We start from the raw sequence: 114305 nt of genomic DNA on the forward strand, positions 1-114305 counted from the left end.
CGCTGCGCGCGCTGAGCAAACTCGACCGCGTCCTGCCCGAACGGCTCCGGCACGAAGTCCGCGCCCTGTCCGGCGCGGTGGAATCCTTCCACGGCGGTCGCACCCCCGTGGACCCCGAAGCCCTCATGCGCCTGGCCCGCGCCTGCCGCGACGAGGTCCGCGTCGAGTTCGACTACCCCTCCGGCGGCGCGATCGGCGCCCGGCGCGTGGAGCCCTACCGACTCGTGGCCTCCGACCGCCGCTGGTATCTGCTGGCCTACGACCTGGACCGCGAGGACTGGCGCAGCTTCCGCGTCGACAAGATGACCGCGATCACCGCCCGCACCTGGCGCTTTCACCCCCGCCCGGCCCCCGACGCGGCACCCTACGTCCAGGAGGGCATCGCCAGCCGCGTCTACGCCCACCAGGCCCGCTTCCTCGTACACGCCCCCGAACCCACGGTCCGCGCCCAGATTCCCGCCGCCGCCGCACTCGTGCTGCCCCGCGACGAGCACACCTGCGAAGTACGCAGCGGCGCGGACGATCTCGACGCGGTCCTCATGCACATGGTCCTGCTCGGGCACGCCTTCGATGTCCTGGAACCACCCGAACTCGCCGAGCGCTGCCGCGCCCTGGCCCAGCGGCTGCAGTCCGCCGGAACCCACTCCTCGCCCGGTGCACACGACTAGCCGAAACATGCTCGCGCGCGCGGCAATCCGACGCACGCGGTCACCACACGACGGCATCTCCTCGAACGCGCGGGCCCGGCAAGAGCCGACTCTTGCCGGACCCAACCGGTCTCCGCGTCCTCAGCGCCACACGAGTTTGAGCACCGCCGGGGTCAACAGCATCCGGATCACCGTGGCATCCAGGACCAGCGCCGCGATCATCCCGTACGCGATGTACTTCATCAACACCAGATCCGAGAACCCGAACGCCCCCGTCACCACGATGAGAATCGCTGCGGCAGAAGTGATCACGCCACCGGTGTGCGCGATGCCGTAACGGATCGCCTCCTGCGGCGGCGCACCGGCCGCACGCGCCTCGGACATGCGCGACTGCAGGAACACCTCGTAATCGGTGGAGAGCCCGAACAGCACCGTCACGATCAGCACCAGCACCGCGAACATCAGCGGCCCCGGCGTGAAATCGAACAGCCCCGCCCCGTGACCCTCCACGAAGATCCACGTCAAGATGCCCAGCGTCGCACCCAGACTCAGCGCGCTCATCGCCACCGCCTTGATCGCCAGCACGATCGACCGAAATGCCGCGTACATCAACGCGATCGCCGCCAGCACCAGAATCAGTCCCAGCAGCGGCAGACCGTCGAGCAAGCCCTGGATGCTGTCGCGCTCGAGCGCGGGCACCCCGGCCACCATCACCCGCACCCCGGGCGGTTCGGGAATCTCACGCAGCGCCGCGATCACCGAATCCGCGTCCCGTTTGTCGCTCAGGCCACTGGCCAGCACCGTGACCCCGTCCTTGCTCGGCGCCGCCGGATCGAACGGCCCCGTCATCTGCGGTCCGGTCACCTGATTGGCCTCGTAGCGAATATCGCCCAGCTGCTGCGCGTTCGCGCCCACCACCACCAATTTCAGCGGCTCGGTCCGAAAATGCGGGAACAGCCGATCGAAATCCGTCTGCGCCACCCGGGCCGCATTGTCCTGCGCCAGATAACGTTCGCTCAGACCACCGAATTCGATATGGCGGAACGGCAGGATCAACGCCAGCAGCATCAGCACGATCGGCACGATCACCAGCCACGGCTTGCGCATCGCGAACACCGCCAGCCGCGAGAAGAATCCGGCATCGATCTGCTCGGCGGTGCTGATACTGGCGAACCGATGCCAGCCCAGCAAATCGATGCGCCGCCCCACGATGCTCAGCACCGCCGGCAGCGCGGTCACCGACAGCACCGCCGCCAGCAGCACCGAACTGATGCCGCCCAGCGGCACCGAGCGCAGCACCCCGTTCGGATAGATGAACAGCGCACCCAGACTCACCGCGATGATCGCCGCGGAGAACAACACCGTGCGCCCCGCGGTCGCGACCGTGCGCGCGGTCGCCTCCTCCACGGTGCGCCCGGCCGCGAGCTCCTCCCGAAAACGCGTCACCGCGAACAACCCGTAATCGATCGCCAACCCCAGACTCACCAAAGTGACCACCGCACTGGCGAACACGTTGACCTGGATGTGATCGGTCAGCATCCGCATGATGCCCTGCGTGCCCAGAATCGTCATCCCGCCGATGAGCACCGGCAGCAGCGCCCCGATCACCCCGCCGAACACGAAATACAGCAGGATCGCCACGATCGGCAGCGCGATCAGCTCCGCGCGCTCGATATCGTGCTGCATCCCGGTATTGATGCCCTCCACCACCGGCTGCATACCCGCCAGCTGCACCGTGGTGCCACCGGGCCCGGAACCTGGTGCCCCGGCACCGAATTCGTCCTTGACGGCCATGTAATTGTCGACCGTGTCGGTACCCCCGTCCCCGCGCAACCCGATGCTGGCGAACGCGTGCGTGCGATCGGGGGTCGAGAACTGGCCCATCAGCGAGCCGTCCCAATAGGAGTCGATCTTGAGGATCTTGTCCGGATACTGCCCGCGTAGTCGATTCAGATCCGCGGACACCGCCGTGCGCACCGGTTCGTCATCGACCGTCTTTCCCTGCGGGGCGGTGTAGACGACGATCAGGTCGCTGTCGGTATCGCGCCCGAACGTGGAATCGGCGAGCTGGGAGGCGGCCACCGATTCGCTGCTCTCGTCGAACCAGCCCTCCTGCGAGAGATGATCGTTCAGATCACGGCCGTAGAACCCCGAACCCAGCACCAGCAGCGCGAAAAGCCCGAACACCAGATACCGGTTGCGGTGGATCAGGCGCCCCCACCGCAGGGAGCCGGCTTCGAGCATCAGCCGCAGGCCGCGGTGCGATAGTCGGCCGAACGCAGAATCCCGCACAGATCGGTGCGCGAGATCTTCCAGTGACCGTCCTTGTCCACGAAATGCACCACCGTGGTGCGCACGTTCGAGCCGCTGCCGTCCTTGTCCAGGCTCAGCGTCGCGGTCAGGGTGCCGTCGTGATTGTCGAACACCGGATCCTTGACCCCGTACACCGCGCGCGGATTGTCCTGCAGCGCCTTGTACATGTCCGGAATCGCGTCCTTGAACGCCTCACCGTCCTCGATCAGCGCGGTGCGCTGCGAATCGGGCAGATTCGGATCCAGCGCCGACTTGATCTGCGCGTCCAACTCCGCGGCGGTCGGCAACGGCGGCCGATTGGCGCTACTGGTCGCCGCCGCGGCCGACGAGGAGCTCAAGGCCGCGTACGCCGAGGAGCGGGCCACATCCACCGACGACTCGTCGTTCGAGCCACCGCAGCCCGCCACGGCGGCGCCGAGAACGGCGAGTATCAGTGCGTAGGCGGCCGGTCGTCGCAATGCCATCAACATCCTCGGGTGCTCGAACTGCTGTTGCTTGCCCACAGTCTGTCATGTGAGTCACACGCACCCTCCTCCCGAGTCGCCGAGCACAGCGATTCAGCGCCGTCGCACCCGCACCGTGGTCCCGCCCGACCGGCACCGGCCCGATCCCCGGCATCGCACCGCGACGCCGCACCCGCGTTCGCACCCGGCCCCGCGCTCTGGCGACGCACCGATACTCGGGGTCGTTACCCGGCAGGCTCGGGGAGTCTCATCCTTTGGTCGCGATCTGTATCCGTCTCAGGTCGCGACGGCCCGAAATCACGAGAACGCCTGTATACAGTCGGATTCATGAACGCGGACACGGCAACCGCCGCGCGCCTGAGCGGCTGGCAGCAATGCCTGCGGGTGGTCGCCGCGGTCCTGATCGGGGCCATCGTCTGGCTCATCACCTGGGTGGGCACGCACGGGGTCGCCGGCCCCGCCGCGACGACCTGGATGATCACCGGCGACCCGATCGTCGCGATCGCGTGTGTGCCGCTCGTGCTGTGGCGCCGCCGCTACCCGGTCGCGATCGCCACCGCCGTGGTGATGCTGAGCACGATCTCCGCGTTCGCGTCCGGACTGAGCCTGCTCGCGCTGTGCTCACTCGCGACCCGGCGACGGCTGCGCGAGACGATTCCGGTCTCGATCCTCGCGGTGCTCACCGGGGCGATCACCGGAAAGCTGTATCCGACCGAGGCCGGGGACATCTCGATCTGGTACACCCTCGGGCTGATGCTGGCCACCGTCGGAGCGCTCGTCGCGATCGGCTTCGCCATCGGCGCGCGACGCGAGGTCGTGCGCACCCTGCGCGAGCGCGCCGAAACCGCCGAACGCGCCCAGCATGCCCGCGCCGCGGAAGCGCGAATCATGGAGCGCCATCGCATCGCCCGCGAAATGCACGACGTGCTCGCGCACCGCATGTCGGTGGTCGCCATGTACGCGGGCGTGCTGGGCTTCCGCACCGATCTGAGCAGCGCGGAGATCGCCGCGACCGCCAAGGCCATCGCCGAGAACTCGCACGAGGCGCTCGAGGAACTGCGCGACATCCTCGGCGTGCTGCGCGCGCAGGAAATCCTCACCGGCACAACCACTCCCGAACCACCGCAACCGACCCTGGCCGCCCTCCCGACCCTGATCGCCGACGCCTGCGACACCGGCCTCGAGGTCACCCTCACCGATACCGCGGGCGACGGGGTGCCCCCCGCGAGCGCGCGCACCGCGTACCGCATCGTGCAGGAGGGACTCACCAACGCGCGCAAACACGCCCCCGGCGCATGCGTGCGGGTTCTCGTATCAGGCAGCGCGGGAGCGGATCTCGCGATCACCGTGCACAACGACGGCATCACCACGGTAGGGGCCGGCGGGCTCGCCACGGTGCGCACCGGGAACACCGGCGCACCGGGCTTCCCCGATTCGGGATACGGACTGCTCGGGTTGGCCGAACGCACCGAACTGATCGGCGGCACACTGCGTTACGGCCCCACCCCGGACGGCGGCTTCGACCTGCACGCGGTACTGCCGTGGGCGCTCTCGCGGGAACAGATCCGCCATGGCCGATGAGCGCGCCCCGATCCGGATCGTGATCGTCGATGACGACCACCTGGTGCGCACCGCGCTGAGCCTGATCCTGGGCGGAGACGCGTCGCTGCAGATCGTGGGCCAGGCCGGTGACGGCGCCGCCGCGCTGAGCGTGATCCGCGCGCACTCACCCGATGTGGTCCTGATGGACGTGCGCATGCCCGGCCGCGACGGTCTCAGCGCCACCACCGAGATCCTCACCTGGTCCGCCCCGCCCCGCATCCTCATCCTGACGACCTTCGATTCGGACGAGATGGTGTTGCACGCTCTGCGGATCGGCGCGCACGGCTTCCTGCTCAAGGACACCCCGCCGAGCGAACTGGTCGCCGCGGTCAAAGCGGTCGCGGCCGGACGGCCCACGCTCTCACCCAGCGTCACCACCCAGGTGATCGCCGCCGCCACGGCCACCACCCGGCGCACCCGCATACGCGAGGCCCGCCGCGCCGACGCACGCCGGGAACTGTCGGTCCTGACCGACCGCGAACTCGAGATCGCTCGCGCCATCGCGCGCGGGCACGCCAACGCCGAGATCGCCGCCCGCCTGTACCTGAGCGTGGCCACGGTCAAAACCCACACCAGCAATCTGCTCACCAAGCTCGGACTCGACAACCGCGTCCAGATCGCCCTGCTGGTACACGACTCGGACTACTGACTCCGCAAAATCGGACTACTGACTCCGCGAAACACGCAGAGCGCCACCAACTGTCGAGGCCACGCTCGTCCGCGACGCACCGACCCCCGGTCTCACATGCCGTCGATGACCGCGCCGAGTCGTCCCAGCAGCGCACGCACGGTGGTCGCCTCGCGCGGCTGCGCCGCGGGCACCGGCACCGCGTGTGGCAGCAGATCGCGCACCAGGGCCACGACACTGCGCTCGTCGTCCAGATCGACGTCGGTGACCGGGGTTTCGGCCAATGCCACCACGTCCTCCGCGGCCGGGACGTCGGCATCGAGGTCGGGACGGTAGATCTCCAGAGTCAGGGTCGACCGGTTGGTGCGAAATGCGAACGTGCGGCCGTCGCCGGTGACCCCGAAGCCGTGCGCGTACCGGCCGACGGTCACGTCTTCGATGGTGAAGCCCGAGGCGTCGAAGCCCGATGTGTGATCGGTTACCAACAGAACTCCCTGTCACTGCGTGCCGTCATTCCACGGTAACCGCAGGTGCCGACATTCGGCATCCATCACCATGTCACGTCATGCAATCGCGTGGCCGAATCCGCTGCTCACCGGCGCGGCCCGCCCCGACTCCCGAGGCATGAACGCCCACCCCGGCGGGTACTCGACCCGGCACGCACCCGATCACGGCACGCCGGACCGAAGACCCGCCCACCGGGCGCGTTCGGGGATCATGGTCAGATAAGAGAGCACGCATGATTATTCATCGGTCAGGTAAGGAGTTCGCTGCATGCGCCGTCGCGGCTGGATTCGATCGGCCCTCGCGGGTGCGATCGCGGTGACCCTGCTCGCCGGTTGCTCCTCGAACGACGACCCGGGGAGCAAGCCGACGATCGACCCGGCCACCCCCCTCGCCGCGCCCGTCCCCGGCGCCACCCCGGCCGGTCAGGTGAGCCCGAGCCGCGCCATTTCGCACCTGCTGGCCGAACCCGCCACCGGCGTGCTGGCCGCGCTCGGTGATCAGGACGGCGCCGCGCGCGACACGGTCCTGCACCTGCGAAACATCGGGACGGGCGCGGTCACGACGGTGCCGCTGCCCGGCCCGGCCGCGTCCCTGGCACTGGGCAGGCCCGGGGAGATCCTGCTCACCGTGCCCGGTGAGATCCTGCGCGTGGACGCGGCCTCGGGCGCCCTGACCGCGATCACCCTCGACGGTGACGTGCGCGCGGTCGCCCTGCGCCCCGACGGCGAACTCGTCGCCGGCCTGGGCAACGGCAAGGTCCTGCTGCTGAGCGCGGACGGTGCTGTGCGCCACACCATTTCGGGCCTGGTCTCGGCCGATGCGATCGACGCGAGCGAGAACAAGATCGTCGTTCTCGACCGCCGCCAGACCACCGTCACCGAGGTCGACCTGGGCGACAACGAGCTCGGGCTCACCCTGCGCGCGGGCGACGGGGCCACGGAAATGATCGGCGATCACTACGGCCGGCGCATCGTCACCGACACCACGGGCCGTGAGCTGCTGGTCTACACCGCCGATCCGTTGGTCCTGCACCAGCGTTTCCCGGTAGGCTCTTCGCCCTACGCACTCGCCTACGACGAGCGGTCCGAGACCGTGTGGGTGACGCTGACCGGCAGTAACGAAGTCGTCGGCTACGACCTGTCGACGGGTATACCGGTAGAGGTAGGGCGTTACCCGACGGTTCGCCAGCCCGACACCGTGACCATCGACAGCCGCACCGGTGACATGTTCGTGGGGTCCGCGACCGGCGACGGTCTGCAGCGGATCAGCGCGGACCAGCGGAAGAGAGGGCAGTGATGGCTCGGGCCTCGCATTCGGCGCGCCAGACGCGCACAGTACCGACCAGTTGGGAGGAGGAATCCAGCGACGATGAATATGAATACGTCCCGCTGAGATTTCCCCGCGAGATGACACGCGTCACCGCCACCATGCGACTGGCCATCCAAGCCGAATACGGCGGCTGGGAGCTGTCCCGAGTGCGCGCCTACACCGACGGCAGTCGTCGTGTGCTGCTGCGCCGCCGCAAGAGTTCTCTGCTATCCCCGACACCCGAGGCGGTGATGTAACCCGCATGGCGATGCGTTTGTATGCCCTGCTGTTGAAGGTGATGTTCCTGCTCCCCCCGGAGCGCATCCACCATCTGGCATTCGGTGCCATGAAACTGGCCACCCGGTTCGCGCCGGGTCGCGCGCTGACCACCAGAGCGCTGGTCACCGATGATCCGATCCTGCGCACCCGCGTCTTCGGCGTGGACTTCCCCGCACCGCTGGGCCTGGCCGCCGGCTTCGACAAGGACGCCGAGGGCGTGCATGCCTGGGGCCCACTGGGTTTCGGCTACGCCGAGATCGGCACGGTCACTGCGCAGGCACAGCCCGGTAATCCCGCGCCGCGCCTGTTCCGGCTGCCCGCGGACCGGGCGCTGATCAACCGGATGGGCTTCAACAACCACGGGGCCGCGGCTGCGGCCGATCATCTCGCGCACCGGTTGCCCGGCGGAATCCCGATCGGCGCGAACATCGGCAAGACCAAGGTCGTCGAGGCCGCCGACGCCGCGGGCGATTACGCGATCAGCGCGAAACTGCTGGGCCCGCTGGCCGACTTCATGATCGTGAACGTCAGCTCGCCCAACACCCCGGGCCTGCGCGATCTGCAGGCGGTGGCCTCCCTGCGGCCGCTGCTGCAGGCGGTGCTGGACAGCGTGAGCGTGCCGGTGCTGGTGAAGATCGCCCCCGACCTGTCCGACGAGGACATCGACGCGGTCGCGGATCTGGCCGTGGAACTCGGACTGGCCGGAATCGTGGCCACCAACACCACGATCCGCCGCGACGGACTCGCGACCGAGGCCGATCAGGTCGCGGCGCTGGGCGCGGGCGGACTGTCCGGCCCACCGGTCGCGGACCGCTCGCTCGAGGTGCTGCGGCGGCTCTACGCCCGCGTCGGGGACCAGGTAGTGCTGATCTCGGTCGGCGGCATCGAAACCGCCGAGCAGGCATGGGAGCGGATCCTGGCCGGAGCCTCACTGCTGCAGGGCTATACCGGTTTCATCTACGGCGGGCCGTTCTGGGCCAAGCGGATTCATCGCGGACTCGCGGCCAAACTGCGTGAGCACGGATACACCGAGCTGTCCCACGCGGTCGGCGCGGAGCACAACGCGCGCGCCTGAGAGTCCCCGCCCGCGCTGGAATGCCGGCCCTGCGAACACCCTGTGTCCCCGACGGTCTCACGATCGTCGGGGACACCCGCGTTTCAGGGCCGCGGACCCCTCGCTTCAGGGCTGCGCCGCACCGGGATTCGACGCCGACGCCGCGAACCCGCGTCCGGTGCAGCTTGATTCGTCACGACCACAAATGCCGCGAGCGCGCCCCGCTCGTCATCGACACCGGCGCCGCGGACGCACTGGACCACCGGGCGGTGATCGGCTCCGGCGCCTCGACCGCCACGCTCCCGCGCCCGCTCCCGCGATCCATCCGCGAGGCGAGCCGCTGCGCCAGCAGCACCACCGCGTGCTCGACCCCCACACCCAATCGTGCCGCCCGCTCCGCCGCGCGACCGTGCGCGTCGTCGTCGAACACGACCTCGGGATCGGAGAGAATTTCGTCCAATTCCATTCCGGCACGCGCCTGGTCGCGCGTGAGCCGGTGCTCGGGCAGCCAGCTCAGCCGCCATACCGTCTCCCCGTGTCCGTGCACGCGGAAGGCGTTCTCGGGGGTGATGTCACTGGTCATCGCCCGAATGGTGATATCGATCGTCACAGCAGGGTCCTCCCTGGGCCGTTCGCGCGAATGTCAGGATCTCTGTGCCACTCGCCTGGTTGATCTGGTGTCGCGGTGGGATATCCGCGTCGGGGCTTTCGTCCTTCATCGAATGCCGATCGGTCGGTATTTCATGAATTGTCGAAGTGATCTCCGAAGTGCCCGTTTTGTCGCAACATTCACCACCGGAGTCACCATTGCCTCCGGCCGAGCAACTCCCGCATCGCATGTTCCACGGTCATGCCCAGTTCACCGGCGTCCACTTCTCGCGCGCACCGCGAGAATCACATCGCGCTGATAGCGAGTGCCCGCGAAGATCTCCGCCGGTTCCATTCCCGCGAGCGCCTGTGCTCGCGAGAGCAGCCGAGCCGGAAGCCGGCTCAACCGCCACTCCAACTCCCACCCGTCCGCCACCCGGTGTGCGGCCTCGCCGGTGAGATCGCTCGTCATCTGCAATTCGGAGTCACAGACCGTCACGGTCTGCCCCTGTCCATCATGCGCTGATGAAGCACCGCCATGACATGCTTCACCGTCGTGTCGAGCCGATCGGCGATCGCCTCGGCGCGTTCCCCCGGTTCCTCGTACCCGAGGCACATCTCACTGAGTTCGATGGCGGCCACGGCCAACTCGCGAGTGAGCAGCGGCTCGGGCCGCCAACTCACCTTCCACGCCGGCTCCGCGCGGCCGTGCATCCGCCGCGCCCATTCGGAACTGATACTGCTGGTGATCGAACTGCTGCTCTCGTAGATCACGACGGTCTCCTGAAATCCGATGCGCCGCCGCCGAACCCGGGAACCGTTTTCCGCAATGCCTCGAACCGGCCGATCGCACCGCGATGATCGGCCGGTGATCTCGCTACCGCGAACAGCGAACGCGGCCCGGAGCGAGCGACGACGAGAAGTGAGTGATTTATCCGAAATCCAGGTGGGCGACCCCGCCCACCCGAACAGCAGCCACCTCACCGTCCTGCTCGGACTCCGGCTCACCACCCGCCGCCCGCGTACCCCGCCGCACACGCTGAATCACGAGAACCGCTCCCAACACCAGGACCTCCCGAACCGTCTGGTGGAGGCGATGTTTCGCCAATCCGAGTATGGCATTAGCCGGAGCTATCCGGCATTTGCCGTTACTACAAGGGAATTGACGGTTTCGCTGTAGCCTAAACGTGGCGATCGGTATTGTTGTTCGATTGCCGGCGGTCTCAGTCCCGCGCCGAAGCGGCCGAGAGGTCCAGGGTGTTCCGAGGTCCTGCGCACGACGACCTACCTCGTACGGTGCGCCGCCCGTCGACTCTCTCCTGCCGGAGTTCGCTGATCCCTTGCGGCAAATGCCGCCGCCACATGGCAATTGACGTTTTCGATGTCGGCCGAACGTGCCCGACGGTATCGTTGGAGGCGCATGGCAACCAACCGCAACTCTCACGGTGATACCTCGGGGACTACAGTGTCGAGTCAGGGCGTCCAGGCCGTCTTCAGCGTCCTGATGGGCCTGCGCAAGCGAAAAGGCCTGAGTCCTGATCGATTGCGCTCCACCGAGATCGAGGTCTCGCAACTGCTCGACCTACCGGTCGTGCGGCGCTATGCACACCTGCGAGGAATATCCGCGCTGGACGCGCTACCCGACAGCATCGGGCATGTCGCACAACAGTTGCCGCCCACCCAGCGACTGATCGTCGACAGTGAACTCTGTCTGCACCTGTTCGACGTCGAACCGCCCGAGGGCATCGATCTGAGGCGACTGTACGGACCCGAACTGGGCAGCAGGCGTGACTATCTCAGCGAACACTGGCGACCCCTGCACGAGGCACTGAAGGTCGTGGACGTTCCCGCCGACAAGAGCGGACGCGCGTTGCGCGATGCGCCCGAGCGGGAAGCTTTCACCGCGCTCGCTACGGCACTCGCGCTGGGACCGGTGCCCGATGTCGAGCCACGCGACACCGTGACCGTGATCGGGGACGCAGTACGAGATATCAACACCCTGTCCGACGACCTGCCCAAGGACGCGACAGTCATATCGGGCAAGGTGTTGCAATATCCAGGCGGCAAAGGACTCAACCGCGCGGTCGCGTTCGCCCAGTTCGGATTGGACACCAGGCTTCTCACAGTGCTCGGTGACGATCAGAACGGCACGATCATCCGTGAATACCTGGTCGGCCAAGGCATCGATACCAGCCTCGTCGAGACCAAGGCGGGCCCGACACCGATCACCATCGTGCACCGGACCCTCGGCGGTGAACAGGCGACCATGGTGTTCAAGGAACCTCGGGTGAAACTCATCGAGGCCGACCTCGACAAGGCATGGAATCGTCAGGCCGTCACCGATTCCAAGGCCGTTCTCGTCACCTTCGAGACGCCGATGGAGGTCGTGGAGCAGGTACTGCGCACGGTGGATTCACTACCCCCGTCGAGGCGGCCGGCATTGACGCTGAACATCTCGCCACCGAACCGCATGCCACGCGCCGCACGGCGTTTTCTGGATGCGGTCGCATTCGTGGTCGGCGCACCGAACGATCTGGCGGAGATGTGGCCCGCGGGCCGGGGATACCTCGACACCGTGGACGAATTGCTCGAGAGCGTGACGGGCGCGGTGTGCGTGATCGCCGGACCCAGATTCACCGTTCATCGCCCAGGAGTCGAGCCGTTCGAAACCTGCCTTGCCGATATAGACCAGGTCAGGTCGCCGCACTCCTCTGCCGCGTTCTCCGCCGCGCTGACCTATCGTCTCCTGAGGCACGGCGCACCGCTCGACGTCGACGACTTCAGGTGGGCCACCGCGGCCGTCGCCGCCACCGAGGCCATCGCCGCGACACCCTCGAACGAGGACAGTGCGGCGATGAACGTCCCCGACTCCATGCCGACGCTGGATCAGATCGATGCCGAGGTCGAGCGTGTCACCGTGCACCTCGGCGGCGCGTCCTAGCGTGCCTCGTATCGACACGCCGAGCACGCTGCAGGGTTGACGGGTTCGGAGCGATAGGGTCCGCAGATGATGCGGCACGTACAAGATATAGCCGCTGGCTATAATCGACGTGAGCCGTTTCCGGAGGACGGGTTGACTGACACCATTGCGGATGTGGCTTCGTGCGCACTCGATGCCCCGCCGCTGGAATCGGAGTCCGATTCGCTTCATATGCCCTGCGCGGCATCGGATCCCGAAGCCGGATACGAGGACCTCCTCCTCCGAAACACCACGCTCCCGCCCGTCGGCGCCGACCTGGAACTCGCATCGGGCGATGCGGAGCGCGATCCCGGCAACTGCGACACCGGCACACTCGCGAGCGTCTCCGACACCAAGCATTGGTTTGCGCGCGCCGGCCGCCGGCGCATCGAGCTACGCGTGGTGGACGTGGACGGAGATCGTGCGGGCCACGCCCTGATCTTCGGCGACGGGAACATCGAGGACGATTGTCTGGTGCGCATTCACTCGCGCTGCCTCTTCGGTGATGCCCTGGAGGCAGACGATTGTGATTGTGGCCCCGAACTCGCGTTGTCGATGGACATGATCCACGCCCAGGGCAAAGGGATCCTGCTCTACCTGGAGCAGGAAGGTCGCGGCGCCGGTCTCGCGGGCAAGGCTCGCGGTTATCAGATCAGCCAAATCGAAGGACTCGATACCTTCGCCAGTTTCGAGCGACTCGGATACGACCCGGACAGCCGCCACTACATGGATGCGGCACATACGCTGAAGCGACTGGGATTGAACAGGATTCGGCTGCTCACCAACAATCCCGCCAAGATCGCGCATCTACGCGACGCGGGCCTTGTCGTCGAACATGTTCCATTGCTGACCGTTCCCCGAAGTCGCCGCGCACGCGGCTATCTCAAGGCCAAGCGCGTATATCGAAGCCATGCACTGCCTCGCACATGGCGAATCTTCCAGATAACCGACGGTCTACTCGCGGTCGGATTCGTGAGCGCTGTGAGTCTTGCCGGCACCATGGTGGCCGACATTGCCGTCGATGTGATCGGCATCGCCCATCACGGCTTCTTCTCGGCGGTAGCGGCACTGTTCCTCGGGCGCTGGGCATGGGCGCGAACGCGGTTGCTGCAGGCCAGGTTTCGATTATTTTGTTTTCGCTTTTCCACCCTTCGGCTCGACGAAGCGGCTGTCGCACCGACAATAGGGAGTGGCGCCAGCAGCTCTCGATAGCCGAGGACTCTGCGCACGATCTGGAGTCGCCGTGGAAGACATCGAGTCGCAAGATCGAAAATCGACTGCCCATGTGATCTCGCGCAGGGGCCGGGATCTCGCGATCAGGCAGGTGCTGGAACTCCGAGAGAAGTCCGGCTCCGGCGCCGAAGTCTGTATCGGGCACGTTCTGGTTTTCGGCGACCTGCGGGACGGATGCCTGGTGCGCATTCATTCGCGATGTCTGTACGGCGATGTATTGCGCAGCGACGACTGCGATTGCGGGCCCGAGATCGATCTCGCGATGGATCGGATCCAGACCGAGGGGCACGGGGTGCTGATCTATCTCGAGCAGGAGGGGCGGGGTGCGGGTCTGGTGGTGAAGGCGAAGGGGCTGCGGCTCGCGGACCGGACGGGAGTCGATTCGTTCGCCAGTTATCTCGCGTTGGGGCATCCGATCGATTCGCGGTCCTACGAGCAGGCGGCGGAGGCGCTCACCCAACTCGGGCTGACCAGGATCCGGCTGATGACCAACAATCCGGAGAAACTGGTGGCGGTGCGGGGCGTCGGAATCACCGTGTATCCCGAGCCGCTGGTGACCGCGCCGCGGTCCGAGCGGGCTCGCCGCTACATGGAATCCAAAAGGCGAGTGACGGGCCATCATCTGCCGACGATCGATCCGGTGGTGGAGTCGTGGGACCGCCGGGTGCAACAGGTGATGCTGTGGCTGATTCGCCCCTTCCTGCCCTCCGGCCACTCGGTCGGGAGCGACACCCGCCTTCGGTAGATCTTGGGGTGCGTTTTACGTGCACTTTGGGATTGACCCCCTGTAGCCCGAGACACAACTGTCAGTCAGTGGCTACGATGAGTGAGCCGTGCCACATCGAGTGTGCGGTCCGGGTGTGAGCTGGGTGGTCGTTCCCTCGGGACGTCGGAGTTCGCGCTGGTCGGACGGTGCGCGGTGGCGGGCGAAGCGAGAGGCAATCGGGAAAAAGGGTTATGACGACAGACATCGGCTATACGCACAAATCAGGCAAAACGGTCTTCACGATTCCGGAGGCGTTCCAGGAGACGCTGACTCTGCGGCCTGATCAGGTGGCGTTGCGGACGGTGGGGGGCACTCGGGAGATCACCTGGCGCGAATACGGGGAGCAGGTGCGGACCATCGCCGCCGGACTCGCCGGGCTCGGCATCACGCGCGGGGACACCGTCGGCATCATGCTGACCAACCGGCCCGAGTTCAATCTGGTCGACACGGCGGCACTGCATCTGGGGGCCACGCCGTTCTCGATCTACAACACCAGTTCGGCCGATCAGATCGCGCATCTGTTCACCAATGCCGAGAACAAGGTCGTCATCACCGAGCCGGCGTTCCTGGACGCGGTGCGCGGCGCGGGCGTGGAGCTCGAGCACATCGTGCTGGTCGAGGGCACCGCCGCCGGAACCGTCACCCTGGCCGAGGTGGAAGCGGCCCCCGCGGCCGACTTCGACTTCGACGCCGCGTGGCGGGCCGTGCAGCCCGAGGACATCGCCACCCTCATCTACACCTCCGGCACCACCGGCCCGTCCAAGGGCGTCGAGCTCACCCACAGCAATGTGGTCGCGCAGATCGTCGGACTCGTGGAGGGCCCGCTGACGGTCGGTCTCGACGACCGCTCGGTGTCGTATCTGCCCGCCGCCCATGTGGCCGACCGTATTTCGGGTCACTGCGCCAACCTGTTCACCGGCGTGCAGATGACCACCGTCCCGGACCCGCGCGAGATCGCCGCCGCCCTGCCCGATGCCCGCCCGACCGCCTTCTTCGGCGTGCCGCGCGTGTGGCAGAAGATCAAGGCCGGAATCGACGCCAAGCTCGCCACCGAGTCCAGCCTGGTCAAGAAGTCCCTGGCCAACTGGGCGATCGGCGTGGGCGTGAACGCCGCCCGCGCGGACCTGTCCGGCAACGGCCGCGGCCTGCTGCTCGATGTGCAGCACAAGCTCGCCGATGCCCTGGTGCTCTCGAAGTTGCGCCAGGCCTTGGGATTCGACGAGCTGAAGGTCGCCGCCTCCGGCGCCGCGGCCATCCCGCCCGAGACCCTCGAGTACATGCTCGGACTCGGCTTCACCGTCACCGAGGTGTGGGGCATGTCCGAAACCTCGGGCGTGGGCACCTACACCCCGCTGGCCAAGCCCAAGCCCGGCACCGTCGGAATCCCCATGCGCGGGGTGGAGATCCGCCTCGCCGACGACGGCGAACTGCTGGTGCGCGGCGCCATCGTCACCGGCGGCTACCGCAAGATGCCCGACAAGACCGCCGAAGCCATCGACGCGGAGGGCTGGCTGCACACCGGCGACGTGGCCACCATCGACGGCGACGGCTACGTCAGCATCGTGGACCGCAAGAAGGAACTCATCATCTCGGAGGCGGGAAAGAACCTGTCCCCCACCAACATCGAGAACACGGTCCGCGCGGCCTCCTCGCTGGTCGGTCAGATCGTCGCGATCGGCGACGCCAAGCCGTACATCACCGCGCTGGTGGTCCTGGACCCCGACACCGCCGTGGTGCGCGCCAAGGCCCTGGGCACCCCCGACGCCGACCTGAAGACCCTCGCCGCGCGCCCGGAGATCGTCGAGGAGATCAAGGCCGCGATCGGCGTCGCCAACGCGAAACTCTCTCGCGTGGAACAGATCAAGCGCTTCGTGCTGCTGGACACCGGCTGGGAGCCCGGCGGCGACGAGCTGACCCCCACCCTCAAGCTCAAGCGCAACCCGATCACCACCAAGTACGCGACCGAGATCGCCTCGCTCTACACGACCCCGGCCCCGGACGGCGTCGTCAACCTGTAAGCCCGTACAGCGTTGTGGCCCTGGACCATCGGTCCGGGGCCACAGTCGTCGGTGTGGAACGGCAATCCGTCGTCAGGGTGATACCGCGTACGCCGCCGCCATCGCACGCGCACGCTCGCACATCGAATCGCGTAACCATTGCGGGGCAAGGGCTTCGGCGTGTGTGCCGAGCTGCCAGACCGCCCATTCGGCATGTCTGGCGTCCTGGAAGGTGACCTCCATCCGCAGCCGGCCGTCCGGATCGGTCTCCTCCGAATACACCGCCAACGCGGTGCCCACCAGTTCCTCCCGCCGTGCCGGGTCCAGCCGGATCCGCACCGCCAGTTGATCTCCCCCCGCACGGAATCTGGCGCTGCGCTCCTGCCAGGCTCGGTCCAGATCGACCTGATCCGGACGCTCGGCGGGTTCGGGCAGCTCCTGCGCCGCCAGGACCCGCGAGAGTCGATAGGTGCGATCCTCGCCCGCGCGGATGGCCAGCAGGTACACCTGCTCACGCACGGTGACCAGCCCGATCGGATCCACCGTGCGCCATCGCGGGTCCTGATCCACCGCCGCGTAGTGGATTCGCAACTTGTGACCGGCGAACACCGCGCGGCGAACCTCGCTCACCACGGCGGCGGGCGCCTGCTCGGCGACCAGGCGGCGCGCGAGCAGATCGGTCTCGGGGTCGATCAGCAGCCGCTGGGCCGCACCGGCGGCGGTGCTGCGATTGCTCTCCGGCAGCGCGTCCAGCACCTTGCGCATCCCGGAGGTGAGCGCCGAGCCCAGCCCGAATGCCTGTGCGCCGCGCCGGGATCCGGCCACCAGCAGCGCCAATGCCTCGTCATGGTTGAGGCCGGTGAGTTCGGTGTGGAATCCCGGCAGCAGCGCGAACCCGCCGTGACGTCCGCGCTCGGCGTACACCGGCACTCCCGCGGCGGACAGCGCCTCGATATCGCGCAGCACCGTGCGGGTGGAGACCTCCAGCTCACGGGCCAGATCGGGGGCGGAGAGCCGGCCGTGCCGCCGCAGCAGCAACACCAGCGAGACCAACCGGTCGGCGCGCATGCGGAAAAGTCTATCGAAATACACGACACAAGATGTCGTGATTGCTCGAGAGGCTTGGACGCATGACAAACAAGATCAAGGCCACCGACCCGAACGACCTGGGCAAGTTCTTCATCGAGCGCGCCAACGCCAAAGACGTGGACGGCCTGGTCGCGCTCTACGAGCCCGACGCGGTTCTGGCGTTCCCCCCGGGCAGCCTGGCCACCGGCCACGCCGAAATCCGCAAGGTTTACGAGCAATTCGTCGCCTTCGCCCCGGAGCTGTCCCCCAGCACCCAGCACCCGGCTCTGATCAACGGTGATCTCGCACTGACCGCGGCGACCCTCGACAACGGAGAGATCACCGTCGAAATCGCCCGCCGCCAACCCGACGGCTCCTGGCTCTGGAGCGTGGATCAGCCCAACATCATCGCGTTCTGACGCGGGTGCGGGCACGCCCGAGTGTGTGCCCGCACCATGTCCGTACCTGTTCACTCCACCGGTATGCCCAGGGTCGCTCGCCGCGCGGCGAACATGACTGTGGCCCCGAGCATTCCGCTCGGGGCCACATGTTCAGGACTACGGGTTGGCCGGCTCAGTGCTGCTCGTGGGTGCCGATCAGCGTGGCGCGCCCGATCGCGTTCACGAACAGGTTGAAGCCCAGGTACGCCGGGGAGGCGTTCTCGTCGACCTCGAGTCGTTCCACGCCGACCGCGTGCACGACCACGAAGTAGCGGTGCGCGCCGTGTCCGGCGGGCGGGAACGCCCCGGTGTACTCGTGCAGGCCCGCGTCGTTGCCGAGCGCGATCGCACCGGCGGGCAGCGTGCCGCCCGCGCTGCCCTGACCGGTTTCCAGGCTGGTCGTGGTCGCCGGAATGTTGGCCACCACCCAGTGCCAGAAGCCCGAGGCGGTGGGTGCGTCGGGGTCGTACACGGTGACCGCGAAACTCTTGGTCTCGGCCGGGAACCCGGACCAGCTCAGCTGCGGGGAGATGTCCTTGCCGCCTGCTCCGCCCTGCGCGCTGACCTGATCCAGGTGCAGCGGCTCGCCCTCACTGATATCGGTGGAGGTGAGGGTGAATTCGGGCAGCGCGGGCAGTGCGGCGTACGGGTTGTACGAGTAGTCGGGCACGGTGCGTCCTTTCGATGAGTCAGCTGTGCAGTAGGAAGTGTTCCAGCACGCGGGTGCCGAATTCGAGGGACTCCACCGGGACTCGCTCGTCCACGCCGTGGAACAATGCGGTGAAGTCCAATTCGGGCGGCAGTTGCAGCGGAGCGAACCCGAAGCAGCGGATTCCCAAGCGCGCGAACGCCTTCGCGTCGGTGCCGCCGGACAGCATGTAGGGCACGGTGCGCCCCTGCGGATCGTGCGCGAGGATCGCCTCGTTCATGGCGTCGACCAGATGCCCGTCGAAAGTCGTTTCGTACGAGTCGAGTTTGGTGATCCACTCCCTTTCCACGTCGGGTCCGATGAGCGCGTCCACCTCCTTCTCGAACTCGGCCTGACGACCCGGCACCACCCGGCAGTCCACCACGGCCTCGGCGATCTGCGGGATCACGTTGGCCTTGTAACCGGCCTGCAGCATGGTCGGATTGGCGGTGTCGCGCAGCGTCGCGCCGATGATGCGCGAAATGGTGCCCAGCTTGGCCAGCTGGCCCTCGATATCGGGTCCGGTGGGATCGAATTCGAGCCCGGACTCCTGCGAGACCGCGGCCAGGAACTCGGCCACCGAATCGGACACCACCAGCGGGAAGGTGTGGGTGCCCAGCCGGGCCACGGCCTGGGCCAGGATGGTGACCGCGTTGTCCTCGTGCAGGAACGAGCCGTGCCCGGCACGGGCCTTGGCGCGCAAGCGCATCCAGCCCAGCCCCTTCTCGGCGGTCTCCACCAGATACAGGCGGCGATCGGTGCCGTCGGGGCGCGGCACGGTCAGGGAGAACCCGCCGACCTCACCGACCGCCTCGCTGATGCCGGCGAACAGATCGGGCCGGTTGTCGACCAGCCACTGCGAGCCCCAGCGCCCGCCGTTCTCCTCATCGGCCAGGAACGCCCAGACGATATCGCGCGGCGGCACGGTGCCTTCGATCTTGAACTGCCGGGCGATGGCCAGCATCATGCCGACCATGTCCTTCATGTCGACCGCGCCGCGCCCCCAGACGTAACCGTCGCGCACCGCTCCGGAGAACGGATGCACGCTCCAGTCGTCGGCCTGGGCGGGCACCACGTCCAGATGCCCGTGCATCATCAGCGCGCCACGGCTCGAATCCGCGCCTTTGAGTCGCGCGAAGACGTTGCCGCGCCCGGGCGCGCCGGACTCGACGTATTCGGTGGTGTAGCCGGCCTGTTGCAGTTGATCGGCGACCCATTGCGCGCATTCGCGCTCGCCCTTGGTCGTTTCCAGTTCGCCGGTATTGGAGGTGTCGAACCGGATCAGCTCACTGACCAGGTTCACCACTTCCGACACGGCGCGGGAGGTGCGGGTTTCGGCGGTTTCGGACACGCCCCCTTTCCTACCACTTTCCCCGGGGACGCCGACCGGGCACGGCCGCGAGGACACCTCCCGACCGCAGGTAGGTCGCGGTGGTGCGGGTTGGAATCAGCGATCACGCATTGCTCACGGCGCAGCGTCACCCGACGTCCTGTGCGCTGCACCGCCACAAGTGCCTTCGGAGTTCGGTACCCACCGCAGCGTCCGGAGCGCGGCAACCCGACGCGTCCTCAGCGCAGCACCCGCATGGTCGCGACCAGGGTACTCAGCAGCGAGTCCAGGCGCTGATCACTGATCCGGCGCTCGAGCACATCGGGATTGAGCCGGGTCGAGCCCGCCCACAGCTCGCCGAATCGAGCCTGCACGTCGACGTCGGTGGCCGCGAGCACCCACAGCAGCGGCGGCCACAACCGAGCGGCTTGAGCGATCGCGGGCAGGGTGATCAGCGTCGCGGTGTCGAGCTGCGAGAGCTGCGCCCCGGCCACCCGGCGGATCTCGGCCGGGGTGCGCGCGATCGGTTCGAGCACTCCGCGCCACAGCGCGATCTCACTGCTGCCGTCGAGCGCGGCGACGAGTGTGTCGGCCACCTCCCCCATCACCGGGTTGAGCGCGAGGCGGGTCAGCGCGGCCGGGCTCAACTGTCCGATGAAGCGCAGCAGATCCGCGGTGGCGTCCGCGCCCAGGAACGTCGTGACCAGATCGGCGATGGCCGAGGGCGGTGCGACCGCGAACAGGATGTCCCCGACCGCGGCGATCACATCGGGCTGACATCGCGCGAAGACCGACAGCGCCGCCAAGCGCAGTTCCTTGGACCCGTCGAGCACCGTGCCCAGCATCGCGGGCAGGCGCTGTCCGGACCCGGCCAGCAGCTGGCGCACCACGGCGCTGACGCTCTCCCCCGAGTACGCGTAGGAGGCCGAACGAATCAGCCCCTCGTCGTCCGGGACGCCCGCTTCGACCGCGGCCACGAGTTCCGGTGTGGCATAGGCGAGGAACGGTCCGGCGGTGATGTAGTCCCGTCGGCGCAGCAGTTCGTTGATGATGGCGATCACCGGTTCGGCGGGTGCGTCGTCCGCGAGCTGCCCGACCGTGCGCGGATCCAGATACGGTGCGCAGTCCGCCGCGTAGTTCACCTCCATGCGCTGCACCGCATCGACTGCCACCTTGCGGTGCTGCACGCCGACCGCGCCCGCGGCCCGCCCGGTCATGGCCGGCGGGACCATGCGTTGCACGATGGGCAGCGAGATGCGCAGCGGAATGAGGGGCACCAGCTTGCTGATGCGTTCGAAGACCGGGCCGTGCTGATCGAAGAGCGTGCCGGACATGCGTTCTTGCAGTTCGTGTAATCGATGCGGTCCGAGCTTCTCGAGATGCGCGAGGCGCTCGACCGGGACGTGCAGGGTGCGGGCCAGGAGGATGAGTTGGGCCCGGGTCACCAGATCGGTCATAGGGTCGCCCGGCTCGCGATCGTCCAGCTATGGTCGAGTTCGGCTGCGCCAGGCATCTTTTCCTCGTTCCTCAGGTGTCCGAGACGGGACGACCCGAATTCGACCGCCCATCATAGAGGCGAGGATGGGACAATTGGCGCGAAAAGTGCAGAGTCCCTGTACACCGTTAGGATGCGGGCCATGAGTCATCCCCCGGGTTGGTACCCCGAAGGTCCAGGATCCACCGTGCTGCGTTGGTGGGACGGCAGCCAATGGACGAATCACACCCAGCCCCAACAGCAGTCGGCCCCGCAGCAGCAACCGGTGGCGCAGCAGCAGTACGCGCAGCAGCAACAGGGTCAGCAGCACGCGCGACAGCAGTATGCCCAGCAGGGCGGACAGCAGCAGTACGGTCAGCACCGCGGTGATGCCAGCCCGTGGGAGCTCGAGGTCGGCAGTGCGAACAATCCGGCCGATATCCAGCGCCAAGTGCAGCAGCAGGCCGGGGTGGGAGCCACCCAGCGCGGCGGCGGCACCGTGTTCACCGAGCCGATCCTGGTGGTGAACCAGAAGGTCAAGCTCATCGAGATGTCCAACGAGTACGGGGTTTTCGATCAGCACGGCGGCCAGATCGGGGCGGTCGTGGAGGTCGGGCAGAGCGCGCTGAAGAAGGCCGTGCGCTTCATGTCCAGCTACGACCAGTTCATGACGCACAAGCTCGAGGTGCGCGACGCGCACGGGCAGACCATGCTGCGGATCACCCGCCCGGCCAAGGTGTTCAAGTCCAAGTTCCTGCTCGAGCACGGCAATGGTCAGCCGATCGGGGAGATCGTGCAGGAGAACATGATCGGCAAGATCAACTTCGCCTTCGTTGTCGGCGGGCAGCAGATCGGCGGCATCCGCGCCGAGAACTGGCGGGCCTGGAACTTCATGATCCACGACCACACCGGTCAGGAGGTCGCCCGCATCACCAAGACGTGGGAGGGCCTGCTCAAGAACATGTTCACCACCGCCGACAACTATGTCGTGCAGATCCACCGGCAACTGCCGCAGCCGCTGCTGGCCATGGTGGTCGCCTCGGGCCTGGCGATCGACACCGCGCTCAAGCAGGACTCGCGCGGCTGGGGCTGATCCGCCACCCGCGACAGACCGGTCCGGCACGCGCGCCGGACCGGCGCAAGCGGCACGCAAGCAGGTGCAAGGGCCGGGTAATCACGGCCCGTCACAGTCGTATTCATGAACGAGACACACGATGTGGTGGTGGTCGGAGCCGGACCCGTCGGCCTGATGCTGGCCTGCGAGCTGCGACTGGCCGGGGCGGACGTCCTGGTCGTCGAGCGCCTCACCGAACCCGACCTCACCATCAAAGCGGGCGCGATCAACGTGCCCACCGCGCAGGCGCTGTACCGGCGCGGGCTGCTGCCCGAGATCCGCGCGGTCCAGGACGACGCCTTCGCTCGATTCGCCGAGTTCCGCCGCCGCGCAGGGCATTCCGATGCGCCCATACCCCCCGTGCGCCCGGATCGACGGCCCGCGGTCGGGCACTTCGCGGGCATCATGATCGATCCGGGCGCCATCGACTTCGAGGATCCCGCCTTCGCCGGAGCCGGGCCCGCCGCCGAGGTCTTCTTCGTCCCGCAGCAGGCCATCGAGTCGATCCTGGCCCGGCGCGCGGCCGAACTCGATGTTCCGGTCCGGCGCGGAGTGGACGTGACGGGACTCTGGGACGAGGGCGACACCGTCACCGTCCGCTGCGGCGACAGCCTGGTCGACGCGCGATGGGTCGTCGGCTGCGACGGCGGGCGCAGCACCGTGCGCAAGCTCGCCGGCTTCGAGTTCCCCGGCCTGGACGCGGAGATCACCGGGCACCAGGCCATGGTCGAGATGACCGGAACCGAAGGGCTGCAACCCGGCTGGAACACCACCGCGACCGGCATCTACGCACACGGCCCGCTGCCCGGCCGCTTCCTGACCGTCGAGCTCGACGGCCCGCCCGCGGACCGAGACGCCCCGGTCACCGCGCTCGAACTGCAGACCAGCCTGCGCAAGGTCTCCGGAGTTCCGGTGCAGATCACCGCCGTGCACTCGGCGACTCGGTTCACCGACAACACTCGCCAGGTCCCGGACTACCGCAGGGGCCGGGTCCTGCTGGCGGGCGATGCCGCGCACGTGCACTCCCCGTTCGGCGGGCAGGGGCTCAACCTCGGCATCGGCGATGCGGTGAACCTGGGCTGGAAGCTGGCGGCCGTCGTGCGCGGCACGGCCCCCGAATCGCTCGTCGACACCTACAGCGCCGAACGCCACCCGATCGGCGCCTGGGTGCTGGAGTGGACCCGGGCTCAGATCGCCCTCATGCGACTCGACCCGCGCAGCAAGGCATTACGCGCCGTGGCCGCCGAACTGCTGGCCACCCCCGACGCCGCCACCGAGATCTTCAAGAGGATCTCCGGCGTCCTGCACCGCTACGACCTCGGCGGCACACACCCCTTGGTCGGCGCGTGCGCCCCCGACCTCGATCTGGCCGACGGCACTCGCCTGGGCGAGCACTTCACCCCCGGCGGAGCGGTCCTGCTGGACCTGACCGACTCCCCCGCCCTGCGCACCGCCGCCGCCCCCTGGTCCGGTCGGGTCCGGGTGCTCACGACCAAAACCGCTGAGCCGAACACCCTTTCGGCCCTGCTGGTCCGCCCCGACGGCGTCGCCGCCTGGGCCTCGGACGACACCGGAACGGCGGGCCTGAGCACCGCCCTCACCCGCTGGTTCGGTCCCGCCGCCTGACCGCCTCCAACCGACCCGCGATGCGCGCCGCCTCGGCGGCGCTGGGCAGGATCGGATGCGCCCGGGCGGATCGCCGGTCGGCCCGTCCGAGGGACGTCCGGGCAATCGGGCGTCGCCCCGGCCGCACGAGTCGAGTCGGCATGCGGTGCGTGACTGCGCCGCATGCCATTTCGAGTCGCACCGCGTCTCACCCGGTGAGGTGCTCGACCCGTTCCGCACCGATTCACATCATCCGCCGTGACCCCCACTCACCGAGCGAGCCCAGAGCCGCGTTCAGCGCGTGCCCTTCCTCGGTGAGGGAGTATTCGACGCGCGGCGGGATCTCCGCGTAGACCTCCCGATGCAGGATTCCGTCCGCGGCCAGCTCACGCAGATGCTCGTTGAGCATCTTTTCCGACACCCCGGGCAGTCCGCGTCGCAATTCACCGAACCGTCGAACGCCGTGCTCGTGCAACTCCCACAGAATGAGCACCTTCCACTTACCGCCCACCACGTCCATGGCGGCATCGATGCCGCAGTAGTACGGCCCGTGTCTCTTCGCGCCCATCACCCGTCCTCGTCGATAGTGCTGTCCCGCATGCAACGTTTCTCATCCAACGCCGCGTCGATCACCCCTGATTCCAGCGCGCGCCACAGGGTTGTCGATCGGTGAGTGAACGGCACCTCTGCCGTGTCGACGACCGGTGATCGCACACCCCGAGCTATCGGGCTCTGCGATCGCAGATCAGCTGTTCCCGACCGCCGGTATGTTCTCCGGAATCGCCTCTGCGCAGGTTCGCCGGATGACATGCTGCACACGACGCGAAGGGGAAGACGATGCCTGAGAACACATCCGGCACCGAGGGGCTGGTGCGCTACCGAGTCTCGATTCTGGTCGAGATGCCCGACGGCGAAGACGAGATCGCTTTCAACGCCTACGGCCCCGTACTGCCCAGAACCGGCGAGCGGCTCGAAATCGACGGTGTGCCGGGCGAAGCGCTCTCGGTCCTGATCACCGGCGTCGATCACCAGTGGTATCTCTCCGGCGGTGGCGTCGACAAGCCGGCGGTCACGGTAGCCGGAGAGATAGCCGACTCCTACGGCCACGAACTCGCACAGCGCCTCGTCAACGACCCTGGCGCCCTGAAGGCCTGGGTCAGCAACTTCCCCTACCTCGAACCGGTCGACTTCGCCCGAGCGCTCTGAGCGCCACTCTCCGGCGCGCCGGTTCTCGACCATCGCGTTCGGTCCCGGTCTGTGGGACGCGCGAGCGGACATTGCTGACCGCGCCCGCCGGGTGACGGCGTGTGAGCTCGATGCTGACGAAAAGGTAAGTACCCGAGAAAATAGTGGGTACTTGTGGCACCACCTGCCCTGGAGCACTCTCGATTGCGGCGCGCCGAGCGAATCGGAATCGAGTGACAGGGAGTTGTTTTCATGACCGGCAATCAGCACAGTGCGGTGACCGTGCTCGGCCTCGGTGCGATGGGGCAGGCGCTGGCGACTGCGCTCGTGACGGCGGGCGTACACACCACGGTGTGGAATCGCACAGGGGGCAAGGACGCGGATCTGGTTGCGGCGGGGGCTGTTTCGGCAGCCTCGGTCGGTGAGGCGATTCGCGGAGACGGGGTGATCGTCTCGGTGCTGCTTGATCACGGGTCGGTGCGCGAGACGCTCGAACCGGTCGCGGATCGGCTCTCGGGGCGGCAGTGGATCAACCTGACCAGCACCACCCCCGAGGAATCGCGGGAACTGGCGGCATGGGCCGCGACACATCGGATCGACTTCCTGGACGGCGGGATCATGGCCGTGCCGCCGATGATCGGGACCGAACACGCGCGGATCCTCTACAGCGGGTCCGAGGCGGTGTTCGAACGGCACCGGCCCGCACTGGAACTGCTCGGGGCCGCCGAATACCACGGGACCGACGCCGGCACAGCCGCATTGATCGACTTCGCGCTGCTGTCCGGCATGTACACGATGTTCGCGGGGTACTTCCACGGTGCGGCGATGGCCGGGACGGCGGGAATCAGCGCGTCGGATTTCGGTCGCCGCGCCGCGCACTGGATCACGGCGATGGCGCAGAGCCTGCCCGCCTACGGTGCGGTCATCGACTCCGGCGACTACCGCGCGCAGGTGCAGCATCTCGCGTTCCAGAACAGCGCCCTGGACGCGATAGTGCGGGCCAGCCACGAATGCGGCATCTCACCGGAACTCCTGGCCCCGGTCGCCCGGATCGTGGATCGTCAGGTGCGCGACGGCCACGGAACCCAGGCGTTCGCGCGCACGATCGAGGCCCTGCGCTGAGGGCGCGCCGGGTCTCCGGCCCGGTTCCGCGGCCATATTGTGGCGCTCCCGTGCCAGATTTGGCCGCGGATATCTGTCGGACCCCGGCCTCGAGGACGTAGCGTGGAGAGTCCCGATGCCCGTATCGGGATTGTCAACGACGACAGTGGGGTTCGCAATGGTGTCTCAATCAGGTCGACGAGGTTCGGACCCAGGAACGGAACAACCCGCCGTGCGCGGCGCGGCCGCATCGGAGTATGCGGGTGCGGTACGGGGTTTCCAGCGACTTTTCGCTGATCAGCGCGGCGGCGGCGCACTGGCCGTGTACCACGGAGGCCGCAAGGTGGTCGACGTGTGGACCGGCACCGCCGACGCCGACGGCACGGCGCCGTGGCAGGAGAACACCGCCGCGCTCTCGTACTCCACCTCCAAGGGCGTCACGTCCACGGTCCTGCACATCCTGGCCGGACGCGGCCTGATCGACTACCACGCACCGGTCGCGCGGTACTGGCCGGAATTCGCCGCGAACGGCAAGCAGCACATCACGGTCGCCGAAATGCTCACCCATCGCGCCGGACTGGCCCGCACCGGACCGCTGGCCCGCCGCGTGGAGGACCTGCTCGACTACCGGCTCATGGAGGAACGGCTCGCCGCCGCGCGCCCGGATCGCCTGCGCGGCCTGCCCGCCTACCACGCGCTCACCGTCGGGTGGCTGGCCGCGGGCCTGGCTCGCGCGGTGACCGGCAAGGACATGGCCGAGCTGTACCGGACCGAACTCGCCGACCCCCTCGGGATCGAGGGTCTGTATCTCGGCAAGCCGCCCACCGGGTCCCGCACCACGGTGGCCGGCTCGCACGGATCGCAGATCCCGCTGGGGATTCCCCGCGCGGCAGCGGTACTCGCGACCGCCAGCCGCCTGCCCGGCCCCGGCACCGGATTCATTCGTTCCATCCACGCCACCGGCATCGAAACCATGTTCAACGGGGCCGATCCCGCCATCCTGAACACCCAGATGCCTTCGGCGAACGGTGTTTTCACCGCCCGCGCGATCGCGGCGGTCTACAACGTGCTCGCGGTGGAGAGCCCACTGATCTCGCGGCGTCGCGTGCGCGCCGTCTCCCAGATCCAGACGCTGCTGCCGGACCGCAATCTGCTGCTGCCGATGGGCTGGCGGCTCGGCTACCACTCGCTCCCGATTCCCGGGGCCCCGAACGGTTTCGGCCACCTCGGCTTCGCGGGATCGGGCGGATGGGTGGATCCGGCCAGCGGCCTGGCCGTCGGCTTCGTGCACAACTGGACGCCCGAGGCGCGCCGCCTCCCGCGCGATCAGGTCGCGATGCTCGGCCTGCTCACCGCGATCGTGCGGGCCGCCACGGCCACGCACAGCACCCGCATCGAGCTGCCCGAGGCGGTCTGATCGCCCGCGAATTCGACAGTGGGCCTGCGTGAGCGGGCGATGGCGAGTGGGCCTGCCGAGGATGCCCGGCAGGCCCACCGCGCTCAGTGCGTGATCTGCAGTGTCGCGGACAACGTCGTCAGCTCATCGCCCAAGCCCAGATCCGCGACCCGCTGCTCGATCTCGTTGCGCTCGAGCGCCGGTAGCGCCGACCACACCTCCCCGATCCGTGACTGCGCGTCGGGTTCGGCCGTGGCCAGCACCTTCAGCATCGGCGGCCACAGGTGCGAGGTGGACAGGACGGTCGGCAACTGTGCCAGTGTGGCGGTCTCGAAGTGCGACACCGTGTTCCCGATTCGCCGGGCGATGGGAGGGGTGGTGCGCTCGGCCAGTTCGAGCAGGCCCCGCCAGATGGCCGGTTCGATGCTGCCGTCGACCGCGCTCGCTATCGTGTCGATGGCGTCGGGGTCGGCGATGACGGGATTGGCCGCCAGCAGGTCCAGGGCCGAGGGGCTCAACTGACCGACGAAGCGCAGGGTTTCCGATACCACGCCCGCGTCGATGAAGGTGCCGGTGAGGTCCGCGATCTCGTCGGCCGACCCGAGCTCGAAAATGATGTCACCGATCGCGACCACCACATCGGTATCGCAGCGCGCGAACACCGACAGTGCTGCGAGCCGCAATTCCGTCGAGCCCTGCAGGATGGTGCGCACCAGTCGCGGCACCCGCGTCCCGGTCAGCAGATGCCGCAGGATGACGCTGATGTTCTCGCCCGAATAGGCGTAGGAGGCGGACCGCACCAGGCCCTCGTCGTCCTGCACGTCGGTCTCCACCGCACGCACCAATTCCGGTGTGGCATAAGCCAGGAACGGTCCGGCGGTGACGTGATCGCCGCGGCGCAGCAGCTCGTTGACGATCTTCATGACCGGCTGCACCGGTGCGATGTCGGCGAGCTGTCCGACGCTGTGCGGATCCATGTACGGAGCGGCGGCCGCGGCATAGGACGGATCCAGCATGGTCACGGCCTCGGCGGCCTTCTTCGGATGATCCACGCCGATCGCACCGGCGGCGCGGCCCGCGATGAGCGGCGGCACGACGCGCTGCACCAGTGGCATCGATATGCTCAGCGGAATCACCGGCACCAGCATGCTGAGCCGGGAGAACGTCGAATTGTGCTGGGCGAAGATCGCTTTCGCCATGCGTTCCTGAAGTTCGTGCAGATTCGCCGCACCCAGCTTCTCGAGGTGGGTGAGCCGTTCCTCCGAGACGTGCAGCGTCCGGGACAGCAGCGTGATCTGTGCCCGGGTGACCAGATCGCTCATCCCAGTTTGTTTCCGAACATGATCTTCTTGGCCGCGGTGCTCAGCGGCCAGGGCAGTGCGCTGACGGTCTTGTCGACGGCCTCGACCATGGCGGCGGTCTCGCTGCGCTGCGCCTGCCGGAAAACCTCCAGCAGATCGGCCGTTTCGGCATCCGACAGCAGATCGAGAGAAGCCAGCGGCCCGCCCAATTCCTGCTCGAGTGCGGCTCTGGCGTCCATCATTCGTCCCCGTTCTCCGGCATGACCCGGATCACCCCTTGCACGTACACAAAGGTGTACCAAGATCATTGGCACAGCGCCAGTGCAGGAAGCTGCGATGGCCGACCGCGGTCCGGGGTGCACCCGCGGTCGGCGCGCTCGAATTCAGCCGGCCGATTCGACGGTCAGGCCCGCCTCGCTCCAATCCTGGATGCCTTCACGGTACTTGCGAACATTGGTGTAGCCCAGCGCTTCCAGCTTGGTTGCGACCGCCTGGCTGTTGCCGCACGCGGGATTCGAGCAGTAGGTGACGACGGGGGCGTCGAGGTCGGGAAGCAGGTGCGGTGCACGGGTTTCCACGTCGTGCTCGACGAGTTCGATCGCGCCGGGCAGGTGGGCCCGCGCGTAGTACGCCCCGCCGAGGGTGTCGAGCACCGTCACCGTGCCCGCCGCGATCTCGCGCTCGAGTTCGTCGCGGGTGATGAGTGTCGTCATGGTCGTGCCTTCCGTAGAAATTTAGGTGCGTGCACACGCTACTAAATGCGTGCGCGCGCACGCAAGTGGGTAGACTGGCCCGATGCCGCATTTTCCCGATGGCTCCCCGGCCGCCGCCTGGTCCGCCCTGCTGCGCGTACACGCTCAACTCGTGCCCGCCCTCGACGGCGACCTGCGGCGCGGGGCGGGTCTACCCCTGGCGTGGTACGACGTGCTGCTCGAACTCGACGGCATCGATCACTTGCGCATGAGCGACCTGGGTGAGCGCGTGGTCCTGAGCCGCACCCGGGTCAGCAGGCTGGTCACCGAACTCGAATCGCACGGACTGGTGCGCCGCGAATCCAACCCCGACGACGGCCGCTCCGCCTTCGTCGCCATCACCGAGGCCGGCCGCGCGAAATTCCGCGACGCCGCGCCCCGCTACCTCGCGGGCATCGAACAGCGATTCGCCGCCCGCCTGAATCGGGACGAACTCGAAGCGGTCACCGCGGCACTGCGCAAGGTCCTGGGCCCGAACGACCTACCGGCCCCGACGATTCCGTAGCCGCCGCGGCGCGCACGACATACTCAGTTGCCGATGTTGTTGATGCAGTAGCCTTCCGAGCCGATGGCGAGGGTGAAGCTCGTCGACTGGGTCACGCCCGAGGAGTTCGTCACCGGGACGGTGATCTCCACGCTGTCGCGACCGGTCTTCTCGGAGGTCATTTCGCTGTTGGTGAATGCCGTACTGCCGGTGAGCTTTCCGGGGTTGTTGGACAGCACCGATCCGGCGCACACCAGCGGGTACCTGCCCTCGACGTCGTTCGGGTCCACCGGCTTGCCGACCCAGCGCGAGAGATAGCGGAACACGGCGTAGCGGGCGTCCGCGACGGTGTATCCGTTCGTCACGCCCGGCGTGGTGACCCGGGGACATGCGTAACCCGAAGCGATTTCGGTGCGCTTGACGCTGACGGTCTCGGTCGCGCCCTTCCAGCTGACCGCGAACTGCCCGTCGATGCCGGGTTCGGCCACCGCCGCGAGAATGCCGTCCTTGTCGGCGTACATCTCCCGGGCGACATCCGGATCGACGGTCCAGCATTTGCGCACCAGCTGATCGAGATCGAGCGAGACCAGGTCCCGCACCCACGGTTCCAGCGCGGCGGCCGCCTTCGCATTGCCCGCGACCTCACCCACCGCGACGGTGACCGGCGGCGGGGTCGTGGTCGTGGTCGTGACGACCGGGACATTTGTCGTCGAACTCGGTTGCGGGACTACCGATGTGGTGCTCTTGCCCCGCGGTGAGTCGGTCTCGGGGAGACCGGCGTGGTCGTCGTCGATATTGCAGGCGGTCAGTAGTGTGCAGGCTGCCAGGGCAACCAGAGCACCGGCGTTCCGCCGCGCGATCTTGGCCATGGGTACGAAGATAGCGACTACCGCCACCCCCGCGGTGGCCAGCCTCGACACGCGCGTTCCCGCGCCACAACTCAGCGCAGGTCGGCGGCGATGACATCGGCCGCGCGCAGCGCGAAGGCCATGATGGTGACCTGCGGATTGACGCCCAGCGACGTCGGCACCACCGATCCGTCGGCCACGTACAGCCCGTTCGTGCCGAAGACGCGATTCTCGAAATCCACCACGGCCGTGCGCGCGTCGCGCCCCATCCGCGCGGTGCCCAGCGGATGCGGCCCCATCATCCGGAACTGCCGGGGCGAGAGCGGAGTCTCCGCGACCGCCCGCGCCTGTTCGAGCGTGCGAATGGGCGGCATCCCCGCGATCGGCAGCGCCACCGCCTGTGCCCCGCCGTGCAGGAACAGCTCCGCCAGGCCCGCGCACGCGTGCTGCAGCGCGGCATGCACGCGCGGAGTCAGGTTGTAGCGCACCAGGGTTCGCCCACCCGGACCGTGCCGCACACTGCCCACGCCGGTATCGCGCACCATCGCCCCGAACTGCTCGGTGCGAGTCCAGTCGTTCATCCATTCGGTCAGGCGAGCTCCGTGGAACGGCAGTACACCGGCCGCGAACTGCGGCGCGATGTTCACGCCCTCGAAGGTCACCAGCGGATCCCCCAGCCCGCTCACGTGATAACCCTGAGGAATCCCGGACCACGGCGAACCGGCGTCCGGCATCATCGCGACCGCGCCGAGCGAGGGATGCACCGACAGATTGCGGCCCAGCTGCGGCAGATCGACACCGTTGCGCCGCAACAACAGTGGTGTCATGAGCGTGCCGGTGGCGACCACCACCGCCCGCGAACGAATCTCCAGGGTCCGGGGCGCGCCGTGCGCGTCCTGCCCCTCGGCCAGCGCTCCGATCACCTGTTGTCCGTTGCGCAGCAGGCGGGTCACGCTCATGCCGGTGTAGAGCTGCGCTCCACCCTTCAGCGCGCGCGGCACCCAGCTCACATTGGTGCTGCGCTTGGCATCGGTGGGGCAGCCGTACACGCACTGGCCCTGCCCGTCACAGCCGACCGCATTGCGCGGCAGCGGCCCGTGCACCGCGCCCAGCACATCGGCGCCCCGGCCGATGATGTCCGCGACCCGCCCGAGATAGCGCGGATCGGCGTGGGTGATCCCCAGTTCGGCCTCGACCTCGTCGAGATAACGCTGGAACGCCGCAGGTTCGAAATCGCCGGGGAACCCCAGCGCGAGCCATTCGCGCAATACCGCGTCGGGGGTGCGGAACGCGGTCCCGGAGTTGATCGCGGTGGTCCCGCCGACCAGCCGGCCCGTGCTGATGCCCAGTACCGAATTGCCCAGTGCCAGGTTGTAACCGCCGTCGCGCCAGTACTTCTGGGTGCGGTCACCGAGTTCACCCCGGAACTCCGCGCGTCCCGCGTACTCCCCCTCCTCGACCAGCACCACACCCACGCCCTGCTCGGTGAGCTTGGCGGCCACGGCCGCGCCACCCGCGCCGGTGCCGATCACCACGACGTCACAGTCGAGCTGTTCGTGGCGCGAGAGCTCCCCCGGCGGTGTCACATTGACCATCCAGCCCGGCTTCTGCTCCAGGACGGTGTCGAGGTAGCGCGGTGCACCGAGCGCGTCCAGATAGCGGCGATCACTGAAATGCGCTATTCGCAGCGGTGTTTCGATCGCGTCGACGGCGTGCTGCAGGGTCGGGCTCTGCCGGGCATCGGCGATCAGCGTGCGGCGCTGCGCATCCGTCAACGCCGCCGGTCCTTTTCGATGGCGTGATCGCGCCGAGGCCTCCAGCGCGCGTAGCGCCAGGCGCAGCCCGGACTGCATGAGCGGGGTCATATTGCCGACGTAGGCATCGAGGCGTTCGATCGTGGCCGAGTCCACGTCCGGCACCGCGCCGCCCGGTTCGATCAGCACCGTGGCCAGTGCGTGCAGGCTCGCGCGTGCTCCCGTGCCGAACGCGCCCTCCGGATGACTGCCGTCGGGCAGATCCGAACGCAGCGACACCCACGGCTGGAACGAGCGCAGGAAACTCGGATAGTCGTTGGCGAAGAACTGCATTCGGCCGGTCGCGATTTCCTGTCCGTCGCACCACAGAGTGGTCGCCAGCGTGGTCAGGCTCGCCTGGGTGCGGCGCAGCCAGCGCACATCCTTGCGCCCGGTCAGCCGCCACGCCCGGCCCTCGGGGTCGCGAAAATCGATGTCGTAGGTCATGAGCCGTTTGGTCACCGGCAGCGCCACCAGGGTGCCGACCGCCGCGGCCCCGTCCACCCAGGGTGCGGCCCGGATCGTCCCGGTGATGCGGGCGCGGCCGTTGGTGACGAAGCCCAGTGCGCGCCCGGATTCACAGCGCAGGTCCATGGCGACGTGATGCGCGTGCCCGTCGGCGTCGAACAGTTCGCCGCTCATGGTTTCGAAGAAGGTCAGTGGCATGCTCGCGGTCTCTCAGACGATCGGCTGAACGGCGGAAACGGGCTGCGGCATCAGGAATTCCAGCGCGCCGCAGTGTTCGCTGCGCAGTTCGAAGGCATTCCCGTTGACGGGGGCGACGTGCACCGCGACCGCCGCGGTCTTGGAATTGAGGCAGTAACTGGTGGCGCGGGCCGGATTGCGGTAGGCCAGGCACACCATCTGCGCGGGATCCGCGGTCATGGTGAGCGTGGCGGTGCCGTCGCGGCCGCGCATGCGCAGGCTCCACCGCGGGAAGTCCAGCCGCGGTTGCTGCCGCCACAGGTCCAGGATCCGGTCGAATCGATACTCCTGCGCGCCGCGCCGCACGACCAACATGGAGATCAGGGGCGAGATCCGCCCGCCGATGCGGGTGCGGCCGGAGGCGGCCTCGATCATCGCGAACGGCCGATCATCACCGGAGTCGGTGAAAACGCATTGGCCCCAGGCATATTCGGGACTGTGCTCGGTACCCCAGTTGTGGCCCTGCATGCCGTGCCAGCCGGTCAGATCCCAGTGTTCGCCGTCCCACTCGAGCTGACCGGTGAACGTCGCGACCGGGAACGGGGTCACGAGCTTGTTGCTCGGCACCGGCGCGTCCAGGAGCCTGGCGCTCGGCAGCATGGACAGCGGAGCGCCGAGCTCGGGATCGGTGGTGAACGCGAAATCCCAGGCGATGCGCGAGGAGTCGTCCGTCAGCTTGCCCCCGGAGTCGCCGCCGCGACCGGTCAGCGACAACCGCAGCGGTCCGACCTCGAGCTCCTGGCCGATGGCGTGTGCCTCGAAACGCGCTGCCTCGAGCGGAATGTCGAGACACCAGGCGTGGGTGCGGTGTCCGTCGAACACGCTGCACCAGGCTTGAGCCAGCGCGGTGCCGTCACTGCCGGTCAGCACCGTGGCCTTGATCCAGATCGCACGGGGCGAGTGCGGATCGTTGGCGCGGACGAACCAGGATTCCACGTGGTTCGTGCCGGGGGTCAGACGTGGATTGTTCTGTGCGATAGCGGTCATCGGGAGTCCTCAGAGTGTGGGTTGCCGGCTGAGCATGCTCAGCAACTGGTATCCGGCGCGGCCGTAACCGCGCAGGCGCGAGATCGGGCGGGGCGCGGCGATCGCGGTGCCCAGGGTGCGCATGGCGTCTTCCAATTCCGGGCCGTACGGGTACCACCACGGACGTTTGGGTCCGAAGGCCGGGCCGCGCGGGGAATCGATCACCTGCACCCAGACCGCGTCCAACAGTGCGTCGGGGCCGTGGGAGCGGCCGAATCCGGAGAGTCCGACGCCGCCCCACGGCAGCTCGGGAGTCGAATACATGGTGGCGGCAACATCATTGATCGACACCGCCCCGGCGTCGAGCCGCTGCGCCAGCGCGCGGGCGCGAGTGGTATCGGCTGAGAAGATACTGGCGGTGAGGCCGTAGCGGGTGTCGTTGTGCAGGGCGACGGCGTCCTCGTCGGAGTCGAAGCGCGCGACCGCGACCACCGGGCCGAAGGTCTCCTCGGACCAGACCTCGGCGTCGGTGACCGCGTCGCCGCTGATCAGAGCCGGGGCGCAGCGGCGTTCACGCAGGGCCGCGCCACCGCTGACCTCGAGCCCGCACTCGCGGGCGGCCTCGAGGTGCCGATGCCAGATCGCCTCCTGCCGTGCGTCGATGGCGGGCGCCAGGTCCCGGCGGGTGTCGATGCGCCGCAGTTTGTCCTGCAGGCGGGCCAGGAACGCGTCGTGCAGATCTGTGTGCACCAGTACGCGTTCGATCGAGCAGCAGGCCTGACCGCCGTTGAAGGTCGCGCCCCAGGCGACCGCACTGGTGGTGAACTCCAGGTCCGCATCGTCCAGGACGATCGCCGCGTCGACGCCGCCGAGTTCGAGTCCCACCGGAATGGGGAATCGGGCCGCGGCGGCCATCACCTTGCGCCCGGTGGCCACCGAACCGGTGAACACCACCTTGTCGGGCCGGGCGTCGATCAACTCCGCGCCGAGGGCGCCGTCGCCGGTGGCCAGTTGCAGCACGCCGTCTCCGAGACCGCAGGCCGCGATCAGATCGACCAGCAGGGCGGCGACGCCGGGGGTGAGCTCGGACGGCTTGAGAATGACCGCGTTGCCCGCGATCAGCGCGGGAAGCACCTGGCTGAACGGGATGAGGAACGGCAGATTCCAGGGTGCGATCGCGACGATGACCCCGTAGGGGCGGTGGGTGCGCATGGCGGTGCGGTAGGGCGCGGTCGGTGAGGCGATCCGCGACGGGCCGAGGATCTCGACCGCGACATCCAGGTGGTGGCGGGTGAGGGCGATCGCCGGAACCAGTTCGTGCGCAATGGCTTCCGCGCGCGGCTTGCCGTTCTCGGCCGTGATGGCGTCGGCGGCGCGGTCGAGATTCTCCAGCAGGATCGTGGGCAGTCGCTCGAGTATCCGGACGCGCTCGTCGACGCTCAGCGCACCCCAGACGGGCTGAGCCGCACGTGCCCGGGCAATCGAATCGTCCGCTGTCCGCTCGGTGGCCCCGATCGCTGCCCGGATCTCGCTCGGCGGCGGACTCGAAGACGGCGGACTCGAAGACGGCGTCGTCACCGAAGCGGGTCGATCGACGGTCGCGGTCGAACGCGAGCCCTCCGTGGCGTGTGTGTCGGGCGCGTTCTGCGCCGTCCCGGGCCCGCCGGACGAGAACTCCGGGACACCGTCCGGCGACGTGGCTGCGCTGCTCGGGGACTCGGGTGGGGATTGCGGAAGGGGCGTCATGCAGGTACCGCCTAGTCGAAACTCTCACTGGACTTTGGCCTGGTGGCCAAGTGGTCAGACCAATATAGACACACGCCGACCCCGAGCAACAGGGGTGGTCCGTGCGCGTCAGGCCTGAGCGGGCGCGACCTGCTGGCGGAAGGCGTCGAACTGCGCGGCGGAGATCGCGAGCAGCTGATCCGCGGCGGAGCGGCTGGCCTGCACGTCGCCGTCGAGGACCGCGTCGCCCAGGGCGCGATAGCGGTCGATATCGCCGACCTCCGGAGCCATCAGCCCGGCCAGCGCCGCGACAGCCGGTTCGTAGACCGCCCGCAGGTCGTTGTAGAGCAACCGGTAGACGATCGAATCGGCGCCGTCCACCAAGAGATCCCAGAAGGCGATCGCACGCAGTTGCTGCCCGACCGGATCTCGTTCGGACTCCAGGGCTTCCAGCGATTGCATGAGAACATCGGCGAGACCGTCGGCGGCCCGCTCGGCCGCGAGTGCGGCGACCTCCCGGCCCAGCGCGCGTCGCGTCTCCAGAATCGAGCGGATGACATCGTGGTCGATTTCGCCCTTGCGCACCAACAGCCGCGGCAGCATGTCCATCCCGGCGGTGCGCCGGAAATCCTGCACCATGGTCGATCCGCCCTGGCGAACCTCCACCAGACCGGAGTGCGCGAGCCGCTGCAGCGCCTCGCGCACTGTCGGTCGCGACACCCCCAGCGCCTCGGCCAGCTGCCGCTCGGCCGGCAGCGCCGCGCCCGGTGCGAGTTCCCCGTCCAGCACCTCGCCCACGAGCTGCTCGAAGACCGTGTCGGGAACCGTGCGCCGGTCGATCCGCTTGAATGCCATGCCCCGACGCTAGGGGCGGCCCGATGACAGGTCAAGCGGCCAGACCAGTTCGCACTCTCTCGTTACCCGCCACGCTGCGGCCTGGTTCTCCTGCACCGGGACCGCCGCGATCATGCGCGCTGGGTGATGGCGGTGACCGGCGTGCGCAACCGGGTCCGCCGGGCCGGGCGGCGAGGTACGAGGAGGATCACGGCGCGTGAGCGCCGCAGAGCGTGGCGGCGCAGAACACGATGACGCGGCAGTGCCCGGCCGGGTGACGCGCAATGGCGAGCCGGAGACTCGATCGACCGGTTCTTTCGCTGGTGTTCATACGAAATTGGTCGTGGAGGTGCCGCCGGTAACCCGGTGCCCTGGACGATCAGCGTCGTGCGCATAGTTCAGCTGGCTAATTTCTATGGTCCGCGCTCCGGGGGGCTTCGCACCGCACTGCATCATCTCGGCCAGGGCTACGTCGCCGCCGGTCACGAGGTCGTGCTGATCGTGCCCGGACCGCGACGCGCCGAGGAGCTCTTGCCCTCGGGGGTACTGCGAATCACCGTGCCCGCCCCCGCGATTGCGTGGACCGGCGGATACCGGGCCGCCCACCCGCGCCGCGTCGCGGATATCCTCTCCGGGCTGCGACCCGATGTCCTGGAGGTCTCCGATCGCCTGACCCTGCGCGGTTTCGGGCTCTGGGCCCGCCGCCGCGGCGTCGCGGGAGTGATGATCTCCCACGAGCGACTGGACCGGCTACTCGGGCAGTTCCTGCCCGGCCCCGCCGCCCGCCGGGCCGCCGACATCGCCAATCGCCGCACCGCCCGGAATTACGACATCGTCGTGTGCACAACACAATTCGCGCGCGAGGAGTTCCAGCGCATCGATGTGCCCAATATCGAGCTGGTCCCGCTCGGCGTCGACCTCGACATGTTCCGGCCCGACCGGCACAACCTGCGCCTGCGCACCGACCTCGGCGTCGAGGACTATCCGCTGCTGGTGCACTGTGGCCGCCTCTCGGTCGAGAAGCGAGTGGATCGCAGCATCGAAGCCGTTGCGGCCCTGCGCCGCAACGGTCTCGACGCCCGCCTGGTGGTGGCCGGAGAAGGCCCGCGCCGCGAGGCCCTCGAACGCCGCGCCCGCACCATCCCGCCACTGCGTGACGGCCTGTCGGCCGTGCACTTCACCGGGTTCATCACCGACCGCACCGAATTGGCGACCCTGCTGGCCACCGCCGACGTCTCCCTGGCGCCGGGCCCCCACGAAACCTTCGGCCTGGCCGCCCTCGAAGCCCTCGCCGCCGGAACCCCGGTCGTGGCCAGCCGCTCCTCCGCACTCGCGGACATAGTCACGGCCGACTGCGGCGCGATCGCCGCCGACCACCCCACCGCCTTCGCCGCCGCCGTCACCGATGTCCTGGCCCTCCCCCTTCTCGCGCGCCGCCAGGCAGCGCGCCACCGAGCCGAGCAATTCACGTGGCCCGCAGCGGTTTCCAGCATGCTCGATCTGCTCGGCTCCGCCTGAAGCACGCGGCCCCCGCCGGGACCGGTGCCCAGGGCGGATACTCGCGTCCTGCGGGGTCGGTGGCCCGGACGAGAATTCGCCCGCCGCAATCGTTTTGATAGATCATCGACCGGTGACTTCACGATCGGGGCCGACCGGCCCACGACGCAGGCTCAATCGCGTCAGCGCCCTGACCCCGCCGGACACCACTCGCTCCCGGATACGCAGGACCGGCCGCGCCTTCTTCGGCTGGGGTGGCTGGGCGAAACTGGCCTCGATGGTCACCACGGTAGCCGCGCTCGCGGCACTGTGGTTCACCAACGAATCCCTCCGCGCCACCAACGACCAATTCGGCTTGACCAGGCAGACGACGATCACCGAACGCTTCGCCAAGGCGGTCGAACAACTCGGCAACAGCACCAGTCTCGACGTTCAGCTCGGCGGCATCTATCTGCTCGAACGCCTCGCGGCGGACTCACCGACGGACCGCTCCTCGATCTTCGAGGTACTCGGCGCGTACGTGCGCACGCACGCGCCCGACGGGGCGGACTGCGGCAGCCCCGCACAAATGGTCTTTCCCGTACACATCCAAGCTGCCCTCACCGTGATCGGCCGGCGCTCTGTCGGAGGCCCGGAACGAATCGATCTGTCCAGAACCTGCCTGGCGAACGCGAACTTGAAGGACGCCAACCTCCGCGACGTGGATTTGAACCGCGCGAATCTGTCGTCCGCGGATCTGTCCTCGGCGCGGCTGATCGGCGCGAACCTCGAACGCGCCGACCTGGCTCGGGCGCGACTGAAAAAGACCGATCTCACCGACGCCGTACTCGATTCCGCAGTTCTGTCCGACTCCTTGCTCAATGGTTCGAACCTGACGGGCGCGAATCTGACCAGCGCCAACTTGAGGGGTGCGTTTCTCGAGGACGCAACGCTGGACAACGCGGATTTCACCCTCGCCGACCTTCGAGGTTCGGTTTTCGAGTTACCCAAGGGCGCACAGAGTTACGGACCCGATCAGTCCATCGAGCGTCCCGACGGTCCGGACCGGGGCACCACGCAGCCGGCGGTTCCGGCGACGGGACCGTCGATGGCGACCGGGATTCGGCTGCGCGGCGCCAACCTCACGGGTGCTCTCTACGATGCCCGCACCGAATGGCCTGCCGGTTTCGTCCCGACCGCCGGTGGCCCGGAGGCGGCGGCAGGCGTGCTCGATCCAGCTGGTCCGGTCACACAGCCGCCGCGCTAGGCCGTGCATGCGATGACCAGCGACCCAGGCCCGGCGCGAAGACGGGTGAGGGTTCAGCTCACCCCAGCAGCACCGGCGCCAGTTCGCGCCACTGCGCGCGGGGCAGCTGCCAGCGATCCGGGGTGGCGTGGACCATGCCGTCGGTGAGAACCGAGACCGCGACGTGGTCCGCCCCCGCCGCCAGGTGTTCCTCGACGCGCTTGCGGATGGCGTCCGCATCGCCCCAGGCGACCAGATAGTCGATCAGGCGGTCACTGCCGCCGTCGGCGAAGTCCTGGTCGGTGAATCCGATCCGGAGCAGGTTGTTCGTGTAATTGGGCAGCGCGAGGTAGTAGGCGATGTTTCCGCGGGCGATGGCGCGGGCCGTGGCGGGATCGCCCTCCAGCACGACCTTCTGCTCCGGCGCGAGAATCGGTCCCGCGCCGAGGATCTCACGCGCTTCGGCGGTGTGGTCGGGGGTGGTCAGGAACGGGTGTGCGCCGAGGGTGCGGGTCCCGGCGAGTTTCACCATCTTCGGGCCGAGTGCGGCCAGGAGCCGGTTCTCGGCGGGCAGACCGGCGGCATCGAGTTCGTCGAGGTAGTGCACCGTCTTGCTGTACGGCTTGGCGTAGTCGGTTCCGACGGCCGGGGCGTGGCTGTTGCCGATTCCCAGCAGCGCCCGGTTGGGATGCTGCCCGGCGATCTCGCCGTAGCGGGCCGCGAGGGCCTCGGCGGGAGCGTTCCAGATGTTCACGATGCCGCTGGCGACGGTGATCCGGTCGGTGGCATCGAGCAGCCCCGACACGGCGTTCAGTGTGGCGTCCTCGTTGCCGACCCAGATCGCGCCGTACCCGAGAGCGTCGAGTTCTGCTGCGGCCGAGGCCGATTCGCCATTGTCTCGCGCCCACAGGAACACCGGTGCCCAGATTCCGATGCGTCCGATCTCGATGGTCATGCGAGCCTTCTCTCCTCCGGTGGTGACACCCGGCTAGACTGTTCGTTCAGGATCGAACAGTAGCATCATGTTCGATGTTCATCAAACAGTTGGAGGTGTCGCCGCGATGCGCACGCTGACCCATACCCACCCCAGGGACGCTTCGCTGCAGTCCGTCCTGGCCGCGCTCGCCGATCCGGTGCGGTTCGAGATCGTCCGCCAGCTCGCCGTCGAGGAGGTCGAGAAAGCGTGCGGCACTTTCGATGTCGCCGTCGGCAAGGCGACCCTGAGTCACCACTTCACTGTCCTGCGCGATTCGGGACTGATCGAGCAGCGCGATGCGGGAGCCAAGCGCCTGAACCGGTTGCGCCGCGAGGAGCTGGACGAGCGCTTTCCCGGCCTGCTCGATCTGATCCTCAACGAGCCGCGCCCCTGAGCCGGGCATCGAAGATGCTTCGATAGGCACGCGTTCGTACATGCGACGAATGATTATTCGAACGATGTGAAGGCAAGATAGAGAATCATATTCAGCTTCATGGTGTTGATCTCGCATAATCTTCATACTCACTTCCTGAGAGGGCGTCAGCACGCGCCCACCCGTCGAGCGACATCAGGAGTGTGGAATGAAGATCGGGATCCCCCGCGAGGTCAAGAACCACGAGTATCGCGTCGCCTGCACCCCTGCGGGGGTGCACGAGCTGGTCGCACGCGGTCACGAGGTGTTCGTGGAATCCGGCGCGGGCATCGGATCCGCCTTCGACGACACCTCCTACGCCTATGCCGGTGCGCGCGTACTGGACACCGCCGACGAGGTATGGGCCGTCGCCGAGCTGATCCTGAAGGTCAAAGAGCCGGTCGCCGAGGAATATTCGCGCATGCGCTCGGGCCAGCTGCTGTTCACCTATCTGCATCTGGCCGCGTCCAAGGAGTGCACCGACGCCCTGCTCGCCGCCGGAGTCACCTCCATCGCGTACGAGACCGTCACCGCCCGCGACGGCTCGCTGCCGCTGCTGGCTCCGATGAGCGAGGTCGCGGGACGCCTTGCCCCGCAGGCGGGTTCCTATCATCTGATGCGCAGCGGCGGCGGCCGCGGCGTGCTGATGGGCGGCGTGCCGGGGGTTCGCCCGGCCGAGGTGGTGGTGATCGGCGCGGGTGTCTCGGGCCGTAATGCCATCGCCGTCGCGCACGGCATGCACGCCGAGGTCACCGTGCTGGACCTGAACATCGCACGCCTGCGCGAGATCGACGACCTCTACCACGGCGGGGTCCGCACCGTCATGTCCAACCGGTTCGAGCTCGAAAATCTCGTGCGGGAGGCCGATCTGGTGATCGGCGCGGTGCTGGTCCCGGGTGCGAAAGCCCCGACACTGGTATCCAACGATCTTGTCGCCCAGATGAAGCCGGGTTCGGTGCTGGTCGACATCGCCATCGATCAGGGCGGCTGCTTCGAGGATTCGCACCCCACCACGCACGCCGATCCCACCTACCGGGTGCACGATTCGATCTTCTACTGCGTCGCGAACATGCCCGGCGCGGTCCCGCACACCTCCACCGTCGCCCTCACCAACGCCACGCTCCCCTACGCGATCGCCCTCGCCGATGGGGGCTGGCAGGCCGCCGTCGCCGCGGACACGGGCCTGGCAGCGGGTCTGAGCACCCACGCCGGCGCGCTGCTGTCCGGGGAAGTCGCCGCCACGCACGGTTACGCCGCGCACAGCCTCGCCTGTTGACCATCCGGCGAGTGGTGGCCGGGCCGTCGACGGCTCCCGGCGACTCGGCCGCCACTACCGCACGTGTTCGAAGATCAGGATCGTCTCGGTCCGCGCGACCGCCGGATGCGCACTGAGGTTGTCCAGGACGAAATCGCGCAGCCCACTCGAATCGGCGGTCGCGACATGAATCAGATAATCGTCGGCCCCGGCGATGAAGTACACGTTCTCCACCTCCGCCAGTCCCCTCATCTGCGCGCCGAATTCGGCCAGATGCCTGCGCGCCTCGGCATGCAATCGCACCGCGACCATGGCCTGCAGATCGCGTCCCAGCGCGGCGGGATCGATATCGGCGTGGAATCCGCGAATCACGCCGCGCTCGACGAGACCGCGCACCCGTCCCAAACAGGTGGACGGGGCGATACCAGCGGCGGCGGCGAGTGCGTTGTTCGTCATCCGGCCGTCGCGGGCGAGATGCTCCAGCAGTACCCGGTCGATATCGTCGATCGGGGTGGACATCGAACCAGCGGGCGTCGAACCAGCGGGCGTCGCCGAAGGAACTTTCTTCACGGGCGAACTCTACCGAACATCATTCGGCAGGACATCCGATCACAGAGGAAAGCTGCACCCACTGCCGACTCGATTCCCGGCGGCCACCCTATTGCTCATATTCCCGCTGCGATCAGCACGCGACCGTCGAATTACTGTGACCAACAGCCCTGTTCGAGTCGATTGCGAAGCGGAATCGTGCGACTGAACTTCCCGTGAACACCCCCGCGCCGCCACTGCGAGCAAACGCGCTCGACCCCACACTGAATGGGTGAGCTCGGAGTTCATCGTTCTCTTGATAGTCATCGCCACAGCGTTGGCGTTCGACTTCACCAATGGTTTTCATGACACCGCGAACGCGATGGCGACCTCCATCGCCACCGGCGCGCTGTCTCCTCGGGTAGCCGTCGCGGTATCGGCGGCATTGAATCTGGTCGGCGCGTTCCTGTCGGTCGAGGTGGCCAAGACCGTCTCGGGCGGGCTGCTGCAGATCGGCAACGTCCATCACATGGATCTGCTGCACATCGTGTTCGCGGGTCTGGTGGGCGGCATCGTCTGGAATCTGTTCACCTGGCTCTTCGGTATTCCGTCGAGCTCCTCGCACGCGCTGTTCGGCGGCCTGATCGGTGCGGCCCTGGCCGCGCTGGGCACCAGCGGCGTGCTGTGGACCGGTGATCAGAAGACCGGCGTGATCAACAAGATCATCGTCCCGGCGCTGCTGGCCCCGTTCGTCGCGGCCATGGTCGCGGCCCTCGGCACCTTCGCGGTGTATCGGCTGACCCGGCGTTCTCGCCCGGACCGCGTGCAGACCGGATTCCGATGGGGCCAGATCGGTTCGGCGTCGCTGGTCTCGCTCGCACACGGCACCAACGATGCCCAGAAGACGATGGGCGTCATCTTCATGGCGCTGGTCGCGCACGGCACCTTCACCAACGCCGACGATATTCCGTTCTGGGTCAAGGTCTGCTGCGCGGTGGCGATCGCGGCGGGCACCTACCTGGGCGGGTGGCGGATCATTCGCACCCTCGGCAAGGGACTGGTGGAGATCGACCCGGCCCAGGGGTTCGCGGCCGAGACCTCCTCGGCGGCAATCATTCTCACCTCGGCGCAGTTCGGCCTGCCGCTCTCGACCACCCAGACCGCGACGGGCTCGATCCTGGGCACCGGACTCGGCAAGCCGGGGGCGGAGGTTCGCTGGGCGGTCATGGGGCGCATGGCCACGGCGTGGCTGTTCACCCTGCCCGCGGCCGCCGTCGTGGGCGCGCTGTGCTGGTGGATCGCCGATACGGCCGGCGGCCTGCTCGGCGTCCTGATCGACTTCGCCATCCTGATCGCCCTGTCCGCCTACATGTACCTGCGTTCGCGCCGCAACCCCGTCGACACCTCGAACGTGAACGCCGACTGGGACGAGAGCGGACCCGCTGCCGCCGCACCGACCCGGCCCACCGCCGGTGCGCCCACCGGAGGAGCCTGATGCACACCGTCGCAGCCATCGCGAGATCCCTCGGCGAGGTCATGCTCTACGCCCTCGTCCTGGGTGCCGGGGTGCCGGTCGTGTTCGGCCTCGGAATCCGTTTCTGGGCAATGGAACCCGAGACCGTAGCCGGGGACCCCGAGACCGTAGCGGGCAGCGGAGCCGGCGGGACCGCCGTGCGCGGCCGCGTCACGGTGTCGCAGCTGATCGCCTACCTCTGCTTCGCGGTGGTACTCGTGGTCGTCCTGCTCGGAATCCTCTACATCGCCAAGGATTTCATCTCGCACACCGTCGATATCCAGCTGTTCGGCGCCAAGCCGAAGAAGAAGTGAGTCATGACGACGAACCGGTCCATCATGCGCGCCGTCCTGGATTGGCTGCGAGCGGGCTATCCGCGCGGCATCCCGTCCGAGGATTACGTGGCATTGTTCGCGGTGCTGCATCGCAAACTCACCGAGCACGAGGTCGGGGAGATCATCGAGGAACTCGTGGCGAGCAATACCGACGGCTGGATCGATCGCCAGGAGATAGAGACGGCCATCTCCAAGCTGGCGCTGCAGAAACCGGGCGCCGATGACGTGAATCGCGTCGCAGCCCGGCTCGCCGCGGGCGGCTGGCCACTCGGCGACCCCGCGGCCGAGGATCTCTGACCACCCATCCGATACCCTGCTCACGTGGGTACTTTCTGGCATTGCGTCACGCCGCCCCCGGTCGTCTGACCGGGCGCATCGGCTGACATTCCGCACGCGCACCGGCCGACCGTCGAGGTCGGTCCGGTCGTCGTACTGCGCCCGTTTCGATTCCCCCCATCTCGGAATTCGACGACGGAGTATTCGACAGTGCCGAAAAGCACCATCATTCACACAGTCTCACCCGTGAGCACCCGGCAGGGGCCGATTCTCATCCTGACCGCCGCCCTGCTGTGGGGCAGCACGGGCACCGCCGCCTCGTTCGCGCCCGAGGGCGCACCCGCGGCGGCCGTCGGTTCGGCGGGGCTGGTCCTCGGCGGACCGCTGCTGTTGCTGACCGCTCGCGGTAATCGACTGCGCTACAGCGCCTTCGAGCGCTGCCTCCTCCTGCTGGGCACGTGCGCGGTGGCGGGATACCCGCTCACGTTCTATCCGGCGGTGGCGCGCGGAGGCGTCGCGATCGCCACGGTGATCGCCCTGGGCAGTGCGCCGGTGTTCGCGGGTCTGCTGACCTGGATCACCGGGCAGGGCCGCCCGACCGCACGCTGGGGCGTGGCGACCGTCCTGGCCGTGAGCGGCTGTGCCGTACTGGTTCTCGGGCCACAGTTCAGCGGCGCGTCCGCACACATCGACCCGGCGGGCATCGCCCTGGCGGGATGCGCGGGTCTGAGCTATGCGGTGTACTCGCTCGTCGGCGGCAGACTGATCGCCCGTGGTCACGCCTCCGGAACGGTCATGGGCGCCATGTTCGGCGCGGCGTCGCTGCTGGTACTGCCGGTGCTGCTGTGTTCCGGACTCGGATGGCTGGCGACGCCGCGCGGTGCGGCGGTCGCGCTGCACCTGGCGGTCTTCACCACCTTCGTGGCCTACCTGCTGTTCGGATACGGCCTGCGCCACACCACCATTGCCGTGGCCACCACCCTGACCATCGCCGAAGCGGCGGTGGCGGCGGTGCTGGGCGTGCTCATCGTGGGTGAGCGCCTGCCGCTGATCTCCTGGTGCGGCGCGGCGGTGCTCGCGGTGGCGCTGATCCTGCTCACCCGGCCCGCCCAGAGTTGACGCAGCGGCTGGTGAGCGCGGCGCAGGCGCGCGCCCACCAGCCGGTCCGGGGAGGGTGGCGTCGGGACCGCTCCCCGGAGTCCGGTGCGGCTCAGCCCTGTTCGGGCGCGGCCGCCGCGGTGGCTTCGAGCGCGGAGTGGGTGCGCGAGTAACCGAAGTAGACGACCAGGCCGACCACCAGCCAGACCGCGAAGCGCAGCCAGGTCTCCCACGGCAGCGACCAGATCAGGTACACCGAGAAGCCGATGCCCACGATCGGCACCACCGGCATCAGCGGCAGCCGGAACTCACGCGGTTCCTCGGGACGCTTGTAGCGCAGCACGATCACCGCGACGCTGACCACGATGAAGGCCATCAGGATGCCGATATTGGTCAGTTCCGCAACGGTATTGATCGGCAGCAGGCCCGCGAGGATCGCCGCGCCGATGCCGACGATCCAGGTCACCCGGGTCGGCACCTTGCGCACCGGATGAGTCTTGGCGAACCACCGCGGCAGCAGCCCGTCGCGGCTCATGGCGTACCAGACGCGGGTCACCGCCAGCATGAACGCCAGCACCACGGTCGCGATGCCGATGATCGCACCGACCGCGATGATGTTCGCGACGCCCGGCAGCCCGACCGACTTGAACGCGCTCGAGAAGCCGCTGGCCGGATTGATCTCGGTGTACTTCTGCATGCCGGTCAGCACCAGCGTCGCGAGCACGTACAGCACCATGGAGATACCGAGCGAGTACAGAATCGCCTTGGGCAGATGCTTTTTCGCCTCGACCGATTCCTCGGCGGCGGTGCTCATGGCGTCGTAGCCGAAGACCGCGAAGAACACCGTCGCCGCACCGGTCCACACCGCGGCGGTGCCGTGCGGGAAGTACGGGTTGTAGTTGGCGCTGTTGATGTGGAACACGCCCAGCCCGATGATCAGCAGCACCACCGCGACCTTGACGGCCACGAACACCGTTTCGAAGCGGCCCACGCTCTTGATGCCGCGCGAGAGCACCCACGCGGTGCCCAGGCAGAACAGCATCGCGAACAGATCGACCTTGTGCCCGTCGCCGGTGCCCGAGGCGCCCAGCATCCAGTGCGGCAGTGTGAGCCCGATCTGATCGAGCAGGAAGTTGAAGTAGCCCGAGACGCCGATGGCGACCACCGCCGCCACCGCGATGTACTCGAGCAGCAGATCCCAGCCGATGAACCATCCGGCCAGCTCACCCATGGACACGTACCCGTAGGTGTAGGCCGAGCCGGCCTTGGGCACCATGCCGGCGAATTCGGCGTAGCACAGCGCCGCGCAGGCACTGGCCAGACCCGCGATCAGGAAGGAGATCAGCACCGCGGGGCCGGTGGTCTTGTTCGCGACCGATCCGGCCAGCGAGAAGATGCCCGCACCGATGATGCCGCCCACGCCGATCGCGGTGAGCTGCCACAGACCGAGGTGTTTGGACAGCCGCTGATCGGCGGGGGTGTCCTCCTCCAGATCGGTCAGGGGTTTGCGGCGCAGGATCTGGCCGCGGAGTTCCGCGAACGACATGCGGCATCCTTTCGTCCTCTGCGTGCCCGCCTCGTCGCAGTAACGCAGGTCACACTCGAGCTCGATCAGCTAATCCGACCACGGGTCATGCTGTGATCGGACGATTAGTTAAATAAAGTTCACAAACCTTGTCCGACCGGCTGAAGCCGTCGTGCGCCCGGCACACCGGGCCGTGCTCCGCCCCTCACGACACAGCACGATCACGGCAAGCGCGATCACGGACTATCGGCGGTTGGCCGGGCGCAGGGAACGCAGGAAGAAGGCGAGGTTGGCCGGGCGTTCGGCCAGTCGCCGCATGAAGTACCCGTACCACTGATCGCCGTACGGGACGTAGACGCGCAGCTGCTGCCCGTCGGTGACGAGCCGCCGCTGTTCCTCGTCGCGAATGCCGTAGAGCATCTGGAACTCGAATTCCCCGGCCCGGCGTTCGGCGGCTCGCGCGCTGTGCCCGGCGGCCTCGATCAGGGCCGGATCGTGAGTCGCGACCATCGGATAACCCTGCCCGTGCATCAGGATGTCGAGGCAGCGCAGATAGGACCGATCCACCTCGGCGCGAGCCTGGAACGCGACCGACGCGGGTTCTCGATACGCGCCCTTGCACAACCGGATTCGCGATCCGACTCCCGAGAACTCCCGGCAGTCGGACTCGGTGCGACGCAGATAGGCCTGCAATACGGTGCCCAGCCACGGGAAGTCGGCCCGCAGCTCGCGCACGATCGCGAGGGTGGAATCGGTCGTGGTGTGATCCTCCGCGTCCACCGTCACCCACACCCCCGCCGTCGCGGCCGCGGAGCAGATCAGATGCGCGTGCTCGAGGGCGGCGGCGTGGCCGTCCCCGGGCAGCGACTGACCCAGCGCCGAGAGTTTGAGCGAAACCTCCAGCGGCCGAACGATTCCCGTGGACTCGCGCATCTCTCGCAGGGTGCGCAGCAGTTCCAGATAGTGATCCACGTTTGTGCGGGCCCGGATCAGATCCGTGGTGTCCTCACCGAGATGGTCGATGGTGACGAGCCGGCCCGAATCCAGCAGCGATCGGGTCGCGGCGGCGGCGTGCGGTTCGGATTCACCGGCGACGAAACGATCCACCAGCTTCCGGGTCGAGGACAGTGCGGTGACGGTCCGCTCCACTCGCGACGAGCGGGACGCGGACAGCAGCGCCGGGCGCAGCAGGGCATCGAACATCAGCGTGCCTCCGAATCGTCCACGGCCTGATGGGGATACAGGTGTTCGGTCGGTGGCACGAAGGTCTCCTTGATGGTGCGGGCCGAACTCCAGCGCAGCAGGTTCTGGGCCGACCCGGCCTTGTCGTTGGTGCCCGAGGCCCGCGAGCCACCGAAGGGCTGCTGGCCCACGACCGCACCGGTCGGCTTGTCGTTGATGTAGAAGTTGCCCGCCGCGAAGCGAAGTCGCTCGGTCGCGTGGGTGACCGCGGCGCGGTCCTCCGCGATCACCGCGCCCGTGAGCGCGTATGCCGAGCCCCGATCCACCAGATCCAGGGCCGTGTCGAAGCCGCCGGGAGCATCGTCGTCGTACACGTGCACGGCCAGGATCGGCCCGAAATACTCGGTGCGGAACGCCTCGTCTGCGGGATCGTCGCCGAGCAGCACCGTCGGATCGACGAAATATCCGACGCGGTCGTCAGCGCGTCCACCGGTCAGCACGGTCAGGCTCGGCGTGGCCTTGGCGCGGGCCAGGGCCTCGGCATTGCGATCGAACGCGCGCCGATCGATCAGCGCCCCACCGAAATTGGTGAAGTCGCCGACATCGCCGTAGGTCAGCGCCGACACCTTGTCGGTGAAATCACCGGACATGCGCCGCCACACCGACTTCGGGACGAACGCGCGCGAGGCCGCCGAACATTTCTGGCCCTGATAGTCGAAGGCTCCGCGAATCAGGGCCGTGGTCAGCACATCCGGATCCGCCGAGCTGTGCGCGAGCACGAAGTCCTTACCGCCGGTCTCCCCGACCAGGCGCGGATAGGTGTCGTACTCGGAGATGTTCGCCGCGACCGACCGCCACAGGTCCTGAAAAGTCTTGGTGGAACCGGTGAAATGGATACCGGCCAGACGACGGTCCGCCAGCGCCACCCCGGAGATCTCCGGCCCGTGACCATGCACGAGATTGATCACCCCGGGCGGCAACCCGGCGGCCTCGAGCAGACGCATGGTCCAGTACGCGGCCAGTGCCTGGGTGGGCGAGGGCTTCCACAGCACCGTATTGCCCATCAGCGCGGGTGCGGTCGGCAGGTTGCCCGCGATGGCGGTGAAATTGAACGGCGTGATCGCGTAGACGAAACCCTCGAGCGGGCGGTACTCCACTCGATTCCAGACTCCGGCGGTGGAGATCGGCTGCTCGGTGAGGATGTCGCGAGCGAATCGCACATTGAAGCGCCAGAAGTCGACCAGCTCGCACGGTGCGTCGATCTCGGCCTGATACGCGGTCTTGGACTGTCCGAGCATGGTTGCGGCGGCGATGGTTTCGCGCCACGGACCGGACAGCAGCTCCGCCGCGCGCAGGAAGATGGCCGCGCGATCCTCGAACGCCATGGCCCGCCACAGCGGTGCGGCGGTCGCGGCCGCTTCGATCGCGTCCCGGACATCCTGCGGTTCGGCGCAGGTCAGGGTGCCGAGCACGGCTGTGTGCCGATGCGGCTGGACCACTTCGATGATGGGCCCCGCGCCGCGCCGATGCCCTCCGCCGATCACGTGCTGGATCTCGATCGGCGTCGCGGCGAGTTCTGCCAGTTTCGCGCGCAGCCTGGCCCGTTCGGGACTGCCGGGAGCGAAGGTCCCCACCGGTTCGTTCACCGGTGGAGGCGGTGTGGTGATGGCGTCCAATGCGTCCTCCTGCGGACTGTGGGTCGGGTCACATGCCGAGTGCCCCCGAGTCAACTCCGAGACGGCGCGCGGATATTGAGCCGATCGGCCAAAGATCCGGTGAGCCTGTTGTACGTTCGGCTGAAGTCGGCAGCCCGGATCGAAAGCGGAGGCACGTCATGGCCGCTGAGGATTCGGGAATCGCACTGCGTGAGCTGCTCGCGGCGCTCGGCGGCACGCTGGTCGAACTCATCGACGCGCCGGGCGGGGACGAGGTGCCGATTCGCTCGGTGGCGCTCGTGGACGCCTCGGAACTGGTGCTGGAGTCGGACTCGCGCTCACCCCTGCCGGATATGTACCTGCATGTCGGTATCGCCGAAGCGGACGCGGTGCACTGGCTGCACGAGGTGACCCAGCGCCCAGCCGATCATCGGCCGCGCGTGGTGCTGTCCAAGAGCGTCCACGACTCGCCGCTGCTGCGGCAGGCCGCGCACAGCGCCGGCGTCGCTCTCGTCGCGGTGCATCCGCAGGCGCGCTGGGATCACGTGTATCCGTTGATCCGGCGCATGCTCGATCGCACCCGGCGGGCACGAGACGGCGAGGATCGCGACCTGCTGACCACCGATACCGACCTGTTCGGACTGGCCAGGATCATCGCGCAGAACGCCGGCGGCATGGTGAGCATCGAGGACGCGCATTCGCGTGTGCTCGCCTACTCCGCCTCCAACGACGCGGCCGACCGCCTGCGCATCCAATCCATCCTGGGGCGTGAGGGTCCGCGCGAGTACCTGCGTGTGCTCGAGCAGTGGGGCGTGTTCGACCGTCTGCGCCGCAGCGACGAGGTCATCGACCTGCCCGCCCACGCGGACCTCGACATCGAACACCGTCTGGTGGTGAGCATTCGGCGACCGGGCGACGCGGGCGTCCCCGGTTCGACCGTGCTCGGCTCGATCTGGCTTCAAGAGGGTCAGCGGCCGTTCGAATCCGCTGCGGCGGAGGTGCTTCGGGGCGCCGCGGCCATCGCCGGGCGGATCATCTCCCGTGGCATCGACGCGCCCTCCGCCGAGGCCGTGGCGATCCAGCGACTGTTCGGCGCGCGCGGCGGCGGAGTCGACGTGCCGTCGGTGGCGAGCGCACTCGGTATCGCGATCACCGGCCCAGCCGCCGTGATCGGTTTCGCATCGAGCACCGATTCGACCGGCGGCCACGAACATTCGAAGCTCGGCAGCACGGTGCGATTGCATGCGAGCGCGTTCCGCCGCGACTCCCTGGCCACCGTCATCGGGGAGCGGGTGTACGTGCTGCTCCCCCGCTACCACTCGGCCCGGGCGGTCACCACCTGGACTCGCCAGTTGGTCGATCAGCTCGATGCGAGCGGGGCCCTGCGACTGCGTGCGGCCGTCGCGATCCCGGTCCCCGACCTCACCCAGGTGGCCCGGGCGCGCATCGAAGTGGACCGGGTTCTGGACAGCACCGCCGCCTACCCGCGCGATCGGGTCACGACACTCGCCGACTCACGCACGGCCGTGCTGCTCGGTGAAATCCTCGACCTGCTCGCCGATCGCCCCGAACTGCACGATCCCCGGCTCGACGCCCTGATCGCCTACGACCGGGACCATTCCGCCACCCTGCGCGCCAGCCTCGAGGCCTACCTGCGCGGGCACGGTGACGTCCGCGCCGCCGCCGAGTCCCTGCGCATCCACCCCAACACCCTGCGCTACCGCATCCGCCGTGCCGAGGACATCACCGGAATCGACCTGACCGATGCCGCCGACCGCCTCCTGCTCGAACTCCAACTCGCTCTCCACCGCCGCGGCGACGCCGACAGCGGGCCCCTCGACTGACGAAGATACGGTAGTCGCATCGGCCCCGGGGACGTCTGAGCCGAAGGCCGAGTCGCCGCGATCGGACACCCGATTCACTTCGGCGCCTTCGTGTTTCGGCTCGGCGGTCGTGTCGGCCTCGCTGGGAGGACCGGTCTCGGCGACATTCTCCGACTCGCCGGGCTTCCCGCGTTCGAGGAACTCGCCGGGAGCCGCGTATTCGACGGCGGTGCCGGAAGCGGCGAAGGAGTCGTCCGAGTCCCGCGGCTCGAGATCCGCATCGAGCGCTTCGGCCGAGGCGAGATCGTCCTCGTCCTCGTGATCCTCGTCATCCTCCTCGTCGGAATCCGGTGCGCCGGATTCGGCGAGGGTATCGAGTTCGGCACGCAGAGAAGCGATTTCGGCGGCCAGCTCGTCTCGCGCGAGTTCACGCTCGGAGAGGCTGGCCCGCAGGCCCTCGATGGTGTCGTTCATGGCGGCCAGATCACCGTCGGCGCCTTGCAGCCGGTAGTTGATGACCGCGCGGCGATCCACGTGAGCGCTCGCGTTCTCGACCCAGCTCACCACGTATTCGAGCCAGTCGGGCTGCTTGGGCATCTTCTCCTTGTCCCAGCCGCGCCGGGCCGCCGCCTTGGTGGCCAGCACCCGCTCACCGCGCCGCCGCGAGCCGGGCACGTGCATCTGGACCAGGTTGAGCTTGCCCGCGCTCGTCACCAGCGCGGTGACGCGGTAGCGCCCGGCCAGATGCATGCGCAGCTCGGCGGTGCCGTGCCCGTCCGCGTCCATCGCGCCCAGCCACGGACCGTGCGCGGCGTCGATGATCGACTCGAGTATGCCGAGCTGACCGACACCGCGGCCCAGCCGCGTCGCACGCTTGCGTAGGTCGTCAGGTGTCGCGGACATCTGATCCCAGTGCATCGCACCCTGCTTCCTCGTTGATCGGCTCCCGGGCCCGGGAGTACCCGGAGAACATATATGCGGAATCGCACCGGCTGTGTATATCTGCACGTCGGCGCGGTTCGCCGAAACGCATCGGCGCGGTTCGCCGAAAAGAAGTGGACCCTCGACCGGTATGCCCGGATCATCGTCGGGTGACTTCGACTCCCCAGAAACGCCTCGAGCTGGTCGGCCGCGAGGAGCCTTCGGCCCCACCGGCGGCGCTCTCGTGGGTGATGAACCTCGACGACTCCGACTCGCCCCGCGACATCATCGACGCGCTCGCGCTCGCCCCCTACTTCAACGGGGAGCAGCCGCACGCGCTGGCATCGGAACTCGACCATGTGAAACCCGATGCGCCACTGAGCACTCCGGACGCCCGGGTAGTGCGCACCAGTGACGACAACGGCGTGCGCGCCATCCTTTCCGAGGGTGAGGGCTGGACCCTGCGCGTGGTGCGCCGCACCAACGGCACGGCCATGCTGAACGTCTCGGCGACCAGCGAGGAACTGGCCCGCGAGGTCCTGGACGCGTGCACCGCCGACGCCACCGTGGAACCCGAAACCGACGAGAGCCAGGTGTCGATGGGCTTCTGGCACGCCGGTGCGCAGGGCCCGATCCGCAAGGAGCGCACCATCACCGCCGACACCTGGGCGCAGGTGCAGGGCAACTACGCCACCGACGTGGGTGATGCCATGCGCCGGCTGATGGCCGTGCGCGCCGAGGACGTCAGCGGTCGCCTGCTCCTGCTGCACGGCCCGCCCGGGACCGGCAAGACCTCCGCCCTGCGCGCCCTGGCCCGCGAGTGGGCGCACTGGTGTCAGGTCGATTGCGTACTGGACCCCGAGGTGCTGTTCTCCAACCCCGGCTACCTCATGGAGGTGGCGATCGGCGTGGACACCTACGACGAGTCCAAGCGCCGCTGGCGCCTGCTGGTGCTCGAGGACTGCGACGAGCTCATTCGCGGTTCCGCGAAAGAGTCCACCGGACAGGGCCTCTCACGCCTGCTCAACCTCACCGACGGCATGCTCGGCCAGGGCCGCGACGTTCTGGTCGCGATCACCACCAACGAGCATCTCTCGCGTCTGCATCCGGCCGTGGTCCGGCCGGGACGCTGCCTCGCGCAGTTGGAGGTGGGCCGCCTCTCGCCCGCGGAATCGGAGATCTGGCTGGATCGCGAACTCGGCGAACGCGCGAAGCCGTCCATCGGCCAGGACGGCATGACCCTCGCGGAACTCATCGAGGCCCGCGACGATCACGCGCGCATCCAGGCCGCTCCGGCGCCCTCCTTCGCCGACGCCGGTTACCTCTGAGTCGCTCAGCCGACGGCGGCGCCGAACCACGTCGTCAGCCGAGCGGTCAGCTCCCGCTGATCCTCACCGATCCAGGCCACGTGCCCGTCGGGCCGCAGCAGCACCGCGGGCACGTGGAGTTCCTCGCTGACATCCACGACGTGATCGACTCGGTCCGCCCAGCCGGTCACCGCGAGCCGGCCGGTCTGATCGAGCAGCAGTCCGCGGCCCCGGTGCATCAGGCCGTAGAGCCGTCCCTGCTTCAGTGCGATATCCCGCAGTCGCCGGCCCAGCAGTTCGGGCCCCTCGCCGAAGTCGTAGCGCACGCTGATCGCGGTGAGGTCCTCGGTCAGGAATCGGCTCACCTCGTCGAAATCCATCAGCCGTGCCACGAGCCGGCGGACCGCCTGCGCCCCGGGATCCAGGCTCATCAGCTGCATCTGCGCGCGGGTGTTGTCCAGCACCGCCGCGGCCACCGGATGTCGTTCGGCCTCATAGGTATCCAGCAGCCCCTCCGGTGCCCAGCCGTTGACGGTGGCGGCGAGTTTCCAGCCCAGGTTGAACGCGTCCTGCACCCCGAGATTCAGGCCCTGCCCACCCATCGGCGGATGAATGTGCGCCGCGTCCCCGGCCAGGAACACGCGGCCGACCCGATAGTGCTCGGCCTGCCGGGTGGCGTCGCCGAACCGCGACAGCCAGCGCGGTGAGTGCATACCGAAATCGGTGCCCGCGGTCGCGCGCATCTGCCGGGACAATTCCTCGAGCGTCGGCGCGACGGTGCGATCCCGCGCCACCCCGTCCGCGGGCGCCACGACCCGGTACACGCCGTCATCCAGACGCATTGCGCCGAAACGCAATTGGGTCTTGCGAACCTCGTTCACGATCTCGATCACCGTGTCGTGGTCCTCGGTCAGTTCCACCTCTCCCAGCAGCGTGTCGACGGTGGTCGGATCGCCGGGGAAGGCGATGCCCAGCATTTTGCGCACGGTGCTGCGCCCGCCGTCCGCGCCCACGAGATAGCGCGAGCGCAACCGGGTGCCGTCGGCGAGCTCGACGCTCACCCCCTCCTCGTCCTGCTCGACCCCGCGCACCTCGGCGCCGCGCCGGATCTGCACCCCGGCATCGGTGACGTGCTCGGTCAGCAGCCGCACGGTGATGGTCTGCGGCAGGCTCAGCACGTAGGGATGGCTGGTGTCGAGCCGCTCGGGCTGCGGTTTGCGGATTCCGGCGAAGAATCCGCCCAGTGGAAACGGCGTGCCCAATGCGAGAAAACGGTCCAGCAGCCCACGCTGTTCCAAGATCTCGACACTGCGCGCGTGCATACCCATCGCACGCACGATCCTGGTCGGCTCGGCATCCTGTTCCAGCACGACCGGGCGTAGTCCCTGCAGTCGCAATTCCGAGGCCAGCATCAATCCGGTCGGTCCACATCCGGCGATGATCACGTCGATCATGAAACCCCTCTTCGACGAAGTTGCTTTTCGATCGAACCCCTGCGCCCATCCGCGACGACACGTCGCGAACCCGAAAACATGCAGGTTGTGGGTTCGGCAGGAGATTGTGCACCACCGACGGGGCCTTGCGGCAAGACCCCGTGTGCGATATATGTTGAAGTGGGAAGAGACGAATTCGCCTCTTCCCATTGCTGTGTCAGGGCCCTTTGTGTCAGGGCATTGCTGTGTCAGGGCAGTCACCGTGCCGGGACCCGAGTTGCGACAGCCCGCGAGCTGTCCCAGCGCTCGATCCGTCGGAACACGTGCGCCACCGAGCGCGAAGAATCGCTTTGTTCAACCCGTGCCGTGAGGCCCCGCCGCACGACGCATCGTCCGGCGCCGCCGAATTACGCGGGGTACGTGTGGATTTCGGTGGCCTTGACCGCGGCCCAGAGTTGAGCACCGGGCTGGATACGCAGGTCGGCGACCGCGGCGGTGGTGATATCGGCCGACACCGACGGCGCACCCTCGAGCCGGACGCGGGTGGTGTTGGCGTATTGCTCGAGTCCGGTCACGGTCACCGGCCACGCATTGCGGGCACTGCCGTCGGGGCGGTCGCGGTGCAGACCGACTGCGGTGGGCGGAAAGGCGGTGTAGACCTCGCCGGTCGCGGGTTCGGGCACCGTGAGCGTGCCTCCGTCCGCCAGCGTCACCCGAGTGCCCGAGGCGACGCCTCGATACAGGTTGAGGCCCACCAGGTGCGCGACGTAGTCCGAGCGCGGGCGGCGCGCGATCTCCGCGGGCGGACCCTCCTGGACGACGACGCCGTCCTCGAGAATGATCAACCGGTCGGCCAGCACCATCGCGTCGAGAGGATCGTGAGTGACCAGGACGGTGTGCCCGGTGTAATCGCGCAGATGCCGGGCCAGGTCCGCGCGGACCTGCAACCGCGTGCCGGCATCCAGCGCGGCGAGTGGTTCGTCCAGCAACAGCAGCTGCGGATCGGTCGCGAGGGCGCGCGCGAGCGCCACCCGCTGCGCCTGGCCCCCGGACAACTGCCGTGGCCGCGCGTGCGCGTGATCGGACAGTCCGACCCGCTCGAGCCAGGCCGCGGCACGGTCACGAGCCGGACCGCGACGCATTCCACGCGATCGAAGCCCGAAGGCGACATTGTCGAGCGCGGACAGATGCGCGAAGAGCAGATACTCCTGGAACACCACTCCGGCGGAGCGATGTTCGGGTGGCACGAACACCGAAGGCGGTGCGTCCCACAGGCTCTCCCCCACGCGCAGGACCCCGTCGGTGAGGGGAGTCAGACCCGCCAGCGCCCGCAGCGCGGTGGTCTTGCCCGCGCCGTTGGGTCCCAGCAGCGCGATCACCTCCCCCGGCGCGGCGGTGAAGTTCAGATCCAGCGCGAAACGCGCACGGGTGACCCGCAAGTGCGCGTGCAGCGTCATGCCACGCCTCGAATCCAGCGCTCCCGCAACGCGACCAGCACCACCACCGACACCAGCAGCAGCACCAGGCTCAGCACTATCGCGGCATCGGGATCGGTTTCCAGCGCGAGATAGACCGCCAGCGGCATGGTCGTCGTCTTACCCGGAAAATTGCCCGCGAAGGTGATCGTGGCGCCGAACTCCCCGAGCGCTCGCGCCCAGCACAGCACCGATCCGGCCACCACGCCCGGCAGCACCGAGGGCAGTGTGACCCGGCGGAAGGTGTACCAGCGCGAGGCACCCAGCGTCGCCGCCGCCTCCTCGAAGCGAGGATCCGCTGCCCGCAGTGCCCCCTCGACCGAGATCACCAGGAAAGGCATGGCCACGAACGCCTCCGCGACGACGACGCCCGCCGTGGTGAAAGGCAGTGATACCCCGAACCATTCGTACAGATGCCGCCCGAGGAGTCCGCGCCGCCCGAGCACCAGCAGCAGCGCGACACCGCCCACCACGGGCGGCAGCACCAGCGGCACGGTCACCAGCGCGCGCACCAGCCCGCGCCCCGGCACCTCGGCGCGCGCCAGCAGCCAGGCCAGCGGAATCCCCAGCACCAGGCAGATCACCGTGGCCGAAGTGGCACAGAGCAGCGAAAGCCGCAGTGCCTGACCGACTTCGGCGCTGAAGAGCCGGTCCGGCAGCGTCTCCCACGGTGCGCGGGTCAGCAGGCCGAGGAGCGGCCCGAGCAGGAACAGCAGTCCGAGCACGGCCGGAATCATCAGAATCAGCGGCCGCCTGCCACGCACCGCTCGACGTCTGGCCGCGGTTCCACGCCCGGGTGACGAGCCGAACCGCGGCCCGGACCGGCCCGATGCGTGCGAGAGCGTCCGCTCGCCGGCCACCCTCGGGTCGAGCCCGCCGTCCGAGGTTTCGATCGATGCGGAGACTCGATCCGGAACCTCCGCACCGCGCGCGGAATCCCGCCCGTGCCCGGCCCCGTGAGGAACTCCGGACACGCCTGATTCCCCGCGCGGTTCGTCGGTCACGCTTTGTCGAATCCCGCCTGTACGAGCACCTTCTGCGCCGGCTCGGACTTCACGAAGTCCACGAACGCGGTCGCGGCGGCGGCATTGGGAGCCTTGGCCAGCGGCGCGATCGGGTAGTCGTTGATCGCCTTGTCGGCCTCGGGGAATTCGATGCCCTGCACCTTGTCGCCCGCGGCGTTCACATCGGTCTTGTAGACCAGCGCGGCATCGACCTCGCCGAGCGTCACCTTGGTCAGCACGGCCTTGACATCCTGCTCGCGAGTGTCGGGCTGCGGGTTGATCCCGGCGACCTCGAAGACCGTCTTGGCCGCCGCACCGCACGGGACCTGCTCGGCACACAGCGCGATCTTGGGCTCGGGCTTGCCGAAGTCCACCAGACCGGTGATGTGCCCCGGATTCCCTTTGGGCACCGCGATTTCGAGGCGGTTGTGCGCGAAAGTGGCCGGGCTGCCGGTCACCTCACCCGCGTCCACCACCTGCTGCATGTTCTTAGGGGCCGCGGAGGCGAACACGTCGGCGGGCGCGCCCTGCTTGATCTGTTCTGCCAGTGCCGAACTCGCGCCGAAGCTGTACACCACCTTCACCCCGGGATGCGCGGCCTCGAACTGATGACCGAGCTCGGTGAACGTCTCGGTCAGCGAGGCGGCGGCGAACACCGTCACCGTGCCGGAAAGGCCGTCGCCCGCCGCGGGAGCGGACTTGTCGTCGGCGGAGCCACAGCCCGCGACGGACACTGCCACGAGCGCGGCCGCGGCCACACTCAGTGCGCGAATCATTCTCATCCTCATCAACTTTCCGGTACCTCGACCACCACATGCGTGGACTTGACGGACGCGACGGCGACACTGCCGACCTCGAGTCCGAGCTCGTCGACCGATTCCCGGCTCAGTAGCGACACCAGCCGGAACGGTCCGGCCTGCATCTCCACCTGCGCCATCACGGTGTCCTTGACGATCCGCGTGACGATTCCGCGCATCCGATTGCGCGCCGAGGCGGCCACGATCACACCCGTCTCCGGCGCCTCGGCATTGGCGCGCAGGAATTCGGCCACCTCGCGACCGCTGACCCCCTTGCGACCGTTCTCGAGCTGGACCGCCGTGAGGCGTCCCTGATCGATCCACCGCCGCACGGTGTCGTCGCTGACTCCCATCAGCGCGGCCACTTCGCTGATCCGCAAATTCGTCACATCCAGGAGCATATTGCCCTGTATGCGGTTCGCAAGCCACGAAGTCTCCGAAGACGCCGGATCGGAATCGTCGCCGATGTGGACGAACCTCCACCGCCTCCCGGATACAGCGCGGACCGGTGCCGCGACCGATCCCACACGACACCGCCTTCCGCTCGAAACCTCGATGACCGCCGCGTAGATCCTCACAGTCGGGTATGTCGTGGAATTTTCTCCGCAGTTGCGGGGATGTCATCGGATTCTCACCCGTAACTGCGGCGAACTGTGCGTCGCCGGAGAGTCGCTGTGCGCTACCGAAGGCTGTGCGCTACCGAAGAGTGATGAACATCGGCTGAGGGGCGTCGGGAACCTGGTTCCCGACGCCCCTGAGCCGATGTGCCTGTCAGTGAACCGCGTCGACCGCTACCTTGGCCGCTGCCGCGACCAACGGGTTGTCGGCTTGCGCGTCCTTGGTGGACTTGGTGCTCAACACCCCGATCACGACCGGCGCCGCACCGTCGGCGGGCCAGGTGATCGCGATGTCGTTGGCGACTCCGTAGTCGCCGGTGCCGGTCTTGTCCGCGGTCTTCCAGTCCGCGGGCAGTCCGGCGCGAATGCGCGCTCCTCCGGTGGTATTGGCCAGCAGCCAGGACGTGATCTGCCCCTTTTCCGGGGCCGCGAGCAGATCGCCGACCACGAACGCGCGGTAGTCGGCGGCCAGGGCGGCCGCGGTGGTGGTGTCGCGCTCGTCCCCGGGAACGTTGGCGTTCAGGTCCGGTTCCCAGCGATCGAGCCTGCTCACCTGATCCCCGATCGAGCGGAAGAACGCCGTGAGCGCCTCCGGGCCACCGAGGAGCTTCAGCAACTGATTGCCCGCGGTGTTGTCGCTGACCGTGATCGCCGCATTGCAGAGTTCGAGCACGTTCATTCCGGCGTCGACCCGAGTTTCCGAGATCGGCGAATTCGCCACCAGATCGGCCTTGGTGAAATGGACGACCTGATCGAAATAGCCGGTGCTGAGCGGATGTTCGCGAAGCAGAGCCGCGCAGGCGACACCCTTGAAAGTCGAGCCGATGCCGACCCGTTCGTCGCCGCGATAGGCGAGCGTCTTGCCGGTGCCGGTATCGACCGCGAATACCCCGAGGCGAGCGTCGTGTTCCTGTTCGAGCTGCCGCAATCGCGCCTCGGCGGAGACGCTCTGTGTCGCGGAACCCGACGACGACGAAACACCGGGAGCGGCATCGTCTTTCGATCCGGAATCGCACGCGCCGACCAGTGGCGCGACCATCAGCAGAGATACGAGGGCGCGGTATTTCAGGTACGACAAAATAAACCCTTCGATTGTGCGGTGAATACTCGGTGAAATGTGGTCTGTGCCCGGGTTGCTCGGCGCCGAGAATAATTCAGCGCCGAGCACGCAACCCAGGAGAATTCAGCGCTGGGCGCGCAGCATACGGCCCGCGGCGTCCACCGCCGGACCGGAACTGCCCGCGTCGCTGACGAATACGGCGAACGCGAGATCGCCGTCGATGCCGACGAACCAGCCGTGGGCGTGCTTGTCGTCGATGTATTCCGCGGTGCCGGTCTTACCGAGCATTCCCGGAATATCGTTCAGCGCGGTGGCGGTGCCGCCCGTGATCGTCTCGCGCATCATGGTTTTCACCTGCTCGTCGATGGCCGGCGGCAGCGCGGCGGGCTGCTTGTCGGGCTTGCCCGCCTGCCCCTGCACCAGCATCGGCGGCACGGGCGAGCCGTGCGCGAGGGCCGCGGCCACCAGCGCCATGCCGAACGGCGTCGCGGTCACGGTCCCCTGCCCGATACCCTCCTCGACGCGCAGCGCCGGAGTGTCGGCGGTGGGCACCTTGCCGGTCACGGTGGTCAAACCGGGTGTCACATAGTCGATTCCGAGCCCCAATTGTGCCGCCGCGTCGGTGAGTGCATCCGGTGCGAGCTGGACCGCGAGCCGTCCCATGGTCGTATTGCAGGACTTGGCGAACGCGGTGTGCAACGGCACCTGGCCGAGATCGAACTTGTTCTCGTTGGGGATCTGCCGGCCTTCGATGTTCTCCTCACCCGGGCAGGGCAGCACCGTATCGGGCGTGACCGCACCCGACTGCAGCGCGGCGGACACGGTGACCGTCTTGAACGTCGATCCGGGCGGATACAGCCCGGTCAGACCGATCGGGCCCTGCGCGTCCCCCGCCGCGTTCTGCGCCATGGCCAGCACCTGCCCGGTCGAGGGCTGCAGCGCGATGATGGCCGCCGGGGTGCTGATCGGTGCGAGCGCCGCCTCCGCAGCCCGCTGCAGCGCGATATCGAGAGTGGTCTTGATGTCGGTGACCGGCTGCGCGTCCGGCCCGGCGACCCGCTGGGTTCCGTCGCCGCCCTGCGCGCGCACGGCCCACCCGGCGGCCTTGTCGGCGCGCTGCTGCCACAGGTCGCCGAGCCCGGAGAAGGTCGGCGAGGCGAGATCCTTCTCGCTGGCCAGCAGACGGGTCTGCGGCGCGAGCGTGACGTTCTGCAGCGCGGCGAGGGCCGGCTGCACGGTGGCGAGATCCGCGGCGCGCAGGGTGACCGCGGTGACCGGCTTGCCCTGTGCCGCTGCCAGTTCCGCCTGCAGGGTCTCGGCGGTGACGTCCGCGGCCACCGGCCGCAGCGCCGCCGCCACGGCAGCGGGATCCGCGCCCGGCGCGACGTTCACCAGGGTCACCACCTGCTGGGCCAGCAACTCGCCCCCGGAACGGTCGAGCACCCGGGCGGGATCGGGATAGACCGCGCTGTAGGACAGCGGCCCGATGTCCAGCCCCGGCGCGATCGACGCCGGATCCCAGGTCACCTTCCAGTCGTCGCCGCTGCTGTCGGCCTTGCCGGTGGTCGAGTACGTCCACTGGTTCTTGCCGTCCGCGCCGAGCTTCCACGTCGCGTTGAGGGTGAAAGTGCCGCCGTCGTCGGTCTTCTCGACCTTGCCGACCTCGAACTTCACGTCTTTGCCGAGTCCGTCGTAGAGCGTGCCCAGCACCGCACCCGCCTTGGCCGGATCGGAGGTCACGGCCGCGGCCGCGGCGACGTCGTCACGGTTCAGCGCATCGGCGAATTCGTTCACCGTCTTCGAGAGCCCGGATTCGTTCGCCCCCGAGCACGCGGTCGCAGTAATGAGCATCGCCGCCGCGCAGGCACCCGTGAGTGCCCTCCTACTGAACTCTGCCATGTACGCATGGCAACACGAACACGGTGTGACTGTCCAAGACCAACACGGGTCGGAACCGATAATCCGAACAATATCGTTGCAGCGTACGGTCCCCGAACGCGGCGCCGAGCGGGCGGTACACAGACTCGAAGCAGTCCGTCCACCGCCCGTCGATCCCTCAGGCCGCGACGGCCGCGCCTGCGCTGCGCTCGATGCGGGTGGCGGTGAAGATCTCGCTCGCGCCCAGCGCGATCACGAACAACCCGACGCCGACGGACAGCGATGTCAGCGAGTCGAAAGGACCGACCGCGACGACGAGACCGACGGCCGTGGTGACCAGTCCCACCACTTCCTGGCGCCCGGCCCCGTCGAATTCCTCCGACCACGCCCCGACGATGGCCTGCACGACGCCGCGGGTCATCCAGCCCATGCCGATCCACAAGGCCAGCAACAACACCCACTGCCCGCTGTTGAAGCACCACAGGGCCAGCACCACCGCGGCGGCACCGCTCGCGAATTCCATTACCCGCAGGGGTGTGGCGATCCGTGCACCGAATGCCACGACGAATTGGGCTCCGGCGGTGGCCAACAGCACCAGCCCGCACAGTGTTCCCGCCACCGTGACCGTCTTGTCCGGCCATACCGCCATGGTGATTCCCAGCAGTACCGAACAGATCCCGGTGACCAGCAGTGCCTGCCACGCCCAGTCGGCAAACACCGCGGTACGCCCCTCGACTCGGTGTACGGGCATAGCTCAATGATATGACCGGTACGTCCAGATCCAGGCGGAATCGGTGCGACCTCGGCAAGTCCGCACATCGTGCACCGATTCGTGTCGCGCCCGTGCAAGTCCCGCCGAGCAGGTCAGCGGGTCGAGAGGTGGTACCGCAGCAGGATCGCGAGCTGGGTGCGAATGTCGTCGAACGGATGGCTGGACTTGAGCGCCCGGCTCTGCACGACCGCGCCTTCGGTCGCCGAGAGCAGCAGTCCCGCCAGCGAGCACGCGGTCGCCCGGTCCAGCCCGACGGCGATGAGACCATCGGCCAGTCGCGCGGTCCAATCCGCGAACGCCCGCCCGGCCGCGAACTGCACCTCCGGATCCAGCTCGTCCAGGGCCGCACCCATCATGAACGAACCCGCTCGATAGTCGCTGGCCTCGAGCTGATGGCGCCAGTAACCGAACAACTCGTCGAGCCAATCCTCGATCGACGTCACGCTCGACAGACTGTCCGCCGCCTTGCTCACATGCGAGTACCCGAGTCGCGAGACGGACCGGGCGGCGGTCTCCACCAATTCGCCCTTGCCGAGCGGGAAGTGGCGATACAGCGAGTCACTCGAGGTATTGCTGCGCGCGAGCAGATCACCGAGTTCGGTGGCGTGGACACCGTGCTCCTGCACGGTCCTGATGATGTTCTTGATCAATCGGGCGCGCGGTCCGGCGGGCATGAGAGTTCCTCCAACTCTTGTTCGTACCGACTGGCTTGCCACTCGCCGCATTCACACGTCAATACCGACCGAATGCGAGTGCGACATTGTGCCCACCGAAAGCAAAGCAGTTGTTGATCGCGAACTCGATGTTCTGGCGTCGAGACTCGCCGGAAACGACATCCAATTCGATCGCCGGATCCAGATTGTCGAGATTCAGCGTGGGCGGAACGACGCCGTCGCGAATGCTGAGCACCGTCAGCACCGACTCGAGCGCGCCCACCGCACCGATCGAATGCCCGAGGGCGGATTTGGGCGCGTACACCGAGGCATGTCCGACACCGGCCTGACGGATCGCCTTCGCCTCGGCGATGTCGCCGATGGGCGTGGCGGTCGCGTGCGCGTTGACGTGGCCGATATCGCGCGGCGAGAGTCCCGCGGTCCGGATCGCCTGCCCCATGGCCCGCGCCACGCCCGTGCCCTCCGGATCCGGCGCGACCAGATGGAACCCGTCCGAGGAGATGCCCGCGCCCATGATCCGCGCGTGGATCCTCGCGCCGCGCGCCACCGCGTGCTGTTCGGTCTCGATCACCATGAGCGCGCCCGCTTCTCCGAAGACGAAGCCGTCGCGATCACGGTCGAACGGCCGTGAGGCGGCTGCCGGATCCGCGTTGCGGGTGGACATGGCGCGCATCATGGAGAACGCGGCGATCGGCACCGCGTCGATGACGCCCTCCACCCCGCCGGCCACGACCATGTCCGCATCGCCCATGACGATCATCCGCCAGGCGGTGGCGATCGCCTCCGCGCCCGAGGAGCACGCCGAAACCGGCGTCACCACACCGGCTTTCGCGCCCAGCTCGAGCCCGACGACCGCGGCCGGACCGTTCGGCATGATCATCTGCACGGTCAGCGGCGACACCTTGCGATAACCGCCCCCGCGCAACTTGTCATTGGCGTCGACGAGTGCGTCCACCCCGCCGATCCCGGTACCGATGGCCACGCCGAGCCGGTAGGGATCGACCTCGGGTGCACCGGCGTTGCGCCACACCTCACGCCCGAGCACGATCGCCAATCGCTCGATATAGGCCATCCGCCGAATCTCGACCCGGCTCAGCATCGTGTCCGGCGATACCTTCAGGTGCCCGCCGATGCGCACCGGCAGGTCGTACTCGTCGACGAAATCGTCCTGCAGCACTCCGATTCCGCTCTCCCCGGCGAGCAATCCCTTCCAGGTCGCTTCCACATCGCCCGCGAGGGAGGTGGTCGCGGCGAGCGCGGTGACCACCACACCGGGAAATCGCCCATCCGAGGCGAACGGATTGGTGACAGCTCGAGCGCTCACGCGGCGTGATCCTCCTCGTACCTCGCCGCCCGGTTCGGCGAACCCGGGTGCGGCGCGACATCCTTCGATCCGGGCCCGTCGTCGAACGTACCGACGCCACCCGCACTCAGAGGATGACAGCAGACACCGAGATATCGGCCCGGTTCTGTGGGAATCCACCAACCCCACACGCCCCGATTGCCTTGTTTGCCCAGACATCGTGCACTCGACCCGAATTCGGCGGCCGATCGCACGGGTTCATCGAGTTCCGGATCAACCGTGCAGCCCCCGGGTATCGAACCCTCGGGGGCAGTCGCGCCACCGATCAGCGCAGCGTGCGGAAGAACGCGCGAAGATCGGCGGTGAGCAGGTCGGGAGTTTCCATGGCGATGAAATGCCCGCCCCGATCGAATTCCGACCAGCGCACCACGGTGTTCTGCTTCTCGGCGATCCCCCGAATCGTGTTGTTGCCCGGGCAGATCGCGACGGCGGTGGGCACGCCCGAATTCGGTAGATCCGCACCCCACTGCCGCGATTCCTTGTACAGCCGCATGCTGGATCCGATGGTGTTGGTGAACCACAGCACCGACAGCTCGGTCAGCAGTGCGTCGCGGTCGATCGCCGCATCCGGGGTGTCCTGGGCGGGGTCCTTGTAGGTGTTGACCACGTCCAGCACCCAGGCCAGCAGCCCTGCCGGAGAATCGGACACCGCCGGAGCGAGGGTTTGCGGGCGGGTCGAGTGGATCCCCGCGTACCCCGAGGTGTCCCGGCTGCTCCAGTCCCGCAGGCCGGCCAGCTTCTCCTGGTCCGCCGTGTCGTAATCGGATCCGTCATCATCCCAGGCCGGGATCGTGATGGGGTCGTTGAGGTGAACGCCCACCACATGCTCGGCATCGATGCGGCCCAGATTCGGCGCGACGAACGATCCGGCATCCCCGCCCTGTGCGCCGTAGCGCGAATAGCCGAGTGCCGCCATGAGTTTCGCGATCAGCTCCGCACTGCGTTCGGTCGAGGCATCCCCCGGTCGATGGGTGGGTCCGGAGAACCCGAAGCCGGGCAGCGTCGGGATCACCAGGTGGAACGCGTCCCCCGGATCGCCGCCGTGCGCGCGCGGATCGGTGAGCGGGCCGATCACCTCGGTGAAGTCCTCGAACGGCCAGCCGTGCACCAGGACCAGCGCCGCCGCGTCCGGCTCCGGTGAGCGCACGTGCACGAAGTGCAGCCGCTGCCCGTCGATTTCGGTGACGAACTGCGGAAAGCGGTTGCGGGCAGCCTCGTGCGCGCGCCAATCGTAGGAGGTGCGCCAGTACTCGCACAGTTCGCGGACGTACCCGGTCGGAATGCCATAGGTCCACCGCACGTCCGGAAGTTCCTCCGGCCAGCGGGTCGCGGCCAGGCGGTTGTTCAGATCCTCGAGGTCGGACTGCGGAATGTCGATGCGGAACTCGTCGAAACTCGTCATGGTTCCACCGTAGAAACCGCTCAGGTCGGCTTCTGTCCTAGTTCGAAGGGCATTCCGAAGACGGAACTCGTCGAGCAGATTCGGACCGCGGCCCGTCGGTGCGCCGCAGCGGTCCGGGGGTGACCGTTTTTGCCGTCCGCGCGCGGACGATCTCGCTCTAGGCTGGACAGTGCTTACGGCTGCCGCACGCCTGCGGCCCGCGTGAAGGGATCCGCACAGTGACCACCACATTCCCGCCCGGTCCCCCGCTGCCCAGCGCACTGCAAGCGGCCATGTACGCCAAATGGCGCGGGGCCCTGCTGTCCGCGGCCCAGCGACGCTACGGCGATGTGTTCACGCTGCATCTGGTCGCTCCGTACGCGGAGAACCTGGTGGTGTTCAACCGCCCCGAGCACATTCGCGAGATCTTCGCCGCCGACCCCGCCGATCTGCATGCGGGCGAAGGCAATCGGCTGCTGGTGCACATCATGGGCGAGCATTCGGTACTGCTCACCGACGAGGCCGAGCACGCCCGCGCCCGCCGCCTGCTCATGCCCGCCTTCGCCGGTTCTTCCCTGCGCGGCTATCGCACGCTGGTGGAGGCCATCGCCAAGACCCACATCGAACGCTGGTCCCGCGATGCGACGGTCAACACCCTGGACCGCATGAACGATCTGACCCTGGACATCATCCTGCAGGTCGTGTTCGGTCTCACCGACGAGCAGCGCCGCGGTGAACTGGCTCCCCGGTTGCGGCGCATCGTGAACGTGAACCCGATCATCTTCTTCGGCTGGAAGTATCCACGCCTCGAGCAGTACGGACCGTGGAAACGCTTCCGCGCCAACCAGAACGCGATCGACGAACTGCTCTACAGCGAGATCGCCGCGCGCCGCGCACACCCCGATCTCGACCAGCGCGCGGATGTGCTGTCCCGTCTGCTCGCCGTGGGCTCGGGCGAAAACCCCTCCGACACACCGCTGTCGGACGCGGAACTGCGCGATCAACTCATCACCCTGCTGCTTGCCGGGCACGAGACCACCGCGTCGGCGCTCTCATGGGCCTGTCATGAACTGGCGGCCGACCCCGCCATCCAGGACGAGGCCCGCCGCGCCGCCCATGACGGCGACGACAAGTACCTCGAGGCGGTTCTGAAGGAGGCCATGCGCCTGCACACCGTCATCGCCGCGACGGGCCGAAAACTGACCCGCGACATGACGATCGGCGGCCTGGATCTGCCCCGCGGCACCGTCGTCTCGACCTCGATCCTGCTCGCGCACGCCAACCCCGGCAACTATCCCGACGTGACGGAATTCCGTCCCGACCGCTTCCTCGACGGCTCCGTCAGCCCCAACACGTGGCTCCCCTTCGGCGGTGGCGTGCGCCGCTGCCTGGGCGCCGGGTTCTCCCTCATGGAGGGCACCGCGGTCCTGCGCGAACTGCTCACCCGCCACACCCTCACCCTCCCTGCGGGCAAGACCACCGAGCGCGCCCGCACCCGAAACATCACCCGCGTCCCCGCGCACGGCGCACCGATCCAGCTGACCCCCACCATCTCCCACTGAGTAATTCGGTGGCTCCCCTTCACGCCCGCTGCTAGCGTTCTACGCAACGACGAAGGGACCGGCCATGACTCACTCCGCTGTAGCCGTCCCCGTGTCGCCTCGCCCGCCGAAGGAACGCACTCCGCTCGAACCCCTCGCGCCGCGCGACCCGGCAGTCACTCGCTGACCACCCCCGCGCGGCGTCCCACGGCGCAGTGCTCTGATGGTTGCGGCACCCTGATTTTCACTCAGGACCACGTCGGTTCGATTCCGACCTGCGTCACGCCCGTTCAGCTCGGCTGGAAGAGCGCCTCTCGTACAAAGAGGAAGCCGGGAGTTCGAGTCCCTCAACGGGTACCCACACCTCTGTCCTCGTGCTCTGCTGGTTCGGGCACCCTGGTTCTCAGCCAGGACTACGCGGGTTCGATTCCCGTCGAGGACACCACTACCCACGCCTACCGCTTCGACATCGCGTTCGCCCACGAACTTCGCGCCGGATAGCGGGTCGTGAATGCCGAACACTCCGGGCATTCGGCGATGACCGGGTGGATACAGGCCATGAGGTGCTCGAGAAACCGGTCCGTCGCGCGCAGCAGCGCGATCTGCTCGCGTACGTCGGCGCGCTTGCGGTCGATGAGCTCCTGTCGCTCGCCACACGCGCCCGCGCCCAGTTGCCGAATCTGATTCAGGGACAAGCCGGTTCGCTGCAGGATCTGAATGAGGCGGGCCTGATGCAGGGTCTGCTGGTCGTAGCTGCGATGTCCGGAGGCGCTGCGCGGCGGGTGCAGCAGGCCGACCGATTCCCAGTGCCTGAGCACATGCGCTTCGACGCCCAGCTCGGCCGCCGCGTCACCGATCTTCATCTCCTGAACTGTGGACACGATTCTCCTCTTTACTTCATGTCGACCTTAAGTATTACCGTTTCCTCGATCACGACGGAAGGCAGGTCCGTCGAAGCGGGAACGGGAACGGAGTACAGGTCATGTCGGATCAGGTGCGTCAGCCGAGCGTCATCGAATGCTGCGGGGCGGCAGCGGGTTTGCTGATCGGCGCGGTCCGGCCGCGACGACGGGACGAGCGCCTGCTGCGGTCCATCACCGATGCGGGGCTGCCGACGGCGCGCGCCACGGTGAAGATCACCACGCTCGAGCAGGCGCCACGATCGGTGCCGACGGCGGCGGTGGTCGAGGGAACGTTCACACCTCGACGCGTCGACAACTCGCTCAACACGTTCGTGGTGCAGCATCCGCGCGCGACCTTCCTGGTCGACCCCGCAGTCTGCCTCGATGCCGAGGAGCGGGCCATCGCGCAACTGCCCGCCGTCCTGCGCGGTGTGGTGCGGCCACCGGCGGACACCCTCGCGACCATCACCGCGCTGCAACGCGAACCAGCCTTGCCCACAGCGGATTTCGCCCTCCCCACCCACGCGCACTGGGATCACGTGTGCGGTCTGCTGGACATGCCGGGCCTGCCCGTGCACCTGCACGGCGTCGAGCACCGGTGGATCTCGCACGGTGAGGTCGCGCCGGTCGGTGGCGTGCGGGACGCGCTGGTGGACCGGCCGCTGATCGACTACGAGCTCGACGGCCCGCCGATCCTCACCTTCACCCGCAGTCACGATCTGTTCGGTGACGGCAGCATCGTGCTGGTGGACCTGGCGGGGCACACCCCGGGCAGCGTCGGAATCCTCGCGCACACCGAGAACGGCTGGGTGCTGCTGGCCGGCGACGCCGCCTGGCACAACCTCCAGATCGAGGGCGTCCGCCAGAAGTCCAGCTTCCCAGGCGGTTTCGCGGACGAGGACCGCGACAAGACGTTCCGGACCCTGCATCGCCTGCACCTGGCGCGGCACCTGGTCACCATCGTGCCCACCCACGACCACTCCGCGGCCGTCCGATTCCGTCCCACCGTGGAGACCGTGCACCCCGTACCGTGATGGACATGGATGTCACCGTTCGACCGGCCCTGGCCTCCGATATTCCGGGCCTGGCCCGCGTACTGGGCAGGGCCTTCGCCGACGACCCCATCATGGCCTGGTCGATTCCCGACGACGCCGTCCGCGCGCAGCGGGCGGGGATCCTCTTCGGTGCTCTGATTCGGCACCACTTCTTCGAATCGGGCGGCGTCGAGGTGGCGCAGGACGACCGTGGCGCGATCGTCGGCGGGGCGGTCTGGGCGCCGCCCGGCGAGTGGCACACCTCGAACTCCCAGACCATCCGCATGCTTCCCGCCATGGCGAGGGCCCTGCGCGGTCGTGTCGTGACCGTGGGACGGATGGCCGACCGCATGGAGCTCCATCACCCGAGTGAGCCGCACTGGTATCTGGCCATCATCGGCACGGATCCCAGCACTCGCGGCCTCGGCCACGGCCGGGCTCTGCTCGACTCGCGCCTGAATCGGTGCGACGCCGAAGGAATCCCGGCCTACCTCGAGTCCAGCAAACCCGAGAACGTCCCGTACTACGAGCGATTCGGCTTCGAGGTCACGGGCGAACTCGACGCCACCGACGGCGGGCCCCTGCTGTGGCCGATGTGGCGGGCGCCCCGCTGATTCACCGCCGCTCACAGTGTCACACCCCGGGCGTTCAATGGGACTATGCCTGGGACTGATGCTGGTTCACGTCTCTACGACGACGTCACAGAATTCGTCGAGAACTACCTGAGCCTGGTGTACCGCCGCGATGTGAGCGAGGGATCCGGTTACGTCTGGTGCCCTCAATGGTGGAAACCCGGATGGGACGTTCAAATTCTGCTCCGTATCGGGCGGCCATTCGAATCAGCTGGCGCCTCTCCCGCTCCTGTCGCCCGAGCGAGATACGCCTGCGGGACAGTCGGAGTGACGCAGCACGTCCAGCACACCGCCGGGTGAGCGTCGGAATCCCGATTCCTTTGGGATACAGCGACTTTCACCCGGCGGTCACGCCGGCCTCTCAGGACTTGCGGGCGAGCCCCGATACGACGAGCTCTTCCCAGACGCTCAGGGTGCGACCGTGATCGCGGGGTCCGTCGAGCTCGTCGTCCCAATGCCACTGGGCGCAGGGCAACAGGCGATTGTCCAGCAATTCCAGGTCGCCGAAGCAGGAGAGGATCTCATCGTCGGTGCGGAACCGGCCGCGACCGAACGCCTCGAGGATCTTCTGCGAGGTGGCTGCTGCCTCGCGGGTGCGACCGGTCCGGAAGGACGAGATGTAGACCTTGCTGTTGGCCGGCATCAGGTTGGTCCAATACTTGACCACTCCCGAAGGGTCCTCGTCGTCGTTCAGGAAGCTCAGCGTGATGCCGAACAGGATGCCGACCGGCTCGTCGAAGTCGATGAGCTGCTTGACTTCCGGATGCTCACTGATCGCCGCCGGATCGCGGACATCCGCCTCGATCACCGCGACGTTCGCGTCGGGCACCATCAGCGCCTTACCGTGCGCGACGACGAACGGATCGTTGTCCACGTACACGATTCGCGCATCGGGATGCTGCGCGCGGATCACCTCGTGCACGTTCTTGCTGGCGGGTAATCCACACCCCATATCGATCACTTGACGGATGCCCCCGGTGGCGAGATCACGCGCCGCTCTCAGGATGGCCTCTCGATTCGTGATTGCGAGCTGTTCCGAGCCGGGCAGATCCTGAGTGAAGTAATCACCGAGATCCTTGTCGACACCGTAGTTGTCGCGCCCGCCGAGAACGTAACTGTAGACGCGTGCCACACTCGGCCGGGATTGCCGTGCTCGCATGGCGTTGATATTCAACTGTCACCCCTTACCCTTCCGTGCACCAGTGGTTGAGGATCGCACGGCCAGCCCGCCAACCGGCGGGACCTCGATCGGAGATCATTCCAGATCGGCGGTCCGCGCGGAGCGGTCTTTCCCATGACAATACCGGTTTCTGCCCAGCAATCACCCCGGTCGAAGACCTCTCTTTTCGGCCAGATCGGGAGACGGACAAGGGTGTCGGGGCCGCTCGCTAAGCTGACTGCCATGCCCCGTACCCTCGCTGAACTGCCGTTCGCCCGTCACCTCGAAACGTTCGCCGGCGAGCTGGAATCGGACGCCGACTACGACACCGTGCACGTCACCGGGGCTCAGATCGTCGACTCGGATGCGCGCGGCACGCGTTTCAACGAGTCCGCACTCACCGAGGTAACCGTTACCCAGGGCAGCTTCCGCTACGCAAGGTTCACCGATGTGTGGATGCGCGGGGTCCGCTGGGTGGGTACGAATCTCGGCCAGAGCACTTGGCAGGACGTGGAACTCATCGATTCCGCGCTGTCGGGAACCGAAACGGTCGGCGCGGGATTGCGCCGAGTCCGCTTCGAGGGCTGCAAGTTCGAGTCGGTCAACTTCCGCAACTCGTCCCTGCAGGATGTGCAGTTCGTGGACTGTGTACTGCGCGATGTCGACTTCGGTGAGGCGAAGCTGCGCCGGGTCGGCTTCCCCGGCACCACCCTCGAGCGGCTCGCGCTGAGCAAGGCCAAGCTCGAGGAGGTCGACCTGCGCAGCGCCGGCTACCTCGATATCGCGAACGGCCTGGACGCGCTGCGCGGGGCGACCATCAACACCAATCAGCTGCTGGACCTGGCCCCGGCCTTCGCCCAGGCGGCAGGAATCCTGGTGCGCGACAACTGAATCCCCGGTTCGCTCAGCTCGAGGCCACCGGATCCGCACCACGCCGGGTGAGCAGTTCGTCGAGCTGCTTCTCGGCGCGCTCGGCACGCGCCAGCGTCTGGGCCCGGGCGTCATCCAGGGTTGCGAGCCGTTCGCTGGTCTCGATCCGCGCTTTTTCGAGAGCGGCCACGGACTCGCGCCGCACCTCGCCGATGTCGGCGGCGGCTTGGCGGCGCACCTCGGTGAGTTCCGACCGCGCCGCGTCCAGCTCCGCTCGCACCCGCTTGAGCTCGTCCCGGGTCTCGGCGACCACCTGATTGCGTTCGGCCACAGCCTGTTCGGCACGGTCGATGGCCCGCTCGCTGTCCGCGGCCCGCTGCACCGCCAGATCCCGCTCCGCGCCGGCGGCGGTGATCCGCTGTGCGGCATCGCGCCACACCTGCTCCACCTCCGCGACAGCCTTGGACCGGGCCAGCTCGATCTCTTCGGTCGCCTGCTGGCGAGCGGTGGCGATCTCCTCGGCGCACTCCCTGCGGATGGTCCTGATATCCGCCTCCGCCTCGGCACGCGCCGCGAACACCTCATCGGCGGCCTGCGTGGTGGCCCGCTCCATTTCGCGCAGCGCATCGTCCCGCGCGGTGGACGCCTCGGCGATCCGGGCCTCGGCGTTCTCCGCGGCCGCGGCGGCATCCTCGGCGGCGGATTCCGCTGCCACCCTGGCCTCGTCGGCCTCCCGGCGTTGCTGTTCCGCGGCGACCGAGGCCATCTCGGCCTCCCCGATCCGGCGTCCCGCATCCGCCTGTACCGCCTGCACCTGCGCTTCTGCCACCGACGGATCGGCCAGCGTGGACAACTCCGCGACCGCCGCGGTCAGCGTGTTCCCCAACTGATCGGCCAGTCCGCGGAACTGCAGTAGCAGCTCATCCGCCCGTAATCGGGCCACGGTGACCGGACCCTGTTGCGTCACAGTGACGTTCGTCGCCGGGGTCTCGGTTTCCGCCTGCTGCAATCGCTGCCGCTCCCGCCACGCCCTCCAGCGCGTGTGGTCCGGGTGTTCACAGTATTCCGACGGCCGTCCCGGCCCTCCGCCTCGAGTGATCGGTTTGACGCAGCCCGGGTAGTTACAGATGCTCGACACCCGCAAATCGTAGCGTTGGTTTCGTCGTTTCCAACGCAACAACACGAAACGAAAGCCATTCCGCCTCAATCGATCCCGTTCCGACCTGACCTCCGATAAGTGAACGTTATCGGGTGTCAGGATCGCGAACTCCGTCATTTGACCTGCGGATCTAATACGTTTCGTTACGTTGCCGCCAACGTTACTGAATACCAACGCAACCCATCGAAAAGTGGGCACCCCTCGAACCTTTGTGCGTTCTCGCGAGAACCAGCGAAATCGCATCGCACAGACCGGGCAGCGGTCCCCTGCACGAACCGATTCGTGGCCGTTAGTGGCTCGTTGGTGGATGCAGAGTCACACCACCGAATCTGGGTGCAGACACAAGCAAGGGTGATCCGAACCGCAGTCAGCCGGGGCTGATCCACCCACCAGAAAGGTGAAGACAATGACCAGTTCCGCCCTGAAGCAGCCCGCCCTGAAGCGCACCGTCATGGCCGTTTCCGCATTCGCCCTCGCCGCCGGCGCCCTGCAGCTCGGCACAGCTCCGGCGTACGCCGTGGCCGGTCCGACCTCCAAGTACGAGTGCCGCGATGTGCAGACTCCCGGCAGCCTGTTCCCCGGTGACGAAGTGGCGTGCACCCTGACCGTGAGCACCGGCGGCAACGACACGTTCTCCGATGTCGTTGCCGAAGTGACCATTCCGAACAGCACGGTCTACCAGTCCGGCGGCACCCAGCAGGGCACGCAGAAGGTCGTGTTCAACCTGGGCGAGATCACCAAGGCCAAGAGCGGCTCGGCCACCCTGACCGTCATGGTGAACGGCCAGACCCCGGACAAGACCGCTATCTCCAGCGAGGCCGTGGTCAAGGGCTTCGCGACGAACGGCGCGTTCGACACCACCGCCGCGTCGAACACCCTCACGACAACCACCGCGGGCACCGGACAGGGCGCGAAGCTCACCGCCAAGGAGGATCGCGCCTCGGTGAACACCTTCGGCCGCGCCGAGACCCCGATCTCCGATCTGGTCGACGCCCCCGCCGGCGTGACCCCCAAGATCGACACGGTGACCAGTGCCGAGCCCAAGAAGGGCTACGTCGCCTTCTCGATCATCGACAACGGCCAGAAGATCGCCTGGACCGCCACCTGCACCGCCACCGCCCAGCAGAAGACCGAGTCCTTCACCGTCAAGATCACCGCACCCGGCCAGAACCCCGTCGAGGCCAAGGTGACCGTCCTGCTCGGCGACAATGTCGCCAACCAGGGCTTCGCGCCCCCGGCCAACTGCTTCCCCAAGCCCTGACCCGAACCCCGCGATCCGCGGGATCTCACACAGCGCGGTCGGTGCGGCTCCTCGAAGCCGCACCGACCGCGCTTTCGTGTGCGGGGGCCCCAGATGCGCTGTGACACAACACCGTGAGCCCCATCGCACGACGTGCGAGTCGGTTGGTTTCGAAATCATTGCGAGACAGCGACATACGGACACCAGCGGCTACAAACGTCACGTGATGGGAAGTCGGGCCTCGGGAGCTCGAATCCCTACCAGGGCAATGGTCCTTCGGCGTCGAAGTAGCCGCCGGTCGGTCCATCGGCTGCTATCCGGGCCATGCGGACGATGATCTCGGCTCCCTGCTCGACCGTCTGTGTACCCGCGTGGGCGTTGAGATCGGTTGCGGTGTAACCGGGTTCGACCGCGTTGATTCGGAAGCCGGGAAGCGCTTTCGCATATTGGACGGTGAGTCGGTTGACCGCGGTCTTCGATGTCGGATAGGTGAGGCCGGGGTAGGTGAAGGCGGGGGTGCCGGGCGTGGTGCTGCGCGTCAGCGAGGCGAGGGAACTGCTGACGTTCACCACGACCGGCGCGGTCGATCGGCGAAGCAGTGGGAGAAAGGCGTGCAGCACTCGGACCACACCGAAGACATTGGTGTCGAAGACTTCTCGCATCATGTCGGCGGTGATGTCGGCGATGTCGAGGGAGCCGTTCCCCTCGACATCGATGCCCGCGTTGTTGATCAGCACATCCAGGCCGCCATCCGCCTCGATGAGTTTCGCGGCGGCCTCGACCGATGTGTCGTCGGTGACGTCGAGGGTCACCGCGCGCGCACCCACTCGCGCGGCCGCGATCCGGCCGCGTTCCGGGTCGCGGCTCCCGACGTACACGGTGTGCCCGGCCTCGATGAGGCGGCGAGCCGTTTCGAACCCGAGGCCCTTGTTCGCACCGGTGATGAGGGTCGTTGTCATAGCTTCAGATTCGTGCCGCACGGTCGATACAACCAGTCGTCCCGGCATCCTGGGACTGTCGATACCAGGCTGGCCGATATCCACCCGGTCCCGGTTCCGGACCGGACATTGGCGACAATGATCGATATGGGGACAGCGGAGTTCGGCATTGCGGTCCGGCGCTGGCGGGATCAGACGCCGCCCGACACCGCTCGGTATTCCGCGGGCGGGGTGCGACGCGCGCCCGGACTGCGGCGCGAAGAGCTGGCGCTTCGTGCCGGTATCTCGGTCGACTATGTCACCCGGCTCGAACAGGGCCGCGCGTCCAATCCGTCACCTCCGGTGGTCGAGTCGCTCGCCCGCGCGCTGGGTCTGTCCGTCGACGAACGCGCGCATCTGTATCGACTGGCCGGACTCGCGCCACCGGAGCCGGGGACCGTTCCGGTCGACATTCCCGCCGCCGTGCAACGCATGCTGGACAGGCTGGTCGGCATCCCGGTCGCCGTCTTCGACGCGTCATGGACACTGCTGCAAGCGAATTCGGCATGTATGGTCCTGCTGGGCGACACCGAGACCTGGCGCGGGAACGAACGCAATCGGGTGTGGCGGCACTTCGTCGCACCGGGCTCCGCGGCCCGCTACGCACCGGAGGATCTGGCGGCCCTCGAGACCGCCCTCGTCTCCGACCTGCGCGCCGCGCAGGCCCGCTATCCGGACGACGGCCGGCTCCGCCGCCTCATCGGCGATCTGCGCACCGACAGCCCCGCGTTCGACGCACTATGGGAATCGGGCGCGATAGCGGGGTTCGACACCACCTCGAAGATCATCGACCACCCGGTCGTCGGTGAGATCTCCCTGGACTGTGCCGTGCTGACAGTGGCGGGCTGCGACCTGCGAATCATGATCGACACCGCCGAGACCGGCAGTCCGGATGCGACCCGCCTGGCCCTGCTCCTCGACCAGCCGAACCAGGATCGTTGAACTCCCGGCTCCGCGTCAGGCGATGTACCAGGAGATCGCGAAGGTGCACGAGGCCACGGTTACGGCCAGCAGGGCCAGCGCCCTGGCCAGGCGCGGGCTCCAGGTGTGCAATGCCTCCACGCCGACGTACAGCCAGCCCACGAGAATGATCGGCAGGATCGCCGGGATGACGAGGGCCACGAGCGGGCCGAGGATCCAGCCGGCGATGCGGAACTTGCCCCAGGTGGTGCCGAGGATCAGGGGGATCACGACGGCGCCGGAGAGACCTCCGATCACTGCTTGCACGGGGTTGTCCCCCATCCACGGCAGGCCGGGAACACCCGGGACGCCGAAGAGATCCAGGGTGCCCAGGATGCCGAGCACGAGGATCAGAATCAAGGTGCCCCAGAGCGCGATTCGGTAGTGCCACTTCTGAAGTGGGGTCCAGTCGACCTGGCGCGCCTCGTGCATGGTGGCGACGGTGACGGCGGACCAGACGAGCCAGCGGCGAATGAGGCCGGTGCCGGTCTTGGCCATGGCGTCGCGGAAGATGCGGTCGGCCTCGTCGCGATGGATCTCGCGCTCGGCGATGTAGCTGGCCGGTTCGTCCTTGTTGAGCACCAACCCGTCGTGCAGGATCGCGGCGGGCAGGTGTGCTCCGGTCTTGGGTACCAACCAGGTCAGGAAGGCCGGGACCGAGGTGAGGTCGGTCGTCCAGTGCTCGAGGTCGGCGGGAACCAGGATTTCGCCGACGCCGATTCCCGGTGCGTCGTCGAGGTATCCGATCCGGCGCAGGAGCCGGAATTCCTCTGTCCCACTGGCAGCGTCGTAGAGCCGTTCCAGGGAGATGGTGAGATCGGGGGGCGGCACGACCGGGGTCGGTGCGGCTGCCGGAGGCGCGGGCGGCGCGGGCTCGCTGTTCACCACCACGGCTTCGGGCGAGATCCCATCGGCCGCCACGTCGGCGGGCGCCTTGCCGCCATCGTGGAACGATCCGCCGTTCTGCTCGACCTTGAGCCTCATCCACTCAGCATGCCAGGAACACGCAGTACGAACGGGGTGCCGTGTGATGCCGATACGGTCACGTCCCTTATGTCCGGTGTTCATCGTGTCCAGGGATTCATCGCACACGGGAATTCGCTGTCGAGTCCGGCGATAGCGCCGCGCTGGGTGCGGATCCGGCCCGAACCCACCTTTTAGCAACCAAAGGTTGCGCGACCAGGAAATCGGGACTAGCGTCATACGCAACCAAACGTTGCATATGGAGGTCGGTATGACGAGTCGGGAATTCGGGAGCATCGAGCGGGAGATCCACGTCGACGCGCCTCCCGAGGTGGTATTCGACGTGGTCAGCAGCCCCGAGCACATCTCCGAATGGTGGACGGACGACGCCTCGTACGAGGTGAAGCCCGGCGCGGTCGGCGAATTCGTCTGGGGTGATCGGGTCGATGTGCTGGCCATGCAGGTAGTTGCCGCGGAACCGCCGCGGCTGTTCTCGTTCCGCTGGTGCTACCCCGACGGCAAGGTCGACGACGCGGTCGAGTCCATGCTGGTCACCTTCGAGCTCACACCGTCCGGCTCGGGAACGAAGATCCGCATGGTGGAGTCGGGTTTCCGCGAAATGGGCTGGGAAGTGGCCACATTGGAGGAGCAGTACAACGATCATGTCTCCGGATGGGACACCTTCATCCCCCGCCTCGGCGAGTACATCGCGAAGTTGGTGTCGACGCCATGACCGCCCTCGTCGACGACGATCTGTGGTCGGCCATCGGCGATCCGACCCGTCGGCGCATGCTCGACCTGCTGCTGGCCGAGGGCGACGGCACGGCCACCGGTCTCAGCGAGCGACTGCCCGTCACGCGGCAGGCCATCGCCAAACACCTCGGCGTACTGGACCGTGTCGGTCTCGTGCATTCCGCGCCTGCCGGGCGGGAGCGCAGGTACCGGGTGGACGAGGCGCAATTGGCCCGCGCGGTAGCGCAATTGGCGGCGGTGGGCTCCGAGTGGGATGCCAGGCTGCGCCGGATCAAGCGGATCGCCGAGACCATTCAGCGAGCCGCACAGCAGCGCGACACGCAGCAGTGAATCGGAGTGCGGGACCTTCCCGCATCGGCACGGCAATGAATCAGATGACGTACATCCAGCATGGAAAGAAGTTCGACATGGTTGACATCCTGCACCGCGTGGCCATCAAATCACCTGCGGCCGAAGTGTATTCGGCGCTGACCAGCGTCGAGGGACTGTCGGGCTGGTGGGCGAGCGACACCACCGGCAAGGGCGACGATATCGGCGGGGTGGTCCAGTTCCGCTTCGGCCCCGGCGGCATCGATATGAAGGTGGTCGAGCTCGACGCGGACAAGCGTGTGCTCTGGGAGGTCGTGGACGGCCCCGAGGAATGGATCGGCACGCACGTCGAGTGGGCGCTCGCGGTCGAGGACGAGTACACCACCGTCATGTTCAGGCACCTGGGCTGGAAGGAGCCGGTCGACTTCATGCATCACTGCAGCACCAAGTGGGCGGTGTTCCTGCTGAGCCTCAAGTCGCTGGTCGAGACCGGCACCGGCGCACCGGATCCGCGTGACGTGAAGATCGACACCTGGAACTGACGGCTCACCCTCTTCCCGGAGCGGCGAACGCCGGGGCACCTCGACGGCACCGACCGTCGGATGCCCCGGCGTTGCCGTGCGTAAGGCCTTCCAGGTACATACTCGAAACCGAAACCCGCTGTCGGTCGGTCAGATTCGTGTCGCGAGCAGCTCCGCGCGATACGCGCCCGGCTCGATGCTTCCCGTCGAGCGCCGCCCCGGTGTCAGTGTGACGAGCTGAATCCGATAGCCGTCCACGGTCACCGACGTGGCGAACTGCGAGCTGGAGTGAAGTTCGTACTCCGACGCCCTGTCCGAGATCGTCACCGATACCGCGACCGCCGCATCCCCGGCCCACACGCAATCGACATCCTCCGGGCACCGGCTGTCCTGTGTCACGTCGCGAAAGAGTATGCCGAGCCGTCCGTCGTCGAGCCGCGCGCTGCTACCTCGCGAGAGCGTGAACTGCACGCCGAGGTCCTGAGATGTCGTGGTGGGCGGCGGATCGCTCTGCTGCCCACCGCATCCGGCCGCGATCAGTAGCGACAGCGCCGATGCCCCTCGCCACCCGATACGCAATGCACCCATACCGACAGATGATCGCACGTGGGCGGCGGAGTCGGGGGCCGTCGCCGCCGACCGCGTCGAGGGGCCACGGCAGCGTGGCCGAATCCACTCTTGTGTATTCCTTGACAGGAATATTCTCCATAGTGAATACTTCTATCCATGGACGGGATCGCTTCAGCACTCGGAGACGGCGCGCGGTGGCACATCGTCCAACTCCTGGCCGAACGGCCGCGGTCGGTCGGTGAACTGGCCGAGCTGACCGGCCTCCGGCAGCCGCAGACCACCAAGCACCTGCAAACCCTCGCCAAGGCCGGGCTCGTGACGGTCTTTCCGCTCGGGCAGCGGCGGGTCTACGCGATCGAGTGCGAACCCCTACTGCGGTTCGCCCATCGACTCCAGCAGTTGGTCGACTCCGCCGAGAGTCACTCGGCGGAGCGCGACGCCCTCACGCGCTACCGTGCCTCCATCGAGTCCGATTCCGCTCACGCGGCCGCGGACCGCTGGGCGGACGGTCGCACCTTCTCCTTCGAGCGGCTGGTCGCCGTGCGGCCCGAGACCGTCTGGCACTACTGGACGGACTCCACACTGCTCGAAACCTGGTGGGCGCCAACCTCGATGACGATCACCGACTGCGTCATCGAGCCGAAGGCCGGCGGCCGCGCAGTCCTGGACTACCGCGACGCCGACGGGCGGCGCTACCGCTCCACCGGGCAGGTCCGTACCGCGAAGCAGCCCGAGCACCTCGTGTTCGACCTGTCGGTATTGGACGCGACCGGCGCGGTCTCGTTCACCGGCCGCTACGACCTGACCCTGACCGCAGTCCCGGAGGGCACCCGGATGCGGCTGGACCTGACCATCACCGAAACGACCCCCGAGGCCGTCCCCTTCATCGCCGGAATCGAGATCGGCTGGGGACAGGTGCTGGACAACCTCACCCGAATCATCGACACCTCATCGCACATCCACTAGTTCGAACCTCTACGCAGACAAGGAATCACGATCATGAGCACCTCCACCGGACGCAAGGTCACCGCGAACATCAGCATCTCCCTCGACGGCCACTACAACGGCCCGGCCGGTCCCGGGGACCTGGGCGCGATCGTGCGCTACGCGGGCACCGACGTCGCCCGCGATCACATGAACAAGATCTGGGAGAACGCGACGACCGCGGTCCTCGGCCGCGGCAATGCCGAGGGATTCCTGGGCTACTGGTCCACCGTCGCCACGGACGAGAACGCCGACCCGCGCGATCGCGGCTACGCCAAGTGGCTGGTCGACACCGAGAAGGTGGTCTTCTCCACCACGGTGACCGATGCGCCGTGGGAGCGCACCCGCATGGTGAACGCACCCACCGTCGAGGCCATCACCGAACTCAAGGGCACCGACGGCGGGGACATTCTGGTCAACACCAGCCCGAGCGTTCTCAAGCCCCTGCTCGCCGCGGACCTGGTCGATCGCCTCTACCTCATCGTCTGCCCCGAGATCACCGGCGGCGGCCGGCGCCTCTTCGAGGACGGCCTGCCCGCATCGAGCTGGACGCTCACGCACCAGGAGACCGGCGAACTCGGCGAGATGGCTCTGATCTACGACCGCGTGCGCTGAGCGGTCCGGACCGGGCATCGGCCGAAGCGGACAACCCGGCCGATTCGCCCGCGCGCTAGCCTGATCGTCGGTGCCGGGTATCGACTCCCCGGCACCGATACCGCGCAAAGCCATCGAAGGAGATGCCAGTGATCGCAGTAATCGCCGAGGTGCACGTCAAGGACGGCAGCGGGGCGGAATTCGAGTCCGTCGTGGCCGACCTCATCGAGCAGATCCGCGCGAACGAGCCCGGCAACCTGTCCTACCAGCTGGTGCGCGCCAAGAGCGATCCGAACGAGTACCGGTTCTTCGAAACCTATTCCGACGGTGCGGCTCTGGAAGCACACGGCAAGTCCGACCACTTCCGCGCGGCGGGCAAGCTGATGGCCCCGCTGCTGGCCGGTGCACCCAAGATCGAGTATTTCGACGCCGTCTGACGACCACGCCGCTCGGCCGCGCACCCGCGGCCGAGCGACCGGCGTCCGGTACCGGCTCGAATCCCAGTCGGTCGGTCGGTCCCGTTAGCATCGGCCCGGTGACTCCCGATCTCACGCTTGCCGAATGGCTGTCCGATCACGAACTGCAGGTGCGCCGCCGAGTCGATCGCTGGACCGATGGGTGTTGCCCCGTTCCGGTGGCGCTGCTGCGGCAGGTGTGGCAGGACCCGGTCTGGCGAACCACATTGCGCGCCACCGTGGTCGGTGACTGGGCGGACGAGGTGGGCGGCTCGGTCGCGCTGGGCGGATTCCTTGAGGACATCGGCGACGATCGAATCGTGCTGCGGGGCATCGACGGCCGGACGGTGGATGTCACCGCGACGGAATTGGTTTTCCCGCACTCCGATGAAATCCCGGACGTTTCCGCTGTGCGCCGAGCGCTTTCGGAGGCCAAGCGAGAGCCGCGGTCCGGGCAACTCGCCCGCAAGGGTGTCCACCACCGCCCCGGGCGGTACGACCGATGGAAGGCGGTGGACCCCGCGCGCGACCGGCAGCTCTACGCCGGTCTCGCTCCGATCGCGGCGCCCACCGAATCTCCTGCGCCGCAGCGATATCCGGCGGAGCAGGAGGTTCGCGTCCACCTCTACCGGCACCCCGATCTCGGCGATCGACCGATCGCGCAGCTGCTCACCGACGCCGAATCCGACGGAGCCGACCTCTGCGCGGCATGGCTGGGATGTGCGGAGCCTCGGATCGGTGCACCACTCACCGCGGCCCGACGGAACCCGCTGCTCGGGTTTCCCGCGTGGCCGCTGCGATACGACCGGATCACCGAATCCGATGCGATCGAGGGACTCCGGGTGCTGATGGTAGCCCGGCGACTGTCCTCGTCCGGTGAGCCCGAGCAAGCGCTGGCCGAACTGCGCCGGCACGCGGCCGGTCTGCCCGTGCTGCATCAGGCCTCGTTCTGGGTGTCGGCGGCGGCGACCTTCGACAGCAACGGCGGCTTCGTCTGGAACGCCCAGCACGACGGCGTCAAGGCCGCCCACACGAGTCTCCGTACGGCCGTGGCGAATTCGTCACTCGCGAGCGACCCGGACCTTCTGTACGCTCTCGCCGCGCAGTACCTCGGCGATCTCGAAAAGGCCTGCGACGCCCTCGCCGATCGGGACGGCGCCGATGCCGCACTCACGGCCTACCGCACGGCGGCCCTGCGGATCAGCCCCTCCCCCACCGTCTTCGCGGCCCTGCGAAAGTTCGCCACCGCCGCCGGCCGGGATCGCCTCACCGAGGACGTCGCCGACCTGCGCGCCTATATCGATCACCACGGCGAGATCTTCGGCATCTCGGACACGGTGCTCAAGAATCGCAAGAAGGCGATCACCCAACTGGCTCTGACCGACGACCATGCCCTGCGTGCGATCTTCGCGTCCCCGTACGGCCTCTCGGTTCTCGACCGCTGTGGAGTCCTGGCGACCCTGGTCAAGAACAAGACGGTCGTGCAATGCCTCCGGGGCGGCGTGCTCTGGCAGCAGTCGAGCGCCACGGCCTGGATCCAGGAGTTCTACAGCGACACCCTGGAGCGGAATCTCGCCGGGCATACCCAATGTGAGCAGATCGTGGATCTGCTCACATCGGCACCGGCCGATCGTGCGGTGAACGCATAAGCCTGCTTCGCACGACCCGGAACATTTGTTCAAGAAATGTCCCGCACGCACCCGGCAAGGTGAGGGAGATCCCGATTCGGCGCCGGCCGACAGGTCCGGTGATCTCGTTGTGCAGGAGGCAGTTTCATGCGAATTCTCATCTCGGGCGCCAGCATCGCGGGGCCGGTGCTGGCGTACTGGCTGCACCGGTACGGCTTCTCCGTCACGGTCGTCGAGCGCGCGCCGACGCCGCGCAAGACCGGCGGCCACGCGGTGGACCTGTTCCGGCCCGCGATGGATATCTCCGAACGGATGGGGGTGCTCGAGCGGATCGAGCAGCGAGTCACCGGCACTCGATGGTTGACGCTCTGCCCCGAGGGCGCGGGCCGTCCTGTGCGGGTCGAGCTTTCGAGGATCTTCGACGCCGCCTCGGCGCGGCACGCCGAGATCATGCGCGACGACCTGAGCGAGATCTACGTCGATGCCGCGCGGAACGATGTCGAGTACCTTTTCGGCGATTCGATCACCGCGATCTCCCCCGAGGGTGGGGTGCGGTTCGAGAAGGCGGCGCCGCGGCGCTTCGATCTCGTCGTCGGCGCGGACGGTGTGCACTCGAACGTTCGCCGTCTCGCCTTCGGGGAGAATGCCGGTTCGTCCGAATTCATCGGGGCCTACCTCGGGGTGCTGACCCTGCCCGAGAGCGTCGCGCGCGACGGCGAACTCCGGATCCATGTCGGCGTCGGCCGCACCGCGGGGATGTACGGCTCGGCGCGCCTCGGTGACGCACGAGCGCTGTTGCTGTTCCGGAGCCCGCGAGAACTCGAGTGCCACCACCGCGACATCCCCCGTCAGAAACAGTTGCTGCGCACCGCGTTCGACGGTATGGACGTCGAGGTGGACCGCTGGCTCGACGAACTGAGCCGCACGCCCGCGTTCTACTTCGACTCGATCACACAGCTCCGTATGGACACCTGGTCGCGGGGCCGCGTGACCCTGGTCGGGGATGCGGGCTACTGCCCGGGCCCGGCGGTCGGCGGCAGCACCACGCTCGCGGTCGTCGGCGCGTACATCCTGGCCGGGGAGCTGGCGCGGGCGGGCGGAGATCACGAGCGTGCGTTTCCCGCCTACGAGCGCGCGATGGCGGATCACGTGCGCGGCAGCCGGGCGGTCGCGCACAGTGCCGCGAAAACCCTCATCCCGACCTCCCGGCTCGGCGTGACCGGATTGGCTCGGGGCGCCCAGCTGATTTCCGCGCTGCCCGCCGGACCTCGGCGCGCGCTGCTTCGGCTGACGACCAAGAGCGCGCGGCTGTACAACTCCATGGACATCCCGCGGTACGCCGTGCCCGGACTCGATGCCCCGGCCGGAGCGTCATTCGGGGTGGAGTGAGGACGACCGAGCCGTTCCATGCGAACATATGTTCGTGTCCGAGTCCGGTGAGAGCAGCCGAGGCCGCCCCGAACGGGCGGCCATTCTCCATGCTGACCTGGACTCCTTCTACGCCTCGGTGGAGCAGCGCGACAACCCGCGGCTGCGGGGCAAGCCGGTGCTCGTGGGTGGCGGGGTGGTGCTCGCCGCCAGCTACGAGGCCAAGGCGTTCGGCGTGCGGACCCCCATGAACCTGCCGCAGGCGCTGCGACTGTGCCCGCACGCGATCGTCGTGCCACCGCGCATGTCGGCCTATTCGCAGGCCAGCAAGGCGGTGTTCGCGATCTTCCGGGACACCACACCGGAGGTCGAGGGGATCTCGATCGACGAGGCGTTCCTGGATGTGGGCGGGCTGTGGCGGATCGCGGGCACACCGGTGGACATCGCGCAGCGGCTGCGGGTCCGGGTGCGCGAGGAGGTGGGCCTGCCGATCTCGGTGGGCGTGGCCCGCACCAAGTTCCTCGCCAAGGTGGCCAGTGCGGTCTCCAAACCCGATGGGCTGCTGGAGGTTCCGATCGACGGGGAGCTGGAATTCCTGCATCCGCTTCCGGTGGAACGACTGTGGGGCGTCGGCGCGGTCACCGCCCGGGAACTGCACGAGCGCGGGATCACCAAGGTCGGGCAGCTGGCCGAACTCGGTGAGGGCCCGCTCGCCGCGGCGTTGGGCCCGGCGTCGGGACGCCACCTGCACGCCTTGTCCTGGGCCCGAGATCCACGGCGCGTGGATACCGCGCGACGGCGAAAGTCGATCGGCGCACAGCGCGCCCTGGGCCGTCGCACCCGGACCGACGGTGAGATCGAGGCGTACCTGCACGGGCTCTCCGATCGACTGGGCCATCGACTGCGCGCCGCCGGGCGGGTCTGCCGAACCGTCGTGCTGCGCATGCGATTCGACGACTTCACCCGGGCCACCCGATCGCACACCCTGATCCAGGCCACCGACCGCGGCGACGTCGTCCTGCATGCCGCGCGCACGCTGCTCACCGCCGCCCAGCCGATGATCCGCGAGCGTGGTCTGACACTGATCGGACTGTCACTGACCAACCTGGATCATGCCGACACCATGCAGTTGTCGCTGCCGCTCGAACATCGCGCGGAATCGACGCTCGACTCGACGCTGGACGCGCTGCGCGACCGCTTCGGCGCGGGAACCGTCACCCGCGCGGCACTGCTGGGACGCGGTGAGGGCCTGTCGGTTCCGATCCTGCCCGACTGACCGGTATCGCCGGGTGCCGGCCGTTTCGGCGGGACTCTCGGACGAGTCCGACCTTCCCGACCTCCTCACCCGCAGGAACGGCGCGACCCGGTAAACCGCGCGACACTGGGGTCATGACGGACCCGATCGACGCACGTTTGTTCACGACGGCTGCACGGGCGGTTCTGGAGTCAGCCATCGACTACGCCGCCTCGCTGGGCGCCGAGCGCCTCGAGCCGGCGCATGTGCTGCTGCGTCTCACCGATGACGAGACCCCCGGTATCGCGCCGGACATCCTGGCGCAGTTGCGCATCGACACCTCGAGTGTGCGACATCGGATCGCGGAATCGATCAGGCCGGCGGCGGTCGCGGCGGAACATCCGCCGACGGCCGATGCCTGGCAGCTGATCGAACCGGTGTGGAACGACAATCCGGTGCCGCCGTTCGGCACCGATCATCTGCTGACCGCCCTGGTGGTAGGTGATTCGCCCGCCGCGGCGGTGCTGACCGAGCACGGCATCACCTCCGCGGGCATCGACGAGGCGCTGGACAAGGTGCTGCGCCGGCAGTGCTACGGGTGCGCAGAACATGCCGGTCGGGCGAACGTTGTCGATCGCTTCCCGAGCAAGCTCCCGGACGATCTGCTCGATGTGCTCGAGCGGGTCGAGCGCCTTCGGATCGAGAAGGGCGACGCGGTCGACGCCGGGGATTTCGACCAGGCCGCCCGGGTGCGGGAAGCGGAGAAGCGGGCCGTGGCCGATGTGGTCGCGGGCTTCGACGAATCGCGGGCACGCGCCCGGCTCCGGAGCGCGCTGAACGAAATCCTGCAGCTACGAGTCGAAGTCGATGTTCTCGCCCGGCTGCTGCACGAGGGACACGGGCGGCCGCCGAGCCACTGACCAGGGCAGCGGCTCGGCGGGCGAGTCAGCGGTTGTCCAGGGAATCTCAGAGGTCGTCGAGGAAATCGGCGATCAGCGGGGCAATGTCGTACACGTGTTCTTCTAGCGCGAAGTGCCCGGTGTCGAAGATGTGGACATCGGCCTTCGGAAGGTCCTGAAGATAGGCGTGCGCACCCGGTTCCGGGAAGAACGCGTCGTGCCGGCCCCACACGATCAGGGTCGGCGGCTGATTCTCGCGCAGCCAGCGCTGCCATTCGGGATAGAGCTCCACATTCGAGTGGTAGTCCAGCGCGAGCGCGATCTGGGCGTCGAGCCGTGCGGGCTGGTCCAGGAAGTGCTGATCGAGGGTCCAGCCGGTGGGGTCGACCAGCGTGGCATCGGTTGTGCCGCCCTCGTATTGGCCCCGGGTCACCGGCAGGACCATGATTCCGCGCACGTTCTCCTCGGCCCCTTCGACGCCGGGCTGGTTGGCCACGACGGACAGGGCGAGGTCGGACAGGCCTTCGAGGTAGGCGTTCGCGTTCTGAATCACCAGCCCTCGAATCCATTCCGGATGACGCTGCGCGACGCGGAAGCCGACCGGGCCACCGAAATCGAAGGCGTACAGCACGAATCCGTTCAGCCCGATCGCCTCGACGAATCCCTCGACGACATCGGCGAGCCGGTCGAACGAGTACACGAAATTCTGTGGGGCTTCGGTGAAGCCGAAGCCGGGGTAGTCCGGCGCGATGACGCGGTAGTCCCGGCCCAGCGCGTCGATCAGCCGCCGGTACTGGTTCGAGGACGACGGGAACCCGTGCAGCAGAAGCAGAGTGGGCGCATCGACGGGCCCGGCCTCGCGATAGAACACGCGCACGCCGTCGACGTCGACGAACCGGTGGGCCACGCGGGGCAGATTCAACGCACTCATCTCACATGCCTTTCTTCGACATCTATGCGTTAGTTCTAACCCATGGTCATCTAATGCGTCAAGTCCATCTGTTAGCATTAGTGCGTGACTTGGACAGGCTTGCTCGGCGAACCACTGCCACTGGACTTGATCAACACGGTGGTGTCGGGCGCGCACGGCGACACGGATCTACTGCATTCACCGGAGGCGCTGCGCGCCTGGATCACGGCCGAGGACGGACGGCTCTCGATCCCCGAAGGCGCCGTGTCCCTCGAGGCGGTCCACGCGCTGCGCGGCCACGTCGCCACCGCCGTCCAGCGGGTCCGCCGGGGCGAGCGTCCCCCGGCCGCCGCACTCGACGCGTTCGTGTCCGCGCAGCGCGCCGCGCCCGCGTACCGGGTCCCGGGCTGGACCGGTTCCGGCATCACGACAACCGTTCACCGCGACGGCTCGCCGACCGAGAACCTGCTCGCCGAATTATCCGAAGCCGCAGTACTTCTCCTGGCCGACCCCGCCGTCCTCAGGATCCGTCAGTGCGAGGGGCCGCTGTGCCGCCAGCTGTTCCTGCCCGCCACCGCCAGACGCCGCTGGTGCTCCCCCGCCCTCTGCGGCAACAGGGTCCGCGTCGCGCGCTACTACCAGAGCCACAGGGACTGACCGACCGGCCATCGGCGCGGGCGCGGCGGCCCTCCGCGGCTTCGGTGCTCCGGAATCCGGCTCGGCGGCACTAAAGTTCGGGTATGTCGTTCATGCCCAGATCTGCGGTCGAGTCGTCGGCGTACCTCGCCGGGGATGACATCGTAGAGGTCGATCATCCTGCCGTGCGCGCGCTCGGGGAGCAGCTTCGATCGCGCTCGAGTGATGACATCGACTTCACCCGAAGGGCATTCGAGTGGGTGCGCGACGAGGTCGCGCACTCCTACGACGCTCAGGATCCGCGAGTCACGCTGCGGGCGAGCGAGGTGCTCGAGCATCGGGTCGGGCTCTGCTACGCGAAATCTCATCTGCTCGCGGCGATTCTGCGCGGGCAGGGCATCCCTACGGCGCTGTGTTATCAGCGTCTGTCCCATGGCGATCGGCACGTGCTGCACGGTCTGGTTGCGGTGGATCTGGACGGGGTATGGCGGCGTCAGGATCCCCGTGGCAACCGTTCGGATATCTCCGCGGAGTTCTCCCTCGGGGCCGAGCGACTCGCCTTCCCGATCGACCCTCGACTGGGTGAGATCGACTACCCGGACCTGCATCTCGTTCCCGCACGGGTGGTCGTCGACACCCTCCGGCGCACAACGGACATACTCTCTATATACGACAACGGATTGCCATCGGAACTGACTCGGATCGACCGGCCCGCAAACCGGAACGGCAACGCTTGATCGATTCGCGTACTCCAGGCGTCATCCGTGAGCATCCTTAGTGGATGCCGCTCGCTGAAACCCTCACCGAGGAGCCCACCCATGTCGATCCGCGATGACGCCGCCGCCCTGCAGGGCGACCTGGTCCAGCTGCGCCGCCGGCTGCACCTCGAGCCGGAACTCGGGCTGCAGCTGCCACGCACACAGGAGAAGGTGCTCGACGCGGTCGAGGGCTTGGGTCTGGAGATCGCGCTGGGTGGATCGCTGTCCTCGGTGATCGGCGTGCTGCGCGGCGCGCAGCCGGGCCCGGCGGTGCTGCTGCGCGCGGATATGGACGCGCTGCCGGTCGCCGAACGCACGGGCCTGGACTTCGCGGCCCAGACCGATCGCATGCACGCGTGCGGACACGATCTGCACACCACCATGCTGATCGGTGCGGCGCGCCTGCTCAGCGCGCATGCCGACAAGCTCGGCGGGGACGTGGTTTTCATGTTCCAGCCGGGCGAGGAGGGCTATGACGGCGCGAGCCACATGGTCTCCGAAGGTGTGCTCGAGGCCGCGGGTTCGCGGGTGGTCGCGGGATATGCGCTGCATGTGGTCAGCATGCTGCCGGCCGGGACCGTCGTGACGCGGCGCGGGCCGATGCTGGCAGCCTCCGACACGCTGTGCGTCACCGTGCGCGGCGCGGGCGGACACGGCTCCACGCCACACCGCGCGCTCGATCCGGTTCCGGCGACCTGCGAAATGATCCTGGCCCTGCAGACTCTCGTGACCCGCACCGTCGATATCCACGATCCGGTGGTGATCACCGTCGGGTCGATACACGGCGGCACGCAGCACAACGTCATTCCCGACGAGGTTCAGTTCGAGGCGACCGTTCGCTCGTATTCCAGGCAGTCGCACACGCAGATCAAGAACGGCATCCATCGCACGCTGCGAGGTATCGCCGAGGCTCACGGCCTGGACGTCGATATCGATTACACGGACCTGTATCCCGTCACCGTCAACGATCCGCGCGAGGCCGAATTCGCCGCTGCCACAGCGACGGAACTGCTGGGCGAGGATCGTTTCCAGTGGGCTCCCCACCCGCTTTCCGCGTCCGAGGACTTCTCCCGCGTCCTGGACAATGTGCCGGGCGCGATGCTGCTGCTCGGCGCGGCCCCGAACGGGGTCGACCCGGAATCCGCGCCCACCAACCACTCCCCGCTCGTGACGTTCGACGAATCGGTGCTGGCGTCCGGCGCTGCCCTGTACGCGGATCTCGCCATCCAGCGATTGGCAATGTGCTGATACGAATTTCTTTTCGAAGAAATGCGATAAGTCGAAACCGGTCGGATGGATTGACTTTCAAGAATCATTCCAAATAGCCCACGGCGCTTATGAATTCGACGCAAATGGGCCGCTATTCGCCATGCCCGGTAGTAGCATGATTTCCGGGATTACCGGGTAAGGGTTGGGGGGACGGAGCGTCGTCGATGCCGCTCCGCCCGATGGGGAGAACCGCCGGGCCCCGGACGCGGATGACCTTATGCGCAGTGCATGCGCCGGTCTCCGGGTCGATGATTAACTCGCAGTGAGGAACACCCATGTCCGCTTCTTCTCATATTCTCGATGAGGCATTCAAAGACGCCTTGTCCAGAGCTACCGCTCTGGACAAGCAAGGAATCCCTCCGGCCGACACCGGCGAACTGTTCCCCGGTCGCACTCCGACCAATGTGGAACTCGTGCAGGCGTCCGCGGGCTTCTATCGCAAAAACCAGGCGCTGCTGGACGGCGCCGTCCGCGACGTCCTGAACTTCCTGGACAGTCCGGACGGCGTCGCCTACGTCAAGGCGCTCGAGGGATCGTTCGAAAGCGGGGTGCCGAATCATCCGCTCAGCGTGAATCTCGCCTCGGACATCCTGCGCACCGGCGACTTCGAGCTCGGTACCACCGCGCCGCAGGGGCTTCGGGGCTTCGGCATCGGCGTCTCGGCCGGAGTGAGCGCCGTGATCGGCCTGCTCGCCGGCGCCGACGTCGTCTTCGACTTCAAGGACGAGGCCCAGGTACACGGACGCGTCTGGAAGGGCGGGTCGGTCAAAGGCGGGCTGTCGGTGAGCGCCGGTCTCGAACTGAGCTTCTGGGTCGACAAACCGGTCTCGGGAGCCATCGGCGGGTGGCTTCTGGATCTGTACATCCCCACCAAATACGTTCTGGCCGTGTTCATTCGGTTCATGTACATCAAACAGCGCGCGGAAGGCACCAAGGACTTCGAGTTCAGTGGCGTGTCCCTGCAGTTCCCGCTGGGGATCGGCATCCCGATCCGCCGCGAGGAGGGCACGAACGGCGTGGTGGCCCTGTTCGCCGCGAACCAAACCGCGTGGGACAGACCCAAACGCGCGACGCTCAGTGTCGTGAACAAGGCAACCCAGGTCGGCACGATCGCCGTGAAGGAAACGGCCACGCTCGAGGCCACGCTCACCAATACCTCCGGAAAGGACGTCGGGCTGAGTTCGGGCGCGACCATGACGATCAACATGCCGTCGTACTTCTCCGATGCCGACGTGAGTGCGATGAACATCAACTATCCGGGCTGGACGTTCGCCGACAACGACGGCAAATTGACACTGACACTGTCGAAGAACTCCAACTGGACCGCCGGCGCCACGATGCAGCTCGTGATCACCACCGTGAAGAGCAGCAGTCAGCCACCGGCGGGACAGCAGTCCTATCCGGGCAAAGTGATTCTCGGTCTCGACGACATCTCCTTCACCGCGCCGATCGCCGCGTCCGACGACTTCAGCCTCGTCTGGGCCAATTCACAAGCGACACTGGAATGGACAGCCACGGTCGCTCCGGACATGTTCAAGTTGACCGGCGACGGCGCGGGAAAAGTAACCGCCTACGCGCAACCGGGCAATGAAATCGTGAAGCTGACCACCGCCGTGGACACCGGTGGCAATACCTGGTGGCTCGGATACATATTCGACTACAACACCAATGTCGGCGACAAAGTGATTCCGCAGGTCACCGCGGCATGGTGGAAGCAGGATTCGCCGAAGACGCCCAAGAACGCTTTCTACGGAGTCGCTGTCGATCAATCGGGCCAGACATCGACGGCCTGGTACGGCGGAACGCAGCAGAGTGGCAGTTCGATCGCGGTCACTCCGACTTTCAGCACGAGCAAACCCGGTGGCGAGAAGCCGAAGCCACCGCGCTGACCACGACACCGTGAAACCCCGGCAGCCCGCCGGGGTTTCACCCGCGGCGGTGGTCAGCGAGTCGGCGTCGGCACTCGGCGGTATTTCACAGCATGATGGTGAGATGACCGAGCAGGTGAGCGCATGCGCGTATTTCTGATACTCCTCGTCGTACTGGCGATCGCACTGATCGCGGGCGACCGGGTAGTAGTCGCGATGGCGCAGAACGAGATCGGCCGACAGATCGCCGAGGAATACAACCTCCCACGTCAACCCGAGGTCGATATCCGTGGATTCCCGTTCCTGACCCAGGCCGTCGACGGCAGGTATCGCGACATCCATATTCGAATCGGCGACTGGACCGAACAGAACATCTCCGTCCGGGACCTCGACATCACCCTGACCGACGTCTCCGCGCCGCTGAGCGAGCTGCTCGACAACCGCACATCCAGTCTCGTCGCCTCGACCGCGACGGCCACCGCACTCGTTCCCTACGACGCGGTGAAGCCGTTCGCCCCATCGGGAGTCGAGTCGATCACCAACAGTCCCGACGGACTTCGCGTTACCGGAACGTTCGACATAGAGGGCATCCCGGTGCCCGTCCCCGCCACGGTCACGGTGACCGTCGCTCCCTCCGACACCGGTTTCGAGATCACCCCGGTCTCGATCCAAGCCGCAGGCGGCGGACCCACCATCTCCCTGGCCCTGCTTCGCAGCACCCTCGCCTTCAGCGTGCCCCTCGAGCAACTCCCGGTCGGTGCGAAACTCACCGCCATCCACCCGACCGCCGACGGCCTCGAGGTCACCGCCGTAGCCCACGACGTCCATTTCGACGACCTCCCGAAGTGAAGGGAGAGTGCGTGATCGGCACACTGTCATCGACACCCCCACTCTGGCGCGGGCTGTGACAAGGACACCCGGTCGTGATGAACTTCGAGTCATGCCACAGCGGCCAGATCTCAGCGACGCGGATATTCAGGACGAGACGACCGTCATCGACGCCGAGCCCGCGGAGCCGGCCAATGCCCTCGCGCTGCCGGAAACGGTCCGCACGGAACTGCGGCGCGGTGTCCGAAGCGTCCTGGTCGATGCCGCCGCGCTGCGCCTGGTCCGCGAACGCTTCGACAGCGACCAGGCCGCGGCACTGCACCGGTATCTGGAGGCCTCTCAGTCCCCGAATACCGTGCGCGCCTACCGAAGTGACTGGATCGCCTGGTCCGCCTGGTGTGCCGCGGAGGGCAGGCAGGCGCTACCGGCGGATCCGCTGGACGTGGCGGTCTATCTCGCCGCCGCCGCGGACGCGCTGCGGTCCGATGACACCGGTGAGCGGTGGGCCTTCAGCGCCGCGACCCTCGAGCGCAAGGCCGCCGCCATCGCGGCCGTGCACGCGGCGAACGGCCTGCCATCCCCGACCCGCTCGGACGTGGTGCGCTTGACGCTGCGCGGTATTCGACGCACCCGACGCACTCAGCCCAAGCGCAAGCGCCCGGTCCTGCTGCACACCCTGGACCAATTGCTCGCGGAGCTCCCGGAATTCGGCTGGCCCACCGAACCGGCCCGCCGCCGCGACACCCTGCTCCTGCTGGTGGGCTTCGCGGGCGCGTTGCGCCGCAGCGAGATAGCGGGCCTGCGCATTCAGGACGTACAGGTTCACACCGATCACGCCAGCGGTGAACCGCTGCTGCTGATCCAGCTGCCCACCACCAAGACCGACCCCACCGGCGTCGCCGAACAACGCGTCGTGCTCCCTCGCGGTCAGCGCCCGCGCACCTGTCCCGTCTGCGCCTTCGCCGACTGGATTCGCCTGCGCGAGGCGCACTTCGCGACAGCCGGAGACGTGCGCTCCTGGCTCGCCTCCACTCCCGCGGCGGATCCGGCGATTCACCGCTGCCACTGTTTCACCGGGACCACGCTCCCGGCTCGCGACCTCCCCCTGTTCCCGGCCATCTCCCGGCACGGCGGCATCGCCGACACCACCATGTCCGGCCGCGCGGTGGCCGAACTCGTCAAACGCTATGCCGCCCGCGCGGGCCTGGACCCCGACCTGTTCTCCGGCCACTCCCTGCGCGCCGGTTTCGCCACCCAGGCAGCCCTGGGTGGCGCCAGCGACCGCGAAATCATGCGTCAGGGTCGCTGGTCCAATCCCCGTACGGTGCACGGCTACATCCGCACGGCCAATCCCCTCGAGGACAACGCCGTCACCAAACTCGGCCTCTGAGCGGATGATTCAGCTCGACTCCGCACCCGGTCACGGCTGGTCCCGGCCACCGACTCCGGCGGGTGTGCCGAGTTCGAGAAGTCCGCTCAGGGACCGAGGCAGCGCCCCCTGGTGCAGGACGCCGAGACGCTGGGTCGCGCGGGTGAGCGCGACGTACAACTCGGCCGCGCCGCGCGGACCATCGGCGAGGATCCGATCGGGATCCACCACCAGCACCGCGTCGAACTCCAGCCCCTTCGTTTCCGACGCGGGCACGGTTCCGGGAACGCCCGGCGGGCCGATCACCACACTGGTGCCCTCCCGGCCGGCTTCGTCCCGAACGAATTCCGCTATGGCGTCCGGCAATTCATCGGCGGTGAGCCGTCGCGACCACGGCGGGACGCCACAGGCACGTACCGACTCCGGCGGCTGAACCCCGGGCGAGAACTCCGCGAGCACCCCGGCGGCGACGGACATGATCTCCGCGGGCGTGCGGTAGTTGACCGTCAACGACCGGTAGACCCAGCGGCCAGGGACATACGGTTCGAGCATCGCACCCCACGAAGTCGCGCCCGCGGCCGACCGCCGTTGCGCGAGATCGCCCACCACGGTGAAGGATCGGCTCGGGCAGCGGCGCATCAGCACCCGCCAGTCCATTTCCGACAACTCCTGCGCCTCGTCGACGACGACGTGACGGTACGTCCAGTCCCGGTCCGCCGCAGCACGTTCGACGAGTTCCCGGGTGTCGCGCTCGACGAAGCGTTCGGCGAGATCTTCACCGAAGAGCATGTCCGTGGCGAACAGGTGATCCTCGTCGTCCATCATGTCCTCGCGACTCACCAGGGTGTCCAGGACACCGGCCGCGTACTCGGCCTCGACCTTGCGTTCGCGCTCGGCCGCACGTTCGGCGGCCTCGTCCGCCGCCTTGTCACGACCGAGCAGATCGACCAGCTCGTCCAGCAGCGGCATGTCCGAGACCGTCCAGGCCGCACCGTCCTCGCGCAGCAGCGCCTGATCGGCGCCCGCCGCACGCAACCGCTCGGGCGAGCTCAACAGCGACGACAGCACCTCCTGCGGGGTGAGGATCGGCCACAGTTCGTCGAGCACCGCGGTGAACCTGTCGTTCTCCGCGAGTTCCTCGAGCAGGTCCGTGCGCAGCTGTTCCCAGGCGTCGCGATCCGAGCGCGAGAGCCAGCCCTGCCCGATCCGGGAAATCGCGCGTTCGGTGAGCGCCCAGGTCAGGATTTCGGTGAACACCATGCGGGCCGCGTTGTGCGGCTGCTTGCTCGCCCGAGCCTCCTCCCGTGCCCACTGCGCGATCTCGGCGTCGATGCGCACCGTGACGTCCGCCAGCGAGATCTGCACCGGATCCAGCGGCAGCCGCTGACGATCGGCGACCGCCGCGGCCAGGACGTCGAGAATCTTCAGCGAGCCCTTGATCCGGGCCGCCTCCGGGCCGTCCTCGGCGATCACGTGCAGACCGGGCACGAAGTCGCCCGCGGTCATGAACAGCACATCGGATTCGCCCAGTGAGGGCAGCACCCGCCCGATGTGGTTCAGGAATGCCGGATTCGGCCCGACCACCAGCACACCGTGCCGCTCGATCCGCTCACGCTGCGTATAGAGCAGGTACGCGACCCGGTGCAGCGCGACCACTGTCTTACCGGTACCCGGACCACCCTCGATCACCAGCACACCGGAGTGGTCGAGCCGGATGATGTCGTCCTGCTCGCCCTGGATCGTGGCGACGATGTCGCGCATGCCCTCGCCGCGCGGCGCGTTGACCGCCGCGAGCAGCGCCGCGTCCCCACCCGTCGAACCGTCGGGGCGCCCGAGCACCTCGTCGGTGAAATCGACCACATCGTGCCCCCGGGTGTGGAACTGCCGACGCCGGCGCATGTTCTCGGGGTTCGCACCGGTGGCCACATAGAACGGCCGCGCCGCCGGAGCGCGCCAGTCCAGCAGCAGCGGATCGAAGTCGTTGCCCTGGTCGTACAGCCCGATCCGGCCGATGTACGAGCGCTCGCCGGTGAGACTGTCCAGACGGCCGAAGCACAGGCCGTTGTCCGCCACGTCCAGTCGCTTGACCTCCTTGGCCAGCGCGCGCACCTCGAATTCACGCTCCATGGCCGAGGTGGCACGCGCGCGCAATGCCTCGCCGTAGCGGCCCTTGGCTCGCGTGCGCTCGGCCTCGAGCCGAGCGTAGAGCCCGGCCACGTAATCGCGCTCGGACCGCAACTCGTCCTCGTACCCCTGAGTAGGCACGTGCACCTCTTTCCCGCGAGTTATGGATTCGACCAGCGATTCTGCGCCCTCACCCGGGTCTTGCCGCAAGCCCCCCGATGCGTTATATGTTGGTAGTGGAAGGAGTGGGATTCCCCCTTCCATTCTTCGTGAGACGGCCTCGGTGACGCTCACCCCGGCCAATTCTCGATCTACTCGGTACCGGCCGGTCGTTCCGGTCCGGAGCCGCTTCCACGCCTCCCCATGAACTCCGTGGCGATGGTCACCCGTCCCGGATACCGGTCATAACGGACGGCAAATCCTGAACTGCGACGGCAAATCCTGAACTACCCAGTGCCGCAACGCGACTCGCCGCCCCGGTCAGCGGGCGATATTCCGTGATTCCACCACGGTTCCGGCCACCTGGTCGTACCGTTTACTTCGCCCAGAATGCGCTGGCGCACAAACGCTTTCACCGAACCTGAGCCAGGCTGTCCGAGTGACGCCCGGCGGCCGGATCAGGTCGGAACGCTCCACGAAACCCTCCGACGATGCCCGAGTGCGCAACACACGGATCGAATCGGGCAACAACCGGGCAACGCCGAGCCCGGGGTCCGCAACGAATGTGAGAGGAGGGCGCGAGGAGTCGCCGTTCGACGACGACGCCTGGCACCCGCCGCGTCACGCCAGACAGTTATGGCTCGAATCGAAGTTGTGCTCGGGATGTTGTGTTCAGACTAGGAATTCGCCATGCAGCCGTTCGAACTCCCCGACTTCTACATGCCGTACCCGGCAAGGCTCAACCCACACGTGGAGGAGGCCCGCGCTCACGCCCGCGAATGGGCGGACGACATGGGCCTGTTCGAACCGCAACAGGGACACCACATCTGGGACCTGCGCGATCTGGACCGGCACGACTACGGGTTGTTGTGCGCGTACACGCATCCCGAATGCGACAGCGCGGAGCTGAACCTCATTACCGACTGGTACGTCTGGGTCTTCTACTTCGACGACCACTTCCTCGAGCTCTACAAGAAGACCGGTGACATGGCCGGAGCCCGCGAATACCTGGATCGGCTGCGCGATTTCATGCCGATCGACGATCTCGACATGCCCGAACCGACCAATCCGGTCGAACGCGGACTCGCGGATCTGTGGCCCCGCACCGTGCCCGCCATGTCGACCGACTGGCGCCGGCGCTTCGCGACCACCACCCAGGCGCTGCTCGAGGAATCGCGCTGGGAACTGGCCAATATCACCGAGGACCGGGTCGCGAATCCGATCGAGTACATCGAGATGCGCCGCAAGGTCGGCGGCGCGCCCTGGTCGGCCAATCTCGTCGAGCACGCCGCGAACGCGGAGATTCCCGCCGAGTTGGCCGAGACCCGTCCGCTCCGGGTGCTGCGCGATACCTTCTCCGATGCGGTGCACCTGCGCAACGACATCTTCTCCTACGAGCGCGAGGTGCGCGACGAGGGCGAGAACGCCAATTGCATCCTGGTTCTGGAGCGCTTCCTGGGCCTGGACACCCAGCCCGCCGCCGAACTCGTCAACAATGTGCTGACCTCGCGCCTGCAGCAGTTCGAGACCACCGCGCTCACCGAATTGCCGCTGCTGTTCGCCGAATTCGGCGCGGGTCCCGACGCGCAGGCCGCCGTCACCGCGTACGCGAAAGGCTTGCAGGACTGGCAGTCCGGCGGTCACGAATGGCATATGCGCTCGAGTCGGTACATGAACCAGGGCGGGCAGAGTGCGGCCCGGCCGTTCGTCGAGGTGCTCGCGCCCACCGGGCTGGGTATGTCCGCGTTGCGATTCCCGCTCTCGCCCGCCGGTGTCGGGGCGATCCGGATCAAGACCTTCGCGCACGCGCCGCTCGAGGCCGTCGGTCCCACGCCGATGCCGCAGATCTACATGCCCTTCCCACTGCGGATGAATCCGCTGGTGGATGTCGCGCGCGAGAGCGCCGTCGACTGGGCACGCCGGATGGGAATGCTCGATCCCGTTGCGGGAGTGCTGGATCGGAGTCTGTGGAGCGAGCACGATCTGCGGAACTTCGATTTCGCGCTGTGTTCCGCAGGGTTGGATCCGGACGCCACCCAGCCGGAGCTCGACTTGTCGGCGAATTGGCTGACCTGGGGAACCTATGTGGACGACTACTTCCCAGCCGTCTTCTTCCCGACCAAGAACGTCACCCTCGCCCATGCGCAGACCCGGCGGCTGTGGGAATTCATGCCGATCGACCCGGCCGCGGTGCCCGTGGCCGCCAACCCGATCGAAGTCGGACTGTACGACCTGTGGCAGCGCACCACCGCCTCGATGAGCGAGACGCAGCGACGCGAATTCCGCTCGGCGGTCGAGAAATTCCTCGAGGCGTGCGAATGGGAGATGGTCAACCACACCCTGCACCGGATTCCCGATCCGGTCGACTACGTGGAGATGCGCCGGCAGACCTTCGGCTCGGACCTGACCCAGGCACTGGCCCGGCTCTCGCACGGGAATTCGGTTCCGGCCCAGGTCTACCGCACCCAGACGGTCCGGAATCTGGAGAACACGGCCGCCGATTTCGCGGTCATGCTCAACGACCTGTTCTCCTATCAGAAGGAGACCGAGTTCGAGGGCGAGTTCCACAACGCCGTGCGGGTGATGCAGAACTTCCTGGAGTGCGACCGGGATCGGGCCATCACCGTGGTCAACGACCTGATGACCGCCCGCATGCGCCAGTTCGAGCGGGTCGTCGCGCAGGAGTTGCCCACCCTCTACGACGAGTACGACCTCGACGCGGCAGCGCGCGAAATCCTCGATCAGCGCGTGGTGGAACTGCGGGACTGGATGGCCGGAATCCTGAACTGGCACATCGTATGTGATCGGTACGGCGAGCGGCAGCTGGTGGAGCGCTACCGGCCCGGGCACGCCGGGGCGATCACCGGCGCCACCCCCGGGCTGAGCTTCCTGCGTCCGACCGGACTCGGCACCAGCGCCGCACGCCTGACCGAATCGGCGCGCGCCCGTCGCACCACCCCCTGACCCGGCACTCACCTCGGTCATCACCGCTCACCCATCGTCGTAGTGAAGGGGGCAACCACTCATGTCCACCGACCCCGAATTGGACCGGCCCGCGCCGCACGCGCCCGCGTCCATCCGACCCGACCGGCCCGATTCCACCGACGAGCGAGCCGTGGAGATCCTCGCGCAGGCGCGGGCGATCTGCGAGCCCATGCTGCTCGAGGCCATCGTCTCCATGCCGGATCCGCTGCGGCGCATGGCCGGATACCACTTCGGCTGGTGGAACCCCGACGGCACGCCCTGCCTGCACGGGTCGGGCAAGGCTCTGCGCCCCGCACTGGCGATCGGGGCGGCGGCCCTGTTCGGCGCGGGCCCCTCGGCGGTCGCGGCGGTCGCCGTCGCGGTCGAACTCGTCCACAATTTCGCGCTGATCCACGATGACGTCATCGACGGTGATCTGACTCGGCGTGGGAGACCGGCGGTGTGGGCGGTCTGGGGAATCGCCGACGCGGTGCTGCTCGGGGACGCGGTGCACGCGCTCGCGGTGAAGGTGCTCATCTCCCATGTCCCCGGCGCGATACTCGGTGAGGCGATCGATCGCCTCGAGTCGGCGGTCATCGAGATGTGCCGGGGGCAGCAGGAGGACTGCTCGTTCGACGGACGGCACGTCACGGGCGTCGTGGACTACGAGCACATGGCCATGGGCAAGACCGGTGCGCTCATGGGATGCGCGTGTGCACTCGGTGCACTCTCGGCCGGGGCCGGGCGTTCCGAGGTCTCCTCGATGGACCGTTTCGGCCGCGAACTCGGTCTCGCGTTCCAGTACACCGACGATCTCATCGGCATCTGGGGCGACCAGGAGGTGTCGGGGAAACCCGTGAGCGACTTGAGACGTCGCAAGAAATCCCTCCCGGTGGTGGCCGCGCTGCGCTCGGGCACCCCGGCCGCCCACGAACTGGCCACCATCTACCAGTCGGACTCGCCCATGTCCGCGGCGGACGTCGCACGCGCGCAGGCGCTCATCGAAGCCGCGGGCGGCCGGGAGACCACGCAGTACTACGCCGATCGCCGCATCAATGCCGCCATCGCCGAACTTCCCGCGCTGGAGGCGGCGAACACTCTGGTGGCGCTGGCCCATACCGTCGCCAATCGGGATCGCTGAGGTTCCGAACGATAGGCGCAACGAGAAGTGGAGTCGGCGAACCCCACGCGGGTTCGCCGACTCCACTGTTGCCGCCGATCCGAATCAGGGTGCCGGAGTGAAGATTCCGAAGCGGATCCCCGAGTTGTCCACCAGATAGGCGAAGACCAGGCCGCTGTCGTTCGTGATCGGTGCGGTGAGCGCTTTGCCGCCCAGTCGCTCCGCCTCCGCGAGGGTCGCGACCACATCGGCGACCTCGACCAGGAACATCCCGTGATTGTCGGAGGCATCCTCGGTGTGCGCGACGCCCCCCACGGGGATCTGGCCATCGGCGTACCGGAACAGGTCGTAGGCGCCCCCGCCGTTCGGATCCGTGAAGAACGTCCAGCCGAAGAGATCACCGTAGAACGATTTCGCCGCGGCAGGGTCGTTGCTGCCGAGTTGGAACCAGGTCACCGTATTGGTGGTCGTGCTCATCTTTCGCCTCCCGAGAAGTGGATGTCGTGCTGCGAGATCAACTTTCCCGCGTCCCGGCGACAACCCCCTGTCGGTGTTTCCGAGGCGAATCCGCTCAGAACGACACGGCGCGCACGACACAGTCGGGCACGGACACCGCCGAGGTGGCGCGAGCGGACACCGGAGCATCGATGATCGCGACCTCGCCGATGCGATCGATGCGGAAGCACCTCGACTCCTCACGCAATCGGCACCATGCCATCAGATACCAGCCCTGCCCGCCGACCAGGAACGTCGAGGGCTCCACCTCCCGCTCGGTGTTCTCACCGGTCTTGTCCCGGTAGGTGATCCGCAGTACTCGACCGGCCTCGATCGCTTCGGCGAGCACAGCTGGAATCTCTTGTGCGCGTACCGCATCCGCCGATTCCAGTACTCCCACCCGGGCCGCCAGCTCACGCGCGCCGGAGGCATTGCGCGCCGGCATCACGGCCATGATCTTGCCCAGCGCGCTGCGCCCGGCCCGATCGAACGGAGCGCCCTGACTGCGTTCGAGCGCGACGGCGATCGCGACCGCCTCGGCCGGGGTGAAATTCAACGGCGGCAAGGACATGGTTCGTTCGAGCGCGTATCCCCCACGGCGCCCGACGTCCGCGTAGATCGGCACTCCGGCCTGCTGTAGCGCGCTGATGTCCCGCTCGATCGTGCGCGAGCTGACCTCGTATCGCTGTGACAATTCACGCGCCGTCCGAACCCGCGGCGCGACCGCCCGCAGATCCTCTACCAGGGCGTACAGACGATCCGTGCGGTTCACCGGCCAACCGTAGCCCGCACCACCGACAACTCCGGCGGAGAGCGGCTACGTGGCACCCAAAGCCCGACGACATTCCGGACAATTCGGATTGGTTGCTGAATATTTGCTCGCTGCTAGGGTGGGAATCGGGCTGCCGCGGTGATCGCGAACAGTCGCGAATACCGGCCACATCAGACAACTCGAGAGCATTTCCCGAGGTCAGCAGTGCGACAGTCGGAGGTTGCGATGAGCTTCGTGAGGAACCTCGCGATATGCGTGGTCACTTTCCTCTCGGCCGGACTGATATTCGCTGCACTGCTGTGGATTTCGGTGAGACTGAGCCGCCGGATGTTCGGGCCGGACGCGCGGTGGAGCCGCCTCGACGTCGCGCGCATCGTCCGCCTGCAGTCGCTGCCGAGCGATATGCGATCCCGCGACCTGATCGCGGTCGTGATCTCCGGCGGCCTGGCCACGCTGGCGATCATCGTCCTGACCGGACCGGCGGGCTGGTTCGTTCCGATCATCTGGAACGCGGCCGTCTATTCGATGGCGGCCACCGCCTCGATCGTCGCGGAGTATCGGGGCTCGGCCCTCGCGTGGTGATCCCGGGTCGCGACTCCGCGACGCCGTGCCGGAGCACGGCGTCGCGAGGACTCAGGGCTGGGGTTCGAGCAGGTATTCCACGAGCGTGATCAGCGACCGAACACAGCTGGGCCGGTCCCGAGCGTCCAGGGACAGCAGCGGGGTCTCGGCGTCGAGGTCGAGCGCGTCGCGAACCTCGTCGAGCGGAAAACGCGTCGCGCCTTCGAATTCGTTGATCGCCACGGCGTACGGGACGCCGCGTTCCTCGAGCACCGAGAGGGCTTCGTCGGCCTTCTCGATGCGGCGGGTGTCGACCAGGACGATCGCGCCGAGCGCTCCGACCGCCAGGTCCTCCCACATCGGCACGAAGCGCCGCTGTCCGGGTGTGCCGAACAGGTACAGCGCCAGGCGCGGGTTCAGGGTGATGCGGCCGAAGTCCATGGCGACGGTGGTCGTCTGTTTGCCGGCCAACCCGGCCATATCGTCGACGCCGACGGAGGCTTCGGTGATCGTCTCCTCGGTGCGCAGTGGCCGAATCTCGGACACGCTCCCGACGAACGTGGTCTTTCCGACGCCGAAGTTGCCTGCTACCAGCAACTTCACCGCGCGGGTCACGGTTCGCGGGACATAGTCGACGACGCGCTCATGCGGATAGAGCGCGGAGCCCATGCAGTACCTCCTCCAACAGGGCTTGCTCCGACAGGATGTCCGTCGGAGTGGGGTCGACCAGGTGGCCGCTGTCCAGCAGGTCCGCTGCCACGATCTTCACCACGGACGGTGGCAGGTCGAGATAGGCGGCCACTTCGGCCAGGGTCAGCGCACCGCGCCGACAGACTTCGATGATCCGGCGGGCATCGGACGAGGCGCCGGCCGCCGGATCCTGGACCGCGACGACCAGCGTCACCAGGTCCAGTGCTCGCGACGGCCGCGATCGCCCGCCCGTGCGCACATACGCACGGACCAGATCGGGGTCGCGCCGCGGCCGGCTCATGGGCGCCCGAGATTCGCTCTCGTCCGCGACATACTGCCCAGCTCGTACCCGACACGGACGGCGAGTTCGTTCATGCGGTGCGCGACCAGGCTGACGTCCACGTCCTGGGAGGTCGAAACACCCAGGAGCGCACCGGCTCCGGCGGCGGTGATGAAGATCATCCCGCCGTCGTACTCGGTCATGTTCTGGCGCACGCCGTTCTCGGCGCTGCCGCCGCAGAACTCACCGAGCGCCTTGCCCAGCGCGCGCAGGCCCGAGGCCGCGGCCGAGAAGCGTTCGGCATCGTCCACGGTGATCCCGCTGGTGTGAGCGATGCGCAGACCGTCGTCGGACAGCAGGACAGCGAACCGGACACCGGGAAACTCGAGGTCGTCCAGAAGCCAGGCCAGTTTGTTGCTGTCGGTCGCTGTCATAGCTGGTGTGCTCGACAAGATCTCATCCCTTCGAGTGATCGATCGCGGCCGCGCGGCCGCGCTGGGAACCGCTGTGCCATGCTGCGGCGATATCCGGCCGCGCCGAACCGGATTCGGCCTCACCGACGCTGGGCGCCGCCGAGGCGATCGCCGTGCGACGCCGCCGTTTCGGCAGACCGCCCGAGGTCACATCGTTTTCGGGCGGTGAATTATCTTCAACCATAAGTGGTTTCGGCTCGACAGGCAGCTCGACCGGTGCACTCGGGATCCGCTCGTCGCTGAGCGGCTCGAGTGCCACGCGCTCGACCACCAATGGTTCACCGGCAGTCCGTTCGACTACCAGCGGTTCCAGCGATACCCGCTCGACGGCGGGGGGTTCGGCCGCGGCCGGAACATCGGGGACATTGTCCGGCACCGAGACCGGGGCAAGCAGCGTGTCGGGGATGAACACCATCGCCCGCATGCCGCCGTACATGTTGGGACCGTCGATGTAGATGGTGAAGCCGTAGCGCCGGGCCAGTGCGGCCACGCCGGGGAAACCCACGCGCGGTGAGGGTCCCAGCTGGTGCACGTCCACCACGCGGTCACCGCCCAGGATCAGGCGGGTCTCGTCGAGTTGCTCGGCGTTCATTCGCACACCGGCGTCGTCGATGATCACCGTCACTCCGTGGTGGCCTTCCTGAAAGCCGATATCCACGAACGAGGTGGGCGGTGAATAGCGCAGCGCGTTGTCCAGCAGGGTCGCCACGGTGTGCACGAGGGGTTCGACCACACGGCTCAGCACCACGCGATCGAGCTGCCCGGGCCGCACCCGGGTGAAGTCCCGCACGCGCCCGACCGCGCCACCCACCACGTCGGTGAGAGTCTGCTGGGGCCAGCGCCGTCCGGGCAGACCGCCGCAGACGATCACGAAGGACTGTGCCTGGCGGATCATCTGCTGCACCGAATGGTCGATGCGGGTGAGGGTTTCGTAGACGTCGTCACCGCGGTGCTGGCGCAGCGATCCGCTCAGTACCTGGCCGACGTCGGTGCCCAGGCTCACCACGGAGGTGCCGAACGCGCGAACCGCGGCGCGAGTCGCCTCGCGGGCGGCGGTCTCGGCTTGGGTGCGGGCGGTGGTCGCGGCCTGTGTGACGGCCAGCTGCAGGGCGGCGTCGGCGTCGCGCTGGGCTCGCTCGCGGGCGTCGTCGGCGACGGCGCGCAGTTCGTTGCCACAGGCGGCGGCCCACTGCCACACCAGTTCCGCGATGTGTGTCTGTTCCAGTACGGCCGGCAGTGCGACGGTCGGCGATTCGGTATCCGAACGGCGCACCGCCTCCCCGATCGCGGGCACGATGGTCCCGGTCAGGTTTTCGATCATCTTCTCGACGGCCTCGTCGCGAGCGCGTTGCTCACGTTCGAGCGCATCGGCGCGGGCTCGCTGTCGTCTCGCCGTCCACCACCCGAACCCCGCGGCGATGACCGCGAGGACCAGTGCGGCGGCGAGCACCGAAACGATCACGACAGCGTAATTCGAATTCATAGGAGCGCACCCCGGAATCGGCCGGTACGGATCGGCCGGGAAGACAGGCGCGGGCGTTCACTCGTCCCGGTGAGCAGAACGCGTCGTGGTCGCGGGCAGGTTCTCAAGTCGCTCAAAAGCAAATACTCCGGACATGGTCGCGTATGCACGCCGATCCGGGCTTCCTCGGAGTGCTCCGAGGGGGCCGGACCACAATTGCTTTGTCGTCCAGCCCCATCCCATGATCAGCGTCGCCACAATAGCAGAATCGATTAAGCCATCGAATCATTCGATACCGCTGAGCAAACCACTTCCCGAAGCACCTGCACCTCAGCGCATTTCAGGCCCCGTCCGCGCCCACCTCGGGTGATCGTCAGGCCGTGACGACCGCCGCACGCCCGGCCTCGACCGCCTCGCCGATCCACGGCAGCACCGCGTCGCGGACCCGGATGGTGCGCGGCAGCAACCCGTTGGCGGCCAGCAGATCGGCTGCGTGCTGCTGTTCGTCGAGGAAAGCCTCACTCACCGCGGCGACGCCGAAGGGGCGTCCACGCAGGGCCGCCTCCCAGGCGTCGAGGTCGGCGCTGCCGCCGCGCGCGACCACATCGTCGACGAAGTACTGGGCTGCCGCACGCGGGTTCTCGACGATCCAGGCGTCCGATTCCTGCAGAGCGGCGATGATCGCCTCGAGCGCGTCGCGCTGCCGCTCGGCGAAATCGCGGCGGGTGAACCACAGCGAGGGGTGGCTGAACAGCGATTCGGTGTCGATGAGCGTGTGCAGTTCGGTCGCGGCCTCGACCGCGGTCAGGCCGGGGTAGGCCCCGACCCAGGCGTCGAGATCACCGCTCAGCAGCAGAGCGCCGCCGTCGTGCACATCGGTGTCGACGGGTTCGATATCGGCCCAGCCGAGACCGGCGCGCTCGAGGGCGAACAGCAGCAGGGTGGTCTGCCACGAGCCGTGCGCGATGCCCACGCGCTTGCCCTTCAGGTCCGCGACATCGGTGATGCCGCTGTCGGCCTTGGTCACCAGACGACCGTTCTCGATACGTGGTCCGGAGATGCCGACATAGACGATGTCGCGGTCATTTGCCAGCGCGGTGACCGGCGGCGTGAAACCGGTCCCGATGAAGTCGTAACCACGCTCGTCGAACAGCCAGTCCGAATGCAGGGACGGCAGGGCCGATTCGACGTCCACCCGCGGAGTTTCGGGAAGAGTGCGCAGATCCACCCATTCGATATCGGGCAGGGCACGCTCGAGAATGCCGCGGTGACGCAGGACGAACAGGGAGTTGTTGTGCGGGAAGTAGCCGACGCGAATCGCCATGGGATGCTCCTGGGGAAGTGTGCGGTGGATCGGGTGAGGGAAGCTCAGATGAGGCCGCGGCGGCGCGCCTCGTCGGCCAGACCCGTGCGCCCCCACTGCACGGCGAGATTGCTGGGGTCGAATTCGGCCGAGCCGCCCAGGGTTTCCCCGATGGCCTGGTACTGCGCGCCTTCCTCCAGCAGCACCACCAGCTTGGCCAGGTCCAGCAATCCCTTGCGCCCGATGACGTTCGCGCCGCCGTTGGCCTCGAAGATGGCGATCAGATCGGGGTCCTGCGCGAGCCGGTCCAGGATGAACTGGCCCGCGCTGATGCTGCGGTCGATGTGCGGCGGGATCTCGCGCGAGAGGGTCAGGCGCTGCACGGCGGCGTAGCGGATCGGCAGGGTGCGGTGGGTCTGGGCCCAGCCGCCCAGCCACGGGCTGTGCACGTGCACGACCGAGGTGATCTCCGGGTGCTGCCGGAACACACCGGCGTAGCCCTTGACGAAACCGGCGGAACCGCTGCCGGACAGCACTTCTCCGTCGAAGGTGGCCACGACGGGTTCGATGGTGCGATCCTCGGCCCAGGGGCCGGGCTCGTTGAGCGCGATCGCGATCTCCTCGCCGGGCACGCGCTCGACGAAATTGACGGTGCCGTTGCCGGTGACGGTGCCGCTCTCGCGAAGCACGCGGAAGACCTTCTCCGCGTCGCGGGTGGCGGCGGCGACGAATTCGGCTGCGGCGGTCGAGATCCGGGTCTCGGTGGTGGTCATTTGTTTCTCCTAGTGGGTCAGGGACAGCGACGCCGCGGCGTCGGAGGCGGCGGTGTCAGGGATGGTGGCGTCGGGAGCGGTGAGCCGGGATCGTCCGAGCAGCGGAAGCACTTCCTCCCCGACGCGGTACGCCTCTTCCAGATGCGGATTGCCCGCGAGAATGAAGGCGTCCACGCCCAGTTCGGTGAGCTCGTCCAGGCGCTGCGCGACCTGTTCGTAGCTGCCGACGAGGCCGAAGGCGGGACCGCCGCGAATCAGGCTGAAGCCACACCACACATTGGGCTGCACCTCGAGATCGCGGTAGCCGGTGATGGTTTCGGGCACCCAGCCCTTGATCCGGGCCGCGCCCACCGAATCACCCTGGGCGGCGCGGTTGGCGGCGTCGCGGTCGACGAAGGCCCAGCCCTTCTCGATCTCCGCCCAGGCCGCCTCCTCGGTGTGCCGGGCGACGATGTCGATGCGGACCGCGAATTTGGGGGTGCGGCCGGTCTTCTCGGCGTGGGCGCGCACGCCGTCGAATTTGGCGCGCAGGTCCGGGTACGGCTCGAGCCAGGAGAGGTAGTAGTCCGCGTGCCGTCCCGCGGCCTGCACCGCGGCGCCCGAGGAACCGGAGAAGTACATCTCCGGGAACGGCTGTCCGGCCAGACCGGGCGGCAGGGCGGCCCCGGCGGTGTGGAAGAAGCGCCCGTCGTGATCGAACGGCTCGCCGTCCCACACTCCGCGCAGCACGTCCAGGAATTCGGTGGTGCGGGCATAGCGGTCGTCGTGGGAAACCTTGTCGCCCCACCACAATTGGGCAGGACCGCCGCCACCGCTGATGATGTTGTAGACCAGCCGCCCGCCGGTGGCGCGCTGCAGGCTGGCCGACATGCGGGCCGCCTGCACCGGATGCAGGAACCCGGGCTGGAAGGCGACCATGAAGCGGTAGGTGGTGGTTTCGCGCGCCAGCGCCGCGGCGACCGCCCACGGATCGTCGGTGACGGGGAACGAGGGCAGCAGTCCGCCGAGGAATCCCGCCGACTCCGAGGCCTTGGCGACGGCGGCGATGTGATCGATGTAGCCGTAGCCGTCGAGTTCGCCGCCTCGGATGGCGGGGGCGATATTTCCCGGACCGTAGCCGTTGGCGTGCCCGCGGTTGTATCGGCGCGGGGTGCGCAGGGAGGCGTGATCACCCTCCATGCCGATGCGCCAGTAGACGTCGATGGTCATGCGGTGGCCTCCTTCAGGATTCGCCCGGCCGGATCGGCGAGGTGCAGCAGGTGCTCGCCGGCGCGGTGGATCTCCTCGATGTGCGGGTGACCTTCGAGCACGACATGGTCGATGCCGACGGCCTCGTACACCTGGAGTTGGCGTGCGACCTGCTCGTAGCTGCCGACGAGACCGATCGGATCCGGGTAGCCGAGGTCGGTGAAACCGGCCCAGCGTCCGTCCCCGAGGCTCAGGGCGTGCGCGCCGGGGCCGTCGGGATGCACTTCGCGCCATTGGCGTTCGACGCGCGCCCAGGCTTCGTCCTCGGTCTCGCGGGCGACGACCGGGATTTCCAAGCCCGCGCGGACGGTCCGCCCCGCAGCGGTGGCGAGGCGATGCAGTTCGGACACCGCGCCACCGATACCGTTCGGCGTTTCGGTGAAGACGTGCACATCCGCGTGCGCGGCCGAGAGTTGCAGCGCGGCAGCGGAATTGCCGGTGAGATGGACGGTGGGGAACGGCAGTCCCGACAGGATGCCGCGGAATCCGCCGTCGATGACGTCGTAGTACTCCCCCGCGTAGTCGAACCCGGTGCCCTTGAAACCGGCGCCGGGAACCGGGATCTCGTTCCAGACTCCCCGTGCCACGGTGAGGAACTCCGCGGCACGCGCGTAGCGATCCGCGCCGCTCACCCGGTCGCCCCGGGCGATCGCGCCCTGCGGATCGGAGTCCACGGCGAGCCGCCAGATCAGGCGTCCGGCCGAGAGTTGCTGCAGGGTCGCGGAGACCTTCGCCGCGTATACCGGAGTGCCGAAGGCCGGGTCGAATTCGATCACGACCCGCGAGTGCCGGGTGGCACGCAGGGCTCCGCCGCCGACGATCCAGGATTCCTCGCCGGCCGGATCGTAGGGCGCGAGCACCCCGTCCAGACCGGAAAGCTCGGCGGCGCCGATGATCTGGTGCAGGTCGTCGAAGGGCCCGAGGTTGCCGGGGCGCACATCGGTGGCGGGCGTCGCCGGTGCCGGGCCGCCGAATCCGCCGCGATGGCGCAGTTCGGGGAGAGCGCGGCGGCCGTCACCTCGGCTGGGCAGTCGCCAGAAATACTCGGTCATCGCGCACCACCGCCGTGGTTCGAGAGCACAGATCCCGTCATACCGTCACCTGCTCGGCGGCGACCTGCTCGAGCGCGCGTTCCAGCGGCTCGCGCGCGACCCAGGAGTCGAGGTCGAATTCGGCGGCCAGGAAGCCGTGGGTGTAGAGGAACCGCTGCTGCACGCCCAGCAGTTCGACCCGCTCGTCCGACAGCGACGGATGCAGGCCGAGGTGGAAGTCCTCTCCGTAGGCGGCGGTGACTCCCGCTGGGCCCGAGAGGGTTTCGCGCTGCAGTACCTCGCGCACGCCGTCGAGGTTGCCGGTGGCCCAGTTCGCCGCGCGCAGGCTCTGGGCCAGGAATCCGATGACGACCTCCGGCCGGGTGTCGAGCAGTTCCTGGTGCACGGTGATCGGCCGGGGTGTGCCGTTGTTGACCCGCAGCCGCTTGGTGTCGGTGGCGTCGAGGTCGACCGCGACCCGCAGGCCGTGCTCGATCGCGACCTCCTGGGCGCGAGCGCCCTTCACGTAGATGGCGTCGACCTCACCGCTGAGCAATTCCTCCACACCCCAGGTGATGTTGCGGCGGCGATCCTGAACCTCGGTGCGCACCTGCGGATCACGCTCGACCGCGAGCTCGACCGGCCGCACATCGGCCAGGGTGAGTCCGCCCAGCCGCAGCGCGTTGGCGAAGCCGTGCAGGGCCATGGCGCGCGGAAAGCTGCGCGCCTGATCCTGTGCCCAGGCCGGGATTCCGACGCGCAGCCCGGCCAGTTCGGCGGCCGAGGTGACCGGCGAGTGCGGGCCGACCAGGATGGCCTGGGATTCGTCGATCCAGGTCAGGCCGATCAGCCGGGTCGGTGATCCCTGCGCGCGGGCCGCGAGGGCGGGTACATTGCCGCCCTCGCGCACCAGCCCGGACAGCTCGTGCGAGAAGTGGAAGCCCGCCAACTCCGGGCCCGCGTCCTGCAGGACGCCGAACTTCAGGCCGCTGTCGGCGGCGGTCTCACCGAGCCAGCCCAGGCTGTGGGCGAGTCCACTGGCCGTGGGCACGGGGCAGCGGGTGTACCAGAGGGTGTCGGTCATGAGGTGCTCCTGGAGGTTGGGAGGGAGGCGTCGCCGGGGTGGGGGCGGCCGACGCCCAAGTGGCCGAGGAAGGCGGCCTGGTAGCGCACGGCCGCGGGATCGGCGCGGTCGCGGGGATGCGGGAGAGCGATCTCGGTGTCCACGGCGAAGCGTCCGTTGTCCAGGATCAGCACTCGGTCCGCCAGCCGGACCGCCTCGTCCACATCGTGGGTGACCATGAGAACGGCAGGACGGTGCCGGGCGACCAGGTCCCCGACCAGATCCTGCATTTTCAAGCGGGTGAGCGCGTCCAGAGCCGCGAAAGGTTCGTCCAGCAGCAGCAATTCGGGCTCCCGCACCAGAGCGCGGGCCAGGGCCGCGCGCTGTGCCTCGCCACCGGACAGCGTGGCCGGCCACTGGCGGGCCTTGCCGTCCAGGTGGACCTCGGCCAGCGCGCGCAGCCCGGCCTCCTTCGTCTCACGCGAACGGCGCTGTCCCACGACCACATTCGCGAGCACACGCTTGGAGGGGATCAGGCGCGGCTCCTGATAGACGGTGGTGCGGGCGGCGGGCACCAGCACCTGTCCGGCATCAGGGGACTCCAGCCCGGTCAGCAGGCGCAGCAGCGTGGTCTTGCCGGTGCCGCTGGGTCCGAGCAGCACGACGAATTCCCCGCGCCGGATGGTCAGGTCGATGCCGTCCAGAACCACCTTCTCGCCGAAGGCCTTTCGCAGTCCGGTGATCGACACCGCGACCGATCCGCCGGTGCGCACCGGCTCGTCCAGCGCGGTCATCGGATGGTCACCTGTCGCTGCCACGGCATGGCGTAGCGCTCCGCGACGCGCACCAGAGCGTCGAAGATCAGGCCCAGCAACGCGTACAGCACCACGCACAGCACCATGTAGTCGGTGCGGTTGTATTCCTGCGCGAGGGTGACCAGATAGCCGACGCCCTCGGTGGTCCCGACCTGCTCGGCGGCGATGAGGCCGGTGATGCTGATGGACAGGCACACTCGCAGCGCCATCAGCACGCTCGGCAGCGCGGCGGGCAGGATCACCTCGAGCACCAGCCGGAAACCGTGGAGTCCGAAGCCGCGCGCGGCCTCGACCACCTTGCGGTCCACATTGCGGACGCCGAGGTAGGTGTAGGCGTACATCGGCGCGATGGTCGCGACCGCGATGAGCAGCACCTTGTACAACTCGTCGATGCCGAACCAGGCGATGAACAGCGGCACCAGCGCCAGGAACGGCACCGCGCGCACGATCTGCATCGTCGAGTCGAGCAATTCCTCACCGAGACTGGACAATCCGGCAACCAGCCCGAACAGCAGTCCGAGCGATACGCCGAGAGCGACACCGAACGCGGCGCGGGTGAACGAGGCCAGGGCGAAATCCACCAGCTGACCGTTACCCAGCAGTTCCAGGAACGCCGACCACACCTTGGGCGGCCCCGCCAGCACCTGAGGCGAGAGCGCACCGCTGGCCGAGCCCGCCCACCAGCCCGCGAGGATCAGCGCGGGCAGCAGCACCCGCAGCGGCACCGAAAGCCATGCGGGCCTGCGTCGTTCGACGCGGGCCCGCGGCGGCGCGAGCGCGCCGGAGCGCTCGGCCGGGGCGAGCAGGACGGCCATGTCAGCGGCCCGCCTGCACGGTGGCCAGCTGCTCGGGGCTCAGCTTGGCCTTCAGGTCGTAGAAGATGTCCGCGGCGGTGATCTTGCGGGTGATCACGCCGTTGTCGTAGAACCGGTCGACCACGTCGGCGAGGTCGGTGGCGTCCGAGGCCGAGGGCAGGCGCGGCACCGTCGCCTCACCGCCGACGCGCACGGCGTCCGCGAGGCGCGCACCGCTCAGCGCACGGGGGCCGGTCTTCTCGAAGACGTTCTCGAACTCGGCCGGATTGGCGTGCTGCTGTGCGGTCAGGCCCTGCAGTACTTCGAGATACTTGGCCGCGACATCGGCGTGCGCGTCGAGGATCTCGGTCCGGAACACGACCACCGAATTGTCCTTGGACCCGATGCTCTGCTCGGTCGCGATCTCCACGCCGCCGTTGGCCTTGGCCTCCTGGTACGGCACCAGGAACGAGGACCAGGCGTCCACCTTGCCCGTCGCGAAGGCGGACGCGGCGTCCTTCTGCTGCAACGGAACCCGGGTCACCTTGTCCGCCGGGATCCCGGCCTGAGCGAGGGCCTTGAGCAGGATGTACTCGCCCTTGGCGGCCGGATTCACCGCGACCCGCTTGCCGACCAGATCCGCGACCGAGTG

110 protein-coding genes and 3 tRNA genes (1 of these 113 running past the window's edge) are annotated in these 114305 nt (G+C 67.8%); 56 read left to right on the forward strand and 57 right to left on the reverse strand.

The window, feature by feature from the left end; all coding sequences use genetic code 11:
- A partial coding sequence (locus tag NJ1_RS02615; RefSeq protein WP_067686980.1) for a helix-turn-helix transcriptional regulator occupies positions 1-668 on the forward strand: 668 nt, incomplete at its 5' end.
- Between the two features lie 120 nt (positions 669-788).
- Here the strand turns inward: NJ1_RS02615 and NJ1_RS02620 are convergent.
- On the reverse strand, positions 789-2891 hold the full coding sequence (locus tag NJ1_RS02620) for an MMPL family transporter (RefSeq protein WP_067686983.1): 2103 nt from the start codon (positions 2889-2891) through the stop codon (positions 789-791).
- Complete coding sequence (locus tag NJ1_RS02625) at positions 2891-3424, reverse strand: WKL family lipoprotein (RefSeq protein WP_157573708.1); 534 nt, start codon at positions 3422-3424, stop codon at positions 2891-2893. The genes NJ1_RS02620 and NJ1_RS02625 overlap by 1 nt, the downstream gene beginning before the upstream one ends.
- A gap of 327 nt (positions 3425-3751) precedes the next feature.
- Here NJ1_RS02625 and NJ1_RS02630 point away from each other — a divergent pair, with 327 nt between their 5' ends.
- Both NJ1_RS02630 and NJ1_RS02635 read left to right on the forward strand, forming a co-directional pair.
- Entirely contained in the window at positions 3752-5005 is a 1254-nt protein-coding gene (locus NJ1_RS02630; protein ID WP_067686989.1) for a sensor histidine kinase, read from the forward strand.
- Complete coding sequence (locus tag NJ1_RS02635) at positions 4995-5675, forward strand: response regulator transcription factor (RefSeq protein WP_067686991.1); 681 nt, start codon at positions 4995-4997, stop codon at positions 5673-5675. The genes NJ1_RS02630 and NJ1_RS02635 overlap by 11 nt, the downstream gene beginning before the upstream one ends.
- Positions 5676-5767: 92 nt before the next feature.
- On the opposite strand, the gene NJ1_RS02640 is transcribed toward NJ1_RS02635, so the two are convergent.
- Entirely contained in the window at positions 5768-6139 is a 372-nt protein-coding gene (locus NJ1_RS02640; protein WP_067686994.1) for a hypothetical protein, read from the reverse strand.
- A gap of 289 nt (positions 6140-6428) precedes the next feature.
- Here NJ1_RS02640 and NJ1_RS02645 point away from each other — a divergent pair, with 289 nt between their 5' ends.
- The 3 genes from NJ1_RS02645 to NJ1_RS02655 are packed head-to-tail and all read left to right on the forward strand — an operon-like array spanning position 6429 to position 8823.
- Positions 6429-7457, forward strand: coding sequence for a YncE family protein (locus tag NJ1_RS02645; RefSeq protein ID WP_067686997.1), 1029 nt, complete (start codon positions 6429-6431; stop codon positions 7455-7457).
- Entirely contained in the window at positions 7457-7726 is a 270-nt protein-coding gene (locus tag NJ1_RS02650) for a DUF5703 family protein (RefSeq protein ID WP_067687000.1), read from the forward strand. Before NJ1_RS02645 ends, NJ1_RS02650 begins: the two co-directional genes overlap by 1 nt.
- Before the next feature lie 17 nt (positions 7727-7743).
- Positions 7744-8823: a quinone-dependent dihydroorotate dehydrogenase gene (locus NJ1_RS02655; RefSeq protein WP_067687324.1), complete on the forward strand. Its 1080-nt coding sequence runs from the start codon at positions 7744-7746 to the stop codon at positions 8821-8823.
- A 172-nt stretch (positions 8824-8995) separates the two neighbouring features.
- On the opposite strand, the gene NJ1_RS02660 is transcribed toward NJ1_RS02655, so the two are convergent.
- The 3 genes from NJ1_RS02660 to NJ1_RS02670 form a co-directional block, all read right to left on the reverse strand.
- Complete coding sequence (locus tag NJ1_RS02660) at positions 8996-9412, reverse strand: hypothetical protein (RefSeq protein ID WP_067687003.1); 417 nt, start codon at positions 9410-9412, stop codon at positions 8996-8998.
- Positions 9413-9661: 249 nt separating this feature from the next.
- Positions 9662-9862, reverse strand: a complete 201-nt coding sequence (locus NJ1_RS02665; RefSeq protein ID WP_067687006.1) for a hypothetical protein — start codon at positions 9860-9862, stop codon at positions 9662-9664.
- A gap of 23 nt (positions 9863-9885) precedes the next feature.
- Complete coding sequence (locus NJ1_RS02670) at positions 9886-10164, reverse strand: hypothetical protein (RefSeq protein ID WP_067687009.1); 279 nt, start codon at positions 10162-10164, stop codon at positions 9886-9888.
- 646 nt (positions 10165-10810) lie between these two features.
- Between NJ1_RS02670 and NJ1_RS02675 the strand changes: the two genes are divergently transcribed.
- From NJ1_RS02675 to NJ1_RS02690, 4 genes are all read left to right on the forward strand, one after another.
- On the forward strand, positions 10811-12331 hold the full coding sequence (locus NJ1_RS02675; protein WP_169813075.1) for a carbohydrate kinase family protein: 1521 nt from the start codon (positions 10811-10813) through the stop codon (positions 12329-12331).
- A 66-nt stretch (positions 12332-12397) separates the two neighbouring features.
- Positions 12398-13561, forward strand: coding sequence for a GTP cyclohydrolase II (locus NJ1_RS02680; protein WP_084477682.1), 1164 nt, complete (start codon positions 12398-12400; stop codon positions 13559-13561).
- A 73-nt stretch (positions 13562-13634) separates the two neighbouring features.
- Positions 13635-14327 (forward strand): GTP cyclohydrolase II, encoded by a 693-nt coding sequence (locus NJ1_RS02685; RefSeq protein WP_067687017.1) that lies wholly within the window; start codon positions 13635-13637, stop codon positions 14325-14327.
- Positions 14328-14539: 212 nt separating this feature from the next.
- Positions 14540-16366 carry an AMP-dependent synthetase/ligase gene (locus NJ1_RS02690; protein WP_067687019.1) on the forward strand — a complete coding sequence of 609 codons (1827 nt, stop codon included), beginning with the start codon at positions 14540-14542 and terminating at the stop codon, positions 16364-16366.
- A 72-nt stretch (positions 16367-16438) separates the two neighbouring features.
- Here the strand turns inward: NJ1_RS02690 and NJ1_RS02695 are convergent, their stop codons facing one another.
- Entirely contained in the window at positions 16439-17413 is a 975-nt protein-coding gene (locus NJ1_RS02695; RefSeq protein ID WP_067687022.1) for a helix-turn-helix transcriptional regulator, read from the reverse strand.
- Between the two features lie 62 nt (positions 17414-17475).
- On the opposite strand from NJ1_RS02695, the gene NJ1_RS02700 reads away from it, so the two are divergent.
- A complete protein-coding gene (locus NJ1_RS02700) occupies positions 17476-17832 on the forward strand; it encodes a YybH family protein (RefSeq protein ID WP_067687025.1) in 357 nt (118 codons plus the stop codon).
- Between the two features lie 154 nt (positions 17833-17986).
- Here the strand turns inward: NJ1_RS02700 and NJ1_RS02705 are convergent, their stop codons facing one another.
- From NJ1_RS02705 to NJ1_RS02715, 3 genes are all read right to left on the reverse strand, one after another.
- A complete protein-coding gene (locus tag NJ1_RS02705; RefSeq protein WP_067687028.1) occupies positions 17987-18523 on the reverse strand; it encodes a YbhB/YbcL family Raf kinase inhibitor-like protein in 537 nt (178 codons plus the stop codon).
- A 19-nt stretch (positions 18524-18542) separates the two neighbouring features.
- Entirely contained in the window at positions 18543-19892 is a 1350-nt protein-coding gene (locus tag NJ1_RS02710; RefSeq protein WP_084477684.1) for a M20/M25/M40 family metallo-hydrolase, read from the reverse strand.
- Positions 19893-20110: 218 nt separating this feature from the next.
- Positions 20111-21328: a hypothetical protein gene (locus tag NJ1_RS02715; RefSeq protein WP_067687031.1), complete on the reverse strand. Its 1218-nt coding sequence runs from the start codon at positions 21326-21328 to the stop codon at positions 20111-20113.
- Between the two features lie 180 nt (positions 21329-21508).
- Between NJ1_RS02715 and NJ1_RS02720 the strand changes: the two genes are divergently transcribed.
- Together NJ1_RS02720 and NJ1_RS02725 are read left to right on the forward strand one after the other, a co-directional pair.
- A complete protein-coding gene (locus tag NJ1_RS02720) occupies positions 21509-22438 on the forward strand; it encodes an LURP-one-related family protein (protein ID WP_218025114.1) in 930 nt (309 codons plus the stop codon).
- Between the two features lie 105 nt (positions 22439-22543).
- Positions 22544-24085 carry an FAD-dependent monooxygenase gene (locus NJ1_RS02725; protein ID WP_157573709.1) on the forward strand — a complete coding sequence of 514 codons (1542 nt, stop codon included), beginning with the start codon at positions 22544-22546 and terminating at the stop codon, positions 24083-24085.
- Positions 24086-24308: 223 nt separating this feature from the next.
- Here NJ1_RS02725 and NJ1_RS02730 read toward each other — a convergent pair whose 3' ends face one another.
- A complete protein-coding gene (locus tag NJ1_RS02730) occupies positions 24309-24632 on the reverse strand; it encodes a winged helix-turn-helix transcriptional regulator (protein ID WP_067687037.1) in 324 nt (107 codons plus the stop codon).
- 269 nt (positions 24633-24901) lie between these two features.
- Between NJ1_RS02730 and NJ1_RS02735 the strand changes: the two genes are divergently transcribed.
- The 3 genes from NJ1_RS02735 (at position 24902) to NJ1_RS02745 (ending at position 27767) form a co-directional block, all read left to right on the forward strand.
- Complete coding sequence (locus NJ1_RS02735; protein ID WP_067687040.1) at positions 24902-25270, forward strand: hypothetical protein; 369 nt, start codon at positions 24902-24904, stop codon at positions 25268-25270.
- 231 nt (positions 25271-25501) lie between these two features.
- Entirely contained in the window at positions 25502-26371 is an 870-nt protein-coding gene (locus NJ1_RS02740) for an NAD(P)-dependent oxidoreductase (protein ID WP_067687043.1), read from the forward strand.
- 211 nt (positions 26372-26582) lie between these two features.
- A complete protein-coding gene (locus NJ1_RS02745; RefSeq protein ID WP_245717185.1) occupies positions 26583-27767 on the forward strand; it encodes a serine hydrolase domain-containing protein in 1185 nt (394 codons plus the stop codon).
- Between the two features lie 83 nt (positions 27768-27850).
- Here NJ1_RS02745 and NJ1_RS02750 read toward each other — a convergent pair whose 3' ends face one another.
- The 3 genes from NJ1_RS02750 to NJ1_RS02760 all read right to left on the reverse strand — a co-directional run bounded on the left by NJ1_RS02750 (position 27851) and on the right by NJ1_RS02760 (position 29760).
- A complete protein-coding gene (locus NJ1_RS02750; RefSeq protein ID WP_067687049.1) occupies positions 27851-29068 on the reverse strand; it encodes a hypothetical protein in 1218 nt (405 codons plus the stop codon).
- The gene (locus tag NJ1_RS02755) at positions 29065-29289 is read right to left on the reverse strand and encodes a hypothetical protein (RefSeq protein ID WP_067687053.1); all 225 of its coding nucleotides are present in this window, start codon (positions 29287-29289) and stop codon (positions 29065-29067) included. The genes NJ1_RS02750 and NJ1_RS02755 overlap by 4 nt, the downstream gene beginning before the upstream one ends.
- 141 nt (positions 29290-29430) lie before the next feature.
- The gene (locus NJ1_RS02760) at positions 29431-29760 is read right to left on the reverse strand and encodes a rhodanese-like domain-containing protein (protein ID WP_067687055.1); all 330 of its coding nucleotides are present in this window, start codon (positions 29758-29760) and stop codon (positions 29431-29433) included.
- An 82-nt stretch (positions 29761-29842) separates the two neighbouring features.
- Here NJ1_RS02760 and NJ1_RS02765 point away from each other — a divergent pair, with 82 nt between their 5' ends.
- Positions 29843-30304, forward strand: coding sequence for a MarR family winged helix-turn-helix transcriptional regulator (locus NJ1_RS02765; RefSeq protein WP_067687057.1), 462 nt, complete (start codon positions 29843-29845; stop codon positions 30302-30304).
- Between the two features lie 23 nt (positions 30305-30327).
- On the opposite strand, the gene NJ1_RS02770 is transcribed toward NJ1_RS02765, so the two are convergent.
- The 5 genes from NJ1_RS02770 to NJ1_RS02790 form a co-directional block, all read right to left on the reverse strand.
- Positions 30328-31152: a hypothetical protein gene (locus NJ1_RS02770; protein ID WP_067687060.1), complete on the reverse strand. Its 825-nt coding sequence runs from the start codon at positions 31150-31152 to the stop codon at positions 30328-30330.
- 71 nt (positions 31153-31223) lie between these two features.
- Positions 31224-33590, reverse strand: coding sequence for a GMC family oxidoreductase N-terminal domain-containing protein (locus NJ1_RS02775; protein WP_067687063.1), 2367 nt, complete (start codon positions 33588-33590; stop codon positions 31224-31226).
- Between the two features lie 12 nt (positions 33591-33602).
- Positions 33603-34616 carry a hypothetical protein gene (locus tag NJ1_RS02780; RefSeq protein ID WP_067687066.1) on the reverse strand — a complete coding sequence of 338 codons (1014 nt, stop codon included), beginning with the start codon at positions 34614-34616 and terminating at the stop codon, positions 33603-33605.
- Between the two features lie 9 nt (positions 34617-34625).
- Entirely contained in the window at positions 34626-36173 is a 1548-nt protein-coding gene (locus NJ1_RS02785) for an aldehyde dehydrogenase family protein (RefSeq protein ID WP_157573710.1), read from the reverse strand.
- Between the two features lie 276 nt (positions 36174-36449).
- Positions 36450-37175 carry a FadR/GntR family transcriptional regulator gene (locus NJ1_RS02790; protein WP_067687072.1) on the reverse strand — a complete coding sequence of 242 codons (726 nt, stop codon included), beginning with the start codon at positions 37173-37175 and terminating at the stop codon, positions 36450-36452.
- Between the two features lie 366 nt (positions 37176-37541).
- Here NJ1_RS02790 and NJ1_RS02795 point away from each other — a divergent pair, with 366 nt between their 5' ends.
- The gene (locus NJ1_RS02795; protein WP_067687334.1) at positions 37542-38672 is read left to right on the forward strand and encodes a glycosyltransferase; all 1131 of its coding nucleotides are present in this window, start codon (positions 37542-37544) and stop codon (positions 38670-38672) included.
- Between the two features lie 112 nt (positions 38673-38784).
- Positions 38785-39897 carry a pentapeptide repeat-containing protein gene (locus tag NJ1_RS02800; protein WP_169813076.1) on the forward strand — a complete coding sequence of 371 codons (1113 nt, stop codon included), beginning with the start codon at positions 38785-38787 and terminating at the stop codon, positions 39895-39897.
- Positions 39898-39955: 58 nt separating this feature from the next.
- Here NJ1_RS02800 and NJ1_RS02805 read toward each other — a convergent pair whose 3' ends face one another.
- Positions 39956-40831 (reverse strand): LLM class F420-dependent oxidoreductase, encoded by an 876-nt coding sequence (locus NJ1_RS02805; RefSeq protein WP_084477686.1) that lies wholly within the window; start codon positions 40829-40831, stop codon positions 39956-39958.
- Between the two features lie 106 nt (positions 40832-40937).
- On the opposite strand from NJ1_RS02805, the gene NJ1_RS02810 reads away from it, so the two are divergent.
- The gene (locus NJ1_RS02810) at positions 40938-41246 is read left to right on the forward strand and encodes an ArsR/SmtB family transcription factor (RefSeq protein WP_157573711.1); all 309 of its coding nucleotides are present in this window, start codon (positions 40938-40940) and stop codon (positions 41244-41246) included.
- Positions 41247-41433: 187 nt separating this feature from the next.
- A complete protein-coding gene (ald, locus tag NJ1_RS02815; RefSeq protein ID WP_067687082.1) occupies positions 41434-42540 on the forward strand; it encodes an alanine dehydrogenase in 1107 nt (368 codons plus the stop codon).
- Positions 42541-42594: 54 nt separating this feature from the next.
- Here the strand turns inward: ald and NJ1_RS02820 are convergent, their stop codons facing one another.
- The gene (locus NJ1_RS02820; RefSeq protein ID WP_084477687.1) at positions 42595-43038 is read right to left on the reverse strand and encodes an Lrp/AsnC family transcriptional regulator; all 444 of its coding nucleotides are present in this window, start codon (positions 43036-43038) and stop codon (positions 42595-42597) included.
- 301 nt (positions 43039-43339) lie between these two features.
- On the opposite strand from NJ1_RS02820, the gene NJ1_RS02825 reads away from it, so the two are divergent.
- The 4 genes from NJ1_RS02825 (at position 43340) to NJ1_RS02840 (ending at position 46290) form a co-directional block, all read left to right on the forward strand.
- On the forward strand, positions 43340-44542 hold the full coding sequence (locus tag NJ1_RS02825; RefSeq protein WP_067687088.1) for an inorganic phosphate transporter: 1203 nt from the start codon (positions 43340-43342) through the stop codon (positions 44540-44542).
- Complete coding sequence (locus tag NJ1_RS02830; RefSeq protein ID WP_067687091.1) at positions 44542-44874, forward strand: hypothetical protein; 333 nt, start codon at positions 44542-44544, stop codon at positions 44872-44874. Before NJ1_RS02825 ends, NJ1_RS02830 begins: the two co-directional genes overlap by 1 nt.
- A gap of 3 nt (positions 44875-44877) precedes the next feature.
- Entirely contained in the window at positions 44878-45192 is a 315-nt protein-coding gene (locus NJ1_RS02835; protein WP_067687094.1) for a DUF3349 domain-containing protein, read from the forward strand.
- Positions 45193-45417: 225 nt separating this feature from the next.
- On the forward strand, positions 45418-46290 hold the full coding sequence (locus tag NJ1_RS02840; RefSeq protein WP_218025115.1) for an EamA family transporter: 873 nt from the start codon (positions 45418-45420) through the stop codon (positions 46288-46290).
- Positions 46291-46381: 91 nt separating this feature from the next.
- Here the strand turns inward: NJ1_RS02840 and NJ1_RS02845 are convergent, their stop codons facing one another.
- The 3 genes from NJ1_RS02845 to pruA form a co-directional block, all read right to left on the reverse strand.
- Positions 46382-47815: an amino acid permease gene (locus NJ1_RS02845; protein ID WP_067687100.1), complete on the reverse strand. Its 1434-nt coding sequence runs from the start codon at positions 47813-47815 to the stop codon at positions 46382-46384.
- Positions 47816-48037: 222 nt separating this feature from the next.
- Positions 48038-48997, reverse strand: a complete 960-nt coding sequence (locus NJ1_RS02850; protein WP_067687103.1) for a proline dehydrogenase family protein — start codon at positions 48995-48997, stop codon at positions 48038-48040.
- The gene (pruA, locus tag NJ1_RS02855; RefSeq protein WP_067687106.1) at positions 48997-50652 is read right to left on the reverse strand and encodes an L-glutamate gamma-semialdehyde dehydrogenase; all 1656 of its coding nucleotides are present in this window, start codon (positions 50650-50652) and stop codon (positions 48997-48999) included. Before pruA ends, NJ1_RS02850 begins: the two co-directional genes overlap by 1 nt.
- A 158-nt stretch (positions 50653-50810) precedes the next feature.
- Between pruA and NJ1_RS02860 the strand changes: the two genes are divergently transcribed.
- A complete protein-coding gene (locus tag NJ1_RS02860) occupies positions 50811-52475 on the forward strand; it encodes a PucR family transcriptional regulator (protein WP_084477688.1) in 1665 nt (554 codons plus the stop codon).
- A gap of 1070 nt (positions 52476-53545) precedes the next feature.
- The gene (locus NJ1_RS02870; protein ID WP_084477689.1) at positions 53546-54703 is read left to right on the forward strand and encodes a DUF5925 domain-containing protein; all 1158 of its coding nucleotides are present in this window, start codon (positions 53546-53548) and stop codon (positions 54701-54703) included.
- Positions 54704-54708: 5 nt separating this feature from the next.
- Here the strand turns inward: NJ1_RS02870 and rox are convergent, their stop codons facing one another.
- From rox to NJ1_RS02925, 11 genes are all read right to left on the reverse strand, one after another.
- Positions 54709-56136 carry a rifampin monooxygenase gene (rox, locus tag NJ1_RS02875; RefSeq protein ID WP_067687112.1) on the reverse strand — a complete coding sequence of 476 codons (1428 nt, stop codon included), beginning with the start codon at positions 56134-56136 and terminating at the stop codon, positions 54709-54711.
- 386 nt (positions 56137-56522) lie between these two features.
- Entirely contained in the window at positions 56523-57572 is a 1050-nt protein-coding gene (locus NJ1_RS02880) for an ABC transporter ATP-binding protein (protein ID WP_067687115.1), read from the reverse strand.
- Positions 57569-58327 carry a molybdate ABC transporter permease subunit gene (modB, locus tag NJ1_RS02885; RefSeq protein WP_067687343.1) on the reverse strand — a complete coding sequence of 253 codons (759 nt, stop codon included), beginning with the start codon at positions 58325-58327 and terminating at the stop codon, positions 57569-57571. Before modB ends, NJ1_RS02880 begins: the two co-directional genes overlap by 4 nt.
- Before the next feature lie 263 nt (positions 58328-58590).
- Positions 58591-59370: a molybdate ABC transporter substrate-binding protein gene (modA, locus tag NJ1_RS02890; protein WP_067687118.1), complete on the reverse strand. Its 780-nt coding sequence runs from the start codon at positions 59368-59370 to the stop codon at positions 58591-58593.
- 11 nt (positions 59371-59381) lie between these two features.
- Complete coding sequence (locus tag NJ1_RS02895; RefSeq protein WP_067687345.1) at positions 59382-59780, reverse strand: TOBE domain-containing protein; 399 nt, start codon at positions 59778-59780, stop codon at positions 59382-59384.
- Positions 59781-60162: 382 nt separating this feature from the next.
- Positions 60163-61047, reverse strand: a complete 885-nt coding sequence (gene bla / locus NJ1_RS02900; protein ID WP_067687347.1) for a class A beta-lactamase — start codon at positions 61045-61047, stop codon at positions 60163-60165.
- Between the two features lie 144 nt (positions 61048-61191).
- On the reverse strand, positions 61192-62919 hold the full coding sequence (locus tag NJ1_RS02905) for a penicillin-binding transpeptidase domain-containing protein (protein ID WP_067687121.1): 1728 nt from the start codon (positions 62917-62919) through the stop codon (positions 61192-61194).
- Positions 62920-63124: 205 nt separating this feature from the next.
- Positions 63125-63697 (reverse strand): HdeD family acid-resistance protein, encoded by a 573-nt coding sequence (locus NJ1_RS02910; protein WP_067687124.1) that lies wholly within the window; start codon positions 63695-63697, stop codon positions 63125-63127.
- Between the two features lie 113 nt (positions 63698-63810).
- Positions 63811-64392, reverse strand: coding sequence for a TetR/AcrR family transcriptional regulator (locus tag NJ1_RS02915; RefSeq protein ID WP_067687127.1), 582 nt, complete (start codon positions 64390-64392; stop codon positions 63811-63813).
- A 58-nt stretch (positions 64393-64450) separates the two neighbouring features.
- Positions 64451-65716, reverse strand: a complete 1266-nt coding sequence (locus tag NJ1_RS02920) for a KasA/KasB family beta-ketoacyl-ACP synthase (protein WP_067687131.1) — start codon at positions 65714-65716, stop codon at positions 64451-64453.
- A gap of 304 nt (positions 65717-66020) precedes the next feature.
- Entirely contained in the window at positions 66021-67157 is a 1137-nt protein-coding gene (locus tag NJ1_RS02925) for an epoxide hydrolase family protein (RefSeq protein ID WP_067687134.1), read from the reverse strand.
- A gap of 209 nt (positions 67158-67366) precedes the next feature.
- Between NJ1_RS02925 and NJ1_RS02930 the strand changes: the two genes are divergently transcribed.
- The 4 genes from NJ1_RS02930 (at position 67367) to NJ1_RS02945 (ending at position 69122) form a co-directional block, all read left to right on the forward strand.
- Positions 67367-68698 (forward strand): cytochrome P450, encoded by a 1332-nt coding sequence (locus NJ1_RS02930; protein ID WP_067687137.1) that lies wholly within the window; start codon positions 67367-67369, stop codon positions 68696-68698.
- A gap of 188 nt (positions 68699-68886) precedes the next feature.
- Positions 68887-68960: transfer RNA gene (locus tag NJ1_RS02935), tRNA-OTHER, on the forward strand.
- 1 nt (position 68961) lies between these two features.
- Positions 68962-69034: transfer RNA gene (locus NJ1_RS02940), tRNA-Val, on the forward strand.
- Between the two features lie 11 nt (positions 69035-69045).
- A tRNA-Glu gene (locus NJ1_RS02945) sits at positions 69046-69122 on the forward strand.
- A 10-nt stretch (positions 69123-69132) separates the two neighbouring features.
- On the opposite strand, the gene NJ1_RS02950 is transcribed toward NJ1_RS02945, so the two are convergent.
- Positions 69133-69558: a MerR family transcriptional regulator gene (locus tag NJ1_RS02950; protein WP_157573712.1), complete on the reverse strand. Its 426-nt coding sequence runs from the start codon at positions 69556-69558 to the stop codon at positions 69133-69135.
- A gap of 101 nt (positions 69559-69659) precedes the next feature.
- Here NJ1_RS02950 and NJ1_RS02955 point away from each other — a divergent pair, with 101 nt between their 5' ends.
- From NJ1_RS02955 to NJ1_RS37755, 3 genes are read left to right on the forward strand one after another with little or no spacing between them, the layout of a single operon-like run.
- A complete protein-coding gene (locus tag NJ1_RS02955; RefSeq protein ID WP_067687143.1) occupies positions 69660-70613 on the forward strand; it encodes an MBL fold metallo-hydrolase in 954 nt (317 codons plus the stop codon).
- Positions 70614-70618: 5 nt separating this feature from the next.
- Positions 70619-71227 (forward strand): GNAT family N-acetyltransferase, encoded by a 609-nt coding sequence (locus tag NJ1_RS02960; RefSeq protein WP_067687349.1) that lies wholly within the window; start codon positions 70619-70621, stop codon positions 71225-71227.
- Positions 71228-71272: 45 nt separating this feature from the next.
- Positions 71273-71545 carry a DUF4913 domain-containing protein gene (locus NJ1_RS37755; RefSeq protein WP_245717187.1) on the forward strand — a complete coding sequence of 91 codons (273 nt, stop codon included), beginning with the start codon at positions 71273-71275 and terminating at the stop codon, positions 71543-71545.
- 61 nt (positions 71546-71606) lie between these two features.
- On the opposite strand, the gene NJ1_RS02965 is transcribed toward NJ1_RS37755, so the two are convergent.
- Positions 71607-72419, reverse strand: a complete 813-nt coding sequence (locus NJ1_RS02965) for an SAM-dependent methyltransferase (protein WP_067687147.1) — start codon at positions 72417-72419, stop codon at positions 71607-71609.
- 228 nt (positions 72420-72647) lie between these two features.
- Here NJ1_RS02965 and NJ1_RS02970 point away from each other — a divergent pair, with 228 nt between their 5' ends.
- On the forward strand, positions 72648-73295 hold the full coding sequence (locus tag NJ1_RS02970; RefSeq protein WP_067687149.1) for a pentapeptide repeat-containing protein: 648 nt from the start codon (positions 72648-72650) through the stop codon (positions 73293-73295).
- Positions 73296-73308: 13 nt separating this feature from the next.
- On the opposite strand, the gene NJ1_RS02975 is transcribed toward NJ1_RS02970, so the two are convergent.
- Entirely contained in the window at positions 73309-74241 is a 933-nt protein-coding gene (locus tag NJ1_RS02975) for a coiled-coil domain-containing protein (protein WP_067687152.1), read from the reverse strand.
- A gap of 598 nt (positions 74242-74839) precedes the next feature.
- Between NJ1_RS02975 and NJ1_RS02980 the strand changes: the two genes are divergently transcribed.
- On the forward strand, positions 74840-75694 hold the full coding sequence (locus NJ1_RS02980; RefSeq protein ID WP_067687155.1) for a DUF11 domain-containing protein: 855 nt from the start codon (positions 74840-74842) through the stop codon (positions 75692-75694).
- Positions 75695-75930: 236 nt separating this feature from the next.
- Here NJ1_RS02980 and NJ1_RS02985 read toward each other — a convergent pair whose 3' ends face one another.
- Positions 75931-76632 (reverse strand): SDR family NAD(P)-dependent oxidoreductase, encoded by a 702-nt coding sequence (locus NJ1_RS02985; protein WP_067687158.1) that lies wholly within the window; start codon positions 76630-76632, stop codon positions 75931-75933.
- A gap of 126 nt (positions 76633-76758) precedes the next feature.
- Here NJ1_RS02985 and NJ1_RS02990 point away from each other — a divergent pair, with 126 nt between their 5' ends.
- Complete coding sequence (locus NJ1_RS02990; protein WP_067687161.1) at positions 76759-77592, forward strand: helix-turn-helix transcriptional regulator; 834 nt, start codon at positions 76759-76761, stop codon at positions 77590-77592.
- A gap of 15 nt (positions 77593-77607) precedes the next feature.
- Here the strand turns inward: NJ1_RS02990 and NJ1_RS02995 are convergent, their stop codons facing one another.
- A complete protein-coding gene (locus NJ1_RS02995) occupies positions 77608-78594 on the reverse strand; it encodes a DUF1353 domain-containing protein (RefSeq protein WP_067687164.1) in 987 nt (328 codons plus the stop codon).
- Positions 78595-78844: 250 nt separating this feature from the next.
- On the opposite strand from NJ1_RS02995, the gene NJ1_RS03000 reads away from it, so the two are divergent.
- From NJ1_RS03000 to NJ1_RS03010, 3 genes are all read left to right on the forward strand, one after another.
- Positions 78845-79306, forward strand: coding sequence for an SRPBCC family protein (locus tag NJ1_RS03000; RefSeq protein ID WP_067687351.1), 462 nt, complete (start codon positions 78845-78847; stop codon positions 79304-79306).
- Positions 79303-79656 (forward strand): ArsR/SmtB family transcription factor, encoded by a 354-nt coding sequence (locus NJ1_RS03005; protein WP_067687166.1) that lies wholly within the window; start codon positions 79303-79305, stop codon positions 79654-79656. Before NJ1_RS03000 ends, NJ1_RS03005 begins: the two co-directional genes overlap by 4 nt.
- A gap of 77 nt (positions 79657-79733) precedes the next feature.
- The gene (locus NJ1_RS03010; RefSeq protein ID WP_067687353.1) at positions 79734-80177 is read left to right on the forward strand and encodes an SRPBCC family protein; all 444 of its coding nucleotides are present in this window, start codon (positions 79734-79736) and stop codon (positions 80175-80177) included.
- Positions 80178-80306: 129 nt separating this feature from the next.
- Here NJ1_RS03010 and NJ1_RS03015 read toward each other — a convergent pair whose 3' ends face one another.
- Positions 80307-80744: a hypothetical protein gene (locus NJ1_RS03015; RefSeq protein WP_067687168.1), complete on the reverse strand. Its 438-nt coding sequence runs from the start codon at positions 80742-80744 to the stop codon at positions 80307-80309.
- 138 nt (positions 80745-80882) lie between these two features.
- On the opposite strand from NJ1_RS03015, the gene NJ1_RS03020 reads away from it, so the two are divergent.
- From NJ1_RS03020 to NJ1_RS03050, 7 genes are all read left to right on the forward strand, one after another.
- Positions 80883-81692 carry a metalloregulator ArsR/SmtB family transcription factor gene (locus NJ1_RS03020; protein WP_067687169.1) on the forward strand — a complete coding sequence of 270 codons (810 nt, stop codon included), beginning with the start codon at positions 80883-80885 and terminating at the stop codon, positions 81690-81692.
- Positions 81693-81725: 33 nt separating this feature from the next.
- Complete coding sequence (locus tag NJ1_RS03025) at positions 81726-82325, forward strand: dihydrofolate reductase family protein (protein ID WP_067687171.1); 600 nt, start codon at positions 81726-81728, stop codon at positions 82323-82325.
- Positions 82326-82453: 128 nt separating this feature from the next.
- Positions 82454-82741 carry a putative quinol monooxygenase gene (locus NJ1_RS03030; protein WP_067687173.1) on the forward strand — a complete coding sequence of 96 codons (288 nt, stop codon included), beginning with the start codon at positions 82454-82456 and terminating at the stop codon, positions 82739-82741.
- A gap of 98 nt (positions 82742-82839) precedes the next feature.
- Positions 82840-84408 carry a hypothetical protein gene (locus tag NJ1_RS03035; protein WP_067687176.1) on the forward strand — a complete coding sequence of 523 codons (1569 nt, stop codon included), beginning with the start codon at positions 82840-82842 and terminating at the stop codon, positions 84406-84408.
- Between the two features lie 126 nt (positions 84409-84534).
- Positions 84535-85776 carry an FAD-dependent monooxygenase gene (locus tag NJ1_RS03040; RefSeq protein ID WP_067687179.1) on the forward strand — a complete coding sequence of 414 codons (1242 nt, stop codon included), beginning with the start codon at positions 84535-84537 and terminating at the stop codon, positions 85774-85776.
- 28 nt (positions 85777-85804) lie between these two features.
- Complete coding sequence (dinB, locus tag NJ1_RS03045; RefSeq protein WP_067687182.1) at positions 85805-87031, forward strand: DNA polymerase IV; 1227 nt, start codon at positions 85805-85807, stop codon at positions 87029-87031.
- Between the two features lie 113 nt (positions 87032-87144).
- Positions 87145-87909 carry a Clp protease N-terminal domain-containing protein gene (locus tag NJ1_RS03050; protein WP_067687186.1) on the forward strand — a complete coding sequence of 255 codons (765 nt, stop codon included), beginning with the start codon at positions 87145-87147 and terminating at the stop codon, positions 87907-87909.
- Between the two features lie 46 nt (positions 87910-87955).
- Here NJ1_RS03050 and NJ1_RS03055 read toward each other — a convergent pair whose 3' ends face one another.
- Positions 87956-88819 carry an alpha/beta fold hydrolase gene (locus NJ1_RS03055; RefSeq protein ID WP_067687188.1) on the reverse strand — a complete coding sequence of 288 codons (864 nt, stop codon included), beginning with the start codon at positions 88817-88819 and terminating at the stop codon, positions 87956-87958.
- Positions 88820-88903: 84 nt separating this feature from the next.
- Here NJ1_RS03055 and NJ1_RS03060 point away from each other — a divergent pair, with 84 nt between their 5' ends.
- From NJ1_RS03060 to NJ1_RS03085, 6 genes are all read left to right on the forward strand, one after another.
- The gene (locus NJ1_RS03060) at positions 88904-89455 is read left to right on the forward strand and encodes a CGNR zinc finger domain-containing protein (RefSeq protein ID WP_067687191.1); all 552 of its coding nucleotides are present in this window, start codon (positions 88904-88906) and stop codon (positions 89453-89455) included.
- An 83-nt stretch (positions 89456-89538) separates the two neighbouring features.
- Positions 89539-90171: a transglutaminase-like domain-containing protein gene (locus NJ1_RS03065; protein ID WP_067687194.1), complete on the forward strand. Its 633-nt coding sequence runs from the start codon at positions 89539-89541 to the stop codon at positions 90169-90171.
- An 81-nt stretch (positions 90172-90252) separates the two neighbouring features.
- Positions 90253-91440, forward strand: coding sequence for a M20 metallopeptidase family protein (locus NJ1_RS03070; protein ID WP_067687197.1), 1188 nt, complete (start codon positions 90253-90255; stop codon positions 91438-91440).
- 296 nt (positions 91441-91736) lie between these two features.
- Positions 91737-93350, forward strand: a complete 1614-nt coding sequence (locus NJ1_RS03075; protein ID WP_067687200.1) for a hypothetical protein — start codon at positions 91737-91739, stop codon at positions 93348-93350.
- Between the two features lie 123 nt (positions 93351-93473).
- Complete coding sequence (locus NJ1_RS03080; protein WP_067687203.1) at positions 93474-94178, forward strand: LmeA family phospholipid-binding protein; 705 nt, start codon at positions 93474-93476, stop codon at positions 94176-94178.
- A gap of 91 nt (positions 94179-94269) precedes the next feature.
- The gene (locus tag NJ1_RS03085) at positions 94270-95547 is read left to right on the forward strand and encodes a site-specific integrase (RefSeq protein WP_084477693.1); all 1278 of its coding nucleotides are present in this window, start codon (positions 94270-94272) and stop codon (positions 95545-95547) included.
- A gap of 30 nt (positions 95548-95577) precedes the next feature.
- Here NJ1_RS03085 and helR read toward each other — a convergent pair whose 3' ends face one another.
- The gene (helR, locus tag NJ1_RS03090) at positions 95578-97791 is read right to left on the reverse strand and encodes an RNA polymerase recycling motor ATPase HelR (protein WP_174557038.1); all 2214 of its coding nucleotides are present in this window, start codon (positions 97789-97791) and stop codon (positions 95578-95580) included.
- Positions 97792-98499: 708 nt separating this feature from the next.
- On the opposite strand from helR, the gene NJ1_RS03095 reads away from it, so the two are divergent.
- Both NJ1_RS03095 and NJ1_RS03100 read left to right on the forward strand, forming a co-directional pair.
- Positions 98500-100773 carry a terpene synthase family protein gene (locus NJ1_RS03095; protein WP_067687206.1) on the forward strand — a complete coding sequence of 758 codons (2274 nt, stop codon included), beginning with the start codon at positions 98500-98502 and terminating at the stop codon, positions 100771-100773.
- A 61-nt stretch (positions 100774-100834) separates the two neighbouring features.
- Positions 100835-101914 (forward strand): polyprenyl synthetase family protein, encoded by a 1080-nt coding sequence (locus NJ1_RS03100; RefSeq protein WP_157573714.1) that lies wholly within the window; start codon positions 100835-100837, stop codon positions 101912-101914.
- Between the two features lie 84 nt (positions 101915-101998).
- Here NJ1_RS03100 and NJ1_RS03105 read toward each other — a convergent pair whose 3' ends face one another.
- A complete protein-coding gene (locus NJ1_RS03105; RefSeq protein WP_067687209.1) occupies positions 101999-102370 on the reverse strand; it encodes a VOC family protein in 372 nt (123 codons plus the stop codon).
- A 94-nt stretch (positions 102371-102464) separates the two neighbouring features.
- On the reverse strand, positions 102465-103160 hold the full coding sequence (locus NJ1_RS03110; protein ID WP_067687213.1) for a helix-turn-helix transcriptional regulator: 696 nt from the start codon (positions 103158-103160) through the stop codon (positions 102465-102467).
- A gap of 225 nt (positions 103161-103385) precedes the next feature.
- Between NJ1_RS03110 and NJ1_RS03115 the strand changes: the two genes are divergently transcribed.
- Complete coding sequence (locus NJ1_RS03115; RefSeq protein WP_067687216.1) at positions 103386-103742, forward strand: hypothetical protein; 357 nt, start codon at positions 103386-103388, stop codon at positions 103740-103742.
- Positions 103743-103793: 51 nt separating this feature from the next.
- On the opposite strand, the gene NJ1_RS03120 is transcribed toward NJ1_RS03115, so the two are convergent.
- From NJ1_RS03120 to NJ1_RS03175, 12 genes are all read right to left on the reverse strand, one after another.
- Positions 103794-104390: a GTP-binding protein gene (locus tag NJ1_RS03120; RefSeq protein ID WP_067687219.1), complete on the reverse strand. Its 597-nt coding sequence runs from the start codon at positions 104388-104390 to the stop codon at positions 103794-103796.
- Positions 104365-104712 (reverse strand): DUF742 domain-containing protein, encoded by a 348-nt coding sequence (locus NJ1_RS03125; RefSeq protein ID WP_067687222.1) that lies wholly within the window; start codon positions 104710-104712, stop codon positions 104365-104367. The genes NJ1_RS03120 and NJ1_RS03125 overlap by 26 nt, the downstream gene beginning before the upstream one ends.
- On the reverse strand, positions 104709-105125 hold the full coding sequence (locus NJ1_RS03130; RefSeq protein WP_067687225.1) for a roadblock/LC7 domain-containing protein: 417 nt from the start codon (positions 105123-105125) through the stop codon (positions 104709-104711). Before NJ1_RS03130 ends, NJ1_RS03125 begins: the two co-directional genes overlap by 4 nt.
- 22 nt (positions 105126-105147) lie before the next feature.
- Complete coding sequence (locus NJ1_RS03135; protein ID WP_067687228.1) at positions 105148-106647, reverse strand: ATP-binding protein; 1500 nt, start codon at positions 106645-106647, stop codon at positions 105148-105150.
- Positions 106648-106999: 352 nt separating this feature from the next.
- The gene (locus NJ1_RS03140) at positions 107000-107950 is read right to left on the reverse strand and encodes an ABC transporter substrate-binding protein (RefSeq protein ID WP_067687231.1); all 951 of its coding nucleotides are present in this window, start codon (positions 107948-107950) and stop codon (positions 107000-107002) included.
- Positions 107951-107994: 44 nt separating this feature from the next.
- Positions 107995-108702, reverse strand: coding sequence for a class II aldolase/adducin family protein (locus NJ1_RS03145; protein WP_067687234.1), 708 nt, complete (start codon positions 108700-108702; stop codon positions 107995-107997).
- A 9-nt stretch (positions 108703-108711) separates the two neighbouring features.
- Entirely contained in the window at positions 108712-109911 is a 1200-nt protein-coding gene (locus NJ1_RS03150; RefSeq protein ID WP_067687237.1) for an LLM class flavin-dependent oxidoreductase, read from the reverse strand.
- Positions 109908-111002, reverse strand: a complete 1095-nt coding sequence (locus tag NJ1_RS03155) for an LLM class flavin-dependent oxidoreductase (RefSeq protein WP_067687240.1) — start codon at positions 111000-111002, stop codon at positions 109908-109910. The genes NJ1_RS03150 and NJ1_RS03155 overlap by 4 nt, the downstream gene beginning before the upstream one ends.
- 37 nt (positions 111003-111039) lie before the next feature.
- Positions 111040-112065, reverse strand: a complete 1026-nt coding sequence (locus tag NJ1_RS03160; protein WP_067687243.1) for an ABC transporter substrate-binding protein — start codon at positions 112063-112065, stop codon at positions 111040-111042.
- Positions 112062-112838, reverse strand: a complete 777-nt coding sequence (locus NJ1_RS03165; RefSeq protein ID WP_067687246.1) for an ABC transporter ATP-binding protein — start codon at positions 112836-112838, stop codon at positions 112062-112064. Before NJ1_RS03165 ends, NJ1_RS03160 begins: the two co-directional genes overlap by 4 nt.
- Positions 112835-113674, reverse strand: a complete 840-nt coding sequence (locus NJ1_RS03170) for an ABC transporter permease (RefSeq protein ID WP_067687249.1) — start codon at positions 113672-113674, stop codon at positions 112835-112837. Before NJ1_RS03170 ends, NJ1_RS03165 begins: the two co-directional genes overlap by 4 nt.
- A gap of 1 nt (position 113675) precedes the next feature.
- Positions 113676-114305, reverse strand: the 3' portion of a protein-coding gene (locus NJ1_RS03175; RefSeq protein WP_067687362.1) for an NrtA/SsuA/CpmA family ABC transporter substrate-binding protein. The gene runs 411 nt beyond the window's last position; the window shows 630 of its 1041 coding nt (coding positions 412-1041); the start codon falls outside the window, past its right edge — the gene reads right to left on this strand; it ends in the stop codon at positions 113676-113678.

The sequence above is a fragment of the Nocardia jejuensis NBRC 103114 genome (assembly GCF_001613145.1).
GTDB lineage: Bacteria > Actinomycetota > Actinomycetes > Mycobacteriales > Mycobacteriaceae > Nocardia > Nocardia jejuensis.

Coding starts and splice junctions, on each gene's coding strand:
- NJ1_RS02620 (WP_067686983.1), bottom strand. CDS start 2,891: ATGCTCGAAGCCGGCTCCCTGCGGTGGGGGCGCCTGATCCACCGCAAC.
- NJ1_RS02625 (WP_157573708.1), bottom strand. CDS start 3,424: ATGGCATTGCGACGACCGGCCGCCTACGCACTGATACTCGCCGTTCTC.
- NJ1_RS02630 (WP_067686989.1), top strand. CDS start 3,752: ATGAACGCGGACACGGCAACCGCCGCGCGCCTGAGCGGCTGGCAGCAA.
- NJ1_RS02635 (WP_067686991.1), top strand. CDS start 4,995: ATGGCCGATGAGCGCGCCCCGATCCGGATCGTGATCGTCGATGACGAC.
- NJ1_RS02645 (WP_067686997.1), top strand. CDS start 6,429: ATGCGCCGTCGCGGCTGGATTCGATCGGCCCTCGCGGGTGCGATCGCG.
- NJ1_RS02650 (WP_067687000.1), top strand. CDS start 7,457: ATGGCTCGGGCCTCGCATTCGGCGCGCCAGACGCGCACAGTACCGACC.
- NJ1_RS02665 (WP_067687006.1), bottom strand. CDS start 9,862: ATGACGAGCGATCTCACCGGCGAGGCCGCACACCGGGTGGCGGACGGG.
- NJ1_RS02675 (WP_169813075.1), top strand. CDS start 10,811: ATGGCAACCAACCGCAACTCTCACGGTGATACCTCGGGGACTACAGTG.
- NJ1_RS02680 (WP_084477682.1), top strand. CDS start 12,398: ATGATGCGGCACGTACAAGATATAGCCGCTGGCTATAATCGACGTGAG.
- NJ1_RS02690 (WP_067687019.1), top strand. CDS start 14,540: ATGACGACAGACATCGGCTATACGCACAAATCAGGCAAAACGGTCTTC.
- NJ1_RS02695 (WP_067687022.1), bottom strand. CDS start 17,413: ATGCGCGCCGACCGGTTGGTCTCGCTGGTGTTGCTGCTGCGGCGGCAC.
- NJ1_RS02700 (WP_067687025.1), top strand. CDS start 17,476: ATGACAAACAAGATCAAGGCCACCGACCCGAACGACCTGGGCAAGTTC.
- NJ1_RS02715 (WP_067687031.1), bottom strand. CDS start 21,328: ATGACCGATCTGGTGACCCGGGCCCAACTCATCCTCCTGGCCCGCACC.
- NJ1_RS02720 (WP_218025114.1), top strand. CDS start 21,509: ATGAGTCATCCCCCGGGTTGGTACCCCGAAGGTCCAGGATCCACCGTG.
- NJ1_RS02725 (WP_157573709.1), top strand. CDS start 22,544: ATGAACGAGACACACGATGTGGTGGTGGTCGGAGCCGGACCCGTCGGC.
- NJ1_RS02730 (WP_067687037.1), bottom strand. CDS start 24,632: ATGGGCGCGAAGAGACACGGGCCGTACTACTGCGGCATCGATGCCGCC.
- NJ1_RS02735 (WP_067687040.1), top strand. CDS start 24,902: ATGCCTGAGAACACATCCGGCACCGAGGGGCTGGTGCGCTACCGAGTC.
- NJ1_RS02740 (WP_067687043.1), top strand. CDS start 25,502: ATGACCGGCAATCAGCACAGTGCGGTGACCGTGCTCGGCCTCGGTGCG.
- NJ1_RS02750 (WP_067687049.1), bottom strand. CDS start 29,068: ATGAGCGATCTGGTCACCCGGGCACAGATCACGCTGCTGTCCCGGACG.
- NJ1_RS02755 (WP_067687053.1), bottom strand. CDS start 29,289: ATGATGGACGCCAGAGCCGCACTCGAGCAGGAATTGGGCGGGCCGCTG.
- NJ1_RS02760 (WP_067687055.1), bottom strand. CDS start 29,760: ATGACGACACTCATCACCCGCGACGAACTCGAGCGCGAGATCGCGGCG.
- NJ1_RS02765 (WP_067687057.1), top strand. CDS start 29,843: ATGCCGCATTTTCCCGATGGCTCCCCGGCCGCCGCCTGGTCCGCCCTG.
- NJ1_RS02770 (WP_067687060.1), bottom strand. CDS start 31,152: ATGGCCAAGATCGCGCGGCGGAACGCCGGTGCTCTGGTTGCCCTGGCA.
- NJ1_RS02775 (WP_067687063.1), bottom strand. CDS start 33,590: ATGCCACTGACCTTCTTCGAAACCATGAGCGGCGAACTGTTCGACGCC.
- NJ1_RS02780 (WP_067687066.1), bottom strand. CDS start 34,616: ATGACCGCTATCGCACAGAACAATCCACGTCTGACCCCCGGCACGAAC.
- NJ1_RS02790 (WP_067687072.1), bottom strand. CDS start 37,175: ATGGCATTCAAGCGGATCGACCGGCGCACGGTTCCCGACACGGTCTTC.
- NJ1_RS02805 (WP_084477686.1), bottom strand. CDS start 40,831: ATGACCATCGAGATCGGACGCATCGGAATCTGGGCACCGGTGTTCCTG.
- NJ1_RS02810 (WP_157573711.1), top strand. CDS start 40,938: ATGCGCACGCTGACCCATACCCACCCCAGGGACGCTTCGCTGCAGTCC.
- ald (WP_067687082.1), top strand. CDS start 41,434: ATGAAGATCGGGATCCCCCGCGAGGTCAAGAACCACGAGTATCGCGTC.
- NJ1_RS02820 (WP_084477687.1), bottom strand. CDS start 43,038: ATGTCCACCCCGATCGACGATATCGACCGGGTACTGCTGGAGCATCTC.
- NJ1_RS02830 (WP_067687091.1), top strand. CDS start 44,542: ATGCACACCGTCGCAGCCATCGCGAGATCCCTCGGCGAGGTCATGCTC.
- NJ1_RS02835 (WP_067687094.1), top strand. CDS start 44,878: ATGACGACGAACCGGTCCATCATGCGCGCCGTCCTGGATTGGCTGCGA.
- NJ1_RS02845 (WP_067687100.1), bottom strand. CDS start 47,815: ATGTCGTTCGCGGAACTCCGCGGCCAGATCCTGCGCCGCAAACCCCTG.
- NJ1_RS02850 (WP_067687103.1), bottom strand. CDS start 48,997: ATGTTCGATGCCCTGCTGCGCCCGGCGCTGCTGTCCGCGTCCCGCTCG.
- NJ1_RS02860 (WP_084477688.1), top strand. CDS start 50,811: ATGGCCGCTGAGGATTCGGGAATCGCACTGCGTGAGCTGCTCGCGGCG.
- rox (WP_067687112.1), bottom strand. CDS start 56,136: ATGATCGACGTGATCATCGCCGGATGTGGACCGACCGGATTGATGCTG.
- NJ1_RS02880 (WP_067687115.1), bottom strand. CDS start 57,572: ATGACGCTGCACGCGCACTTGCGGGTCACCCGTGCGCGTTTCGCGCTG.
- modB (WP_067687343.1), bottom strand. CDS start 58,327: ATGATTCCGGCCGTGCTCGGACTGCTGTTCCTGCTCGGGCCGCTCCTC.
- modA (WP_067687118.1), bottom strand. CDS start 59,370: ATGATTCGCGCACTGAGTGTGGCCGCGGCCGCGCTCGTGGCAGTGTCC.
- bla (WP_067687347.1), bottom strand. CDS start 61,047: ATGGTCGCGCCACTGGTCGGCGCGTGCGATTCCGGATCGAAAGACGAT.
- NJ1_RS02905 (WP_067687121.1), bottom strand. CDS start 62,919: ATGCTCATTACTGCGACCGCGTGCTCGGGGGCGAACGAATCCGGGCTC.
- NJ1_RS02910 (WP_067687124.1), bottom strand. CDS start 63,697: ATGCCCGTACACCGAGTCGAGGGGCGTACCGCGGTGTTTGCCGACTGG.
- NJ1_RS02915 (WP_067687127.1), bottom strand. CDS start 64,392: ATGCCCGCCGGACCGCGCGCCCGATTGATCAAGAACATCATCAGGACC.
- NJ1_RS02925 (WP_067687134.1), bottom strand. CDS start 67,157: ATGACGAGTTTCGACGAGTTCCGCATCGACATTCCGCAGTCCGACCTC.
- NJ1_RS02955 (WP_067687143.1), top strand. CDS start 69,660: ATGTCGGATCAGGTGCGTCAGCCGAGCGTCATCGAATGCTGCGGGGCG.
- NJ1_RS02960 (WP_067687349.1), top strand. CDS start 70,619: ATGGATGTCACCGTTCGACCGGCCCTGGCCTCCGATATTCCGGGCCTG.
- NJ1_RS37755 (WP_245717187.1), top strand. CDS start 71,273: ATGCCTGGGACTGATGCTGGTTCACGTCTCTACGACGACGTCACAGAA.
- NJ1_RS02970 (WP_067687149.1), top strand. CDS start 72,648: ATGCCCCGTACCCTCGCTGAACTGCCGTTCGCCCGTCACCTCGAAACG.
- NJ1_RS02980 (WP_067687155.1), top strand. CDS start 74,840: ATGACCAGTTCCGCCCTGAAGCAGCCCGCCCTGAAGCGCACCGTCATG.
- NJ1_RS02985 (WP_067687158.1), bottom strand. CDS start 76,632: ATGACAACGACCCTCATCACCGGTGCGAACAAGGGCCTCGGGTTCGAA.
- NJ1_RS02990 (WP_067687161.1), top strand. CDS start 76,759: ATGGGGACAGCGGAGTTCGGCATTGCGGTCCGGCGCTGGCGGGATCAG.
- NJ1_RS02995 (WP_067687164.1), bottom strand. CDS start 78,594: ATGAGGCTCAAGGTCGAGCAGAACGGCGGATCGTTCCACGATGGCGGC.
- NJ1_RS03000 (WP_067687351.1), top strand. CDS start 78,845: ATGACGAGTCGGGAATTCGGGAGCATCGAGCGGGAGATCCACGTCGAC.
- NJ1_RS03005 (WP_067687166.1), top strand. CDS start 79,303: ATGACCGCCCTCGTCGACGACGATCTGTGGTCGGCCATCGGCGATCCG.
- NJ1_RS03010 (WP_067687353.1), top strand. CDS start 79,734: ATGGTTGACATCCTGCACCGCGTGGCCATCAAATCACCTGCGGCCGAA.
- NJ1_RS03015 (WP_067687168.1), bottom strand. CDS start 80,744: ATGGGTGCATTGCGTATCGGGTGGCGAGGGGCATCGGCGCTGTCGCTA.
- NJ1_RS03020 (WP_067687169.1), top strand. CDS start 80,883: ATGGACGGGATCGCTTCAGCACTCGGAGACGGCGCGCGGTGGCACATC.
- NJ1_RS03025 (WP_067687171.1), top strand. CDS start 81,726: ATGAGCACCTCCACCGGACGCAAGGTCACCGCGAACATCAGCATCTCC.
- NJ1_RS03040 (WP_067687179.1), top strand. CDS start 84,535: ATGCGAATTCTCATCTCGGGCGCCAGCATCGCGGGGCCGGTGCTGGCG.
- dinB (WP_067687182.1), top strand. CDS start 85,805: ATGTTCGTGTCCGAGTCCGGTGAGAGCAGCCGAGGCCGCCCCGAACGG.
- NJ1_RS03050 (WP_067687186.1), top strand. CDS start 87,145: ATGACGGACCCGATCGACGCACGTTTGTTCACGACGGCTGCACGGGCG.
- NJ1_RS03055 (WP_067687188.1), bottom strand. CDS start 88,819: ATGAGTGCGTTGAATCTGCCCCGCGTGGCCCACCGGTTCGTCGACGTC.
- NJ1_RS03065 (WP_067687194.1), top strand. CDS start 89,539: ATGTCGTTCATGCCCAGATCTGCGGTCGAGTCGTCGGCGTACCTCGCC.
- NJ1_RS03070 (WP_067687197.1), top strand. CDS start 90,253: ATGTCGATCCGCGATGACGCCGCCGCCCTGCAGGGCGACCTGGTCCAG.
- NJ1_RS03075 (WP_067687200.1), top strand. CDS start 91,737: ATGTCCGCTTCTTCTCATATTCTCGATGAGGCATTCAAAGACGCCTTG.
- NJ1_RS03080 (WP_067687203.1), top strand. CDS start 93,474: ATGCGCGTATTTCTGATACTCCTCGTCGTACTGGCGATCGCACTGATC.
- NJ1_RS03085 (WP_084477693.1), top strand. CDS start 94,270: ATGCCACAGCGGCCAGATCTCAGCGACGCGGATATTCAGGACGAGACG.
- NJ1_RS03095 (WP_067687206.1), top strand. CDS start 98,500: ATGCAGCCGTTCGAACTCCCCGACTTCTACATGCCGTACCCGGCAAGG.
- NJ1_RS03100 (WP_157573714.1), top strand. CDS start 100,835: ATGTCCACCGACCCCGAATTGGACCGGCCCGCGCCGCACGCGCCCGCG.
- NJ1_RS03105 (WP_067687209.1), bottom strand. CDS start 102,370: ATGAGCACGACCACCAATACGGTGACCTGGTTCCAACTCGGCAGCAAC.
- NJ1_RS03115 (WP_067687216.1), top strand. CDS start 103,386: ATGAGCTTCGTGAGGAACCTCGCGATATGCGTGGTCACTTTCCTCTCG.
- NJ1_RS03120 (WP_067687219.1), bottom strand. CDS start 104,390: ATGGGCTCCGCGCTCTATCCGCATGAGCGCGTCGTCGACTATGTCCCG.
- NJ1_RS03125 (WP_067687222.1), bottom strand. CDS start 104,712: ATGAGCCGGCCGCGGCGCGACCCCGATCTGGTCCGTGCGTATGTGCGC.
- NJ1_RS03130 (WP_067687225.1), bottom strand. CDS start 105,125: ATGACAGCGACCGACAGCAACAAACTGGCCTGGCTTCTGGACGACCTC.
- NJ1_RS03135 (WP_067687228.1), bottom strand. CDS start 106,647: ATGAATTCGAATTACGCTGTCGTGATCGTTTCGGTGCTCGCCGCCGCA.
- NJ1_RS03140 (WP_067687231.1), bottom strand. CDS start 107,950: ATGGCGATTCGCGTCGGCTACTTCCCGCACAACAACTCCCTGTTCGTC.
- NJ1_RS03145 (WP_067687234.1), bottom strand. CDS start 108,702: ATGACCACCACCGAGACCCGGATCTCGACCGCCGCAGCCGAATTCGTC.
- NJ1_RS03150 (WP_067687237.1), bottom strand. CDS start 109,911: ATGACCATCGACGTCTACTGGCGCATCGGCATGGAGGGTGATCACGCC.
- NJ1_RS03155 (WP_067687240.1), bottom strand. CDS start 111,002: ATGACCGAGTATTTCTGGCGACTGCCCAGCCGAGGTGACGGCCGCCGC.
- NJ1_RS03160 (WP_067687243.1), bottom strand. CDS start 112,065: ATGACCGACACCCTCTGGTACACCCGCTGCCCCGTGCCCACGGCCAGT.
- NJ1_RS03165 (WP_067687246.1), bottom strand. CDS start 112,838: ATGACCGCGCTGGACGAGCCGGTGCGCACCGGCGGATCGGTCGCGGTG.
- NJ1_RS03170 (WP_067687249.1), bottom strand. CDS start 113,674: ATGGCCGTCCTGCTCGCCCCGGCCGAGCGCTCCGGCGCGCTCGCGCCG.